Here is a 110,714-nt window from a genome sequence, read left to right as displayed (position 1 = left end):
GGCGGCGTATTGCTCGCGACCTTCTTTGCCGCGATCGCGGCGCCGGCGCTGCTCGGATCGCTGGGCTTTCGTCCTGGCGCCTTCGCGCCCAAGGCGTCGAAGATGAACCCGGCTTCGGGCCTCAAGCGCATGTTCGGCGCGCAGGGGCTGATCGAACTGGTCAAGTCGATTGCCAAGGTGGGGCTGCTGGGCGCGGTCGGCTTCTGGATGATCTGGGACCGGCTGACCGCGATCATCGGCCTAGGCAAGGCGGGGGTCGGCAATGCGATCAGCGACCTTGGCAACATGTTCATCCTGGTCTGCCTGGTGATGGCAGGCGGGCTGTTCGTGATCGCCGGCATCGACGTACCCATGCAGATTTTCCAGCGCGGCAAGCGGCTGGGCATGAGCAAGCAGGACATCAAGGACGAGCATAAGGAAAGCGAAGGCTCGCCCGAACTCAAGGGGCAGATCCGCCGGCGCCAGTTCGAGGTGCTGAACGGATCGACCCGCCAGGCGGTGGCAGAGGCCAGCGTCATCATCACCAACCCGACCCATTTCGCGGTGGCGCTGCGCTATCGGCCCGGCGTGGATGCCGCGCCGGTCGTGGTCGCGCGCGGCTGTAACGCGATCGCGGCCTCGATCCGTGAACTGGCCGAGGATCATGGCGTGTCGGTGTTGCAATATCCCGAGCTGGCGCGCGCCATCTACTTTACCTCGCGCGCTGGCGAGATCGTCAATGAAGGCCTCTACATGGCGGTGGCGACGGTGCTGGCCTTCGTCTTCCGGGTCGAGAACAAGATGGCGACGGAAATGGACCGTCCGTTCATTACCGTGCCAGAAGATCTGCGTTTCGATCCGGATGGAAAGAAATTGTAGAGAATTTGCTGATACTTGGCAGTTGATCGAAGAAATAGGGCGATGGTGAATTAAAGTTTAGCCACGCTTGTCCGTATTCTGTTTACGGGGACGCATTAGGATGGTGCGTCATGAACGAGTATTTTTCGCGTAGCGAGATTTCGCCAGTGGATCGGAGCGTCGTTCGCGCGCCGGTGCCGGCTGCGGCCGTTCAGCCGGTTTCAGCGACGGAATCGGCAACCGAGCAGGGCAATATGTCTGCCAGCGATGCGCGCCGGCAGGAGGGTTTTGCAGTCGATATCGTGGCGGTCGACGAGGATGCTGCCGGCGCCGCCGAATATGCGCGCATCCATGCCCGGATCGCCGATATCCTGGCCGATATGCGCGCCGGGCAGGGGGATGTGTCGGTCGATGGCGCATCGGCCGCCGTCCAGGCGATGATGCCGCAGCCCTTCATCTACATTCCGCTGCCGCCCGCCACCCGCGAGGCGGTGGAGCAGGCCGCCGATCTGGCCAAGCGGATCGCCCAGCAGGCCAGCTATGCCTATGCGGCCCAGGCGCATGTCGCGCGCGGAACCGTCGACCAGATCCTGTCCGCATCGGCGATCTGATCGCGGCCATGCCCGCTTTTTTGCGGGCTTTGCCATCAGCTTGAAAATCATTCCTAAACATCTTCGCGCTACGGCCGTTCTCTCATTTGAAAGGACGGCCCATGGCAACGACGACGACATCGGTAGGGAGCAGCATCCTGTCGGCGCTGGGTGCCAATTCGGGCATCGACACGAGCGCGCTCGTCACCAGCCTGGTCAGCGCGACCCGCGACCCGCGCCAGTCCGCGATCACCACCCAGCAGACGACCAACAATGCCCGCATCTCGGCACTGGCGTCGGCCATCAGTTCGCTCGACACCTTCGCCGATGCACTGACCAGCGTCCTGTCGGGTGCCGAATATACCGGCACGCCCAATTCGACCAACACCAACATCGCGTCGGTCAGCCTGCTGAGCGGCGGCACGCCGGCTGGTCTGCCGGCGCAGCTGGTGGTGAAGTCGCTGGCGACCGCCCGCATCTTCGCCTCGGCCGCGACCAGCGGTGCCACCAGCAGCACGGCGGTCGGCACCGGATCGCTCACCATCACGACGGCGGGCGGCAAGACCGCGACGATCACCGTCGATTCGAGCAATAACAGTTTCTCCGGCCTGGCTTCGGCGATCAACGCCGCCGACATCGGCGTCACCGCGAGCGTGGTCACCGATGCGCAGGGCACGCGGCTGGTGTTCAAGGGCGAAACCGGCGCCGCCAATGATTTCACCATCACCAGCTCGGCCGACAGCTCGACCAGCGTTCTCGCCGGCCTCAACAGCAGTGCGATGACCTCGACGTCGGACCCGGCCAATGCGAAGATCACGCTCGACGGCACCGACTATGAATATGCCAGCAACACCATCGACGATGCGATCCCCTATCTGCGGATCGAACTGACCGCGGCGGACGTCAACAGCACGGTCAACCTGACCATGACCCAGCCGACTGCGACGATGAAGGATCTGCTGCAGGAATTTGTCGACGCCTATAACACGCTGATGAAGGCGCTGAACACGTCGACCTCGACCGGTACGGATTCGTCGACCGCGGGCGTCCTCAACGGTGTGTCGGCAGTGCGCGACATGAAGTCGCAGCTGTCGAAGATCACCTCGACCCAGCTGGCCTCGACCGGCAGCTACAAGACGCTGGCCGATATCGGCATCGCGACCAACCGCGACGGCACGTTGACGCTCAACACCGACACGCTGGACAAGGCGCTGGCCGCCGATCCGGCGGGCATCACCAAGATGCTCAATCCCGCCAAGTCGACCGCCGACAATCTGGGCCTGTCGGGCCTGATGGACAGCGTGCGCGACAATATCGAGCTGGAAAACGGCCCGATCAAGGCGGCGCAGGATCGTTATGAGAAGCTGGCCGACAGCCTGACCGAACAGCTCGAAAAGCTGGACGAGGACATGGCCGACTATGAGACGCGCCTGACTTCCATCTATTCGGCAATGCAGACCAAGCTGTCTGCGCTCAACGCAACCCAAAGCTATCTCCAGCAGCAGATCGATGCCTGGAATAGCAGTGACGACTAACCGGGGATTTTGACGCATGTTCTATAATCACAGCTTTGCGGGTACGGCAGCGGCACGGCGCTATGCGGCGGTGCATTCGGGCAGCCGGATCGAGGGCGCCACGCCCCACGCGCTGGTCAAGATCCTGTTCGACGAACTGCTGATCGCGCTCGATGCCACGGCGCTGGCCGAACGCAATGGCGACCGGCTGAAGGTGTCCGACAAGCAGGCGCGCGCCATGTCGATCCTGTTCGCGCTCGAAGCCAGCCTGGACTTCGACAAGGGCGGCGATATCGCCACCGGCCTGGCGCGCATCTATCGCGAGGCCCGCCGGCTGCTGCTGGTCAGCGCCAAGGAGCATGATGCGGCGCCGGTCGAGCAGGCCCGCGCCATGGTCGGCGAGATTGCCGATGCCTGGAGCCAGATCGGCCAGCCCTGATCGTTCACGGGGCGATCAGTCCATAGGCTGCCGACTGGCCCGGTTGCGGGGTTGCACCCCCTTCCGGTGGCCTGTATAGGCGGCACTCGCACAAGGGCGGCCCGGCGGGGGCCGCCTTTTTGCGTTATATCCAATGCGCACGGACGCGCAGCATCAACCCAGAAAGGGAAGGCACATGTCGATTACGCCGCTCATGCCCGTTTACCCCCGGTGCGATGTGCGTCCGGTCCGAGGCGAGGGCTGCTATCTGATCGGGGAGCGCGGCGAGCGCTATCTCGACTTCGCCAGCGGCATCGCCGTCAATCTGCTGGGCCATGGCCACCCCAAGCTGGTGAAGACCATTGCCGATCAGGCTGCGACGCTGATGCATATCTCCAACCTCTACGGTTCGCCGCTGGGGGAGGAATTTGCGCAGAAGCTGGTCGATAACAGTTTCGCGGACACCGTCTTCTTCACCAATTCGGGTGCCGAAGCGGTCGAATGCGCGATCAAGACCGCGCGCCGCTATCATTATGCCAATGGGCAAGCGCACCGGCACAAGATCATCAGCTTCGACAACGCCTTCCACGGCCGCACGCTGGGCACCATCTCGGCGACCAGCCAGCCCAAGATGCGCGACGGGTTCGAGCCGCTGCTGCCCGGTTTCCAGGTCGTGCCCTTCAACGATCTCGACGCGGCGCTGGCCGCGATCGACGACAACACTGCCGGCTTCCTGCTGGAACCGGTGCAGGGCGAAGGTGGCGTGACTCCGGCAACCCAGGCATTCCTGGCCGGTCTGCGCAAGGCTTGCGACGAGCATGGCCTGCTGCTGATCCTGGATGAAGTGCAGTGCGGCTATGCCCGCACCGGCACCTTCTTCGCCCATGAGCAATATGGCGTGAAGCCCGACATCATGGCGGTGGCCAAGGGCATCGGCGCGGGCTTCCCGCTCGGCGCCTGTCTCGCCACCGAGGAAGCGGCCAAGGGCATGGTGTTCGGCACCCATGGCTCCACCTATGGCGGCAATCCGCTCGCCATGGCGGTGGGCATTGCGGTGCTGGAAGAGGTGCTGGCGGACGGCTTCCTGGAGCAGGTGACGGCGATGGGGGCGCGTCTGCGTTCCGCGCTGGAGCAGATGATCCCGAACCATGACGACATGTTCGAGGATGTGCGCGGCATGGGGCTGATGCTGGGCGTCAAGATGAAGGACGCCTATGACGCGCGCGCCTTCGTCGGCCATCTGCGCGACCATCATGGTTTCCTGTCGGTATCGGCGGGCCAGAATGTGTTGCGCATCCTGCCGCCGCTCGTCATCGACGAAAGCCATATCGCCGAGTGCATCGAGAAGATTTCCGCCGGCGCGCGGAGCTTCGCGGACGCCAAGGCGGCCTGACCATTTAGTTTCCGTTCGCCCTGAGCGAAGTCGAAGGGTATCGCCGAGCGCAGCGAGGTGCCTTCACTTCGTTCAGGCGGGGGCTTCGACTTCGCTCAGCCTGAACGGGTTAGAGGTTGTTTCCAATGACCAAGCATTTCCTGAATCTCACCGATGCGGGCGGCGACGCGATCGCCGCGATGATCGCCGACGCCATCGACCGCAAGGCGGCGCGCGCAGGCAAGCCCAAGGGCTGGGTCGACGCCGATGCGCCGCTCGCCGGCCACACGCTGGCGATGATCTTTGAAAAGAACAGCACGCGCACCCGCGTCAGCTTTGACATGGCGATCCGCCAGCTCGGCGGCAATTCGCTGATCCTGGACGGCGCGACCAGTCAGTTGGGACGCGGCGAGACCGTCGCCGACACGGCCCGCGTGCTCAGCCGCATGGCCGACGCGATCATGATCCGCACCGACGATCATGCCAAGATCGAGGAAATGGCCGAATATGCCAGCGTCCCGGTCATCAATGGCCTCACGGACCTGTCGCATCCCTGCCAGATCGTTGCCGACCTGCTGACCGTGGTCGAGCATGGCCTGGCGCTGCCCGGCAGCCAATGGGCGTGGCTGGGCGACGGCAACAACGTCCTCCACTCGATCGTCGAGGCCGCGGGCCTGATGAAGTTCGACGTGCGCATGGGCATCCCTGAGGGCTATGATCCCGATCCGTCCTTTGCCGCGGCAGCGCAGGCAGCGGGTTCGACCATCACCCTGACCCGCGATGCGGCGCAGGCCGTGGCCGGCGCCGACGTCGTGGTCACCGACACCTGGATCTCCATGGGCCAGGCCCATGCCGAGGCAAAGCTGGCGGCGATGATGCCCTATCAGGTGACGCCGGAGCTGATGGCGGGCGCCAAGGCGGACGCCAAATTCCTCCACTGCCTGCCCGCCCATCGCGGCGAGGAAGTGGTCGAAGCGGTGATCGACGGTCCGCAGTCGCTGATCTGGGACGAGGCGGAGAACCGTATCCACGCCCAGAAGTCGGTTCTGCTCTGGGCGCTTGGAAAGCTGTAAGCTCATCCTATATTCGGGCGAAATTTTCCGTTCGCCCTGAAAGATGACGGGGCCTGTCCTGCGCTGGGAAGCGGAGGACGGGCCCTCGCGGCTTTCGGGGCGGGTGGATCGGAAGGAAATATCGTGACCAGTTCCAATGTCGATCAGGCCCTTGGCTTCACCATCCCCTCGCGCCATGTGCGTGGCCGTTTCGTGCGGCTGGGGCCGGTGCTGGACCAGGTGCTGTCCGCCCATGCCTATCCCCCGGCGATCGAGCGGGTGCTGGCGTCCTCGCTGGTGCTGGGCGCGCTGCTCGGCAGCCTGCTCAAGGATGCCGGCGGTCAACTGACCCTGCAGGCGCAGACCGAAAATGGCGTCGTCAGCCTGCTGGTGGCCGATTACAAGGGCGGCGAACTGCGCGGCTATGCCAAGTTCGATGCCGAGCGGCTGGCGGAAATCGGCAGCGATCCGACCCTGTTCGGCCTGTTCGGCAAGGGCTATCTGGCGATCACCTTCGACCAGGCGGCGACCGGGGAGCGCTATCAGGGCATCGTGCCGCTGGACGGATCGTCGCTGGCCGAAGCGGCGGAGCATTATTTCTTCCAGTCCGAACAGATCCCCAGCATCGTCCAGATCGCGACCCGGCATGCGCCGGGCGAAGGCTGTGTTGCGGCGGGCCTGCTGCTTCAGCATCTGCCCGAGGGCGAAGTGGGACGCGAGCGCCTGCATGTGCGCCATGACCATCCCGAATGGGAACATGTGCAGGCGCTGGCCGGCACGCTGCGCGACGAGGAACTGACCGATCTCGACCTGCCGCTGACCGACATCGCCTGGCGCCTGTTCCATGAGGAGGAAGAGGTGCGCGTCACCGAGACGACGGCGCTCGCCAAGGGCTGTCGCTGTGACCTTGCCCATATTCGCGATGTGATCGGCCGCTTTCCGGCGGACGAACGGGTGGCGATGGCGGACGAGAAGGGCATTATCGGCGTCGATTGCGCCTTCTGCTCGCGGCTGTTCCCGCTCGCGCTGGACAGTTTCGTCACCCATTGAAAGCCGGCGCGGGGCAATTGCGGCACGGCCGTTCGCCCCGCGCTATCAAATTGCCGCAATTGCGCGGCACAACAGGATGAAGCATGGCGCCGCTCCCCGGCGCCGATGACAAGGTCTGGACGCAAGATGGCAAGGCTGGGGCTGCAGGCGCTGGGCGCCGCGGCGGCAATGATGATGGCAAGCTGGGCCGGGGCGGCGAACGCGCCGCAACTGGCTGCGCTCGCCAAGCTGGAAACGGGCGAATGGGAATTGCGCCTGCGCGACGATCCCACCGCGCCGCCCCGCCGCCTGTGCGTGACGATGCCGCATCAGTTGCTGGAGCCGGCCAATGCCGGCCTCGGCTGCAAGCCGTTCGTGGTCAGCGATGCGCCTGCTGCCGCCACCGTGACCTTCGATTGCGGGGCAGCCGGCAATGCGCGCACCGACCTGCGCGTCGAAACGCCGCGCCTCATCCAGATACGATCGCAGGGGATCAGCGACGGCGCGCCCTTTTCCAACATGGTCGAAGGGCGCCATGTCGGGGCATGCCGCTGACCGGCGGCCCCCTTGCACTGCAACATAACGAGGTCTAGCGCAGCATCATGGTCGCACAGAATGGAAAATTCGCCGTCGTCCTGCTTTCGGGCGGGCTGGATTCAATGGTCGCGGGCGGGCTCGCGCGCGAAGCGGGCTATCGCGTCCTGGCGCTGACGATCGATTATAATCAGCGCCATCGCGTCGAACTGCGCGCCGCGGCCAAGGTGGCGACGGCGCTCAATGCCATGTCGCATATCGTGCTGCCGCTCGACCTCACGGCCTTTGGCGGGTCGGCACTGACCGCCGACATCGAAGTGCCCAAGGGCGGCGTGGGCGACGAAATCCCGGTCACCTATGTGCCGGCGCGCAACACCATCTTCCTGTCGCTGACGCTGGGCCTCGCTGAAGTGGCGTCGGCCAGCGACATCTATATCGGCGTCAATGCGCTCGACTATTCGGGCTATCCCGACTGCCGTCCCGAATTCATCGACGCGTTCCAGAAGATGGCGACGCTGGCGACCAAGGCGGGGGTCGAGGGCCATCCGATCCGCATCAACACGCCGCTGCAGTTCATGACCAAGGCGGACATCGTGCGCGAGGCGCATCGCCTGGGCCTGGACGCTGGGCTCAGCTGGTCCTGCTATGATCCGACGCCTGACAACAAGCATTGCGGCCTGTGCGACAGTTGCCGCCTGCGCTCGAAGGGCTTCGAGGAAGCAGGGCTGCCCGATCCCACCGTCTATGCGACGCGTCCCGGAAAGGCCTGACACATGACCTATGCGGTCAAGGAAATGTTCCTGACCCTGCAGGGCGAAGGCGTGCAGGCGGGGCGGCGCGCGGTGTTCCTGCGCTTTGCCGGCTGCAACTTGTGGAGCGGGCGCGAGCAGGACCGGCGCGATGCCGTCTGCCGCTTCTGCGACACTGACTTCGTCGGCACTGACGGTGATGGCGGCGGCAAGTTCGCGACCGCCGACGCGCTCGCCGATGCGGCATTCGCCTTCTGGGGCGAGGGGGAAGGCCCCTATATCGTCCTGACCGGTGGCGAGCCGATGTTGCAGGTCGACGATGCGCTGATAGATGCGCTCCATGCCCGTGGCTTCACCATCGCGATCGAAAGCAACGGCACCTTGCCGGCGCATCCGGGCATCGACTGGGTCTGCATCAGCCCCAAGGCGGGCAGCGACGTGGTCCAGATGAAGGGCAATGAGCTGAAGCTGGTCTGGCCGCAGCCCGATGGCGGCCACAGCCTGGCCGATGTCGCGGCGATGGAGGGCTGGGGCTTCGACCATCTGCTGGTCCAGCCGCTCGACGATGCCCATGCCGTGGACAATGCCCGCGCGGCCATCGATCTGGTGATGGCTCGGCCGCGCTGGCGGCTGACGGTGCAGGCCCATAAATATCTGGGCCTGCGTTAAGTCTCCGTCAGATCAGGGCTGGACGCCCGCCTTCTGGTTCCACTGCTGGTGGCATTCGGGCAGCAATACGCCCTTCTTCCAGCATTTGGCGTCGAGCGAGGGCAGGGCAAGCTGATAGTTCCAGCCCGGATCGCCATAATATTGCTCGCCGGCATGGACGAGCGACTTCTTGATCGAGGCCAGGCCCTGGCGCGCGACGACGTTGAGCTGGCCGCGATCGGCGAAGATCGCCTGGCGACCGACCGCCGCTGCCGCCTGGCAGAAGCCGCGCTGCGCCTGGACCGTCGAATAGCCCGAATAGATGCGGGTATTATACATGTCGGACGCCGACTGGCCGGGCTTGCCCTTGCCCTTGGTGCGCTGGAAATAGCTGAGCAGCGTCGCCTGCGCTGCGTCAAGTTCGGCGTCATGATGGGCGATCATGGCGTTGTAGTTGCTGACCGACAGCAGGGTCGGTTCGAACTGGCACTGCAGCGCGGCGACGTTGATCGCGGCGCGCAGGTTCCAGGTGAGGCCGGCCTTGATCTCGTCGGCCGTGGCGCCAGGCAGGCCCAGCGCGGTGGCGGCGGCCTCGTCCGTCAGGGCAGGGGCCGACATGTCGGGCGGCGACCAGAAGAATTGCGCGGCGGCCGGTTGCGCGGCAGCGAGCGACGCGGCGGCGATCGTCAGGGCGGCAAAGGCCTGGCGCGAGCGAAAACGGAACGTCATTGAATAAACCCTCTCAGCCGGGGTCTTGACGGCGCGAACGCCCAATTCCCCCATAACGGCATCGACTATAGCGCGGCTGTATCGGAAGTGAACGGCAAAAGCCTCACTGATCCGACACGACTTCCTCATCATTGGCGGGGGCGGCTGCATTGTCCGCCTTGGCCGGGGCAGCGGCCTTGGGTTCGGTGCGATTTTCCGGCAGGGCCAGGCTGGTGCCCTCGCTCTGGACGCCGTCCAGATCGGTCATGGCGTCGGTGGCGGTGCCATCGACCACTTCCATATCCTTCATCTGCACCGTGTTGCCGCTCTTTTCGCCGCCACCGCCGCAGCCTGCCAGCGGCATGCAGCCGATCAACAGGGCGGCAGTCATCATCCTTGCGTCAAGGCGCATCCGGGTCTCCATAACATGGCTCAACATGCCCGGCGGCCCCCCACCTGGCGAAGTGGCGGACCCTAACGGGCGGTCCCGCATTGCTCAAGTCCCGTGCCGTCGCCCGATCCGCAGCGCCGCAGCCGGCCGAGAAAGGCAGGGAAATGCGCCTTGAGCGCGGCATCAAGGGCTTCCATCGAGGCATTGCCGCCCAGTGCGGCGATGCTGGTCACGGGAAAATCGCTGATCCCGCACGGCACGATGCCGCCAAAATGGGACAGGTCGGGATCGATGTTGATCGAAAAGCCGTGCAGCGTCACCCAGCGACGGACGCGAATGCCCAGCGCACCGATCTTCGCCTCGCGCCCCTGCCGGTCGTCGGTCCAGATGCCGATGCGCCCTTCGGCGCGGCGGGCGGCAATGCCCAGGTCGGCAAGCGCGTCAATCATCCAGCCTTCGAGATGATGGACGAAATTGCGTACATCCTTGCCGCGCTCGCGCAGGTCGATGTTGAGATAGCCGATGCGCTGGCCCGGCCCATGATAGGTGTAGCGGCCACCGCGCCCGGCATCATGGACGGGAAAACGCGGATCGATCAGTTCGGCCGGATCGGCGCTGGTGCCCGCAGTATAGAGCGGCGGATGCTCCAGCAGCCAGACGCGCTCGCGCGCCTCGCCTTCATAAATGGCGGCGGCCCGCGCCTCCATATCGGCAAGGGCGGTGGGATAGTCGACGGGGGCGGCATCGCTGCGCCACTCGACGTCGGGAAAGGGCAGGGGATCGGTCATGGCGCTTCCTTGACTTGAGCGGGGCGAGCGATCAAGTCTCGGGCCGCATTTCGCAGGACAGGGGTAGGCATTAGATATGGCGGCAGTCTCGATCGGCAAGGCGTGGGAGGAGGCGGTTGCCTTCGTTGCCCGCGAAGCGTCGCTGCTCTTCCCCGTCGCGCTGCTGTTCCTGGCCCTGCCGGGGCTGATCCTGCAGGAAATGACGCCGCCGCAACTGGCCGAATGGATGGCCAATCCCCAGCGCACCGGCCTGCCTGACATACCGCCGGGCTTTGCGCTGGCGATGCTGCTGGGTGTCGTCATCATCTGGTTCGGATCGCTGACGCTGTTTGCGCTGGCGCTGCGGCCGGGCATCAGCGTTGGGGAGGCGTTGCGCCTGGGCTTCGCGCGACTGCCTGTGCTACTGGGTACCGCCTTGCTCGCCATGTTCCTGATTGGCGGGCTGATGCTGGCCGCGATTCTGGTCGCCGTCCTGGCCAGCCTGGTCTCGGAGTCCGTGGGCACCAGCATCGGCGCCATCCTCGGCGCCTTTGTCGGCGGCGCCACCATCTTCGCCAGCGTCCGGCTGATGCTGCTCAATCCGGCGGTGATCGACGGCAGTCAGGGGGTGGTGCCCTCGTTGCGCCATGCCTGGGCGCTGACGCGCGGCTGTTTCTGGCGGCTGCTGGGCTTCATCATCCTGATCACCCTGCTGTCGGGCATTGCCAGCATGGCGGCGCAGACGATCTTCGGTGCGCTCGCCGGCCTTGCCGCCGGGCCGGAGGCCGCCCGGCTGGTGGGCGGCGTCGCATCGGCGGCGGTGTCGACGGTGATCCAGGTCTATATGCTGGTGATGCTGGCTCGCATATATCGTCAGGCGTCGGCGGGCTGACCGAACATCGGGATCTGCGGCGCCGCTTCGGGCGGCAGCAGGCCCAGCAGGCGTGGGTCAGCGAAGGTTTCGATCTCCCGGCCATAGGGGGTGAAGCCCGACTTGATGTAGAAGCCGAGTGCCGCCGGACTGTCGAGCGTGCAGGTATGGACCCAGAAGCGCTCCACCCCCTTGCGCCAGGCGAGCGACTTGGCCTGCGCCATCAGCCATTTGCCCAGCCCCTTGCCGTTGAGCGAGGGCACCAGCCCGAAAAAGGCCAGCTCGCATTGTGACGGGCTGCGGAAATCCAGCTCCAGCAGGCCGACCTCGACCCCGCGCGGGTCGGTGACGGCATAGACCTCGACCAAGGGATCATGCAGGATAGCCGCGAGCTGATCGTCCGGCATCACCAGCCGCGAGAACCACAGCCACGGCTCGCCCACGCGGCGGAACAGGGCGCGATAGGCGCCAAGGTCCGGCGTCTTCCATGGCACCAGCCGCAGCGGCGCGGGCGGGATCGGCGCGGGCCTGGGCCGCTCGCGCATTTCCAGATGGGTGACGATGGTCGCGATCTCGCGCGGATCGACCGGGGTCAGTGCCACGCGATCAACTCCAGCTCGCCATCGGCGGCAGGCTCATCAGGATCGCGTCGATATTGCCGCCGGTCTTGAGTCCGAACAGGGTGCCGCGGTCATGGACCAGGTTGAATTCGGCATAGCGGCCGCGCCATTCCAGCATGGTGCGATAGTCTTCCTCGCTCCACGCCTCGTTCATCCGCCGCCGCACGATCGGCGGGAAGGCGGCCAGGAACGCGTCGCCGACATCGCGGGTGAAGGCGAAATTGGCGTCGAACGCAGCATCGTCCGCGCATTCGAGATGATCGTAGAAGATGCCGCCGACGCCGCGATGCACGCCGCGATGGGGGATGAAGAAATAGTCGTCGGCCCAGGCCTTGAAGCGCGGATAATAGCTCGCATCATGGGCGTCGCAGGCGGCCTGCAACACTGCATGGAAATCCGCCGTATCCTCGTCGCGCGGCAGGGGCGGATTGAGGTCTGCGCCGCCGCCAAACCAGGTCTTGGTGGTATTGAGGAAGCGGGTGTTCATGTGGACGGCCGGCACATGCGGGTTCACCATATGCGCGACCAGGCTGATGCCGGTGGCGAAAAAGGCCGGATTGTCGGCCGCGCCATGGATGGTCTGGGCAAAGCCGGGGGCAAGATCGCCGGTCACGGTGGAGATGTTGACGCCCACCTTCTCGAAGACCTTTCCCTTCATCACCCCGCGCACGCCGCCACCGCCTTCGCCCGGCGCTACGCCTTCGGCCTCGCGATCCCAGGGGGTATAGGCGAAGCTGGCGTCGCTGCCGGCCTCGCGCTCGATCGCCTCGAACTCCGCGCAGATCCGGTCGCGCAGCGATTCGAACCATGCACGGGCCGCCTGCTGCTGCGGGTTCAGGGGAAAGCGGATGTCAGGCGTCATGCGGGGAAGCTCCCGGTCTGGCGAAGGGCCTCGGCAACGGCGATGCCGGTGGAAACGGCGATGTTGAGCGAACGGAAGCCCGGTGCCATCGGAATGCGCACGCGAATATCGGCCAGATCGCGGACATGATCGGGCACGCCCGCGCTTTCCGACCCCATCAGCAAGACATCGTCACTGCGAAATGTCACATCGGGCAGTCGTTCCGACGCGTGGCTGCTCATCAGCAGCAGGCGGCGACCGGCGGCCCGTCTTTCCGCGTCGAACGCCTCGAAATTGGCGTGGCGCACGACTTGCGCCGCTGCGCCATAATCCATTGCCGCGCGCTTCAGCCGGGCATCGGAAAAGGCGAATCCGGTCGGCATGATGATGTCGACGGGCACGGCAAAACAGGCGGCGAGGCGCAGGATGGCGCCGACATTGCCGGCGATTTCGGGCTGGTAGAGAGCGATACGCATGGCTGTCGCATAATGCAGCGCGGCGATTTGTCATAGTCTGGATGACTTTGCGGTTGGCAAAGCCCTGACAGTCCGGTTATCAGACCTTTGACCCACGCCGGGGGGAGGCGGGGTATACCCTAACTCCCTTGATAATCAGGATCACTCAAGGCATTCCGGCGTGAATAGGGAAGTCTTGCAAGGGTAGAGGTGCATGGCGAACTCAGAACAAGTTGACGGGCAGGGTCTATCCGGCGAAGACGGAGTGCGTCGCCGCGATTTCATCAATATCGCTGCGGTGAGCTTCGCAGGGGTGGGCGCCGTCGGCGTCATTCTCCCGCTCATCGATCAGATGAACCCCAGCGCCGACGTATTGGCGCTCGCATCGACCGAGGTCGATCTTTCCGCGATCCAGCCGGGCCAGGCGATCAAGACCACCTTCCGGTCGCAGCCGCTGTTCGTTCGCCAGCTCACCGAAAAGGAAATTGCCGAGGCCGACAAGGTCGACCCGTCCACGCTGCGCGATCCGCAGACGCTGGCGGAGCGGACGGTCGACGGCAAGAAGCAGTGGCTGATCACCATGGGCGTCTGCACCCATCTGGGCTGCGTGCCGCTGGGCGCGGGCGAGGGCGAAAATCGCGGCGAATTCGGCGGTTATTTCTGCCCCTGTCACGGTTCGTCCTATGACACGGCCGCCCGCATCCGTAAGGGGCCTGCCCCCAAGAATCTGGAAGTGCCGAAGTATAGCTTCACTTCCGACACTGCCATTCTTGTGGGTTGAGGGGGACCGTCATGAGCTTTCCATGGGCTGAACATTATACCCCCAAGCATCCGCTGATGCAGTGGGTCGACGAGAAGCTGCCGCTGCCGCGTCTCGTCTACAATGCCGTCGGTGCCGGCTATCCGGTGCCGCGCAACCTCAATTATTTCTGGAATTTCGGTGTCCTCGCTGGCCTGGCGCTGCTGATCCAGATCGTCACCGGCGTGGTCATGGCGATGCATTATGGCGCCAACACGCTGGTCGCCTTCGGCACTGTCGAACAGACGATGCGCGACGTGAATGCGGGCTGGCTGATGCGCTATGCGCATGCCAACGGCGCTAGCTTCTTCTTCATCGTCGTCTATTTGCACATCTTCCGCGGCCTTTATTTCGGTAGCTACAAGGCGCCGCGCGAGATGGTCTGGCTGCTCGGCCTCGTCATCTTCCTCTTGATGATGGCGACCGCCTTCATGGGCTATGTCCTGCCCTGGGGGCAGATGAGCTATTGGGGCGCCAAGGTCATTACCGGCCTGTTCGGCGCGATCCCGGTGGTGGGTGAGCCGATCCAGACCTGGCTGCTGGGCGGTTTTGCGCCCGGCAATGCCTCGCTGAACCGCTTCTTCTCGCTCCACTTCCTGCTGCCCTTCGTGATCGCGGCGGTGGTGATCCTGCATATCTGGGCGCTGCATATTCCCGGCTCCTCCAACCCGACCGGTGTCGAGGTGAAGGGGCCGCAGGATACCGTGCCCTTCCATCCCTATTACACCGCGAAGGACGGTTTCGGGGCAGGCGTCTTCCTGATCCTGTTCGCGATCCTGCTGTTCTTTGCGCCCAATTATCTGGGTCACCCGGATAATTATATCGAGGCGAACCCGCTTTCGACCCCGGCGCATATCGTGCCCGAATGGTATTTCTGGCCCTTCTACGCGATCCTGCGCGCCTTCACCGTCGATTTCTTCTTCGTGCCGGCCAAGCTGCTGGGCGTGCTGGCGATGTTTGCATCGATCCTGCTGCTCTTCTTCCTGCCCTGGCTCGACACCTCGCCGGTGCGCTCGGGCAGCTATCGCCCGACCTTCAAGACGTTCTTCTGGATCCTGGTGCTCGACGTGCTGATCCTGGGCTATTGCGGCGGTGCGCCGGCGGAAGAGCCCTATGTGATGATCAGCCAGGTCGCCGCGGCCTATTATTTCGCGCATTTCCTGATCATCCTGCCGATGATCGCGCGCTTCGAAAAGCCGCTGCCGCTGCCCAATTCGATCACCGAGGCGGTGCTGGCCAAATATGCCAAGGCTGACGGCGAACCCGCCGCAGTCCCGGCCGAATAAGGGGGAAGACAAGCATGGTACGCATCGGCGCATTCCTTGTCGGCCTCTTCTTCGCCGGCTGGCTGCTCATCTCCTTCCTCGTGGGTGCCTATTCCTACGTGGTGGAGCCTCCGGCCAAGACGGTGGAACATGAATTCCACCTGGCCCCCAAGCATGTCTCCTTCTCGTTCGACGGGCCGCTGGGCCGCTATGACAATCAGCAGCTCCAGCGCGGCTTCCAGGTGTTCAAGGAGGTCTGCTCGGCCTGCCACAGCCTGAAGTTCGTCGCCTTCCGTGACCTCGCCGGCATTGGCTATAACGAGGCGGAGATCAAGGCGATCGCCAAGAACTGGGCGATCAAGACCCCCAGCGTCGATCCTGCGACGGGTGAGGCCTCGACCCGCGACGGCATTCCGGCCGATTATTTCCCGTCCCCCTTCGCGAACAATGTCGCGGCGGCGGCGGCGAACAATAATGCGATCCCGCCGGATCTGTCGCTGATGACCAAGGCGCGCCATCATGGCTCGGCCTATGTCTATTCGCTGCTGACGGGCTTCCAGGAACAGCCGGCCGAACTGCTCAAGCATTTCCCGGATGCCAAGACGCCCGAGGGGCTGCACTTCAACCCCTATTTCGCCAACCTGAACCTTGCCATGGCGCCGCCGCTGTCGGCCGATGGCCAGGTGACCTATGGCGACGGCACCAAGCCGACCATCGACCAGATGTCGCAGGACGTGGCCGCCTTCCTCACCTGGACGGCCGAGCCGAAGCTGGAAAATCGCCGCCGCGCGGGCGTGGCGACGATCCTCTTCCTGCTGATCGCCACGGGCCTTGCCTATATGGCCTATCAGAATATCTGGGCGGACAAGAAGAAGGCGGCCTGACCGCACCTTCGCCTGATGGCATGAAAGAACGGGGCGCGCTTCCTTGTCGGGAGCGCGCCCTTTCCTTATGGGGCTTCAACCATGAGCATCGACAGTCTGACCGCGCTGGTCCGCACCATCCCCGACTTCCCCAAGCCGGGCATCCAGTTCCGCGACATCACGACCCTGCTGGCCGACGGGCCGGGTCTGGCCGAACTGATCGACCAGATGGCGAAGGTGGCGGGGCCGCTCGACCCCGACCTGATCGTCGGCGTGGAGGCGCGCGGCTTCATCCTGGGCGCGGCCCTGGCGCTGAAGCTGGGCAAGGGTTTCGTGCCCGTCCGCAAGAAGGGCAAGCTGCCGGGCAAGACCGTCGGCATCGACTATGTGCTGGAATATGGCACCGACCGGCTGGAGCTGCATGAAGGACAGGTGCCGCAGGGCGCGCGCGTGCTGCTGGTCGACGACCTGATCGCCACCGGCGGGACGGCGCAGGCGGCGGCGCGGTTGCTGCGCGAGCAGGGCGCGCAGGTGCTGATGGCGCTGTTCGCGATCGACCTGCCGGATCTGGGCGGGCTTGCCGCGCTGGAGCAGGACGGTGTCCCCTCGCGCGCGATCCTGTTGTTCGAGGGCGACTGATCCCGTCCAGGCGCCGGTTGTCGCCGGCGCCCTTTCGCGTCATGATGCGTCGATCCGATGACGAGGAGCATATGGCCGCTACTTCCCGCTTCCTCCACCGGTTCGGCGCCTGTGTGGCGCCGCTGCTGCTGTCGGCCTGCGCGACGCCCGCGCCCTATCGCGAATTGTCCTGTGGCGCGGCAGTCGCGCCCGCGCTCGCCGCCCCGGATGCGCAACGGATCACCACCACCCTGTCGGTGCTGACCTATAATATCGAGGGGCTGGGCTGGCCGGCACGCAGCGGACGGGGGCCGTCACTTGACCAGATAGCGGAGCGACTGGCCGCCATGCGCGCGGCGGGGAAGGCGCCCGACGTGGTGCTGTTCCAGGAAATGTTCAGCGGATCGGCGAAGCAGGCGGTGGCCGATACCGGCTATCCGGCGATCGCCGCCGGCCCGCATCGCACGACCCGCGCGCGCGGGTCGACCAAGGACAAGCTGCCGGGCAAGTCGCATATCGACCGGGGCGAGATCGGCATTCATTTTTCCGGCAGCGGCCTGGCGGTCGCCTCGCGCTATCCGATTCTCCTGACGCAGAGGCGCGCCTATGGCCGCAAATCCTGTGCGGGCCTCGATTGCCTGTCGAACAAGGGGATCGTGCTGGCCCGCATCGCCATGCCCGGCGTGCCGACGCCGATCGACATCTATGACACGCACATGAACTCGCGCGGGGCGTCCCGCGCGCCCGGACCGCGCAATCTCGCCGCGCATGAACGGCAGGCGCTCGAAGCCTCGGCCTTCATCGATGCCAGCCATGACGACGCCTATCCGCTGATCTTCGGCGGCGATTTCAACATGCGCCATTCCGAACCGCGCTGGGAGAATTTCTCCCGCTATCAGGCGCTCAACCTGGTCCATCGCGTCTGCGCCGATGCGGCGTCAGGCTGCGATGTACGCATGTCCTGGGATGGCGACGAACCCTGGATGGACACGCAGGATCTGCAATTCTTCTGGCCGGGCGACCGGGTCTCGGTTCGCCCGATCCGGGTGGAGGCGATGTTCGATGGCGGACCGAGCGGGCCGGAACTGTCCGACCATGACGGCTTCCTCGTTACCTATGAACTGTCCTGGCCGCGCGGCGCCGCGCGCCAGCCGGGCGGCTGTTAAAGCGCCTCGCCCAGGGCATCGACAGCGACTGCCAGCTTCTCGTCGATCAGCGAGAGCAACTGCGTCCAGCCGAGCATGTCTTCAAGCTCGCCCGGCCCATCGGAAATGCCGCGCAACCCCATCAGCGGCACGTCGAAACGCTGGCAGGCGCGGGCGATCGCAAAAGTCTCCATGTCGACCATGTCGGCGTCGATCGCGGCATATTCCTCGCCACCCACGACATTGGCACCGGTCGACAGGCGCAGGGCGCGGATTTCGAGCGGCGCGACCAGCGGAATGTCGACCGGATGATCGATCAGCGGCGTCACCCCCTTGGTGAAGCCCAGGCGCGACGCATCCATGTCGCGCCAGGAGACGCTGGCGACCTGATAGACCTCGCCCAGCATGCCCACCCGCGACCCGGCGGAGCCTAGTGACACGACCAGATCGGGCAGGGTGCCCGCCTGCGCCATCCGGTCGAGCGTCACGGCCATGGCCAGCGCCGCCTCGACCGGGCCGACGCCGGTCATCAGCGGGGTGATCCGGGCTTGCAGCTGCGGGCCATATTCGGCGTCGATCGCCATCACGAACAGCACCCGCCGTCCGCCCATCACCACACATGTCGCCGTCATCTGCTGGTCTCCGTCTCGCTGCTGCGCGTCATAGCCGGAAACATCGAAAAGATAAGGGGGCTGTTCGCTTGCCTGGTCGCCGGGGTTCTTGGCGCGAAATCACAAAGGAGTTGATCGCGGCCGCCCGGCCATGGATGTAGCTGCGCATGCGTCTCTTGCTGGTGGAAGATAATGGTCGTCTCGCCGACCTCCTCGTGGCGGGGCTTGGCCGGCGCGGTTTCAGTTGCGACCATGCCGCCAGCCTGATCATGGCGAGCGAGGCGATCGCCGCGCAGGTCCATGATGTGCTGATTGTCGATCGCGGCCTGCCCGATGGCGACGGCATCGCCTGGCTCCGCGAAATCAGGCGGCAGGGACATATGCAGCCTGCCCTGGTCCTGACGGCGCGCGACGCGCTGGAGGACCGCGTCACGGGCCTCGACGCAGGCGCCGATGATTATGTGGTGAAACCCGCCGATGTGGACGAGATTGCTGCCCGCATCCGTGCGCTGATGCGCCGTCCGGGGCCGCGTGCGCAGACCGAATTGCGCTTCGGTCCGCTGCTGGTCGATTCGGCGCGGCGTATGACGCTGTGCGGGGGGCAGGCGATCGACCTGTCCCGCCGCGAGACCGATCTGCTGGAACTGCTGCTGCGCCAGGCCGGCGCCGTGGTCCGGCGCGAGAGCATCGAAAGCGCGCTCTATTCCTTTGCCGAGCCGGTTACCCCCAATGCGGTCGAGGCGACGGTGTCGCGCCTGCGCCGCAAGCTGGAGGAGGCTGGCGCGCGCGGCATGCTCCATACCGTGCGCGGCGTTGGCTATATGCTGCGGGAGCCGGCGGCATGAGCCAGCGTCGCTCGATCGCCCGTCGGCTCTTCATCGGCCTGTCGATCGTCGGCTTCATCGGCACCACGCTGCTGCTCGTCTTCATCATCAACGAACATCGGCAAAGCTTCACCGCGCTGGGCGACCCGGCGGCCGCCCGCCATGCCTTCCGCGAATTGTTCGAGCATGTGATCCTGCCGATCCTGGTGCTGATCATCCCGATGGGCATGGCCAGCCTGATGGTGATCCGAAAGGCGCTGGCGCCGCTGGGGGAGGCGGTCGCCCAGTTGCAGGTGGCCGAACGTCATCAGCGCGGCGTGTTGATCGATCATGCCGCCTTCCCGACCGAGGCAGTGCCCTTCGCCCAGGCGGTCAATCGCCTGCTTGGCCAACTTGACCAGGCGGCGCGCGATCATGAGGCGTTCGCCGCCGATGTCGCGCATGAACTGCGCACGCCGCTCGCCGTGCTGGCGCTCGAACTGGACGGGCTCGACCATCCCGATGCACCGCGTCTGCGCGCCGAGGTGATCGCGATGCGCCGGCTGATCGACCAGCTGATGCTGCTCGCGCGGGTCGAGGCGCAGAGCGTGGCCCAGTCGATCCGCGACAGCGTCCGGCTGGAGGATGTGAGTGCCGACATCGTCAGCCTGATGGCGCCCGGCGCGATCGCTGCCGACAAGAGCCTGTCGCTGACCCGCGTCGGCGATGTCGCGCCGATCATGGGGCAGCGCGAGACGGTCGCGGCGGCGCTGCGCAACCTCGTCGAAAATGCGCTGCGGGTGACGCCGCCCGGTGGCGCCGTCACCGTGATCGCCGGTCCTGGTCCCCGGCTGCGGGTAAAGGATGGTGGCGCTGGGTTGACACCCGAGCGGCTGGCCGAACTGGTCCAGCGCCATCGCCGCGCGGATCATGCCAGCAGCGAAGGCGCCGGACTGGGGCTGGCGATCGTCGCCCGCATCATGGCCGCGCATGGCGGCACCCTCTCCAGCGTGGCCGATGCACAGGAACTGGTGCTGGATTTCGCGCCGCCACGTTGATCGTCCGAAAACCCCTCGTCAGGGTCTCGTCAGTTTGATCCCATAGGGCAGGGCCATGGTCCCGCTATTCCGATTCGTGCGCCTGCCCGGTGCTCTCGCCCTCCTGTCGCTTGCTGCCTGTTCGGGGGAGCAGGCCACGCCCGCCAATGACAGCGCTGCGGCGCAACCGACGGACGGATCGATCCCGCTGACGGCGGACAATAGCGCCCGACTGGGGCTGAAATTCGGCGCGGCCGTCGCTGCCACCGAGGCGCCGATCGCGGTCGTCCCCGCGCTGATCGCGCCGCCGCCCAACGCCCGTGTCGCGGTCGCCGCCACCTTCCCCGGCGTCGTCACCCGCATCCTAGTGGTCGAGGGCGAGGAAGTGCGGCACGGCCAGCCGCTGGCGATCGTTTCCAGCCGTGATGTCCTGTCCATGGGCGCGGACCTCAATCGGGCGAGCGCACGGCTGGGCGTGGCGCAGTCGAGCGCCAGCCGCCTGTCGCAACTGGAGCGCGAAGGCATCATCGCCGGCGCCCGCGCGGACGAGGCCCGCGCCGTGCTGGGTGAGGCCCGCGCCGATGTGTCGGAAAAGAGCCGCATCCTGACGATGGTGAACGGATCGGGCGCCAGCGGCACCTACACGCTGACAGCGCCGATCGCGGGTCGCGTGACCAGTGCCGCCATCCACGCCGGCAGCGTCGTCGACGGCACCACCGCCCCCTATGTGATCGATGCGGCCGGCCAATATGAGGCGCAGGCGCAATTGCCCGAGCGGCTGGCGGGCCAGGTGAAGCCCGGCATGACCGTGGCGCTGGGCGATGATCTGCGCGGCACGGTGACGGCGGTCGGATCGACCATCGATCCCGCCACCCGGTCGGTAACATTGAAGGCCAGGCTGCCGGCCGGCCCCGGCGCCATGGCCGGCCGCGCCACCAGCCTGTCGATCTTCGGCCCGGCACCGACCGGTGCCGCCATGGTGCCCGCCGCCGCCGTCACGACGCTGCCGGGCGGCGACACGCTGTTCGTGCGCACCCGCGCCGGCGTCGTCGTGCGCCCGGTCAAGACCGGCGGCAAGGATGGCCATCATGTCCTGATCCTCTCCGGCGTGAAGCCGGGCGAGCAGGTGGTCGTGGCCGGCACCAGCGCGCTCAAGCCGCTGGCGATAGGCGAGTAAGGCCGGATGCTCAAATCGCTGGCCGCCTGGGCGCTCTCCTATCGCCTGATCGTCATCGCGCTCGCCCTGCTGACCGCCGTGCTGGGGGCCTGGGCCTTCGTCAATCTGCCGGTTGATGCCTATCCCAACATCGCCCAGACCCAGGTGAAGGTGATTCTCAAAGCCCCCGGCATGACGCCGGAGGAGGTGGAAAGCCGCGTCATCACCCCGATCGAGATGGAGATGCTGGGCATTCCGGGGCAGGCGATCCTGCGCTCCTCGGCCAAATATGCGATCGCCGACATCACCATCGATTTCGTCGACGGCACCGACATCTACTGGGCGCGCCAACAGGTCGCCGAACGCCTGTCGGGCGTGATGGGCGATCTGCCGCCGGCGGTATCGGGCGGCATGGCGCCGATCTCGACGCCATTGTCCGACATCTTCATGTTCACGATCGAAGGGCCTTTGAGCCTGGAGGAAAAGCGCACCCTGCTCGACTGGACGATCCGGCCGGCACTGCGCACCGTGCCCGGCGTCGCCGACGTCAATGCGCTGGGCGGTTTCGTTCGCACCTTCGAAGTGCGCCCTGATCCGATCGCGCTCGCCAGCGCGGGCCTCGGCATCGCCGACCTTCAGGAAGCGATCGAGCGCGGCAACCGCAATGACGGTGCCGGTCGCCTGTCGCAGGGCGAGGAATCGCTGATCGTCCGGGCGGTCGGCGCGATCCGGTCGGAAGCGGACCTCCAGTCGATGGTGATCGCCACCCGCAATGGCCGCATCGTCCGCATGGGCGATGTCGCGACCGTCGGCACCGGCAGCCTGACCCGCTATGGCGCCGTTACCGCCAACGGCAAGGGCGAGGCGGTGCAGGGCCTGGTGATCGCGCTGCGCGGTGCCGATGCCCGCGCCGTGGTCGATGGCGTCAAGGCGCGCGTCGCCGAACTGGAAAAGACCCTGCCACAGGGGACGAAGATCGCCGTCTTCTATGATCGATCCGACCTGATCGGCCGCGCCGTCGGCACGGTCGAAAAGGCGCTGATCGAGGCGACCATCCTGGTCATCATCCTGCTGATCCTGTTCCTGGGCGACTGGCGCGCGGCGGCGATCGTGGCCGCCACTTTGCCGATGTCGGCGCTAGTAACCTTCCTGATGATGCGCGGCATGGGCCTGTCGGCCAACCTCATGAGCCTGGGCGGCCTGGCCATTGCCATCGGCATGCTGGTCGACGGCGCGGTCGTGGTGGTCGAGAATATCGTCGAGCGGCTCAATCATGCGAAGGATGACGGCCCGCCGCGGCTGCACCATGTCTACCGCGCCACCGGCGAAGTCGTGGTGCCCGTGTCGGCCGGCATCGTCATCATCGCGCTCGTCTTCCTGCCCCTGCTCTCGCTCGAAGGGCTGGAGGGCAAGCTGTTCGCCCCGGTCGCGCTCACCATCATCTTCGCGCTGGCGGGATCGCTGCTGATCGCGCTCACCCTGGTCCCGGTGCTCGCCTCGCTCGGCCTCAAGGCCGGTCATCATGGCGAACCCTGGATCATGCGCAAGCTGACGCCGCGCTATCGGGCGCTGCTCGACGGTGCCTTTGGTCGCAAACGACTGGTCTATGGCCTGGCCGCGCTCGGGCTGGTGCTGGCGGGCCTGGCCTATGGCGCGGTCGGCAAGACCTTCATGCCCTCGATGGATGAAGGATCGGTGATCGTCCAGACCGCCAAGCTGCCGACCATCAATCTCGACCAGTCGGTGCTGGGCGACACGGCGGTGCAGCGGTCGCTGATGAAGGATGTGCCCGAAATCGCGCAGATCATCGCCCGCGTCGGCACCGACGAGATCGGCCTCGACCCGATGAGCCCGAACGAGACCGACAGTTTCGTGGTGCTGAAACCCCAGAACCAATGGCGCGGCGACAAGGATTTCGTCGTCGATGAAATCCGCAAGTCGCTCGATCGGCTGCCCGGTATCGAGCCGACCTTCACGCAGCCGATCGAGATGCGCGTCTCGGAAATGCTGACCGGATCGCGCGGCGACCTTGCCGTCAAGATTTTCGGCCCGGACCTCGCCACCCTGTCGGACCTTGCCGGACAGGTGCAGAAGATATTGTCGAAGACGCGCGGCGCTTCGGAGGTGATGACGCTCGCCAACGACCATGTCGACTATCTCCAGCTCGATATCGATCGCGCCGCCGCCGGCCGTTTCGGCATGCCGATCGACCAGATGCAGGACACGCTGCGTGCCCAGATCGAGGGCGTGCATGCCGGCGTCGTCGCCGACGGGCAGAAGCGCGTGCCGATCCTGGTCAAGGGCGACGAGACGATCCGCAGCGACGCGACCCGTTTCGCCGACCTGCCGCTGCGCACGCCCGACGGCACCGTCGCGCGGGTCAGCGACATGGCGCGGGTCGAGCGCACCGAGGGGCCGGTCAAGCTCGACCATGAAAATGGCTCGCGCTACGCGCTGGTCCAGGCCTTCGTCTCGGGCCGCGATCTGGTCGGCTATGTCGATGAGGCGCGCGCCACCGTCGATCGCGAAATCAAGATGCCGGCCGGCTATCGCATGGTCTGGGGCGGCCAGTTCGAAAATCAGCAGCGCGCTTCCGCCCGGCTGATGCTGGTCATCCCGGCCGCGCTGCTGCTGATCCTGCTGGTGCTGCTCATGACCCTGCGCTCGATGCGCGCGTCGCTGCTGATCCTCGCCAACATTCCCTTCGCCATGGTCGGCGGCATCATCTCGCTCTGGGTATCGGGCCAATATCTCTCCGTGCCTGCCTCGGTCGGTTTCATCGCGCTGCTCGGCATCGCGGTGCTGAACGGCCTCGTCCTCGTCGCCTATTTCCGCCAGCTGCGCGAGGAGGGGCAGAGCATGGCCCAGGCCGTGCGACTGGGCGCGGAACGGCGGCTGCGCCCGGTGCTGATGACCGCCAGCATCACCGCCTTCGGCCTGGTCCCGCTGATGTTCGCGGCCGGGCCGGGGTCGGAAATCCAGAAGCCGCTCGCCATCGTGGTGATCGGCGGGCTGATCAGTTCGACCCTGCTCACCCTCATCCTCCTGCCCATTTTGTTCGAGCGCTTCGGTGAAGGCGCCACGGAAGCCCGATCATGACCGACATGTTGCTGACCTTCTATTGCGCCGCGATCGACCGCGACGGCGTGGCCGATGCCCTGCGCGGCCGCACCCCGGCACCGCTCCATCTGCGCGACGAGCAGGTGCTGGGCCGCGATTTCGGCGATGCCGGCGCGGGCGAGCAGGTGCGCGGCACGCTGCGCCGGGCGGCGATCGACCTGATCGTGCCGGCGGACGATGTCGCCCCGCTGGTCGCCGCCGTCACCGATGCGCGGCGGGGCCATCCGGTCCGCTGGCACGCCTGCCTGGTCGCGGCACGGGGGCGCATCGCATGATCCGCGTGCTTCTCCTGTCGGCCACGGCCCTCATTACCACGCCGGCTTTCGCCCAGCGCACCGACCTGCCGCCCGAACCCCTGGTGGTCGAAGCGCTTGATAGCCATCCCGCCGTGACCGCAGCACAGGCGCGCGTGCGCTCGGCCGAGGCTGGCGCGGCCATGCTCCGCCGGGGCGCCCAAGAATTTACCTTTCAGGGCACGGTTTCCCGCCGCTCGGCCGAGGGGGAGGGCGATTATGGCGAATATGATGTCAACCTCACCCGCCCGTTCCGCCTGCCCGGCAAGGCGACATTGGATCGCAAGGCTGGCGAACTGGGCGTCGAAGTCGCCCATAATCTGATGGAGGATGTGCGGCATCAGACCGCGCTCGCCTTTTCCGATCTCTGGCATGACTGGCTGGTCGCCAGTGCCCAGCATCGCACCGACCTCGATTCCGCTGCCAGCCTGACGCAGGATATGGCGGCCGTGCGCCGCCGTGCCCAGTTGCGTGACGCGTCGCTACTGGACGTCGACCAGGCTGAAGCCGCGCTGGCTCAGGCGCAAGCGCAGGCCGCGACCTCCCGCGCGGCGCGGGATGAGGCGCGGGTGAAGCTCGCTGCCGGCTTCCCCGGCCTTGCTCTGCCCGAAGAGGCGCCCTTGCTTGCCGATCCGGTCATGCCCGCCACGGCGCTGGAGGATCTGCGCAATCTGGTGATCGAGCGCAGCCATGAAATCCGCGCGTCGGAGCGGGAGGCGCAGCGGCTGGCCATGGTCGCCCGCCGCGCCTCGGCCGATCGCATCGCCGACCCGTCATTCGGCGTGCGCGTCTTCAGCGAACGGGGCGGGCTGGAAAAGGGCATCGGTCTGGTCGGCTCCATTCCGCTGGGCGGTGGCTATCGCCGCGCCGCGCATGACCAGGCAACCGCAGACGCCAGTGCTGCCGAACTGGAACTCGCCCGCGTGCGGCGCGAGATAGAGGCGACCGCCGCCGCCGACCTCAGCAATGTCCGCGCCCGCGAAGCGGTCTGGCGCAGTATGGAAAGCGCTGCCGCCAGCGCCGCCGCCGCCGCGACCCGGACGAAGAGAGGCTATGAACTAGGCCAGATCGACCTCGCCGATACGCTGCTCGCCCGCCGCCAGGCGAACGAGACCCGGCGCCAGGAAATTGACGCCCGCGCCACCCTGCTGCGCGCCATCCTGCGCATCCAGATCGACGCGCATGAGGTCTGGACGTCGCAGGAAGGGCATGAGGATTAGGGGAGGGCGCGCAAGCGACCCCTGCGATGTCAACACCAGCTATCCACGTAAAACTGCGGCTTTCTGTATCGAAATGCAGGAAAATCAGGGTGTTTTGCCCCATGATTCTCGATCTGCGCGGTCACTTGGGTTCATATTGAACCAGACGACCACTGTAGGTTTGTGAGCCATCTAACCGATTGTTATAAAATGACTCTTCATCTCGCATCTGCATGATTCATGCGCGGGCGGGCGATCGGCTTGGCGACATGCTATCCTGCCAGGCGATAGCGCATCGGCACCAGGAAGCGGCGTGCCATTGTCGGCAAATTCCGCGGTGGCCGGGGATAGGGCGTGGCTGTGCGCAACTGGTCGAGCGCCAGCCGATCCAACTCCGCAAAACCGCTGCTACGCGCCAGGGCGACATCCTCCAGATCGCCGTCCGACGCGAGATACAGGCGGACGAGGACAGTGCCTTCGGTCCCTTCGCGCGCGAGGCTGCGGGGATAATCCTTGTGTCGGCCGATCCAGGCCAGGACTTTGCGGGCATAGGCATCATCCTTGCCGGCATCGGGCGATAGGGCCGCGTTCGGGGCGGTATCGCCTATATCCGCTGCGGGGGCGCTGCCCATTGATGTGCTGCTTTGAGCCGAGCGCGAAGCAATCATCTGCGGAGGCGCCGCAATACGGACCGGCGCTGCCAATTGCACCAGGGGGGCAGGCTGACGCAGAAGCGGCTGAGCGGGCATCATTGTGGGTAGCGCTAGGCTTGGGGGCGGTGCCGGTGCAGCGCGTTGTGCTCTTTCCGGCTGCGGTTCGACCTTGGGAGTGGACTGCGGTTGGGCGGGCAGGGCGAAGACGGAGAGGGCTGCAGTGTCGGTCGTGGGAGCAGCGCCGAAGGATCGCTGCATCAGGACGAGGCCGATCACCAGCCCGTGAACACCCAGCGTCAGCAGGCCGGAGGTCGTGCGCGAAAAATCCATGCCCGCGCCCTAATCTTGTTGCTCAAGATTCTCAATAGCATATTATTAACTGATGGCAGTGCTCTCCATTCCCCATTTCGTGGCGCGCAGTGTGAACTTCATGTTCCTGGCCCTGCATGGTTTCCAATTCCTGAGCTACCTGTCCTGGTATTTCCTGGAGGACCGTGTGGGCGCGGGAACGGACGAGACGATCGCCTGGTTATCTGCGGGCACGGCCATCCTCTATCTCTGCAACATGCTGTTCCTGGTGCCGCACCGCGCCTGGGCCAGGATGGCGCTGGTGACGCCCAACATTCTGATTGCGCTGCTCGGTCTGCCAGCCCTGATGGTAGGTTTTGCCGATCCCGTGGCCTGGGGCTTCCTCGTCCTGTTCGTTACGCCCTGCGCGGCCGCGTTGATCGGCTTCGCGCTGGACGACATCGCGCGGCGCTCTCCGCTCTGAATGGCTATAATGTCTGGAGGAAGGCGATCAGGGCATCGCGCTCCGTTTTGCTGAGCCCGAGCGGTGCTACTAGTGGGTCGGGCTGAGGGTTGGGCACATTGCCGGGCCTCTTCGTGCGGTCTTTGCCGCCGCCGCCATTGTAAAAGGCAACGACATTATCGAGCGTCTGGAACAGGCCGACATGCATATAGGGAGCGGTTTGCTTGACGCCGAGCAGCGAAGGCGTGCGGAAACGGCCGACATCAGCGGCGGCGCCGGTCACCTCATAGCGGCCTAGATCCTCCAGCCGGCGGCCATAGAAGCTTAGGCCCAGATTATGGAACTGCCGATCGGACAGCAGCGGTCCATTATGGCAATTGACGCAACCTGCCTTGGTGCGGAACAGGTGCAGCCCTTCCAGTTCCTGGTCATCCAGTGCCCGATGATCGCCGGCGATGAAGCGGGACCATTTCGATCGCGGTGGTCGTAGGGTCCGCTCATGCGCGGCAAGCGCGGCGCTCACGTCGGCGATGCTTATCCGCCGCCGTCCATTGAGTTTGGCGAAGGCGGTCCGATAGGTCTGGTCATGATTGACCCGGCGCTCGACGATGCTGATGCTGCTCGCCATTTCCTTGCCGTCGACCAGCGGATGCAGCGCCTGCGTCTCCAGGTCGGCGGCGCGGCCATCCCAGAAGAGCGGCGTCATCCACGCGGCGGTGAACAGCGACTGGGCGTTGCGTCGGCCGCGCTGGCGGTCGTGGCCAAAGGATGTGCGAATGCCATCGGCCAGACCCAGTTCGCTGTTGTGGCAGGATGCGCAGGCGATCTGGCCCGATCGGGACAGTGCCGGATCATCGAACAGGCGCAGGCCGATCTCGGCAAGTGCCTTGTCGCGATCGCTCATCGCCGGCCTTGCGGGCAGGGGGGCAAATTCGCTGAAGGCCGCGCCATCCTTGAGCAATGGGCGCGGCCAGCTTTCCGGCGTGCCCGCATAGAGAAGGCGCAGGCTCGCCGGCTCGGCGGTTGCCCGCACCATCGGCCCCGCGACGATGGCGGCGCAGGCCAGCATCATCACGAGGCGAACGGGGCGCAGGAAGCGGATCGTCATCCCGTCAGAAGCGATAATTCAGCCCGAACCAGAAGGAACGGCCATATTGATAGGGTTGAGAGGTTGAACTGCTGTTGGGCGAGGGCGTGTTGTCGAGCAGGTTCGCTACACGCACGTCGGCGGTCAGCGTGCCATAGCGGGAGCGGATCACCTCCACCTGCGCGTTCATGTTCATGTCGAAGGCATCGGGATAATGGACATAATCGTAAAGGTCGTAGGATGTGCCGTCCACTGTGGCGCTCCGGCCGGTATCCTCGATCCGGTCGAAACCGCTGCGATAGCGCAGGTTCATGTTGGTGGTTATGCGATCGTCCAGCCAGTTGGCGGTCCAGGTGGCGTTGACGATCAGGGGCGCGGCCATGTCGGGGCGCTGGTTCATCGCCATCACATCGGCATAGCTGCGCACCTCTCCATCGAGCACGACCAGAGGGTTTTCGATCAGATCCTCGATGTCGACGATATAATCGTCATTGCTGCTTTTGGTTTTGGAAAAGTTTGTGCTGAGCGCGATCGAGTGTTTGCCGAAGCTGCGTGTCCATTCGAGGGAAAGGCCACGATATTTGCTGAACCCGTCGTTGGTGACGACATAGTTGGTGTAGGTCGTTGTGCGGCCGTTGGCGAGCGTCGTGGTGAGCGTTTCACCAACCGAGCGGACGAACTCATCCTTGCCTTCGCGATAGATGCCCTTGACCCGCAGGCTACCGCCCAGCACGCCTGCAGTCAGCGCCGCCGACAGTTCGTCCGAATAGGGTGTCTTCTTGTTGCCGTCGGAATAGCTGGCGGATTTGCTGGTGCTGTAGAGATACCAGTCACTGTCCGCATAGACCAGGCTGGAGCCTGATGTGGCGGCGGCGCGACGATAGACGAAATTGTCAGGATATTGCTCGCGAAGGGCATAAGCGAGCATGGAACGGCCATAATAGCGATTGGCGCCCAGCGTGATGTTCCAGCCATCCCAGGGCAGATCATAGCTGGCCGACAGGCGCGGCGAGAAATTATGATTGCCCAGGAAGCTCTCATAATCATAGCGCAGGCCGCCGCGCAGTGAGACGTTGCCGAGCTTCAACTGATATTCTGCCCAGGCGGCATAGCTGTCGAGATTTACTCGCGCCCGATAGGCTTCATAGATAGAATATTGTTCCAGCGCATATTCGCCGGTGACACAGTTCAGGCTGTTGCCGTCGGCGCAGACGATATTGGCGGCGTCCTCCTCGTCGGTCCCGCGCGAATAGGCATAATTATCATCGGGCCGGCTGCGCATGGCCTCGATCCTCTGATAGTCCACGCCGAGGCTCAGGCGACCAGGTCCAAAGATGGTCGACCAGCGGCCGGTCAGGGCATAGTTATTCTGCCACTGATCGACATCGCCAAAGCCACCGATTGTGCAATTGGTAGCCGAACACACATTGCCGTTTGTCGTCCAGGACGGGATGGAATAATTGCCTGAGGAGGCCTCGCGGCTGGTGTCGCTGTGCGAGAGGCTGGCTGAGACCGACCAATTGGTATCGCCCGATTTGCTCAGTTCCAGCTTGCTGGTAATGCCGCCGCCGTGGGACGTGACGATGTTGTCCACGCCGTTGGCAGATGCGGACTCGCTCTCATAAGGCGTGTAGACGAACTGGCCGCTCAGTTTCAGGTCGGTGCGGATGTCGTAGACCAGCTTGGCCAGATAATTGTCGCTGACACTGGACTGGCCGAAGCGGCTGTTCCCATAATTGGCCCCGCGCGTATAGACCACATCGGCACGCGAGCGGTTATAGCCCAGCAGCAGCCCGATATCATCGTTGAGCGGGGCATCGACCGTGACCCCGTAGCGCCATTTTTCGAAGGAGGGCTTTCCCGGCATGGCATCGTCGCCAATTGCCTCACGCGACGCATCCGACATCTTGAAATGGGTCAGTGCGTCGGACGTGTAGGACAGGGTGCTGGTGAAGCCGAAGCGGCGCTTGGGATCGCGCGTCTTGATGTCCAGCACGCCACCGGTGAAGCGTCCATATTCGGCAGAAATGTTGGAATCGCGCACCACGATCTCGCCAACCAGATTGGCATCGACCCAAAGGGATTGCGCGCCGGCCCCAGTCGGCTCTGCAAAATGCTGGGGATTGTCCTGCGTTATATCGACACGGGCATTGGCGTCGATACCGTCGATGCTGATAAGGTTTTCGTAGAAACGGCCGCCTGAAATGGCGATGTCCGACGGGCGGATGTCCTGAATGTCCTCCCGCGTCGCAAGAAATTCATCGCTGCGGAACTGGATCGTGGGCAGGGCCTTGAGCAGTTGATTGACGTCGCCTGATCCGGGCGTGCGAGCGCGAATTTCCTTTTCAGTGATGCGCGTGGTGCCGGCGTCGGCACCGGTGCCCATGACATAGCTGTCGTCGGTGCGCTCGCCATCGGCAACGACTTCAGGCAGCAGGCGGGCATCGGTGCCGCTATCCTGTGCGGTAGCGATCTGAACAGGCAATAGCGCAGCACTCGCGAGCAGCGCCCGCGTTACGATCTGTCTCAATGTGCGACCCCTTTTTCTGGCTTAGGGGGCGCCTGCTAAGCTGGCCTGATTGTTAATGCAATAGATTCGCAATAGCATATTTGCGTTTTTGAAGGGTGTTGCCTGTTGGCGACACTCACTCGAATGGATCTGCCTGATGTGGCCATGCAGAAGATCGCTCAGTTCCTTGGGCATACCTCGACGCGCGTGACCGAGCGCACCTATGCAAGATACAGTCCTGGCTTCATGCGAGACGCCGCTGATGCGCTCGATTGGTGAGCTTGATGTGCGGTGATGGGTAGTAAGGGGCTGGTTCAATTGAACCGGACGAGCTCTGTGGTGCAGAGCAATAAAAACCCCGGTAAGTCGTTGACCTACCGGGGTTTTCAATGGTGGGCGTGGCAAGGATTGAACTTGCGACCCCTGCGATGTCAACACAGTGCTCTACCACTGAGCTACACGCCCGCCGTGGAGGGGGCCAATAACGGGGGTCGGTGACTCGCGCAAGCGCTAAATGACACTTTTTTGTAGAAACTTTTCCAACCCGCTGGACAGGGGGTGGGGAGGCCATATGCTGCGGTGCAAATAAGGGGGGACGCAAAAACATCATGTTGCCTACGCCATCGACGCCGACGGAACCGGTTCGGCCGCTCCCCTTCTATCGCCATCTCTATTTCCAGGTGCTGGTGGCGATTGCGCTGGGCGTGCTGCTCGGCCATTATTTCCCGGCGACGGGCGAGGCGATGAAGCCGCTGGGCGATGCCTTCATCGCGCTGGTGCGGATGATCATCGCGCCGGTCATCTTCCTGACGATCGTCACTGGTATCGCCGGCATGAAGGAACTGGGCGCGATCGGCCGGGTCGCGGCCAAGGCCTTTGCCTATTTCCTGACCTTCTCCACCCTGGCGCTGATCGTCGGCCTGATCATCGCCAATGTCGTGCAGCCTGGCGCCGGGCTCAACATCGATCCGGCGACCCTGGATGCCAGCAAGATCGCCGATTATGCGCAGCAGGCGCATGACCGCACGCTGGTCGCCTTCCTGCTGAACGTCATTCCCGCGACCCTGGTGTCGGCGGTGGCCGACGGGCATAATATCCTGCAGGTGCTGTTCGTTGCGATCCTGTTCGGCATCGCACTCAGCATGATCGGGGAAAAGGCCGAGCCGCTGATGACGGTGCTGGAATCGGCCAGTCTCGCCATCTTCAAGCTGGTGTCCTTCCTGATGAAGGCGGCGCCCTTTGGCGCGTTCGGCGCGATGGCCTTCACCGTGGCCAAATATGGCGTCGGGACGCTCGCCAACCTCGCCGGGCTGGTCGCGACCTTCTACCTCACCTCGCTGCTGTTCGTGCTCGTCGTGCTGGGGACGGTCGCCTGGTTCGCCGGCTTCAACATCCTGCACCTGATCCGCTACCTGCGCGCCGAGCTGCTGCTGGTGCTGGGCACATCCTCGTCGGAAGCGGCTTTGCCCAGCCTGATCGAGAAGATGGAGCAGGCGGGGTGCCGCAAGTCGGTGGTCGGGCTGGTCGTGCCGACCGGCTACAGCTTCAACCTCGACGGCACCAATATCTACATGACGCTGGCGGCGCTGTTCATCGCGCAGGCGACCAACGTGCATCTGAGCCTGGAGGAGCAGATATTGCTGCTGCTGGTGGCGATGCTGTCGTCCAAGGGCGCAGCGGGCGTGACCGGCGCGGGCTTCATCACCCTGGCCGCCACCCTGTCGATCGTGCCGTCGGTGCCGGTCGCGGGCATGACCCTGATCCTGGGCGTCGATCGCTTCATGAGCGAATGCCGCAGTCTTACCAACTTCGTCGGCAATGCGGTGGCGACGGTGGTGGTGTCGGTCTGGGAAAAGGGCCTGGATCGCGAGCGCTTCGCGGCGGCCATGGCGGGCAAGCCGCTGCCGCCGCTGGGGCAGGGCGCGGACGAGGTGGTGGCCGAAGCGCTCAGCTAAGGCCGGTCAGCGTCTCGCTGCCGAACATCCGTTCGACTTCCAGCACCAAGTCGCGCAGGTGGAAGGGCTTTGACAGCACCTTCGCCTGCGGCACCGCCTTGCCGGCTTTCAGCGTCACGGCGGCAAAGCCGGTGATGAACATGATGCGGGTCTGGGGCGCGACATTGGCGGTGTGCTGGGCCAGTTCGATGCCGTCCATTTCGGGCATGACGATGTCGGTCAGCAACAGGTCGAACCGATCCGATTCGATATGCGGCACGGCCTGGGTGCCGGTGGCGACCGCCACCACCTCATAACCCGACTTTTCCAGCGCCCGCGCCAGATAGGTGCGCATGCTGTCATCATCTTCCGCCAGCAGGATTCGAACCATTGACCCCAAATTTCCTGTAAGCCGTCTTCCGCGGCGCCCCTTGCCTTGCCCACAGACTGGCAAGCCGTTTGGATATATGCGACAAGGATTAAAGATTATCCAGCCGACCAAATTTTTCCCCGGCCGGTGAAAGGAATGGCGTTGGATCATTTTGGTACGTGTCCGCCAACCGAATCGACGGCGGCCTATGATCTTCATGGTCCTGCTCTTCCCAATGGTCCTTTGATTGTGTCCGTGCCCCATGCCGGGCGCGACTATTCCCCTGAATTGCTGGCTCTGGCGCGGGTGCGGCCGGAGGTGCTGCGCCGGCTGGAGGATCGCTGGGCCGACATGCTGGCGGGGCCGCTGGTCGCGCGGGGCTATAGCGTGCTGGTTGCCCGCGCGCCGCGCGCGATGATCGACCTCAACCGGCATGAGCGGGAGCTGGATCCGGTGATGGTGACCGGTCTGCCCCGCGACCAGCCGCTGCAGAGCAGCGCCAAACTGCGCGGCGGGCTGGGCCTCATTCCCCGTCGCCTGCCCGGCGCCCTGGAATTGTGGCAGCGGCCCATCCCCTGGGAGGAAGCGCGGCGGCGGATCGAGACGGTGCATCGGCCCTATCATGCCCGGCTGGCACAGATGATGACGGCGGCGCGGGAACGGCATGGCCATGCCATCCTGATCGACCTGCATTCGATGCCGCCGCTGCCGCCGCCGGCCGCCGGACAGGCTGCCCCGGCGCTGGTTCTGGGCGATCGCTTCGGCCGCAGCGCCGCGACACGGCTGATGATGCTGGCGGCCGATGTCGCGGCCGGGCATGGCGTGCTGACGTCGCAGAACCATCCCTATGCCGGCGATCATCTGATCGAGCGGCATGGCCGGCCGGAGCGCGGTTTCCATTCGCTACAGCTGGAGGTGGACCGTGCCCTCTATCTCGATGTCACGCTTGATCGGCCGGGACCGGGGCTGACGCGCATGCAGGGCGTGGTGGCGGCGATTGCCGAGGCGCTGGCGAACGAACTGCCGCGCAGCTACGCGATGGCGGCGGAATAGCCTATTCGCCGATCACCAGCCGCGCGCCGGCAAGGCTCAGATGATGGGAATCGAAATAGAGCGGCTTGCCGTCATGGATGATGGTGCAGCGGCGGGCATCGCATAGCCGCGCCATCGGATCGATCAGCGTCACGCCCCGTGCCTGCCAGCGGGCAAACAGTGCGCGCAGATTGCGGGTGCGGGCCTCGATCGTGGCGCGGTCCACGCCCTGCGCCCGGTCCAGTTGTGCAGCGCGAGCGAGATGGGCCAGATGGCGTGGCACGTCGAAGGGCTGGGGCGGCACCGGTCCAATCAGGATGACCTGCCGTCCTTCGGCGCGCAGGGCGCGGATGGTGGCATCCAGCTTCGCGACGAAGGCGGGATCGTCAAATTCGCCATTGGCCCAGAAGGCGGCGAGATAGACGCGGCGGATGCCCGGATCGGCACGGATGGCGGCAAGGGCGGCCTGGTTGGCGCGGGCGCAGCGGGCATCCTTGGGCGCGTCATAGCCCAGTACCGGCGGGCAACTGGACGTGGTCCGCTCGATCAGGGCGCGGCCTTCCGCCCTGGCCCTGATCGACAGGGCATAGGCCATTTCCACGCCATGGCTGTCGCCCCAGAGCAGGGCGTCGGGCCGGACCTTGGCACCGAGAATGCAGGGCTGGGCACCGCGGGCGAATGTGTCATGGCAGGCCTTGCGCGCGGGGCTGATGTCGGCGCGGCCGGCGGCGAGTTGCAGCACCTGCGGCGCAAAGCGCTGCGGCCAGCCGCCCATCGCCAGCAGTGCCAGCGACAGGAGGCACAGTAGCGCCATGGCGCTGCCGGTGAACTGGAAGATGCGCCGGGCGGGGATGCGGCGGGCGTCGCGGAAGGGACGCTCGACGAAGCGCCAGGAGAGGATGGCAGCGATGAAGGAGGCGGCCACGACGGCAATTGCCGCCCAGCCGGTCAGGGCCGCATCGGTCGCATATTCGGTGAAGACGATCAGCGGCCAGTGCCACAGATAGAGCGAATAGGAGATGAGGCCCACGCCGACGAAAGGGCGCAGGCTGAGCAGGCGCCCGACGCTGGTGCCCGGCGCGCTGTGCAGCAGCAGCGCCGCACCCAGCACCGGGGGCAGGGCGGTGATGCCGGGGAAGACGGTCTCGCGGGTGTAGAAGATGACAGCGAAGGTGACAGATAGAAGGCCACTCCACGCAAGCGCCTCCCGCAGCCAGCGCTGGCGCGCGGCAGGTATGGCGCCGAGCGCCAGCAAGGCCCCAGCAAATAATTCCCAGGCGCGGGTCGGCAGCAGGTAGAAGGTGAAGCCGCTGGTGTCGCGCTGGAGCGCGATCGCCAGTGCCAGCGACAGCGCGGTGATCGCGCCGACGATCAGGCCGCGCCAGCGGGCGGCAAAGCGCGCGACCAGCATCAGCAGGATCGGGAAGCCGAGATAATATTGCTCCTCCACCGCCAGCGACCAGTTGTGGAGCAGCGGTTTCACGTCGGCGCCGCCGGCGAAATAGCCGGTGTCGGTGAAGAACCAGAGGTTGGAGGCGAACAGCGTGGCGGCGAGCGCGGATTTCGGCACGCCCTCGATATCGCCGGGCAGATAGAGCCAGCAGGCCGCCGCCAGCACGGCCAGGATCATCAGGCTGAGCGCCGGCATGATCCGGCGGAAGCGGCGTTCGTAGAAATGGACGAGCGAGAAGCGCTGTGCATCCACCTCGCGCGCGATGATGCCGGTGATGAGGAAGCCGGAGATCACGAAGAAGAGGTCGACGCCGACATAGCCGCCGGAAAAGCCGGGCACATGGGCATGGAAGAACAGTACCGGCAGGATGGCGATGGCGCGCAGCCCGTCAATGTCGCGGCGATAGCGACCCGCCCCGATCATGCTGCTTTCCTGTGGCGCCGAACCATGCATGGCGCTGTCCTAGCGCGAAAGCCCTGCGATTTGCTTTACCATTTTGCCGTCGTTGACAGCGGCAGGGCGGATGATATGATCCAATGTATATCATAAATAGGTGAGGATCATGCGCGACTACGCCACGGCGGACTTCTACAAGGATGTGGATCTGGTTGATGATCCCCATGCCTATTTCGACTTTCTGCGCGCTCAGGGGCCGGTGACGCGGCTGCCCCATCGCAATGTGGTGGCGGTGACGGGCTATGAGGAAACGGTGCAGGTGATGCTCGATACCGAGCATTTTTCCAGCATCAACGCCGTGACCGGGCCGATGACGGACTTGCCCTTCACGCCGCAGGGCGACGACATCGCGGCGGAACTGGAGGCGGCGCGGCCCAAAATCGCCTTTGCCGACCAGATCGTGACGGAAAGCGGCACCCGCCATGCCAAGCTGCGATCGGTGATCGGCAGCCTGTTCACACCCAGTCGGTTGAAGGCGCTCGAGCCATCCCTCTATGCGACCGCCGACAGCCTGATCGACGAGTTTGCCGCCGATGGTAAGGTCGATTTGGTGCGCCAATATGGCGGCCCCTATGCGACGCTGGTGATCGCCGACCTGCTGGGCATCCCGGCCAAGGGGCGCGCGGCCTTCCGCGTCCTGCTGGAAGGGGCGGTGCCGGCCCAGATCGACGGATCGCCCGAGGATCTGAAGCACAATCCGCTGGTCGGCCTTGGCAAGCATATGTTCCGCTACATCGCCTGGCGCCGCTTCCTGAACCATCCGGCGGTGTTGCCGGTGCGTCGGCTGCTAGGCGCGGACACGGAGAAGAAGGACATATTGACGACGCTGGCGCTGGCGAAGTTTCCGGATGGGACGAGCCCGACCCTGGTCGATCTGACGGCGATGGCGGCCTTCCTGTTCGGGGCGGGGCAGGACACGACCAACCGGCTGCTGGCCAACGCCTTCCGCATCATCGCCATCCGGCCGGATATCCAGGCGCAGTTGCGCGCCGACCCCAAGCGCATCCCCAATTTCCTGGAGGAGGTGCTGCGCTATGACGGATCGGTGAAGAGTGGCGGGCGCATCTGCACGCGGACGACGGAACTGGGCGGGATCGAGATCAAGGCGGGGACGACGATCCTGATGTCGCACATGGCCGCCAATCGCGATCCGCGCCGCTTCGATAATCCGGCGCAGTTCGACATGGATCGGCCGCGCGCCAAGGAGCATCTGGCCTTTGGCCGGGGGGCGCATACCTGCATCGGCGCGCCGCTGGCCCGGCGCGAGGTGGCGGTCAGCATCGAACGGCTATTGGCGCGGATGGGCAATATCCGCCTGTCCCCGGCCCATCATGGGTCGGGTGAGGCGCTGCGCTTCGATTATGAGCCCACCTATATATTGCGGGCGCTGCGGCACCTGCATCTGGAGTTCGACCCGATTGCGGATCCCGGCTGAACAGGGGGCAGAGGCCGGATGAGCCGGCCCCTCCTTGCGATTCGGAGGGGCCGGTTCCTTTTTCGTCAGGCCGCGGCGCGGCGTTCCTTCAGTTCCTCGTTCAGCATTTCTGCCAGCAGGAAAGCCAGTTCCAGGCTCTGCGCCGCATTGAGGCGCGGATCGCAATGGGTGTGATAGCGATCGGCCAGGCCTTCATCGGTGATCGCGATCGCACCGCCGGTGCATTCGGTCACATTCTGGCCGGTCATTTCGGCATGGATGCCGCCGCCGAACGTCCCTTCGGCGCGATGCACGGCAAAGAAGCCGTGCACTTCGGCCAGGATGCGGTCGAACGGCCGCGTCTTGTAGCCATTGGCCGCCTTGATGACATTGCCGTGCATCGGGTCGCAGGACCAGACCACCGAATGGCCCTCGCGCTTCACCGCGCGCACCAGCTTGGGCAGGCCGGCCTCGATCTTGTCATGGCCATAGCGGGTGATGAGCGTGATGCGCCCGGCTTCCCGCTTCGGGTTCAACAGGTCGAGCAGGCGCAGCAATTCGTCCGGCTCCAGCGTCGGGCCGCACTTCATGCCGATCGGGTTGCCGATGCCGCGCAGATATTCGACATGCGACGACCCTTCGAAGCGGGTGCGGTCGCCGATCCACAGCATGTGCGCCGAGGTGTCATACCAGTCGCCGGTCAGGCTGTCCTGACGGGTCAGCGCCTGTTCGAATGGCAGCAACAGTGCCTCATGGCTGGTGTAGAAGCTGGTGCCGCCAAGCTGCGGCACGCTATCCGCGTCCAGGCCACAGGCACGCATGAAGTCGAGCGCCTGGCCGATCTGGTCGGCCATCGCCTCGAACTTCGCGGCCCAGGGGCTGCGCCCCATGAAATCGAGCATCCAGCCATGCACCCGGTCGAGGCTGGCATAGCCGCCGGTCGAGAAGGCGCGCACCAGGTTCAGCGTCGCCGCCGACTGGTTATAGGCGCGGATCATCCGCTGCGGATCGGGCTCGCGCGCTTCAGGGGTGAAGGCGATGTCGTTGACATTGTCGCCGCGATAGCTGGGCAGTTCCACGCCGCCGATCGTTTCGGTATCGGCCGAGCGGGGCTTTGCGAACTGGCCCGCCATGCGGCCGACCTTCACCACCGGCAGCTTCGAGGCGAAGGTCAGGACGACCGCCATCTGCAGCAGCACGCGGAACGTGTCGCGGATATTGTTCGGATGGAACTCGGCAAAGCTCTCGGCGCAGTCGCCGCCCTGCAGCAGGAAGGCTTCGCCGTTCGCGACGCGGCCAAGATCGGCCTTCAGATTCCGTGCCTCGCCCGCAAAGACGAGGGGCGGAAACTGGCCAAGCTGGGCCTCTACCGAGGCAAGCGCCTCCTGGTCCCGATAAAAGGGCATCTGGATGCCCTTATGCTCCCGCCAGCTTTCCGGCGTCCACTTCGCCGCCACGTCGAGTCTCCTTCACGTCAAAAAAATAGGGGCCGCATCTACGCGCAACCGCCCGGCAGGGCAAGTTTATAGCGGTTGCGGCGCCTCTTTGCGTAAGGATACTATCGATCAGACTGATCGAGCGGCTTTATTTCTGGCAGGGGTAGCGATCGTTGAGGGCGATGCTGACCAGCGCCGACGCCGCCGCGCCGCGCTGGTCGGGGTAGCGCTCCAGATAGGCGACCACGGTGCTTTTCACATCCTCGGCCGCCATCCGCTTGGGCCAGCAGACGGTGCGGGCGCGGCCCAGGAACATCTCCTTGCGGATGCCGTCGGTCGCCCCGGCGATATATGCGGTGCAGGCCAGCTTATATTCCGGCGCCTTGTTGCGGCATTTTGCGAGCAGGCTGGTGCCGGTCTCGAACATGTAGATGCCGCCTTCGTCCGATGCGGGCGGTGGCGGCGGAACCTTGCTCGATGACGCGGCGGCGATCGCCAGCAGAAGCGCAAACATGGGGGCGGGGCACTCATATCGGATCGTTGAGGATGCGACGCAAAGTGCCGTCTTTGGGATAGCCTGTCCAACCGGACTGGCCGACATGTGAAACGGACTGGCTCAGTATATGCCGCGGCTTGACGATGGCGGGCGGGCGGGCACTATGGCGCCATGCGCATCGCGATCTTCGGCACCAAGGGCTATGACCGGCATTTCCTGTCGGCCGCCAATCAGGGACATGAACTGCATTTCCTGGAACCCCGTCTGGACGCGGACACCGCGAGCCTGGGCGAAGGGTTCGAGGCGGTCTGCGTGTTCGTCAACGACCGGCTGGACGCAGCCGTGCTGGCCAAGCTGGCGGTTGGCGGCACGCGGCTGATCGCGCTGCGCTGTGCCGGCTATAATAATGTCGATCTGGTCGCGGCGGCGGAACTGGGGCTGACGGTGGTGCGGGTGCCGGCCTATTCGCCCCATGCGGTTGCGGAATTCACCGTCGCGTTGCTGATGGCGCTCGACCGGCGCATCCATCGCGCCTGGGCGCGGGTGCGGGAAAATAATTTTGCGCTCGACGGGCTGATCGGCCGCAACCTCCATGGCCGGGTGGCGGGCGTGATCGGCACCGGGCGGATCGGCGCGCTGGTCGCCCGCACGCTGAAGCTGGGCTTTGGCTGCGAGGTGCTGGCGAGCGATGTGATCGAAGATCCCGAATTGCTGGCGATGGGCGTGCGCTATGTGCCGCCACGCGACCTGTTGGAACAGGTCGATATCGTCTCGCTCCATTGCCCGCTGACGCCCGATACGCGCCATATCATCAATGCCGACGCGATCGGCCGGGCGCGCGATGGACTGGTGATCGTCAATACCAGCCGCGGCGCGCTGATCGATACGCAGGCGCTGGTGGCGGGGCTCAAGTCACGCAAGATCGGCGGTGTCGCGCTCGACGTCTATGAGCAGGAGGCCGACCTGTTCTTCGAGGATCTGTCCAACGAGATTATCGAGGATGATCTGTTCCAACGACTGCTGACCTTCCCCAATGTGCTGGTCACCGGGCATCAGGCCTTTCTGACCGAAGAGGCGCTGGCGAGCATCGCAGAGACGACGATGACCAATATCAGCGATTTCGCCGCTGGTCGTCCGCTCGCCAACCGGGTCGATCCGCAAGCGGCTATTGCCCCACGAGGATGAACGGCGCCCAGACATAGGGCTGAACCGAGTCCGGCTTGCCGGATCGGATCAACTTCAGCATCGCCCGTTGCAACGCCACCCCGCGATAGGCACCGCGCCGGTTGGCCTTGACCGTCTCGACCGTGATGAAGGTGCCAGCATCGTCCCGCACCGGCCAGTGCGACACCAGCAGGGCGCCGGCGCCGGCATAGCGGAACGCCTGGGCCAGGCCTGAATAGGTCGGTGCCTGGGCGCTGCTGCCGGCGGCGGTGTTGCACGCGGACAGGATCACCCAATCGGCGCCGATCCGCATCTGCGCCACTTCCGATGCGGTCAGCAGCCCGTCATTGCCGGAATCGATGTCCGGTGGCGAAAGCAGCAAGGCCGGCTCATCCAGCCCCTCCATCTGGCCGCCGACCAGCCCGTGGGTGGCGAACAGCATGACCGAATAGGGGCGCAGGTCGCTGGTGCGCAGGATCGCCTCGCTGGCATTCGCGCCGATCAGCAACCGGGCATGATCGGGGCCGAAATAGCGCGCAACCGATCGCAATTCCTCGGCCGATCCGGGCAGGGGCGGCAATTGCGCCAGCGTGGCCGCGCCGCCGCCGCGCTGCTTGAGGGCGATCGCCTGCGTCTCCTGCGAAAAGGGCAGGGGGGCGCCGATGCCCAGCATCCGGTCATCCTGCGCCGCCAGCTTTTGCGGCACGACCGGGCGGAAGCCGCTGTCGATCCGCAGCGCATAGCGCCGGATCAGCCAGGGTGTGTTGCGGTCGACATGCTGCACCGGCTTTTGCGGCAGCATGGCAAAGGGCAGGGCGGCGAACGCGCCAGTCGGCACGACCCGCAGGCGCGGCGCCTTGCCCAGCGCGGCCTGGACATCGGCCGTGAAGATCTGGGTGTAGAGGATATGGGCGCCTTCCTGGTCGAAGCCGGTGGCGCTCAGCGATGCGCGCAATCGCGCGATCCGGCCAACCAGATCGGCGCGCGTCTCCTGCGCCCGGATGATGGCGGTCCGTTCGCGGCTGACGGCCAGGATATAGACGCCGTCAAAGGCAGGCGTCACCGCCAGCAGCGCCTCGTCCGTCGCCAGATTGGCGCGCAGCGATGCCAGGTCGGGCAGGGCGCCGCCACGCGCCTCCAGCCATCGGGGGAAATCATGGGCGATCGCGGCGCGGTCGGCATTGACCTCTTTTGCCAATGTCGCGCGACTGGCGCGTGCGGCGGCAACGCCTTCGTCGCGGGCGAGCGCCTGCAGCAACAGGCTGTCGGCGGCCTGCAGCGCGCGGGTCCGGTCCTGCAGCGCGCGGACCCGGTTGCCCAGAGCGGGGTCGTCCACCATCCGCTGCGCGACCAGATGATTGGCCTGGACGATGCCCGATCCGGCAAGCAGGGCCATCGCGTCCATCGCCAGCCCGGCGTCGCGCGCCTGTGTCGCGATCGCCAGCACGCTGTCCAGCGCGGCGCGCTGATCCTCGGTCAGGGCGCCGTCCTCCTGCAGACTGAGGCTGGTGCGCAGCAGCGCGATCAGCCGGCAGGCCGCATCGACGCTGTCGCCGCCATTGGCCCAGGCGGACAGCATGCCGGCATTGGCGATGGCGAAGCCGGGCAGATTGTCGAGTTGGCGGGTTTCCCGGTCGAAATCGGCGGCGGCAGCGCGCGCCTCGTCCATCCGGCCGGCCTGGATCAGCGCGGGGATCAGAAAGGGATAGACGCGCTGCCCCATGTCGCGATCCTCGGCGCTGCCGGTGCGGCCGCGGGCCAATGCAGTCTGTAGCCGGCTGATCGCTTCTTCTCTGCGTCCCTGGGCGAAAGCGGCGACGCCGGCAAAGGCCAGCGCGCGTGCGGACTGCGGACTGGTGTCACCTTCGATGTCACGAAAGCCGCGCTCGGCCTCCAGGAACAGCGGCTCCGCCTCGTCATACCGTTCCAGCGGCAGCAACAGATTGCCGAGATTCTGCAGCGCGAAATCAAAGGCGAGGCTCTTCGTGCCGCTGGTCTCGCGCTTGATCGCGATCGATCGTTCCAGATAGGCGAGGCTTTCGCTGCGCCGCCCGGTGCGCGAGAGCAGCAGGCCGAGCGCTTCGAGCGCGCGGGCATAATTGGGATGCTTGCGATCGACATGGTCGGTCGCGGTATCCACCGCCAGACGGGCATAGATTTCCGCCTCGGCATCGCGATCCGCGCGCGAGAGCATCTGCGCATACATATAATAGGCGCCGACCGCGTCCGCGCTGTTCTGGCCGCTGGCGGCGACCCGCGCCTCCATGCTGCGGCGCTGTGCCTCGACCGCCTCGCTGTTGCGGCCGAGGCGGGACAGCGCCTGGGCATGGGCAAAGGCGATGTTGGATTTCAGCATCATCGCCGATTCATCTAGCGCCTTGGGATCGGTGCGGGCGAAATAGCCGTCGATATAGCGGCTCGCTTCGGCCAGCGTCTCGACCCCAGCGCCGATCTGGTTCAGCGTGACCTGGACATAGCCTTTGATCGACAGGCCCTGCATCCAGTAGATCGGATAGGCGTCGCGGAAGGGCGACAGCAGGGCAAGGCCGCGGTCTGCATGAGCGAGAGCGTCGGGGTTGCGGCCGTCGATCTGGTCCATCGACGACAGGTTGATGAGCGCGACGCCCGCCAGCGGATGGGCCTGGCCCTGCACCTTGCTGTGGGATGCCGCCGTTTCGAGCGCTGTCCAGGCGTCGCGCGTCTTCTGCGACATGGACAGGGCATAATCGTCGCTCTCGAACAGCGCGTCGGCCTTGTCCTCCAGCGCGTAGAGCCGGGCATAGCGCGGATCGTCGGTGCGGAAGGCAGGCGGCGGTGCGGCGGCAGCGGGCAGCAGCGCGGGGCCGGCCAAGGCCAGCAGAAACGCGCCCGCGCGCGCGGAAAACAGCATGATGCGCCCCACTTTTCTCGACCCGATACCGTCTTGGGTGGAACCCAGGACGGCGTCAAGTCATCAGGCCAGCGTCAGGCGCCAGTCCCAGCGCAGGGGATCGCCGTCCATCACCTCGACCCCGCGTGCGATCAGCGCGTCGCGTATCTCGTCCGACAGGGCGAAATCCTTCTCGGCGCGGGCGGCGGTGCGGCGTTCCAGTTCGGCCTCGATCTCCTCGGGCGTGATCTGCGCATCCTTGGGCTGCACCCGCAACTCGGCGCGGGTCAGGTCGAGCAGGCGCAGGCCCAGCGCCTGGTCGAACGCGGCGATCAGGCACAGCTTCTCGTCCACCGGCACCTTCTTCATGCCGATCGCTTCTTCCAGCAGGGGCAGCGCGCGCGGCGTCATCAGGTCGTCGGCGATCGCGGCGTCGAACTGCTCCAGCAGCGGCACCAGCTTGGGGTGAAGATTGGCGCGCAGATAATCGAGCGTCACCGACTGCCAGGTGATCCCCTCGGCCCGGCTTTTCAGCCCCTCGACGCCCATGACCAGCCGCTTGAGGCGGGTCAGCGCGGCGGCGAGATTGTCGGCGCTGAACTCCAGTTCGCTGCGATAATGGGCGCCCAGGCACAGCAGGCGATAGGCGATCGGATGCACGCCGGCATCGACCAGGCTGAACAGGGTGGTGAAGCCGCCCTTCGACTTCGACATCTTCCCCTGCCGGTCGACCAGGAAATTATTGTGCATCCACCAGCGCGCGCCGGTGAAGTCGGGCTGCGTATCGGTGCAGCCGCAATAGGCCTGATTCTGAGCGATCTCATTGGGATGATGGATCTCGCGATGGTCGATGCCGCCGGTATGGATGTCGAACGGCTGGCCCAGGCGCGCCTGCGACATGACCGAGCATTCCAGGTGCCATCCCGGCGCACCCTTGCCCCAGGGGCTGTCCCATTCCATCTGGCGCTGCTCGCCCGGCGGCGACTTGCGCCAGATGGCGAAGTCGCTCGGATTGCGCTTGCCTGCCACCGGGTCGATGCGGGCATGGGCCGCATCGTCGCGACCACCGGCCAGCGCGCCATAATTGGGCACGGTCGAGCTGTCGAAATAAAGGCCGCTCTCCAGTTCGTAGCAATGCGCGTCGGCGATCTTCTGCGCGAACTCGATCATCTGCGGCACATAGTCGGTTGCGACCGTCCATTCGCTGGGCGCCATGATGTTGAGGTCGGCGATATTGGCCTTGAAGGCTTCGGTGTAATGGGCCGCGATGTCCCAGATGCTTTTGGCGCTGGCGCGGGCGGCGGCCTCCATCTTGTCGTCGCCGGCATCGGCATCCGACGTCAGATGGCCAACATCGGTGATGTTGATGATCTGGGTGACGTCCAGCCCCTTCCACAGCAGGGTCCGGCGCAGCGTGTCGACGAAGACGTAGGCGCGCAGATTGCCGATATGGGCATAATTATAGACGGTCGGGCCGCAGCTATAGACGCGCGCATGGTTGGGCTCGATCGGCGCGAACGGCTCGATCGACCGGGTCAGGCTGTTGAACAGGCGCAGGGGCGCGTCGCTATGCTGGTCTTGGCTCATGGCGCCAGCCATGTCGCGAGACGGCGCGATCGTCAACGGGGCGTGCCCCTCAAAAAAGCGCTTGAACTTGACCTTGGGTCAAGCGGTAGCAAGGGGCATGACCGATATATTGGATATTGCCGCCGTCGCCCGCGCCACGGGCCTCACCAGCCGGGCGTTGCGTTTCTATGAGGCGCGCGGGCTGATCGCGCCGCTGCGCACCGCGTCGGGGCGGCGCCTGTTCGGCTCGGCCGAGCTGGCGCGGCTGCACCAATTGCTGGCACTCAAGCGCGCGGGGCTGAGCCTCGCCCAGATCAAGACGTTGTTCGAAGGCCGGCCGATCGACCTTGGCGCGCTGCTGCGCGCGCAGATCGCTGCGATCGACGCGCAGGCGCAGGAACTGGCGCAGGCGCGCAGCCATCTGGAAACTGCCTTGTCCCGCATCGACCGTGGCGAGCCGCTCGATGCCGCGACCTTTTGCTCGCTGATCCGCAGTGGAGAAAGCATGACCATGCAAGAAGAATGGAAGGCGGTCAGTGGCCGCTATATCAGCGCCCAGGCCGAGGCCGATTTTGCCGAGACGATGCCCAACATGCCGGCCGATTTCGATCAGGCGGCCTATAGCGCGCAATGGGCGGACCTCACCGCCCGGATCGAGGCGGCGCTGCCACTCGACCCGGCCAGCGCCGCAGCCGGGGCCTTTTATGACGAATGGCAGGCGCTGCTCGCGCCCTTCACCGCCATCGCCACACCGGCGATGATGGAGGGGGTGACGCGCATGTACGATCATGTCGACGAGTGGAAAGACGAGCGGCAGCCGCCCTTCGCCTCGGAAGTGTGGGATTTCATCCGCAGCGTCGGCGCGGCGCGGCAAATGTAATAAATTGTTGCTTGGGCGGTGGCGCCTTGCGCGATCGTCCGGGCGACCCGATATTGGCTGTGCGGACCGGGCCCCTCTGGCGACATGGATCTCTTCCCCCTTGATCCAGGTCGCGATGTCGGACCGCATCGGGTGCGCCCGGTGCAGGTTTTGTGGCAATTCCCCCCTCTTTTTGCCGCAGGAGACCGCACCGGGCTCACTCGAACCACATTTATGATGGAGTGAGTGAAGCCGTGAACAATCCCGTACGCATGCCGGGCTATGGCGCCAGCCAGACGGCGCAGACCGATGCTGGCCTGCGCGCGCACATGCTCGGCGTTTTCCGCAACATGGGTATCGGCCTGGTCATTACCGGCCTGGTCGCCGCCCTGGTCGGCAACACCCCGGTGCTGGCTGCCGCCATCTTCGGCACGCCGCTGAAGTGGGTCGCGATCTTCGCGCCGCTGGCCTTTGTCTTCTTCTTCAGCTTCCGCATCGACAAGATGACGACGGCTGGCGCGCGCACTGCCTTCTACGCCTTCGCGGCGGTGATGGGCGTGTCGCTGGGCAGCGTCTTCCTGGTCTTCACCGGCGGCAGCATCGCCCAGGCCTTCTTCTCGGCGGCGGTGATGTTCCTCGCCATGGCGCTCTGGGGCTATACCACCCAGCGTGACCTGACCAAGATGGGCAGCTTCCTGATGATGGGCCTGATCGGCATCGTCGTCGCCAGCCTGATCAACATCTTCATCGGCTCGTCGGCCATGGCGATGGTCATCTCGATCATCGGCGTGGTGGTCTTCACCGGCCTCACCGCCTGGGACGTGCAGCGCATCAAGTCGGAATATTTCTACTATGCCGGCCATGAGGTGGCGCAGAAGATGCAGGTGATGGGCGCGCTGTCGCTCTACCTCAATTTCGTCAACCTGTTCCAGATGCTGCTGAGCCTGACCGGCGAGCGCGAATAAGCATGCGCGATCAGGCCACCGTGTCGGCCATGCTCTGCCCGGTCTGCCATGTGGGGCTCCACATGAGCGACCGGCAGGGAGTGGAGATCGACTATTGCCCGCAATGTCGCGGCGTCTGGCTGGACCGGGGCGAACTCGACAAGATCATCGAGCGCTCGGTTCAGCCGGCCCCGGCCCCCGCCGCGCCGCAGATGAGCTACCGCCCGGATCGCGAATATCGCGACGACGGGCGGGGCTATCCCAAGAAACGCAGGAAGAGCTTTCTGGAAGAGCTGTTCGATTGAGAAAAAGGCCGGTCCCGATGGGGCCGGCCTTTTTCGTTGGAAGGGGGAAGAAGAGAGATCCCAGCCTGGGCTGGGATGACGGCAGTGGATAGTGGTTCCTATACTCCGTCATGCCAGCGAAGGCTGGCATCCCACTTCCTTCTGGCGCCGCGCTTCAGTCCATGTGCAGCGTATCGAATAAATCCTGCCATTTGGGATTGATGCTTTCGATCAACCGCACTTTCCACTCGCGCTTCCACGCCTTCATCGCCTTTTCTCGGGCGATGGCATCGATGATCGCTGCATGCCGCTCGGCATAGACCAGGCGATCCAGACCATATCGGCGACAGAAGTCCGAACCCGTCCCGTCGCGATGCTGCATGGTTCGATGCGGCAGGCTGGATGTCACGCCAATATACAACACGCCATAAGCGCGGTTCGTCATGATATAGATCCAGCCGCCCGTCATGGCCGTGATGCTGCGTCAAAAGGCATTGGGATGCCAGCCTTCGCTGGCATGACGGGGAGTGGAGGGCCACAGCCCGGTCATGCCAGCAGATGTTGGTATCTTGGATTTTTTAGTGCGCCGCGCCCCAGCTTGGGCCGGTGCCGATTTCTACGCCCAGCGGTACGGACAGGCTGACCATCGGTTCCGCCGCGCTTTCCATGACCTGGCGGATCACTTTGCTCGCCGCCTCGACATCGCCTTCGGGCAGTTCGAACACCAGTTCGTCATGCACCTGCAGCAGCATGCGCACGCGCGGCAGGCCCGCGGCTTCGAGCGCCGGGCCCATGCGCGCCATCGCCCGCTTGATGATGTCGGCGCTGGTGCCCTGGATCGGCGCGTTGATCGCGGCGCGCTCGGCGCCCTGCCGTTCGTGCTGGACCGGCGCCTTGATCCGCGGGAACCAGGTCTTGCGGCCGAACAGGGTTTCGGTGAAGCCGTTGGCGCGCGCCTTTTCCAGCGTCTCGTTGATATAGACGCTGATGCCGGGGAAGCGCTCATAATAGCGGCTGATCATGTCCTGCGCCTCGTCGGCGCTGATTTCCAGCCGGCCGGCCAGGCCCCAGCGCGAAATGCCGTAGAGGATCGCGAAGTTGATCGTCTTGGCGCGGCCGCGCGTGTCGCGATTGACCTCGCCGAACAATTCCATGGCCGTGCGGTTATGAATATCCTCGCCCTGTTCGAATGCGTCCTTGAGCGCGGGGACATCGGCCATGTGCGCGGCCAGGCGCAGCTCAATCTGGCTATAGTCCGCCGCCAGGATGACATTGCCGGGTTCGGCGACGAAGGCATGGCGGATCTGGCGGCCGATCTCGGTGCGGATCGGGATATTCTGCAGGTTGGGGTCGGTCGAGGACAGGCGGCCGGTCTGGGCGCCGGTCAGCGAGTAGCTGGTATGGACCCGGCCGGTGTCGCGGTTGATCTGCTGCTGCAGCGCATCGGTATAGGTCGACTTGAGCTTGGAAAGCTGGCGCCATTCCAGCACCAATCCGCAAATGGCGGAGCCTTCGGCCTTGAGCTTCTCCAGCACGGTGACGTCGGTGGAGTAGGTGCCGCTCTTGCCCTTTTTTCCGCCTTTGAGACCCATTTCGTCGAACAGCACGACGCCGAGCTGCTGCGGCGATCCGATAGTGAAGGGATGGCCGGCGAGTTCGTGGATTTCGGCTTCGAGGCCAGCGATCGACTGGGAGAAGCTGCCCGAGAGGCGGGAGAGGGCTTCGCGGTCGACCTTGATGCCCTGCCGCTCCATGCCGGCCACTACCGGGATCAGCGGCCGGTCGACCAGCTGATAGACCCGCGTTGCGCCTTCGGCTGGCAGGCGGCCCGACAGCTTGTGCCACAGGCGCCAGGTAACCTCGGCATCCTCGGCGGCATAAGCGGTGGCCTTGTCGAGCGGCACATGGGCGAAGCTGATCGCCTTCTTGCCGGTGCCGGTCACTTCCTTGAAGCTGATGCAGGTGTGGTTGAGGTGGACGCTTGCCGCCTCGTCCATGCCATGGCCGCCCAGCGACTTGCCGGCGTCGAGGTCGAAGCTCATCACCATCGAATCGTCGATCGGCGTCACCTCCAGCCCGACGCGGGCGAGGACGTTGAGGTCATATTTGATATTATGGCCGACCTTGAGCACCGCATCGTCGGCGAGCAGGGGCTTCAGCAACCGGATGGCATCATCGAGCGCGATCTGCTGCGGCACTTCGCCGAACATGTCGTCGGCGGAGCGATGGGCGAGCGGGATGTAGCAGGCGCGGCCCGGCCCGGTGGACAGGCTGATGCCGACCAGGCCCGATTCCATGCTGTCGAGTGCATCGGTCTCAGTATCGACCGCGACCACGCCGAGCGCGCGGGCTTCGTCGATCCAGACCTGCAGTGCCTCGACCGTGGTGACGGTTTCATAGAGGGCGCAGTCGATCGGCGGATGCTCGACCTCGACCGGCGGCGGCGTCGGCGCGTCGGCGCTGGCCGCTGCGGCAGCACTGGCGACGGCGACGGCAGCGGCCGGCGCGCCCAGGCGGTTGAGCAGGGTCTTGAAGCCATGATGCGACAGGAAGGCCTGCAGCGGCTCCTTGGGAATGCCCTTCAAGGTCAGGTCGTCCAGCGGCTCGGGCAGGTCCATGCTGTCATGCAGCGCGACCAGTCGGCGCGACAGCCGCGCCATGTCGGCATGGGCGATGAGGTTTTCCTGCATCTTCGACTTCTTCATCGCGGGGGCCGCGTCCAGCGCCGCTTCCAGCGTGCCATATTCGGTGATCAGCTTGGCCGCGGTCTTGGGACCGATGCCCGGCACGCCCGGCACATTGTCGACGCTGTCGCCCATCAGCGCCAGCACGTCGCCCAATTGCTCGGGCAGCACGCCGAACTTGCCCATGACATAGTCGGCGCCGCGTCGCTCATTCTTCATCGTGTCGTACATGTCGACGCCGGGCTGGATCAACTGCATCAGATCCTTGTCGGAACTCACGATGGTGACATGCCAGCCGGCGCGCACGGCGGCCTGGGTGTAGCTGGCGATGATGTCGTCCGCCTCGAACCCGGCTTCCTCGATGCAGGGGAGGGAGAAGGCGCGTGTGGCGTCGCGGATCATCGGGAACTGGGGCACCAGATCCTCGGGCGCGGGCGGCCGGTTCGCCTTATACTGATCATACATGTCGTTGCGGAAGGTGTGGCTGCCCTTGTCCAGCACGACGGCCAGATGGGTCGGCCCCTCCGCCTTGCCCAGCTCCTCGGCCAGCTTCCACAGCATAGTGGTATAGCCATAGACGGCGCCGACCGGCTGGCCGTGCTGGTTGGTGAGCGGCGGAAGCTGGTGATAGGCGCGGAAGATATAGCCGCTGCCGTCGACCAGATAGAGATGATTCTGCTGAGACATGGGGCAGGGGATAGCGGGGATTGGCCCGCCGCTCCAGTGCCGGGCGCTTATACGCCGCCGCTCTCACCGCTTGACGGGGCGGTCGCTTCGTCGGCGCGCCGACCACGCAGCATATGGCCGACCAGCAGCACCGGCATCAGCACGGCCATGCCGATGAAGATCGCCATCAGCCGCTCGACGCCAGGTTCCAGCACCAGCTGGTCATAGCGGTCGGGCACCAGCATCACCAGCACCGCCAGGGTGAACTGGGTGCCGACATAGCGATGGGTCGGATCGCCATTTTCCAGATGCCGGCCCAGCATCACGCCGATCGCCGTGGCGCCCAGCAGCAGCGCCATATTGTCGGCACCCGCGACCAGGAAGAAGGCCGCGAACAGGGCGCCGCCGATGCAGCCGATCATGCGTTGCAGGATGCGCTGGCTGACCGGGGCGAGGCCGCTCGATCCGATGCCGGTGACCGGCAGCAGCATCACCGCCATGATCATGATCGCGCCCTGCGCCAGCGCGGGCACAGGAATCCAGGCATTGAGCGCCACCAGCAGCGCCAGCGCCACGCCGGCCTGCAGCGCATGGCGCAGCGAATCCCCGTGCCAGCCCGCGCCGGTCGCGGCGGGCGTGCGCTTGGCCGGCCAGCGGCGGCGCAGGGTCAGGGTGGAGGCCAGGCTGACGATCAGGCTGGCGGCGATGCCGGCCAGCGTTTCGAGCACGCGGGTCTGGACGAATTCGGGCAGGGCGATCGCGGGATGCTCGATCTTGTCGAGCACGACCATGGCGTAGGTCAGGCCGAAGAAGAGCCAGGCATAGGAACGGCGCGAGGTGATCGCGGCATAGAGGCTGATCGTGCCCATCAGCGCCAGCGCCGCGGCGGCGGCGGGCCAGTAGCCGACAATGAAGGGCGCGCTGCCCAGCGCGATCAGGCCGCCCGCGACCGTGCCGATAATCCGCAGCACGCCGCGCGCCAGCGTTTCGGCGGCATGGCCACGCATCACCATATAGCCGGCAAAGGCGGCCCAGGAGACATGGGTGGCGCCGAGCAGATGAGCGAGCAGGATCGCGCCCAGCACCGACAGCGCACATTCCAGTTCATCGATGGTGCGCGGCGTCACGCGGTCGAGCAGCGAGGAAAAGGGGCGCGGCATAGGGACTTAGTGCCGCAGCGGGACAGTAAAGGCCAGTGCGGGATATTTGCTGCTTCCTATCCGTTTCGTTGCGCTGGAAATAGATTGGGAAGGGGAGGGCGTATGATGCGGGCATGGGGCGCGGCGATGCTGCTGGCGATGGCGGCGCAGGGTGGCGCGGCCTGGGCGCAGGATGATCGGGACTTCTGCGCCGACCGGCCTGGGCTCGACACGCCGCCCTGCACCATGGCACCGGGCAAGGTTCAGGTCGAACTGGGGCTGGGCGACTGGACCCGCGAACAGGATGCGGAGAGCCGCATCGACACTGTGAACGTCGGCGACGCACTGCTGCGCATCGGCCTGACCGACAGCCTGGAAGCGCAACTGGGCTGGACCGCCTTTGGCCATGTGCGCACGCGCGATCGGGCGACCGGCGCGGTCGAGAAGGACAGCGGCATCGGCGACATGCGCGTCGCGCTGCGGCAGAATTTGCGCAATCCCGATGGTTCGGGCTTCTCGATCGCGGTCATGCCCTACGCCAGCCTGCCGACCGGCGGCGACGCGATCGGCGAGGGTGATTGGGGCGCCGGGATGCTGGTGCCGATCAGCTATGATCTGGGGCAGGGTTTCAGCCTGCTGGCAACGCCGGAAGTGGATGCGGCGGTCGATGAGGATGGCGATGGCCGGCATCTCGCCTATGGCAGCGTCGCCGGGCTGGGCTTCGACATCAGCGACAGCCTGTCCGGATCGATCGAGGCGTCGCTGATGCGCGACGATGATCCCGACGGCCATGCCACCCAGGCGCTGGCCGGGCTGTCGCTGGGCTGGCAGGCGGGCGACGACATGCAGTTCGATGCCGGCGCCAATCTGGGCCTCAACCATGACAGCCCCGACACCGAACTCTATGTCGGCGTCGTCAGGCGCTTCTGATCCTTAGAGCATCCTCCGATTAGGGTGAATCGAAGGATGCTCTAGCGCTTCTCATGATTGGCGACCACGGCGCGCGACACGGCTTGCATTAGCTGCCAGCGTTCGGGGATCGACACGGTGGTGCTGCCGATCATCACCGCAACCGCATAGCTGGTGCCGTCGGGCGCGGTCATGATGCCGACATCATTATAGCCGGTCGATCGCGGCGGCAGATCCTGCCCGGTGCCGGTCTTGTGCATATAGGTCCAGCTATGGGGGACGCCGCCCTTGATCCGCTGCGGCCCGGTCTTGGCTTCCTCCATGAAGTTCATCAGCACGCGCGCCGATGCCGAGGACAGCATGTCGCCTTCCTTGAGCTTGGCCAGCGCCTGCACGATCGACGCCGGCGCGGCGCCATCGGGCGGGCTGGCGAGATAATTGTCGAGGGCCTTCTGCCGCACCGACATGGGCAGCGCGGCGCGGGCGGCGTAGAAATTGCGGCCGATCGAATAATCCTGCCGCCAGTCGAGGCCGGCGGTGGTCGATTGCAGCAGCCGTTCGCCGGGCCCAAAGCGGATATTGGCGATGTGGCGGCGCGCCAGATAGCCGCGCACCGCGTCCGGCCCGCCGACCGCGCGCAGCAGCGTGTCGTTGGCGGTATTGTCGCTCTGCGTCATCGCGCGGCGCATCAGGTCGGAATAGGTGGTGGTCCAGCCGCCCGATCCCACCATCGCCGCGCTCGGCTGGTGGAACAGGGTCAGATCCTTCTTCGTGATGGTGGTCGAATCGGCGAGACGGATCTTGCCGCGATCAACCGCATCGAGGAAGGTCATCGATACCCACAGTTTCGACACGCTCTGCTGCGGGAACAGGGCATTGCCATTATAGGCGACGGTCCAGTCCGCCCCGACCCGGCGCACCGCGATGCCGACCTTGCCCCGGAAGCTCTGACCCAGATTCTGGATCACGCTGACGAGAGCGGGCGAGGGCTGCTCGCGCTGGTCGATATCCTTGAACGGGGCGGGGGGATTGGCGACCTGCTTGATCGGCCATGTGTTGGTCGTGGGCTGCACCGTCTGGCGCGGCGGATTATTCGGTCGCGCGCTGCTGGCCTGGGCACCCGGCTGGGGTGGTGCGCCGACGCAGGCGGACAAGGCAACCACCGCAAGCACAAGGCGCGACGAGACGCGCCTGCTATCATTCGAACTCATCACTAACCCCGCACTTCAAGCCGTTACAAGGCGCGGCGACCCGCATTGTAGGCAAGGACGATGCGACGAATGATTCCACAATTGCGATGTAAGGAGTCTGAACGGCGGAACGGCGCTCAGTTGCGGTTCAGCGGCGGGGCGGCAATAGGGAGCGGATGACGGACGGACTGATGGATCGACGCAGCCTGCTCTGCGGCGCGGGCGCACTGGCGGCGGGATGGGCGATGCCGGCACTGGCAGCGGATTTTGCGTCGCGCCGGATCATGGTGACGGTGCGCGGCAGCGGCCGGGACGTGCTGCTGATCCCCGGTCTTGCCAGCGGTCCGGGCATCTGGAACGGCGTGACGGGGCAGATGCCGGGCTATCGCTGGCATCTGGTTCATGTCCGCGGCTTTGCCGGCCTTGCTGCCGACGCCAATGGCAGCGGGCCGGTGGTGCAGCCGGTGGCGGACGAGATTGCCCGCTATATCGCTGCCGCGGGACTGCGGCGGCCGGCGGTGGTCGGGCACAGCATGGGCGGCACGCTGGCGATGATGCAGGGCCTCAAAGGCCTCGCCAGCCGGGTGATGGTGGTCGACATGCTGCCCGCCGGGGCGGCGATGGTCGGCGGCACCGCCAATGGCATGGGCTATCTGGCCGACCAGCTCAGCCAATATTTCACCGGCACGGCGGCCGGGCGCCGCTACCTCGCCCAGATCGTCGCGCAGGCGCCGGGGGCGGAGGGCAGCAATCCGGAGGTGATCGCCACCGCGCTGCGTGACCTGGCCAATACCGATCTTGGCCCCCAGCTCGGCCGGATCGGTGTGCCGATGTCGGTGGTCTATGCCGTCGGCACGGACCAGGCCCAGTCGGTCGAGATCACCCGGCGCTTCCGGGCCGCCTATGCGGCCAAGAAGGACGCGAAGCTGATGCCGATCGGGCCGAGCGGCCATGTCGTGATGGCCGACCAGCCGACCCGGTTCAATGCGGCGCTCGGCAATTTCCTCAAGGGCGTTTGACCTCGATCAAAGCGCCGGCCTGGATCGGCGCTAATTTGGTCGGCGAGACGACGCCCCTGGCGTTTGCTCCTCCTCCCTTCAAAGGCGCGGCTGCCCGGCCGCGCCTCTTTTTTTGGGTCAGGGCGCCAGCACCGTGTCGACGGCTTGCGCCAGCGTCTCGGGATAGTCGAGCGTGTAGTGCAGGCCCCGGCTTTCCTTGCGATGGAGGGCCGAGCGGACCACCAGCCGGGCGACTTCGAGCAGGTTGCGCAGCTCGATCAGGTCCGGCGTAACTCGGAAATTGCCGTAATATTCATCGACTTCCTTCGACAGCAGGTCGATGCGATGCTGGGCGCGCTCCAGCCGCTTGGTGGTGCGGACGATGCCGACATAGTCCCACATGAAGCGGCGGATTTCCTTCCAGTTATGCTGGACGATGACCTCTTCGTCGCCATTGGTGACGCGGCTTTCGTCCCACGGCCGGATCGGCGGCGGGGCCGGCAGGTCGTGCCAGTTGGCGCGGATATGCTTGGCCGCCGCCTCGCCGAAGACGAAACATTCGAGCAGCGAGTTGGAGGCGAGGCGATTGGCACCGTGCAGGCCGCTTTCGGTCACTTCGCCCGCGGCATAGAGGCCGGGCAGGTCGGTGCGGCCGTCCAGGTCGATGATGACGCCGCCACAGGTATAATGCTGCGCCGGGACGACCGGGATCGGTTCCTTGGTGATGTCGATGTCGAGGTCCAGCAGCCGGGCATAGATGGTCGGGAAATGCTGCTTCACGAATTCGGGCGGCTTGTGGCTGATGTCGAGATGGACATAGTCGAGGCCCAGCCGCTTGATCTCATGGTCGATGGCGCGCGCCACCACGTCGCGCGGCGCCAGTTCGGCGCGGGCGTCGAAGCGGGGCATGAAACGCTCGCCGCCGCCCGGCACGCCGGGCGGGAGCTTCAGGTGGCCGCCTTCGCCGCGCACCGCTTCGGTAATCAGGAAATTCTTGACCTCCAGATTATAGAGGCAGGTGGGGTGGAACTGGTTCATCTCCATGTTCGACACGCGGCAGCCCGCGCGCCAGGCCATGGCGATGCCGTCGCCGGTGGCGCCACGCGGCGCGGTGGAGAAGAGATAGGTACGGCCCGCGCCGCCGGTGCAGAGGATGGTCGCGCGGCCGAGGATCGTGTCGACATGGCCGGTCTGCTTGTTGAAGGCATAGACGCCCCAGACATGGCCGTCGCCCGAATAGCGCTCGCCATGGCGCGAGGTGATGAGGTCGACCGCGACCATATCCTCCATCAGGGTGATGTTGGGATTGGCGCGCGCGGCCTTGAGCAGCGCAACCTGCACCGCATGGCCGGTGGCGTCGTCGACATGGACGATGCGGCGATGGCTGTGGCCGCCCTCGCGGGTCAGGTGCCAGCGTTCGCCGAACTCGTCGCCATCGCCCTCTTCATTGGGATTGAAGGGCACGCCCAGTTCCGCCAGCCGCTCGATCGCGGCGGGGGCTTCGGACACGACGAACTCGACCGTATCCTGATCGTTGAGGCCGGCGCCCGCGACCATCGTGTCATGGACATGGGCCGCAAAACTGTCACCCGCGTCGAGTACCGCGGCGATGCCGCCCTGCGCCCAGTTGGTCGATCCGCCATCCAGCGCGCCCTTGGCCAGCACTACCACCTTGCGGTCCTGCGCGAGGTTGATGGCGGCTGTCAGCCCGGCCGCGCCGGAACCGATGATGACGACGTCATGGGTGATGGTGGGCATATATATTCACTCTCCGGGCTTTTGCCCTATCCCGTTCGGTTCGAGCTTGTCGAGAACCCTGCGCACTGGTTCTCGACAGGCTCGAACCGAACGGGGTTTCTTCAGGCAGCCGCCGTCAGGTTGAGGAAGACATCCTCCAGGTCGGGGTCGCGGGTGACCACGTCGACGATGGCGAGGCCGCCGGCCTGCACCGCGCTCAGCACCTGGCCCGCATTGGCGCGGTTCTTCATATAGGTGATGGTGAGGGTGCGCTCGTCGGTCAGCTCGACCTTCTCGAAGCTGGGGTCGCTGGGCGGGGCGGTGATGTCGCGGTCGACGGTGACCTGCACCACCTTTTCCTGCGCCATCGCGATCAGCTCGCGGGTCGGCTTGTCGGTGATGACCCGGCCATGGTTGATGATGCCGATGCGGTCGCACAGCTCTTCGGCCTCTTCGAGATAATGGGTGGTGAGGACGATCGTCACCCCCATGGCGTTCAGTTCCTTCACATAGGCCCAGAGCTGCTGGCGCAGCTGCACGTCGACGCCGGCGGTGGGTTCGTCCAGCACCAGGATCGGCGGCGAATGGACCATCGCCTTGGCCACCAGCAGCCGGCGCTTCATGCCCCCGGAGAGCGTGCGGGCATAGGCATTGGCCTTGTCCTCCAGATGGACCGCGCGCAGCAGCTCCATCGAGCGGCGCCTGTCCTTGGGCACGCCATAATAGCCGGCCTGGTTCTCCAGCGTCTCGAACGGCGTGAAGAAGGGATCGAAGACGATCTCCTGCGGCACGATGCCGATGCTGTTCTTGGCATTGCGCGGATTGGCGTCGATGTCGAAGCCCCAGATGCTGGCCGAACCGCTGGTCTTGTTGACGAGGCCGGCGAGGATGTTGATCGTGGTCGACTTGCCGGCGCCATTGGGGCCGAGCAGGCCATAGATTTGGCCGCGCGGGATGGTGAGGTTGATCCCGTCGAGCGCGCGCTTGCCGCCCTTATAGACCTTGGTCAGGTCGCGGATCTCGATGGCGGCTTGCGCAGGCTGGTCGGTCATGGCTGATCTCTATGGGGATCGAAGCGGGGGAAGGGAAGGGGCTGAAACGACGCGACAGTTGAAAGTTCACACCGTTCTGCGTCGCGATTTCCGGGCGATTTCGGCGGAAATGCGCCTGTGACGCGCCTGTAACGCGACACCGACGCGACACTAAGGTCACGCCGAAGCGACAGTCAGGCGACAGCGAAACGACAGTGAGGCGACATTTATCGGCCGATCGGCCCCCTGCGCGGGCGGATTGGCGCGAGCGGATCGGCTAGGCGGGCGGCGTGGAGCGCCAGTGCGCTGGCCCAGCTGCGATCAAAGCCGGTGCCGGCCAGCCGATCGCGCAAGCGGTGGGCGCTGGAGCGGGACATGCCGACCAGTTGCGCGGCATGGCTGATATTGCCGGTTTCGAGCAGCGCGGCGAGGAAGCGGCGCTGGCGATCGGGCGTCCATTGGCGGCGACGTGGCCGGGGTGCGGGGACGGGTGGATTGGGGCGGGGCTGGTCCATCCGTCAGGATAGATCAGGAAAGACGCGTGTAGGAAAGATGGGAGGCTCGCCTGTCCATGACGGTCCAGGCGAGGCCCGGCTGGCCTATTTGAACGAGGCCAGGCATTCCACTTCGAGCGGGGCGCCGAGCGCCAGGCCGTCGGCACCGAAGGCGCTGCGGGTGGGCAGGCGCTTGCCTTCGAAATAGCTGACATAGGTGGTGTTGAAGCGCGGCCAGTCGGCCATGTCGTCCAGCATCACCGTGCATTTGACGACATGGCCGAAGTCGAGGCCATTGTCCTTGAGGATCTTGCCGATCGAATCCATCGCATTCTTCACTGCCGCGTCGAACCCTTCCTTGTGCGGGTCCATGCCGTCGGGCACCTGGCCGATCTGGCCCGACATGTAGAGCATGTCGCCGACCCGGATCGCGGGCGAGAAGGGCAGCTTGGCGGGCAGCGGCTTCTGCGCGGCGGCGGGGGCGGCGATCATGAGGCTGGCGAGAAGGGCGGGGGCGAGCAGCTTTTTCATCATAGGGCTCCGAAAAGGATCAGACGCGGGGCAGGGCGGCGATCAGCCGTTCGACATCCCTGTCATCGTTGAACACCGATGGCGAGATGCGGAAATAATTGTCGTGGACCGACATGCGGACCTGCGCTTTGGCCAGCGGATCGGTGAGCAGGCCCTTCGCATTGGGCAGGACGCAGCTCAGCAGCGGGCTGGTCGTGCCCGGCGGGGTGATGAGGCGATAGCCCTTGCGCGGCAGTTCGTCGCGCAACTGGCCGATCAATTGCTGGGCATGGGCCTGGATCGCCGGGACGGTGAGGGCCGAGATGTAGCTGATCGAATGATCGAGCATGGCGCTGATCGCCTGGGCATAGGTGCCGGTGCCGAAATGGCCGAGCGCGCCGGGGCGGGCGACATAGCTGGTCGGCGCATCGCCGGGCGGATCGAGCGGGAAGATATGGGTTTGCGGCGGGGACAGGCCGATGCCCGGCGACGCATCGGGCGCGGCAAAGCCATAATAGCCATATTCGGTGCGCGGCAGCCGGTCCGCGACACCGCGCCGGACATAGAGGAAGCCCAGGCCAAAATCGCCCATCAGCCATTTATAGGTGGCGCAGGCGGCGAAATCGACGCCGCTGTCATGCAGGTCGATCGGCACCGCGCCGGCGGCATGGATGATGTCGGCATAGACCAGCGCGCCGACCTTGTGCGCCATCGCGCTGATCGCCTTCAGGTCATGCTGAAAGCCATTATAGGTGGAGACGGCCGAGACGCTGACCAGCTTCGTCCCCGGCGTGATGGCGCGGGCCATGTCCTCGGGCGCGATGCGGCCCTCGCGCGCCTGCACCCAGGCGACGTCGACGCCCTGTTTCGCCATTTCCTGATACATGGGGAAGGCGGCGTAGAAATGGAGCGTGTCGGTGACGACGCGGCCGCCCTCCTTTGGCAAGCCGAGCGCGCGCAGCACCGCCTGTTCGCCCATCGTGGTGGACTGGACCCAGGTGATCTCGTCCGCATCAGCGCCCATCAGCGCGGCGAATTTCGCGATCAGCGCGGCGCGATCGACCGGCTTGCGCGCGGCGGCGACGGGATCGAGCGTGCGGCCGGCGAGATAGGCGTCGGCGGCGGCTTTGGCGCTGAGGCTCACCGGATGGGTGGCGGCGCTGTCGAGATAGGCGACCGGGGTGGCGGCGAAACTGGCCTTGTCGGGCAGCGATGGCGGTGCGGCGACGGCGCGGGCTGCCTGTGCCGCCAGCGGCACGGCGAGCGCCGCCCCCAGTGCCTGACGCCGGCTGAGGCTCATGCCATGATCCGGGCGAGCGCGGTCTTGAACGCCTGCATCTCGGCCGGCGTGCCGAAGGAGACGCGTACCCAGTCGTCCATATTCTTGCGCGGGCCGCCGATGAAGATCTTTTCCTTCGCCAGCGCGGCGGTGACATCGGCGCCGGGGCGGCCGACATGGATCATCGCGAAGCTGGTCTGCGACGGCAGATATTTGAGGCCGCGCGCGTCGAGCCAGGCGAAGAGATCGTCGCGCACCGCCTTGTTATAGGCCTTGCGCTGGGGCAGCAGCGTGGGATCGAGCAGGCTGGCTTCGGCTGCAACCACGGCGGGCATCGGCGTGATGTTGACGCCATAGTCGGCCATGCCGTCGAGCAGATCCTTGCGTCCGGCGATCAGGCCGCAGCGCAGGCCGGCCAGGCCGTAGATTTTCGAGAAGGTGCGGGTGACCAGCACGTCCGCGCCCTTCGCGACCAGGTCGAGGCAGCTCTGCGCATCGCTATAATGGATATAGGCCTCGTCGACGAGCAGTACGGAACCGGCCGGCTTGTTGGCGAGCAGCCATTCGATGTCGGCGCGCGGGATGGGCAGGCCGGTCGGGTTGTTGGGATTGCAGAGATAATAGACGCCAGCCTCGGGCGCGGCGGCCAGCAGCTTGCGGACGTCGGCGGTGAAGTCGCCGGCCAGCGGCAGGGCGACGGCGCGGGTGACCGGCTGGTTGCCCTTGCCCAGGAACCCCTGGTCGAAGGTCGGCTCGAAATAGGCGATCGGGCGGGTCTTGGACGAGTAGGTCAGCGCGACCGAGCGCAATGGCATGAAGGAACCGGGATGGACCTGAACCTGGTCGGGTGCCAGGCCGTTCTGGCGGGCGAACAGGCTTTCCAGCTTCGACGCGAAGGCCATGCCATAGCGGCCGGCGAGCGGATCGAGCCCGGACAGCGCCTGCAGCGCGGCGGGGGCGGGGCCGAGCGGGTTTTCGTTGCTGTTGATGAAGATGCCGTCGGTCAGCGTGGCGACCATTGCCTTGGGATCATCGCTCATCGCCACCTTGCGGTCGCGCTGGGCGAGGGCGGGTGCCGCGCCGGCTATTGCCGCCGCGCCCATGGCACCGCGCATCAGCATGCGGCGGCTGAGAGTGTCCGGACGGTCGGTCATGGTTTTCGCTTCCCCCTGATGGGGATCGAGGCATCGATCCACATCCCTATCATTGTTGCCGCGTCCTGCGAGCCGCGGTCGTGCCGACCGGCTTCAGGACGCTGACAAAGCAAAAGGGCCGGTCTCCTGGGAGACCGGCCCTTCAGTTCTAGCCTATCAGAACTTGAAGTCTACGCGGGCGTAGTAATAGCCACCGGCCGAGCCATAGGCACCGTGACCATAATAGGAGTTCCAGCTGGTGGAGCCGTTCTCATAGGGCGACTGGCCGGGGAGGACGGTCACGCCGCTGAGCAGCTTGGGCTTTTCGGGGCGCTTGTCGAACAGGTTGTTCGCGCCGATCGAGAACTTCACATAATCGGTGAAGTCATAGCCCAGCTCCAGATCGGTGATGCCGGTCGCCTTGACCACGCCGTCACGTTCAAGCGGCTGGCCGTTCATCGCCGCTGCCGAAAGGGCCGAGCGGACGAGGATGCTGGTCTTGCCGTAGAAGGTCTGGCGCAGGTTGGCCGAGAAGGGGCCGCTGGCGAAGTTGATGCCGGCGACAATCTTGTAGTCGGGCGAAGCGTCTTCGATGTAGCTTTCCGACTGCGCGCTGAACAGGCTGGTGTTCTTGTTGTCGGTGATCTTGGTCTTGTTGTAGTTCGCGTTCAGCGACAGGTTGAGCTTGCCGAAGTCGAGCGGCACGACATAGTTGGCCGAGAAGTCGACACCATAGGTTTCCGTGTCGATCAGGTTGGTGAAGCTCGCCACGCCCAGCGTTTGCAGGCCGGTGTCGAGCACCAGGCCGGTGGACGCGATCGCCGCGAGAATGTCTTCCGCACCGGCGACGGGCAGACCGCCCTGAATGGCCGGCAGCGAAGCCGTTGCCGAGATACGATCCTTGATCTTGATATAATAGCCATCGATCGTGATCGCGAGCTTGGGAGCCGGACGCAGGACGATGCCTGCCGAGAAGTTGGTCGACTTTTCCGGACGCAGGGCATTGAAGCCCAGCAGCATGGCGGCTGGCGAACCGGCCGGCAACTGGAGCACCGCGCTGGTCGGGCCGACATTGACGGTCGAGTAGAAGGATTCCGCAAGCGTGGGCGCACGGAAGCCGGTGCTGGCCGTGCCACGGATCGCGAAGGCATCCGAGAAGTCGTAGCGGGTGGTGATCTTGCCGATCGTGGTGTCGCCGAAGTCGCTATAATCTTCGTAGCGGCCGGCAAGGTCGATGGTCCAGCCTTCGACCGGGCTGGCGATCAGGTTGATGTAACCAGCCTTCGAACTGCGGCTGTGCTTGCCGGCATCGACATCCTTGTAGCCGGGGAAGGACTGGACGCCTTCCTTGTAGGTCGATGCGAAGTCGCCGGCGACGATTTCATAGGTGTCGCGACGATATTCGCCACCGAAGGCCAGGGTCAGCGGTTCGGCCATGCCAACGTCGAATTCCTTACGGATGTCGAGGGTGTTGGTCAGCTGGCTGAGCTTGAAGCCGCCGTCATAGGCGTCGGTCGGCGTGTAGGGCGTGATGCTGGAGTCATTCTGTGCGGCCGTGTAGCTTTCGATCCACATGGCGCGATGCGCGGATTCGATCGTCCAGATCTTGTTCTGGTCATAGCCATAGGTGGTGCTGACGTCATAGTTCCAGCCGCCGCCAAATTCGCCCTTGGCGCCAACCGTGAAGCTATATTCCTTCTGCTCCACCTTCTGCTGGGGGACCATGCCGAACGTGCCGGTGTCACCAAAGCAGGTGCTGGTATCGGTGGTGCTGGCGCAGATGCGGTTGGGCGGACGATAGCCCTGCTTGGCATAGCCGACGCGACGCGACACGTCGCCGAAGCTGTAGAGTTCGACGCCGCCGAAATCATAGCCCATATTGTAGAAGAGCAGGTTGAGCTGCGACTTGGCCTGGCCGCCGTTGATGCCGTTGAGGTCGAGGCCAGCCCAGGCGGGGTCATAATAATTGTTGGTCGATCCGAACGAGCCCGGATAGGTGCCGGCTGTCGGCACATAGGGATTGCCATCAATGTCCGACATGGTCACCTGGCCGGTGCCGGTCGAGGTGTAGTTCTGGCGACGATGGAAGCCGGTCAGGTTGAAGAAACCGTCTTCGCCCAGCTTGAAGCCGACATTGCCCGAAGCCGAGAACAGTTCGCCCTCGCTGTTGTAATATTGGCCGCCAGTGACCTTGAAGCTGCCGCCTTCGCTGTCATCCTTGAGGATCATGTTGATGGCGCCGGCGATCGCGTCGGTGCCGTAGACGGCGGCGGCGCCATCCTGCAGCACTTCGATGCGGGATACGGCATCTGGCGGAATGAGGTCGATGCTGGGCGCGGCCGAACCCTGGAACGGACCGGCGATGACCTGAAGAATGGCCGAGCCATGGCGACGCTTGCCGTTCACCATCACCAGCGTGTGGTTGGGGCTCAGGCCACGCAGACGGGCCGACAGCGAGAAGTTCGACATGTCGGTGCCCTGGGTCTGGGCGGTGAAGCTTGGCACCATCTGGGTCAGGGCCTGGTTGAGGTTCGGCTGGCCGACATGGCTCAGCGCTTCCTCGCCGAAGACCTGAACCGGCGCGGCGCTTTCCGCGGCCTGCATGCCGGTTGCGCGGGTGCCGGTAACGATGATGGCTGCACCTTCATCGGCCTGCGGTTCCTGCGGTGCTTCCTGCGCCATGGCGCAGGCCGACCAGGATGATGCGGCGATCAGAGAAATTTTTAGAGCAGATAGTCTATTCATTCGATGCCCCCTGATTTTGTCATTATATCGACATAGGGGGTGACGAATGATCTGCGGAATATCCTCTATTGCGCCGCACAAAATTTAAGTAAAAATGAAATGTTTCTGCAATTTTTCCGTGCCAAGATTCATTAGCTTATTGTGATACAGCTGGGCTGTGCAATTATATGTAATGCATCGACATTGATGCATTTTGCAATCAACTGGCATGGCGGATTTTTGCTCCTGGTTCGTTGTTGATTTACTTGTGCCTCATTCGCCCTTGGCCATGGCGATGAGCTTCCGGGCTTCCGCGCCGGTCCAGTCCATCGCGCCGACCACGCGCGCAACCTCCTTGCCTTTGGCATCATAAAGGACGGTGGTCGGCAGGACGCCGGTGGCATAGCCCAGGCCGAGCTTGTTCTCCGGATCGGTCCAGCCCTTGAGGTGGGGTAGCTTGTGCTTGGCGAAGAAAGGCTTGATCGCGGCCTGGCCCTGCACGTCCTGCGAGATCGTCAATACCGCCAGGCTCCTGTCACCTTCGCTGTCACTTTGCGCGGCGAGGGCGTCGAGCGTCGGCATCTCCGCGACGCAGGGTGCGCACCAGGTCGCCCAGAGATTGACCAGCAGCGGGCGGCCGGCAAAGTCCTGCAGGGTCGCCGTGCCACCCTGCGGATTTTCGAACGCGAAGGTCGGCGCAGGCGTGCCCGCCTTGCTGCGGTCGATCGTGTAGTTGAATTCGCCCTTCGCACTGTCGCCGGCAGCGGGTTGCACTTCGTCGCCCGTCACCTTGCCGCTGGCGCTCGCATTGGCTTGCCCCGCGGGCGGGGATTGCCTATCGCATGCCGCCAGCCCAGCCAGCAGGAGCAGTGTCATTACCGAGCGCAAGGACGATATCATGGAAGCAGGCTCCAACAGCATGTGGGGTGGCCGGTTCGCGGCCGGCCCGGCATCGATCATGCGTGAGATAAATGCCTCCATCCCCTTCGACAAGCGCTTGTGGAAACAGGATATCGCCGGGTCCAAGGCGCATGTCGCGATGTTGGCCAAGCAGGGCATCGTCGATGGCGAGGATGCGCAGGCGATCACCGAGGGGCTGAACCGGATCGCGGAGGAATATGAAGCCAATGGCGTTCCGGTCAATCTGGACCTGGAAGATATCCACATGGTCACGGAGTCGCGGCTGGCCGAACTGATCGGCCCGGCCGCCGGACGTCTGCACACCGCGCGCAGTCGCAACGACCAGGTGGCGACCGATTTCCGCCTGTGGGTCCGCGACGCCATGGATGAGGTGATGGCGGGCCTGGCCGGGTTGCAGCAGGCGCTGCTCGCCCGCGCCGAGGAGCATGTCGATGCGGTGATGCCGGGCTTCACCCATCTCCAGTCGGCGCAGCCGGTGACGCTGGGCCATCATCTGATGGCCTATTATGAAATGGTGCGCCGCGACCGCAGCCGCTTTGCCGATGCGCGCGTGCGGCTGGACGAATGCCCGCTGGGCGCCGCCGCGCTGGCCGGCACCGGCTTCCCGATTGATCGCCATGCCACGGCGGCGGCGCTGGGCTTTGCCAAGCCGACCGACAACAGCCTGGACAGCGTGTCAGACCGCGACTTCGCGCTCGACTATCTGATGGCGGCGACCCAGGCGTCGCTGCACCTGTCGCGCCTGGCCGAGGAATTCATCATCTGGGCGAGCCAGCCCTTCGGCTTCGTCAAGCTGCCCGACGCCTATTCGACCGGCAGCTCGATCATGCCGCAGAAGCGCAATCCCGACGCGGCCGAACTGGTGCGCGGCCATGCCGGCCGCATCATGGGCTGCATGAATGCGCTGTGCGTGACGATGAAGGGCCTGCCGCTCGCTTATTCCAAGGACATGCAGGACGACAAGCCGCCGGTGTTCGAGGCGCATGACCTGCTGGGCCTGTCGATCGCGGCGATGACCGGCATGATCGAGACGGTGACGTTCCGCACCGACCGGATGCGGGGGCTGGCCGAAAGCGGTTTTGCCACCGCGACGGACCTGGCCGACTGGCTGGTGCGCGAGGGCGACATTCCCTTCCGCGAGGCGCATCATATCACCGGGCGCGCGGTGGCGGCGGCGGAGGAAGCCGGCGTGCAGCTGGCCGACCTGCCGCTTGACACGCTCAAGGCCATTGATGCGCGTATCGACGATCGCATCTATGCGGTATTGACGGTCGATGCGTCGGTCGCCAGCCGCAAGAGCCATGGCGGCACGGCGCCCGATCAGGTGCGCGCGCGGATCGCCGCGGCGCGCGCGACACAGGAGTGAGGCAGATGGCACGGCATGTCCGCAACGGGCTGATGATCGGGGCAATGGCGCTGGCGCTGGCCTCCTGCGGCGGCCGTGAATCGCTCAAACCCGTGGCGGGCCAGAAATTGCCTGCCGTGCCGGTGGGGGCGGCGACTGCGCCGACCGCCGCCGACATGATGGATCCGGGCACCCAGGCCCGCCCGGAACGTAACGTCGAACTGCTGACCCAGTCGCGCCAGCGCGGCAATGACGAGTTCGACCTGCCGCCGGAAAGCCGGCCGCAACAATAGTCCCTATTCCCGCAAGGATCAGACCTTGGACCATTTCGATTATGTAGACGGCACCATGCATGTGGAGCAGGTGCCGATGACGGAAATTGCGCAGCAGGTCGGTACCCCGGTCTATGTCTATTCGACCGCGACGCTGGAACGCCATGTCGGCGTGTTCCGCGAAGGGCTGTCCCAGCTCGACAATCCGCTGATCGCCTTTGCCGTGAAGGCCAACCCCAACGCCGCCGTGCTGGCGACGCTGGCGAAGCTGGGGCTGGGCGCGGACGTGGTGTCGGGCGGCGAGTTGCAGCGCGCCGTGGCTGCGGGCATTCCGGCTGATCGCATCGTCTTTTCGGGCGTCGGCAAGACCGCCGAGGAAATGAAGCTGGCGCTGGAGCTGGGCATTTTCCAGTTCAACCTGGAAAGCGAACCGGAAGCGGAAATGCTGTCGGAGGTCGCGCTGTCGATGGGCCGGAGGGCGCCGGTCGCCTATCGCATCAACCCCGATGTCGACGCCGGCACCCATGCCAAGATTTCGACCGGCAAGTCGGAAAACAAGTTCGGCATTCCCTATGACCGGGCGCTGGACAGCTATGCCGCGGCGCGCGACCTGCCGGGCCTCGATGTCCAGGGCGTCGCCGTGCATATCGGCAGCCAGCTGACCGACCTGGCGCCGCTGGAGGCGGCCTTCGTCAAGGTCGGCGCGCTGATCACGCAGCTGCGCGCGGCGGGCCATGACATCCGCACCGCCGATCTGGGCGGTGGCCTGGGCGTGCCCTACGACCCGTCGCAGCCGCTGCCGCCGAGCCCGGCCGATTATGGCGCGATGGTGACGCGGGTGACGCAGGGCTGGGATGCGCGGCTGATGTTCGAGCCGGGCCGGGTGATCGTGGGCAATGCCGGCGTGCTGCTGTCGAAGGTGATCCGCGTCAAGCAGGGCGCACAGGCGCCGTTCGTGATCGTCGATGCGGCGATGAACGACCTGATGCGGCCCAGCCTCTATGACGCCTGGCACGATATCCGCGCGGTGGCGCCGGACGGCAACCGGATCGCGTCGAACGTGGTCGGACCGGTGTGCGAGACCGGCGATACCTTTGCCATGGGCCGCGACATGGATGTGGTGGCGGCCGGCGACCTGCTGACCTTCATGACCGCGGGCGCCTATGGCGCGACCATGGCGGGCACCTATAACAGCCGATCGCTCACCCCCGAGGTGCTGGTGTCGGGCGACAAATGGGCCGTGGTCCGCGCGCGTCCGCCGATCGAGGCGCTGATCGCGGGCGACCATATCCCCGACTGGGTGGCTGGCTGATGCACAGCCTGCCCGTCTTTCTGCGGCTGGAGGGGCGGGCGGTCATCCTGACCGGACAGGGCGAGGCGGCCGATGCCAAGCGCCGGCTGCTGGAGCGCGCCGGCGCGCGCATCGTCGGCGAGGATGATGCGGATGCGCGGGTCGCGATCGTGTCGGATGGCGACGCGGCGGTCGTGGCGCGACTGCGCGCGCGCGGCGTGCTGGTCAATGCGACCGACAAGCCGGACCTGTGCGATTTCACCCTGCCGGCGATCGTCGATCGCGATCCGGTGCTGATCGCGATCGGCACGGGTGGGGCGTCGGCGGGGCTGGCGGCGGCGCTGCGGCAGCGGATCGAGGCCTTGTTGCCGAGCGGGCTGGGCGATCTGGCGCGGGCGCTGTTTGCGGCGCGGGGGCGGTTGCGCGACCTGTGGCCCGATGCCGGCGCACGGCGGCAGGCGATCGGCAAGGCGCTGGCGCCGGGCGGGGCGATCGATCCGCTGGGGTTTGATCCGGATATCGACGTCTGGCTGGCGGAGGGCCCGGAGGCGGACAATAGCGAGCTATATCTTGTCCGGCTGACGTCGGCCGATCCCGACGATTTGAGCGTGCGCGATGCGCGGATGCTGGCGCTGGCCGACCGGGTCTATCATGATGGGTCGGTGGCGCCGGCGATATTGGACCGGGCGCGGGCGGATGCCGAGCGGATCGCGGCGGATGGTCCGCCCGAACGGCTTGGCGCTGGCCTCAGTCTATGGGTCAGTTCTGCCGCGCGCTGAGGCGGGCGACTTCATCCTGCAAGGCCTGGATCGAGGAGACGAGGCGGGCGCGGTCGAGCTGCATTTCCTGCAGGGCGTCGCGGGTTTCACCCAGCTCCACGGCGCGGCGGGCGATGCGGGCGTCGAGTTCGGCATTGTGCCGGCTGAGCATGCCGAGCCGTTCGGCCCGGGCGCACAGATGGCGCAGCCGCGCATCGAGCAGGTCGAAATCGAATGGCTTGACGATATGGTCGTCGGCGCCGGCCTCCAGCACTTCGACGGCGGACTGGCTGTCGATGCGGCCGGTCAGCATGACGATGCAGGCATGGGGGGCGAGCGCGGTGGCGCGAATGCGCTTCATCGTCGCCACGGCGGGCAGCATCAAAAGGTCCATGTCGATCAGGATCAGGTCGACCGGACGCGTAACCAGCAGGTTGAGGGCGATGAAGCCATTTTCGGCCAGCACCACGTCATAGTTAAGCCGCGACAGGCGGCGGGCGATGACGGCGCGGGCGGTCGCATTCTCGTCGATCAGCAGCACGCGCAGCCGACGCGAGGCTGTGGCCCCGCTTTCCGGCTGCTGCGCGACGATCTGATGAAGGGGCTTGCGCTTGAAAAACGGCATTGGATAGCAACTCCTGCGATCAGCAGGATAGAAGCTGGCGGCAAAGAAATGGTTAACGCGCCATGCCTTCTGCGCCGTAGGCGCGCAGGAAGATGTCGACGGCGAAGGCGGCGTCGCTTTCCATCTGTTGCGGCGTGACCCGTTCGATCTGGCTGAGCAGCAGCAATTCATGGCAGCCCGATGTCGTCAGGCGCATCAGCACGCGGGCGGCCTTGTCGGGGTCGTCGCGGCGCAACTGGCCGCGGTCCATCGCGCCTTCGAGGAAGCGGGCGAGCAGCATCCGCGTATGGCTGGGCGCCATTTCATAGAAGATGCGGCTCATTTCCGGGAAGCGGCTGCCTTCCGACGCGATCAGCCGGTGCAGGGCGATCGCTTCGGGCGATGTCACCTTTTCGAGCAGGCTGAGCGCGGTGCGGTGCAGCGTCGAGGGGAGGTCGCCGCCGGGGTCCAATATTTCCGAAAGCCGCGCGCGATAGGTGCTGGTCGCATTTTCGAGAACCGCGCGAAACAATTCCTCCTTGGAAGGGAAATGATTCCACAACGTGCCCTTCGACCCGCCCAATATGGCGGCGATGGCCGACATGCTGGTCGCGGCATAGCCATTTTCCAGAAAATGCCGGGCAGCCACCTCCAATATCGTCTGGCGCCGGTCGAGGCGGCGGGCCTCCCGACGACTGGGGGCTAAAGCTTTTTCCGAGCATGTCATATAAGCGTACCATAGAGTACGCTATTTATATTGACAAGGGTGGTACGGCGGGGCAAAGGCGATTTTCATACTGGATGGTACGGTTTGGATATGTCCGTGAGTCGCATCAGTTTTTCCATTCGCACCGGCGGTATTGCAGTGACAGCGCTGCTTCTGGCCGGCTGTGCTTCAATACCCGATCTGGGCGACAAGCCCGAGATTCGCGCGCCGCAGAGCGTGGAGGCGGGGCGCAGCCTGAGCGCCGACACGGTTGCCTGGCCTAGCGAGAATTGGTGGAGCGCCTATGGCGATCCGCAACTGACATCGCTGATCGAGGAGGGGCTGCGCAATTCGCCCGATATGGCGGTGGCGCTGGCGCGCTTCCGCCAGGCGACTGCGATGGCCCAGCAATCGGGCGCGGCGCTGCTGCCCACGGTCGACGCCACGGCCAATGCCGGCGTGACCAAGCAGAGCTATAATATGGGCATGCCCAAGGATTTCGTGCCGCAGGGCTGGCTGGGCACCGGCAAGGTCGGGCTGGACTTTGGTCTGGACATCGACCTGTGGGGCAAGAACCGGGCGTCGCTGGCGGCAGCCACGTCGGAGGCCCGCGCGGCCGAGATCGACGCGCAGCAGGCGCGCCTGGCGCTGACCACCGCGATCGCCGATGCCTATGCCGACCTGGCCCGCCTCTATGATGAGGCGGAAATCCAGGAGCGGACGCTGGAAATCCGCACGGCCAGCCAGAAGCTGGTCGCCGACCGGCGGCAGAATGGCCTGGAAACGCGCGGCAGCGTGCGCCAGGCCGACGCCACCGTGTCCTCGGCCAAGGCGCAACTGGCCGCCGCCCGCGTGGCGATCGAACTGCGCCAGCATCAGATCGCCGCGCTGATCGGCGCCGGGCCGGACCGTGGCCTGGCGATGACCCGGCCGCAGATCGGCCAGTTGGCGCCGCTGGGTCTGCCGGCGGACGTCACCACCAATCTGGTGGCGCGTCGTCCCGATGTCGCCGCCGCGCTGGCCCGGACGCAGGCCGCCGCCAGCCGGATCAAGGTGGCGCGGGCATCCTTCTACCCGGCGGTGAGCCTGAGCGCCCTGATCGGCGTCCAGTCGCTGGGGTATGAAACGCTGTTTACCGGCACCGGTGCTTCGGGTGGTTCGACGTCCTTTGCGGACAATCTGTTCAAGAAGGATTCGCTGTTCGGCAGTGCCGGCCCGGCGATCAGCCTGCCGATCTTCCATGGCGGGCAGTTGCGCGGCCAGTATCGCGGTGCACGCGCGACCTATGACGAGGCGGTCGCCAGCTATGACAAGACGGTGCTGGGTGCCTATCAGGACGTCGCCGATGCCGTGACCAGCCGCCGGACGCTGGACCAGCGGCTGACCGACGCCAAGGCGGCGCTGGCCGCGTCGCAGGATGCCTATGGCGTCGCCCAGCAACGCTACAAGGGCGGGCTTTCCACCTATCTCGACGTGCTGAACGTCGAGGACCAGCTGCTCGCGGCGCGTCAGTCCGTCGCGCAGCTGGAAGCGAGCGCCTTCTCTCTCGATATTGCCCTCATTCGCGCGCTCGGCGGCGGCTTTGCCGCGAGCGACGCTCAGTCCAAGGATCGACCCAATGGCTGATGCCGCCACCGAAACTTCCCCCGAACTGGCCGAGCAGCGCGGCAATGCCCGCAAGACCTGGCTGACCCGTCTGGCGATCGCCGTGCTGGTGGTCGGTGTCCTGTGGGCGGCCTGGTATTTCCTGATCGGCCGCAACCATGTCAGCACCGACAATGCCTATGTGAATGCGGAGGTCGCCCAGGTGACCCCCTTGCTGTCGGCGCAGGCGATCGAGGTCAACGTCACCGACACCCAGACGGTGAAGCGTGGCGACATCCTGGTGAAGCTGGACCCGACCGATGCGCAGATCGCGCTGCAGCAGGCCGAGGCCGATCTGGCCGATGCCCGTCGCCGCTTCCGCCAGACCAGCGCGACCAGCGGTTCGCTGTCGGCGCAGGTCGAGGCGCGTGGCGCCGACATCGTCCAGGCCCGTGCCCAGCTGGCGACCGCGCAGGCCGATTTCGACAAGGCCCGCATCGACCTGCAGCGCCGCGAGGCGCTGGTCGCGGGCGGCGCGGTTTCGGGTGACGAAGTCACCGCGGCGCGCAAATCCTATGCCGCTGCCAAGGCGGCGCTGGACCTGGCGCGTGCCGGTGTCGAGACCGCGCAGGCGACCCGCAATGCCGCCACCGGCCAGTTGGCCGCCAATGATGCGCTGATCCGCGGTTCGACCGAGGAAAGTGATCCCGCGGTGATGGTTGCCAAGGCGAAGCTGGAAGACGCCAAGCTGGACCTGGAACGCACGATCATCCGTGCGCCGATCGACGGCGTGGTGACCAAGCGTGCGGTCCAGATCGGCCAGCGTGTCGCGCAGGGCAGCCCGATCATGAGCATCGTCCCGCTGTCGCAGGTCTATGTCGACGCCAATTTCAAGGAACGCCAGCTGCGCCATGTGAAGGTGGGCATGCCCGCCACGGTGGTGGCCGACATCTATGGCGGCGATGTGGTCTATCATGGCAAGGTCGTGGGCTTCTCCGGCGGCACCGGTTCGTCGCTGTCGCTGATCCCGGCGCAGAACGCGACCGGCAACTGGATCAAGGTGGTCCAGCGCCTGCCGGTGCGCATCGCGCTCGACCCCAAGGAACTGGCAGAGCATCCGCTGCGCGTGGGCTTGTCCACCGAAGTCGAGATCGATCTGGCCGGCAAGTAAGGGAGCGAGCGCGTGAGCGGTCCCGAAACCTTCAATCTGCTCTCGCCGCGCACCCGCACGCTTGCCGGGCTGGTGCTGGCGCTGAGCAACTTCATGGTCGTGCTCGACCTGACCATCGCCAATGTCTCGGTGCCGCATATCGCTGGCAATCTGGGCATCTCCGGCGACCAGGGCACCTGGATCATCACATCCTATGCGGTGGCGGAGGCGATCTGCGTGCCGCTGACAGGCTGGCTGGCGCTGCGCTTCGGCGTGGTGCGGACCTTCATCTGGGCGATGATCGGCTTCGGCTTCTTCTCGATGATGTGTGGCCTGTCGACCACGCTGGGCATGATCGTGGCCGCGCGCCTGGGTCAGGGCATCTGTGGCGGGCCGATCATGCCGATGTCGCAGACCCTGTTGCTGCGCATCTTCCCGCCGGAAATGCGACCGCGCGCCATGGGCCTGTGGGCGATGACGACGCTGCTGGGGCCGGCCATGGGGCCGATCGTCGGCGGCTATATCAGCGACAATTGGAGCTGGCACTGGATCTTCTTCATCAACCTGCCGATCGCGGCGCTGTGCGTGTTCGCGGCGATGGCGATGCTGCGGCCGGTGGAAACCGATACGGCGCACCAGCCGATCGACAAGATCGGCCTGTGCCTGCTGATCTTCTGGATCGGCTGCCTGCAGGTCATGCTGGACATCGGTCGCGACCATGACTGGTTCTCCGACCCGCTGATCCTGACGCTCGCCATCCTGGCCGGCATCGGTTTCATCGTCTTCATCATCTGGGAACTGACCGAGGAGCATCCGATCGTCGACCTGCGGGTGTTCCGACATATCGGCTTCTCATCGGGCGTCTTCACGCTGGCTTTGGCCTTCGGTGCCTATTTCTCCAGCATCGTGGTCATCCCGCAATGGCTGCAGATGTCGATGGGCTATACCGCGACCTGGTCGGGCATCGTTACGGCCTTCACGGCGATGGCGGCGGTGATGAGCGCGCCGTTCGCGGCCCGCTTCACCGGCAAGGTCGATCCGCGCATCATGATTTCGGGCGCGGTCTTCTGGCTGGGCTGCATGACCTTGTGGCGGGCGCACTGGACCAGCGGCATCGACTTTTTCGGGCTGGCGCTGCCGCAGTTCGTGCAGGGCTTTGCCATGCCCTTCTTCATGATCCCGCTGACGACGCTGACCCTGGGGTCGGTGCCGCCGAGCGAGACCGCGTCGGCTGCCGGCCTGCAGAATTTCCTGCGGACCATGGCGATCGCGATCGCGACGTCGCTGGTGCTGACCGGATGGAGCGACAGCCAGCGCGTGTCGCGCAACGAACTGGCCGGCGCCTTGCAGCCCGACGATGCGCAGCGCGCGCTGTCGGGCATGGGGATGACGACCGAGCAGATCCGCCAGACCATATCCAATCTGGTGGAGCAGGAGGCGATCGCCATTTCGGTCGACTATGTCTTCTTCATCTCCGCGTTGGTGCTGTTTGCGGCGGCGGTGATCGTCTGGTTGGCGCCCAAGCCCAGCGGGCCGGTGGATACGTCGGCGGCGCACTGAGCGCTACCCTGTTCGAGGCAAAGAAAAAGCCTCCCGTTGCTGTCGCGACGGGAGGCTTTTTCATTTTCGTACGCCGATGCTTCAGAGTCTGTTTGAAAAATCGCGAAAGAGCGATTTTTCGTCACGGTACCAGCCCGCCCCCCCGCCCAACCGCCCGACAGGATGACACTGGATCGGGTGGTTGGGCGGGGGAGTGGGCTGGTACCGGCTTTCTCAAACAGTCTCTCAGCGGGCGGCCGAGGCGCGCTTCTGTCCATAGAGGAAATAGACGACGAGGCCGATCGCGTTCCAGATCAGGCAGGCATAGATGGTCTTCATCGGCAGGCTGAGGAACAGATAGGCGCAGCCGAGCACGGCGCCCAGGCCCACCAGCGTCGCCGCCGGGGTGCGGAACGGGCGCTTGAGGTCCGGTGCGCGGCGGCGCAGGATCAGCAGGCAGGCGCCCACCGCGGTGAAGGCGATCAGCGTGCCGGCATTGGCGAGCGCGGCGATCTGGTCGATCGGCAGCACGCCGGCGATGACCGCGACCAGCACGGCCGTGACGGCGGTGATGCGCGCAGGGGTGCCGCGCTTCGAGATGCGGGCGAGCGATTGCGGCAGGAAGCCGTCCCGCGCCATCACCAGGAAGATGCGGCTCTGGCCGTAGAGGAAGCCCAGCAGCACGGTTGGGAGCGCAATGACGGCGGCGATCGCGACGATCCGGGCGATCGACCCCTGGCCCATTTCACGCAGGATGAGGGCGAGCGGCTCCGGGCTGTCGGCAAAGCGGGTGAAGGGCATGGCGCCCACCGCTGCGGCGGCGACCAGCACATAGATGAGGGTGCAGACGATCAGCGAGCCGACGATGCCGATGGCGAGGTCACGGTCCGGATTCTTGGCTTCCTCCGCCGCGGTCGAGATCGCGTCGAAGCCGTAGAAGGCGAAGAAGATGATCGCGGCGGCGGCCATCACGCCGCGCTCGATGCCGTCAGGCCCCATATGCTTGGCAAAGCCGAAGGGCATGAAGGGTTCGAGATGCTGGGCGTCGAAGGCGGGCAGGGCGACCCAGACGAACAGGCTCAAGGTCGCGATCTTGATCAGCACCAGCAGGGTGTTGAGCCGGGCGCTTTCGCGCGTGCCGAACATCAGCAGGGCAGCGACGACGCCGATGATGAAGATGGCGGGGGTGTTGATGAGGCCGCCAAGCTCCGGTCCCTTGGTCAGCGCCTCGGGAAAGCCGAGCGGGGTGAGGAGCGGGGCGGCATAGCCCGACCAGCCCACCGCCACGGTCGAGACGACCAGCGAATATTCCAGGATCAGGCTCCAGCCCACGATCCAGGCAATGCCCTCGCCCAGCACCACATAGGAGTAGCTGTAGGCGCTGCCCGCTGCCGGCATCATGGTCGACAGTTCGGCATAGGCGAGGGCGGCGCAGGCGCAGATCGCGCCGGCAATGGCGAAGGAGATGAGGACGGCGGGGCCGGCGCGGTCGGCGCCGACGCCGATCAGGGTGAGGATGCCGGTGCCGACGATCGCACCGACGCCCAGCGCCAGCAGATGCGGCCAGGACAGGGTGCGCGCCATGCTGTGGCCGCCTCCCTGGGGCGTCATCGCCTCCATCGGCTTGCGACGTGTCCAACTCATAGAAAGCTCCCCCTGTTATGCGGTCTGTGGCGGGTTTGCTGGCGCAAACGACGGGCCGGCGCAAGCGCCGAGCCGGAACGTGGCGACTTCTTACAATATTGGGCCTGGTTGTTGCGCTATTGTTGCCAAAGAGCGGGAGGTCGACGCAATGGCGACGGCAATCGGTGCAGTGGAACGACAGGCGCGGGAACGGCGCATCTTTACCGGCATGGCGGCGCTGGTCGCCGTCACCGTGGTCGGTGGCTTCGGCAGCTTTGCCCTGCGCGGCTATGTCGACGTGGCGTCCGTGCCCTGGTGGGTGCATGTCCATGCGCTGTCGCTGCTGGCATGGACGCTACTGTTCCTGGCGCAGGCACTGCTGGTGGCGCAGCGGCGGACCGATCTCCATCGCCAGTTGGGCTGGGTTGCGGCCGGGCTTGCCTGCTTCCTGATCCCCTGGGGTATCGCGACGTCCATCCTGGCGGTGCAGATGGGGCGGGTGCCGCCTTTCTTCCCGCCGGGCATATTCCTGGTGCTGGGGCCGCTCGACATGCTGGCCTTTGGTTCGCTCACATTGGCGGCGATCCTGCTGCGGCAGCGGAGCGACTGGCACAAGCGGCTGATATTGTGCGGGACCATCGCGATGATGGAGCCGGCATTCGGCCGGATATTGCCGATGCCGTTGCTGGGGCCATGGGCGGGCGCCTGCGCGACGCTGATGCAATTGCTCTATGTCGGGATCGCGATGCGCGCCGATGCCGGGCTGCGCGGCGCGGTGCATCCGGCCTATCGCTGGGGACTGGCGGTGATCGCCGGGCGATTGCTGCTGGTCGAGTTGCTGGGGCGCACGGCGATCGTCATTGGGGCGGCCGCCGCGCTGGCTGCGGGATAGCGCACTTGCGCTTGCGGCCGCTTTGGCTTAAGGGGCGCCCTGCATCCGGGACTCTGGTCCTGGAACCCTGACGACTCCAGGATATCCAAGAGGGATATCGAATGGACGCTGGCCGGCGAGTTTTCGCCCGCCGGCGATTTTGTCGTTTTGGGGTGGTGCATGGATTTTCCGGGCCTTGGCCCGAATTGAGGTGATGATGTTCGATTCGCTAAGCGATCGTCTCGGTGGGGTATTCGACAAGCTGCGTGGGCGCGGTGCGCTTACGGAGGACGATGTCCGTGCCGCGATGCGCGAAGTGCGAGTCGCACTGCTGGAAGCCGACGTGGCGCTGCCCGTCGTCCGCCAGTTCGTCGACCAGGCGACCGAAAAGGCTGTCGGCAGCGATGTGCTGCGCTCGATCACGCCCGGCCAGATGGTCGTCAAGATCGTCTCCGACACGCTGACCGAGACGCTGGGCGCCGAAACCAGCGACCTGCTGATCGACGTCACCCCGCCCGCCGTCATCATGATGGTCGGCCTGCAGGGGTCGGGCAAGACGACCTCGACCGCGAAGATCGCCAAGCGCCTGAAGGACAAGGAGCGCAAGAAGGTGCTGATGGCGTCGCTCGACGTCCAGCGCCCGGCCGCGCAGGAGCAGCTGGCCGTCCTTGGCACCCAGATCGATGTCGCGACCCTGCCGATCGTCGCCGGCCAGCAGCCGGTGGAGATCGCCAAGCGCGCGCTGCAGTCGGCTAAGCTGCAGGGCTTCGACGTCGTCATGCTCGACACCGCCGGCCGACTGCATGTCGACCAGGCGCTGATGGACGAGATGAAGGCGGTCGCCGACGTCGCCAATCCGGCGGAAATCCTGCTGGTGGTCGACTCGCTGACCGGCCAGGACGCCGTGAACGTGGCGACCAGCTTTACCGCGCAGGTGCCGCTGACCGGTGTCGTGCTGACCCGTATGGACGGCGACGCCCGTGGCGGCGCCGCGCTGTCGATGCGCGCGGTCACCGGCCGTCCGATCAAGTTCGCCGGCACCGGTGAAAAGCTGGACGCCCTTGAGCCCTTCCATCCGGCCCGCGTAGCCCAGCGCATCCTGGGCATGGGCGACGTCGTCAGCCTGGTCGAGAAGGCCGCCGAGACGATCGACGCCGAGGAAGCCGACAAGCTGGCCAAGAAGATGGCCAAGGGTCAGTTCGACATGAACGACCTGCGCAGCCAGCTCAACCAGATGCGCCGCATGGGCGGCCTGGGCGCGCTGGCCGGCATGCTGCCGGGCCTCAAGAAGGCGCAGGCGGCGATGGCCAATAGCGGCGCCAACGACAAGACGCTGCTGCATCTGGACGCGATGATCGGGTCGATGACCCCCAAGGAGCGCGAGAAGCCCGCGCTGATCAACGCCAAGCGCAAGATCCGTATCGCCAAGGGCGCCGGCCGCACCGTGCAGGACGTCAACCGTCTCTTGAAAATGCATCAGGAAATGGAATCGGCGATGAAGAAGATCCGCAAGATGGGCGGCCTCAAGGGGCTGGCCAAGATGTTCACCGGCGGTGGCATGGGTGGATTGGGCGGCCTGGGTGGTCCGGGCGGCGCGGATGGGCAGGGCGGTCCGCCCGACCTGTCGGGTCTGGGTGGCCTTGGTGGCCTGGGCGGCAACATGCCCAAGCTTCCGCCCGGCTTTCAGAATTTCATGAAGAAATAAGCAATTTCCGTAATTTGGTTTGAATAGAAAGGTCTAGTTCCATGGCAACCTCCATCCGTCTGTCGCGCGGCGGCTCCAAGAAGCGCCCCTATTACCGCATCGTCGTGGCCGACAGCCGCGCCCCGCGTGACGGCAAGTTCATCGAGCGCATCGGCAGCTACAACCCCGTCCTGCCCAAGGGCGACGAAAAGCGCGTCATCATCGACGTCGAGCGTGCGAAGCACTGGGTTGCCGCCGGCGCCCAGGCGACCGACCGCGTTGCCCGCTTCCTGGACGCCGCTGGCGTGAAGGAACGCGCTGCTCGCAACAACCCGAAGAAGGCAGAGCCGGGCCAGAAGGCCAAGGACCGCGCTGAAGACCGCGCCGCCAAGGCTGCCGAAGCTGAAGAAGCTGCGCGCGAAGCCGCTGCCGCTGCCGCTGCTCCGGCCGCTGAAGAAGCCGCTCCCGCCGAGGAAGCTGCTGCCGAGCAGGCTGAGGGCTGATCCTCTTGACCGACAAGCCCGTCACCCTGGCCGCGATCATCGGTGCCCATGGCGTGGCGGGCGAAGTCCGTCTGAAGCTGTTTGGCGAAGGGGCCGAGGCCCTGAAAAGCTACAAGAGCTTCGATGCGGCGGGGCGCACATTGACGTTGAAGTCGGTGCGCCCCGGCCCCAATGGCGCGGTGGCCCGCTTTGCCGAGATCGGCGATCGCGGCGCGGCCGAAGCCCTGCGTGGCACGGCGCTGACCGTCCCGCGTTCCGCTCTGCCGGCCTTGCCCGAGGGCGAATATTATCATGCCGACCTGGTCGGCCTTCCCTGCACCAGCAGCACCGGCGAGGCGCTGGGCGAGATCATCGCGGTCGAGAATTTCGGCGCCGGTGACATCATTGAGGTGCAGCGTCCGTCGATCGAGGGCAAGCCCGGCAAGCGCTTCATGGCACCGATGCATGTGGTGGTGCTGAGCGAGGACGGCGCCGTGATTGACGCGGCTTTTACCGAATAGTATATACGCTCCGTATATACGGAGCTTCTCCATGGGCGAAGAATATCGGGCCAAGGTCTTCAAGTCGGGCAACAGCCTGGCGTTGCGGCTGCCCAAGAGTCTGGGCCTGAATGACGGCGAGGAAGTCGTCATGATACCGCATGCCGATGGCAGTTTTTCCTTCTGGAAGCAGGGTCAGCAGCGCGACATCCTTTTGTCCCTGTTCGGCAGCATGTCGGCCGGCTTCATGGCGGAAGGGCGCGGCGATATCGATCAGGGTGATCGCGATTGGACCGGGCCGGCGTCGTCTGCGGCATGACGCAGGTCGCTTATCTGCTCGACACCAATGTTTGCATCGATTTCCTGCTCGGACGGAGCGCCCGTCTGGCCGAGCGGATGGCGGCCGAGTTCGATCGCCTGTCGGTTTCCGCTGTCACCGCTGCCGAATTGCGGGTCGGCAATCGCGGCTCGAGCGATCCGGTCGGCGACCTGCGGCGTGTCGATACATTTCTGGCGCTGCTGAATATCTTGCCCTTCGATGATGCCGCCGCGCGCACCTATGCCGAGATGGTACGCCTGGTGGGGGTGCGCCGTCGGGGTTTCGACCGGTTGATCGGAGCGCAGGCGATGGCGTCGGCCATGGTGCTGGTGACGCGCAACGAAAAGGATTTCGCCGATATTCCCGGCCTGACAGTGGAGGATTGGAGCGCATGATGACCATGGCTGTGCGCATGGTGACCCTGTCGGGATTTCTGTCGATCCTGTCCGCGCCGGCGGTTGCTGCCGATGCCAGGAAGATCGACGCTGCCATCCCCGAGATTGACCGTCTCTTTGCCGATTTCCAGGTCGATAGACATGCGCCGGGCCTGGTCTATGGCATCGTCGCCGATGGAAGGCTGGTCCATGTGAAGGGCTTTGGTGCGCAGGATCTGGTGCAGAAGCGGCCGGTAACGGCCGACAGCCTGTTCCGCATTGCATCCATGACCAAGGCGTTCACCGCCCTGTCGATCCTGAAGCTGCGGGAGGAAGGCAAGCTCTCGCTCGATGATCTGGCCGAGGCTTATGCGCCGGAAATGCGCGGCTGGACCTATGCGACCAAGGATAGTCCGCGCATCCGCATCCGCGACCTGCTGACGCACAGCGCGGGCTTTGTCGACGATAATCCGTGGGGCGACCGGCAGACGCCGCTGCCCGACGCGGACTTCACCCGGATGCTGGAGCAAGGCGTGCCGATGAGCAGCGCGCCGGCGACCCATTATGAATATTCCAACTTCGGCTATGCGCTGCTGGGGCGGATCATCGCCAATGTCTCGGGCATGCCCTATCGCCGCTATGTCGAGCAGAGCCTGTTGACGCCGCTGGGCATGACGTCGAGCGGCTATCAGGTGAGTGAATGGCCGGTTGCGCGGCGGTCGCTCGGCTATCGCTGGGAAGATGGGCGCTGGAAGCGCGAGCCCGACATGGCCGACGGCGCCTTTGGCGCGATGGGCGGGCTGCAGACCAGTGCCAATGACTATGCCCGCTGGGTGGCCTTCCTGCTGTCGGCCTGGCCGCCGCGCGACGATGCGGAGAGCGGCCCGGTCAGCCGGGCGTCGGTGCGGATGCTGGCGGAGGGCAGCAATTTCATGAGCGTCGGCCAGCGCAACGGCAAGAGCGGGGCGACCGCCTGCCGCCAGGCGGCGGCCTATGGCTTTGCCATGCGGATCGCGCAGGATTGCGACCTGGGGCTGACCCTGTCCCATGGCGGCGGCTATCCCGGCTATGGCAGCCATGTGATGCTGATGCCGGATTATGGTGTCGGTATCTTCGTCTTCACCAATCGCACCTATAATGGCGGGGCGGGCGCCGCCTGGGATGCGGCGATGCTGTTGCAGAAGGCGGGCGCGCTGATCGCGCGGGACGTGCCGGTCAGTCCGCTGCTGGCGCAGGGCTATGCCGCGGCGGGGCGCATCTATGCGTCGGGCGATGTGCTGGCCGCCCGCGACAATCTGGCGATGAATTTCCTCATGGATGCCGATGCGGTGCATTGGGGCAAGCGTCTGGCGGCGTTGAAGGGAGAGGTCGGTAGCTGCGCGGTCGATGCACCGCTGAGCGCGACCGGCAATCTGTCGGGCAAGTTCACCTGGGCCTGCGAGAAGGGGCGGGTGGCGGGCAGCCTGTTGCTGGCGCCGACCGCCGACGCGGAAATCCAGGAATTGAAGCTGGAGGTCAAGGCGCCCTGAGGCGCTGGCGATCGACAGTTCCCCCTGCGGCGAAAATGCTCTAGGCGCGCAGCCATGGCGCAAATTTTGACCGCAATCTATCTGCTGATGATGCTGGCCGGGGGCTGGCGGCTGTTCGGCCTTGGCTGGCCGCTCTGGGTGAAGGGGCTGGTGGCGATCGGGCTGGTCTGTCCCCTGCCGCTGCTGGTGCTGCTGCCGGGCATGCTGCATCCCGAACGGCCCTTTGCCGACATGCTGCGGATGATCGGCTTCGTGATGATGGGCTGCGGTGCGCTCTGCCTGGTTGGCGGCCTGTCCGCCGCCCGGCTGCGGGCGCGCCGGCGATGAGCTTTGCGGCCCAGATCCTGACCCTCTATCCCGAGATGTTTCCGGGCCCCTTGGGCGTGTCGCTTGCGGGACGTGCGCTGGCCGAGGGGAAATGGTCGTGCGATCCGATCCAGATGCGCGGCTTTGCGACCGACAAGCATCGCACCGTCGACGATACGCCGGCCGGGGGCGGGGCGGGCATGGTGCTGAAGCCCGACATCTTGGCGCGCGGCATCGACCATGCGCTGGCGCAGCGGCCCGACCTGCCGATCCTGGCGATGACGCCGCGCGGCAAACCGATCACGCAGGCGCGGATCCGGGCGCTGGCGGACGGTCCCGGCGTGACCTTGCTGTGCGGGCGGTTCGAGGGCTTTGACGAGCGGATTTTCGAGGCCCGGCCGATCGAGCAGATATCGATGGGCGACATCATCCTGTCCGGCGGGGAAATGGGTGCGCTGATGCTGCTGGATGCTTGCATCCGCCTGCTTCCCGGTGTAATGGGCGCCGCTTCCAGCGGTGTCGAGGAATCCTTTGAAACGGGGCTTCTTGAATATCCGCATTATACCCGACCGGTCGAATGGGAGGGGCGCAGGATTCCCGAAGTGTTGCGATCGGGGGATCATGCGAAGATCGCCGCCTGGCGGAAACAACAGGCGGAGGCAGATACACGGCTAAGGCGGCCGGACCTTTGGGAACGTCATATCGGCGTTCGGGACCAGTCGCCCTCTGGTGCGCAACGCGAAAATAAGGACTAAGTTACATGAACTTGATCCAGCAGATCGAGGCCGAAAACATTGCTGCCCTGGCGAAGGAAATCCCCGATTTCCGTCCCGGTGACACCCTGCGCGTCGGCGTGAAGGTTGTCGAAGGCGAGCGCAGCCGCGTCCAGAACTATGAAGGCGTCTGCATTGCCCGTTCCAACAAGGGCATGGGCAGCAACTTCACCGTTCGCAAGATTTCGTTCGGCGAAGGTGTGGAGCGCGTGTTCCCGCTCTACTCGCCCAACCTCGATTCGATCACCGTCGTTCGTCGCGGTGTCGTGCGTCGTGCCAAGCTCTATTATCTGCGTGGCCGCACCGGCAAGCGCGCTCGTATCGCCGAGCGCCGCGATACCCGCACCGAAGGTTGATCCTTCAAAACTGTCCTTGACAGTTGTAAAAATGAAACAGGCGGTGGCCCCCGGGGCCGCCGCCTTTTTCTTTGTGTTACAATGATTTGACACATTGTTTTACGGCACGAATTATTGCGCTTGCGAACAAATTTTTGCGGCCGCCCAAAGGGCCATTTCGCAGTCGATGCAATTATGCCAGCCTGATATTTCCAGATGTTACTGAGTGAAACGCACTGAAATTTCCGATTTCAGGAACGGATAGTTGCGTCCATTCCGATCTCATCCGGCAACAAGAAGAGGGAGGTGTCGAAAGGTCTCTAAAAAAAGAAATAGGGGGATTTTTGATGAAGTATCAGGGTCTGTTTTCATGCAGTGCGATTGCCATTGCACTGTCCTATTCCATGCCTGTTCTTGCGCAAGATGTTGCGCCCCAGGCGGCCGCAGCGGAAACGCCCGGCCAGACGATCATCGTCACCGGCACGCGGCGTACCGACCGTACCGTCGCCGAATCGCCGACGCCGATCGATGTCTATTCCGGCGAGGAACTGCAGAAGCAGGGCGTCGCCGACATGAACCAGGTGATCCAGAACCTGGTCCCGTCCTTCTCGGTGGCGCGCTATGCCATTGGTGACGGCTCCTCCTTCGTCCGGCCGCCCAACCTGCGCGGGCTGGCGCCCGACCAGACGCTGGTGATGGTGAACGGCAAGCGCATGCACCGTTCCGCGCTGGTGCAGATCGGCGCGAACGCCCAGTCCGCTGGCGCCCATTCGGCCGACCTTGCGCAGATTCCGGCGATTGCGGTGCGCAGCGTCGAAGTGCTGCGCGACGGCGCTTCGGCCCAATATGGTTCCGACGCGATCGCCGGCGTCATCAACATGGCGCTGCGCGACGATACTGACGGCATTTCGGGCTATGCCCGCTATGGCCAATATTATCGCGGCGATGGCGAGGATTATCAGGTCGCGCTGAACGGTGGTTTCAAGCTGGGCGACAATGGCTTCATCAACATCAGCGGCGAATATGTGAACGCCGGCAAGACCAGCCGCGGCGTCACCCGACCCGGCGCGCTGGAACTGTCGCAGGAGCAGCCCGACATCGGTGTGCCCAAGCTGGCGCAGCGCTATGGCAATCCGAAGATGGAATCCTATCGCTTCTTCGTGAATGGCGGGTTCGACCTGGGCGACGAAAGCAGCATCTACTTCTTTGGCAATTATGGCCACAGCTTCCAGGAAGAGAGCTTCAACTATCGCCAGTCGGTCAATTCCGCCAATTTCGGCCTGAACGGCATCTTCAACGACTATTTCACCGATTTCGACAACACGACGCCGGGCATCCAGACCGGCGCGGCAGGCGGCAATGTCTATGCGCCCAACGGCTATGATCCCACGACGCGGGATTATACGCAGGTGTCGGATTGCTCCGATCCGCTGGTCCAGAACTGGAGCTGCGTCTATTCGGGCGGCTTCACGCCGATCTTCTTCGGCAAGATCGACGATATTTCGGGCACCGTCGGCTACAAGGGCACGCTCGGCTTTGGCCTGAACTACGACCTGTCGGGCAGCTATGGCCAGTCGACGCTGAAATATACGATGAACGGCACGATGAACCCGTCGCTGGGCATTACCTCGCCGACCGAATTCTACCTCGGCAAGCTGGAACAGCGCGAAACGCTGTTCAATGCGGATTTCAGCTATCCCTGGGAAGTCGGGCTGGCGAGCCCGATCACTATCGCCTTTGGCGGGCAATATTTCCGGGAATCCTATGAACTGGGCCTGGGCGACGCCGCTTCCTATGCGATCGGGCCCTATACCGGGAACCTGGTCTTCCATCAGGATGGCACTCCGGTGCTGAACGCGGATGGCAGCCAGCTTTCGGTCGCGCTGCCGGTCGGCGCCAATGGCTTCCCCGGTTATGGTCCGGCGATCGCGGGTGAGAGCAGCCGCAATTCCAAGGGCCTCTATATCGACGTCGAAGGTGACATCACCGAAGCCTTCTCGCTTGGTTTTGCCGGCCGCTACGAGCATCTGTCCGATTTCGGCAATTCGACCACGGGCAAGGTGTCGGCACGCTACGCCATCGTGCCGGATGTGTTCGCGGTTCGCGGCACGCTGTCGACCGGCTTCCGTGCGCCGACGCCGGGCCAAACCAACACCAGCAGCATCGCGACCACCTTCAATCCGGGCAATCCCAACGCGATCGAGTTCATGACGCTGCCGGTCGCCAGCCCGGTCGCCCAATATCTGGGCGCGGTGCCGCTGAAGCCGGAAGAGTCGGTCAGCTTCTCGGCCGGTACGGTGTTCACGCCGGCCCCCGGCGCGTCGCTGACGATCGACTATTACAACATCAAGGTGAAGGACCGCATCGGCACCACCGGATCGCGGGTGATCACCGACGATCAGCGGCCCGAGCTTCAGGCGCTGGGCCTGGCCAACTATGCCACGGTCAACGAGGTGCAGTTCCTGACCAATGCCTTCGATACCCGGACCCAGGGTGTCGACGTGGTCGGCAGCTATCGCTTCTCGACCGACAGCATGGGGACGTTCAACACCACGCTGGCCTTCAACTACAACAAGACGAAGGTCATTCGCGTCGGGCTGGACCCCGATACCGGATCGCCGATCATCAGCGACACGCGCATCATGCAGCTGCAGAATACGCTGCCCAAGACGCGCGTGATCCTGACCGAGAACTGGACCAGCGGCGCGCTGTCGGTGCTCGGCCGGGCGAACTGGTATGGCAAGTACAAGGTCTATGACGACGGCACTGGTGCGAACGGCGAAAGCTATGTCAATCAGAGCTTTGGCAGCGAGTTCGTGTTCGATCTGGAAGTCAGCTATCAGCTCAATGACAATTTCACGCTGAGTGCCGGCGCGCAGAACCTGTTCAGCAACTATCCCGACAAATATGACAATCGCGCCGGCGGGCTGGGGCCGGTCTATGCGTCGACGGGTGGTCGCTTCACCGGTGACATCTATCCCGACGTATCGCCCTTCGGCTTCAACGGCGGCTTCTGGTATGCGAAGGTCGGATTCAAGTTCTGATCCCGCATCATCATGATCCGATCGGCCGGTCCCTTGCGGGGCCGGCCGATTTCGTTGCAGGAGGGGCCATGTCCTTGACCAACCGCCTGGCGACCGCCGCCGACGAACCCGCTTTGTCCACCCTGATGACGCTGGCCATCGAGCAATTGCAGTCGGCCTATCTGACCGCTGCGCAGGTACAAGCCAGCCATGGCTTCATGGGGCTGGACCGGCGGCTGATCGGTGACCGGACCTATTTCGTGGTGGAGGCGGAGGGCGCGATCGCCGGATGTGGCGGATGGAGCCGCCGGGCGACCGCCTATGGCGGCGACCACACGGCCGGGCGCGACGACCGCATGCTCGACCCCGCGACCGAGGCGGCGAAGGTGCGGGCGATGTACACCCATCCCGACCATGTCCGCAAAGGGGTCGGCACGACCATCCTGGCGCTGTGCGAGGCGGCCGCGCGGCGGGAGGGCTTTGCCGCGCTGGAATTGTCGGCGACGATGGCGGGCGTGCCGCTCTATCGCAGCGTCGGGTTCATCGACGTCCGCCCGTTCGAGGATAGTGGCGTGCCGATGATCCTGATGCGCAAGGCAATCTGATTCAGCTGCGGCTGGTCCACCACAGGCCCGCCAGGCTGATGAGCGCGGCCGCCGACATATAGAGGCCGACCAGCGCAACACCCTGCATGCCGATCAGCCAGGTCGCGACGATCGGCGCCAGCGCGCCGCCCAATATGCCGCCCAGATTGAAGGCGAAGGACGCCCCGGTATAGCGCAGCTGGGTCGGGAAGAGGGCGGGCAGATAGGCGCCGAGCGGGCCGTAGATGAAGCCCATCACGAACAGAGCGAGGCTGAGCGCGACGAAGATCGGCAGCAGCGCCGCGGTGCCGATCAGCGGGCCGAAGACGATGCCCATGACCAGCGTGCCGGCACAGCCCCAGGCGAGGACGCGGGTGGGGCTGCTCTTGTCCGACCACCAACCGGCGATCACGATGCTGAGCGCCATGAACATGATCGCGCCAAGCTGGATCGCAAGGAAGATTTCCCGGTCGATCTTGAGCGCGGTGGTGCCATAGCCCAGCGCAAAGGCGGTCGCGATATAATAGACGGCGAAGCAGGCGGCGCAGGCGAAGGTGCCGGCGATGGCCGCGCCCAGATGGGTCGAGAGCAGGGTGGCAAGCGGCACGGCCGGCGGCGGTGCTTCCTGTTGCGCGGCGGCAAATTCCGGCGTCTCGGTGAGCTTGAGGCGGACCCAGAGGCCGAGGATCACGAGGACCGAACTGCCCAGGAACGGCAGGCGCCAGCCCCAGGCAAAGAATTCCGCATCGGTCAGGAAGGCGCCGAGCAGCAGGAACAGGCCGTTGGCGGCGATGAAGCCGACCGGGGCGCCCAGCTGCGGGAACATGCCGAAGCGGGCGCGCCAGCCTTCGGGCGCATTCTCGACCGCCAGCAGTGCTGCGCCGCCCCATTCGCCGCCCAGGCCAAAGCCCTGGCCGAAACGCAGCACGCACAGGATCAGCGGCGCCCAGAAGCCGATCATGAGATAGGTCGGCAGGAAGCCGATCAGCAATGTGCAGCCGCCCATCAGCATCAGCGAGGTGACGAGCGTCGCCTTGCGCCCGATGCGGTCGCCATAATGGCCGAAGACGGCAGCGCCGAGCGGCCGGGCGAGGAAGGCGAGAGCGAGGCTGCCATAGGAGGCCATCAATTGCGCCGAGGGCGAGGAGGCCGGGAAGAAGAGCGAGGGGAAGATCAGGCTGGCGGCGGTGGCGTAGATATAGAAGTCGTAAAATTCGACCGCCGTGCCGATGAGGCTCGCTGCCAGCACCCGCTTATGCAGCCACATTGCGCCCATGCCGCTCGTCTGTTTCACGTCTTCTCGCCCCCTTTGGCGTCATGCCAGCGAGGGCTGGCATCTCTCTTCTTCCACATATCCGAAGAAAAATGAGATCCCAGCCTTCGCTGGGATGACGTTATGATGTCTTTCGTTTCTGGTTCAGCAGCTCATAGGCCATGACCGCCGTCGCGACCGCAGCGTTGAGGCTGTCGGCCTTGCCGAGCATCGGCATCTTCACCAACTGGTCGCATTCGGCCTCATAGCTTTCGGGCAGGCCCTGCGCCTCATTGCCGACCAGCAGGAAGCTGGGGCTCTGATAGTGGGGTTCCTGATAATCCTGGGTCGCTTTCAGGCTGGTGCCGATCAGTTCGCCCGGCCCCTGGCGCAGCCAGTGCATGAATTCGCCCCAGCGTGCCTGGGTGATCGACTGGGTGAACAGGGCGCCCATGCTGGCGCGCACCGATTCGACCGAGAAGGGGTCGACGCAATCGTCGATCAGGATGAGGCCGCCGGCACCGACCGCGTCGCCGGTGCGCAATATGGTGCCGAGATTGCCGGGGTCGCGCAGCGACTGGGCGACGATCCAGATGTCGGCGGTTTTGCGATCGAGCTTCTCCAGCGGGGTCAGCCGGTCGCGATAGACGCCGACCACGGCCTGGGCATTATCCTTGCCGCTGATCTTGGACAGAATGTCAGGCGTGGTTTCGATGACGTCGCCGCCGTCCGCCTCGATCGCGTCGATCAGGTCGAGCGCGAGCGGGTGAGTGGAGCCGGCATGGAAGAGCATTTCGGGCAGCACGCCTTCTTCGCGCGCTTCGGTCAGGATACGCAGCCCTTCGGCGAGGAACAGCCCTTCGGCCTTGCGATATTTTTTTTCCCGCAGCGAGCGCACGCGCTTGACCAGCGGGTTGGAAAAACCGGTGATTTCGCGTGCCACGTTCTGCGTCCTGCCTTCTGGTCCGCGACCAGTGCGGACGAAGCGGCCTCTCTATCGAGGGAATGGGAAAAAGGACAGCCTTTCGGTGTCAGTCGGGCTGGGCGGCGTCCGTTTTCGCGATGACCACGCGATTGCGACCACCATGCTTGGCCGCATAGAGGGCAACATCGGCGGCGGCGATCCAGGCGTCGCTGCTGGTCCGGTCGGGCCCGATCTCGGCAATGCCGAAGCTGGCGGTGACGCGCAGCGGCGGCATGTGGACGATTTCCAGCGCGGCGATGGCATCGCAGAAACGCTGGGCGGCGGCCCCGGCCTGTGCCGCATTGCTTTCGGGGAGCAGCACGCCGAACTCTTCCCCGCCAAGCCGGCCCAATATGTCGTTCGGGCGCTTGGTCCGGTCGCAGCAGGCGGCGACCTCGCGGATCACGACATCGCCGGCGGGGTGGCCGTGGGTGTCATTGACCCGCTTGAAATGATCGATGTCGAACAGCAGCAGGCTGGCCGGACGCGCATAGCGGCGGAAGAGGGCGATATGCTTGTCCATTTCCGCCACGAAGGCGCGGCGGGTGAGGGCGCCGCTCAGATGGTCGCGCTCGGCGATGCGGCGCAGTTCCAGTTGTTCCACCACCAGAGCGCCGAGATTTTCGAGGATGGCGATCTGGCCGGGATCAAATTCGCGCGGCACGGTATCGATCGCACAGAGGGTGCCGACATTATAGCCGTCGGGCGTCGCCAACGGGACACCGGCATAGCTGCGGATATTGGGATCGCCGGTGACCAGCGGATTGCTGCTGAAGCGCTGGTCGGAACAGGCATCGGGGACGACCAGCGGCATACGATCGCGGATGGTGTGGTTGCAGAAGGCGATGTCGCGCGGGGTTTCGGTCGCATCAATGCCGGTGCGCGACTTGAACCATTGGCGATCGCCGTCGATCAGCGACACGACCGACATCGGCACGCCCAGGATCGACCGGACAAGCTGGGTGATGCGGTCAAAGGCGGGCTCAGGCGGCGTGTCGAGAATTTCGTAGCGCCCGAGCGCGGCCAGGCGGGCGGCTTCGTCGTTCAATTTCGTGTCGAGCATGGCGCCTATCCACTTGAACCGATGGCGAATGCTGCCTCCCGATCAGCGGTCGCCCTATATTGCAAGATGGGGCGGCGGGGCCGTGACGTCAATGTCGGGATGGGAACCCGTCGCGGCAACGCGGCCGCTGGTCGCGCGCCTATTCCTCGCCGAACTTGTCTTCGACCAGGGCGACAAGCTGGTGCAGGCTGTCATGCGCGTCGGGGCCGGCGGCACTGATGGTGATGCTGTCGCCCATGGCGGCGCCGAGCATCATCAGGCCCATGATCGACGTGCCGGTGACTTCGCTGCCATCCTTGCTGACGGTGATCTGGGCGGGCAGGCCGCTGGCCAGGGTCACGAATTTCGCGCTGGCGCGGGCGTGGAGGCCGCGCTTGTTGCTGATTCTGACTTCCCGGCTGATATCATTCATGAGGTGCTGCCCAGCAATTCCGATGCGACGCTGATATATTTCTGGCCTGCTTCGCGGGCGGCGGCGACGGCGGCGCGCACGTCCATCACCTTGCGGGCGCTTTCCAGGCGGATGAGCATGGGCAGGTTGATGCCCGCGATCACCTCGATCTCGCCGGCCTTGAGCAGCGAGATGGCGAGGTTGGACGGGGTGCCGCCGAACAGGTCGGTCAGCAGGATGACGCCGGCGCCGTCATTGACGCGCGCGACCGCTGCCGCGATGTCGGCGCGGCGCAATTCCATGTCATCCTCCGGCCCGATGCAGATCGTTTCGATCTGCTGTTGCGGTCCCACGACATGTTCCATGGCCACGACGAATTCCGTCGCAAGCGACCCATGGGTGACGAGTACGAGTCCGATCATCTGCTTCCGCGGCCCACCTTTGTCATGATATTGCTTTCGGGCCTCCCGGTCTGCGCTTCTCCAGACTGTCCTGGGGCGCTGATTCCATATTGCGGTGCGAGACGGTGGGCGAAAAGCCCGCATCTTGCAAGTATCTAGCGACATGTTCGGCGACATGGACCGAGCGATGGCGCCCGCCGGTGCAGCCGAAAGCCACGGTAATATAGGTTTTGCCGGCTTCGGCGTAGCGCGGCAGCAGGGTCGTCAGCAGATCCTGGATCTTGCCCAGCGCCTCCTGATAGGCCGGGTCGGCCTGGATATAGGCGGCGACATCGGCGTCGAGGCCGGTCTTGGGACGCAAATCCTCGTCCCAGAAGGGGTTACGCAGGAAGCGCATGTCGAACATCAGGTCGACATTGCGCGGCACGCCGCGCGAATAGCCGAAGGAGAGGATGGTCAGCACCGGGTCGGAGAGCTGTTCGCGGGCGAAGCGGGCGCGCATTTCCTGCTGCAGCGCATTGGTCGACAGGCTGGTGGTGTCGATCAGTTGGGCCGACCAGCGGCGCAGCGGTTCGGTCAGTTCGCGTTCGCGCGCGATGCCGTCGGCGGCCGGGCGATCCTGCGCCAGCGGGTGGCGGCGACGGGTTTCGGCATAGCGGCGTTCCAACTCGGCGCCCGAGCAGTCGAGGAACAATGTCTCGATATCATGGCCGTGGCGTTCGCGCAGCGCCTTGATCCGCTGGACGATGGCATTGGCGTCGAAGCCGCGGGTGCGTGCGTCGATGCCGAGCGCCAGCGGCCGGTCATCCTCCCCGCCATGACCGGCGGGCAGGGGCGTGTCGAGCAGGCGATCGAGCAGCACCAGCGGCAGATTGTCCACCACTTCCCAGCCCATATCCTCCAGCGTCTTGAGCGCCGTGGTCTTGCCGGCGCCCGACAGGCCGGAGACGAGCAGGATGGTCTTGGGCGCGCTATCGCTCATGTCTTGCCCAGGGCCTTGAGCGCGAGTTCGACCTTGATCGGGGCGGACGCCTCATGCGCGACGACGGCGACCAGCGGAATTTCGACCCCGGCGATGGTACGGGTGGCAGCGTGCATCGGCATGCGTTCGACCGTTTCGGCCAGATCGACGATCAGCGCGACCGGCGAATCACCGACATGGGGCACGGGCACGATGCCGATGCCGCGCACTTCCATCTTGCCGCTGATGGTTTCGGGGGCGGTGGCGATCAGCCGGCCGTCGACCCGCTTGAGCAGGGTATAATCGTCGGAAACCAGCGTCGCACCGCGATCGATCAGGCGCAGGGCGAGGTCGGACTTGCCCATGCCGCTGGCGCCATAGAGCAGCACCGAGCGTCCCTCGATCGCGACGGTCGTTGCGTGAAGCGTCTCTGATGAAAGTGCCCGCACCATGTTCCCCTGCCTTCCTGCTTCTAGCCCCAGTTCGCCGCGTTGGAAATCGAATTGCGTCGATTCACGCGACATCGCAGCGGAGCATTGTGGCTAGCAGGAATGAACAGCTTATTGCTTTCATTCGGACATTATGCCGGGGTCGCGTTCCACGGCCATGGGCAGGCGGACGATGAAGCGGGCGCCGCTCTGCATGTCCTCGCGGTCGGCGATGCTGATCTTGCCTTGATGTCCCTCGACGATCGAGCGGGCGATGGCGAGGCCGAGACCCGAATGCTTGCCGAACGCTTCGCCTTCCGGGCGGACGCTGTGGAAGCGGCGGAAAACGTGCTCGCGCTCCCCCTCGGGCACGCCGGGGCCTTCATCCTCGACGCTGACCAGCACTTCATTGTCGGCGACGGTGGCGATGATCTGGACCAGCCCGTCGTCGGGCGAGAAGGAGATGGCATTGTCGATCAGATTGTCGAGCACGCGCACGATCCGCTGTTCCTCGCCCAGGACGACGGCGACTTCCTTGCGCGGGCGGGCAAAGGCGAGGCGGATGCCGCGTGGCACGCCGCGTGCCTCGCGGGCGAGCACCATGCGTTCGATCAGCAGGCCAAGGTCGATCGGCTCGAACCGGGTGCGGGACAATTGGGCGTCGATGCGGGAGGCTTCGGCGATGTCGGTGACGAGCCGGTCGAGCCGGCGGACATCATCCTGCGCGATCGCCATCAACTGGTCGCGCAGGTCCGGCCGGTCCACCCGTTCGAGCGAATCGAGCGCGGAGCGGAGCGAGGCGATCGGGTTCTTGAGTTCATGGCTGACGTCGGCGGCGAAGGCGTCGGTCGCGTCGATCCGCTGGCGCAGCGCATGGCTCATGTCCGACAGAGCGCGGGCGAGCATGCCGATCTCGTCGCGGCGTTCAGGCAGGCGGGGCACGGTGACTTCCCGCGCGCGGCCGAGGCGAACACGCACGGCGGCACGGGCCAGGCGCTGGAGCGGCTGGACGATGGTGCGGGCGAGGAACAGCGACAGCAGCACCGAGGCCAGGACGGCGGCGGCCAGCACGATGCCCAGGCGCAGCCGTTCGGCGCGGACGATGCGGGTGATGTCGCGCGCATTTTCGGTCGCGAGCAGGCCCGAACCGTCGCGCACGGCAACGGCGGCCGAGATCATGAAGGTGCGGTCGGGCGCGTAGCGGTTCATCGCCTGGGGCTGGCGCGTCTTGGCGGCCAGCACCAGTTCGGGCCAGGCGCTGGCGCGATCGACGGCGGGTTCCTCGAAATTGGGCGGGCGATCGGCGGAGACGACGCGGTCGACCGCCTTGTCGAGGAAACGGGCGACATGGCGCTGCCATTCCTCTTCCGAGGGCAGGCGCAGCCGATAGCGCGGCGCATCCATGGCGAAGCTGTCGGCCATCAGATTGCCGGCCGCGTCATAGCGGCGCACCCGGTCGCCGGTCTGGCGCGCATAGGCGGCGATCAGCGCATTCTGCCGGTCGGCAGGCGCATTTTCCAGGCCAATGGCGAGCAGCTTCAGCTCGCGCGCCGACTGTTCCAGCCGATCGTCGACGATCCGCGTGCGATAGCTGTCCAGATAGAAGAAACCGCCCGCCAGCAGGGCGAGCGCGAAGACATTGACCGCCAGGATGCGCGGGGTGAGGCTCAATCGCCCCGACCAGCGCACCGCGAGCGGCGCGTCCTCATTCTTCGGAGAAGCGGTATCCGGCGCCATAGAGCGTGTCGATTGCGTTGAAGTCAGGGTCTACCTCTCGGAATTTGCGACGCAGCCGCTTGATATGGCTGTCGATCGTGCGGTCGTCGACATAGACGTCGTCCTGATAGGCGGCGTCCATGAGCTGGTTGCGGTTCTTCACCACGCCGGGCCGTGCAGCAAGGGTTTCCAGGATCAGGAATTCGGTGACGGTCAGCGTCACATCCTTGCCGTCCCATTTCACCCGGTGGCGGGGCGGGTCCATCTCCAGCCGGCCGCGCACGATCGGATCGGACGGCGGCTCATCGGCGGCTTCGGGTGTGCGGCTGATCTCTGCGCGGCGCAGGATGGCGCGGATGCGCGCGATCAGCAGTCGCTGCGAGAAGGGCTTGGAGATATAATCGTCCGCGCCCATGGCCAGGCCCAGCGCCTCGTCCAACTCGTCCGCCTTGGAGGTCAGGAAGATGACCGGCATCTGGCTCTTTTCGCGCAGGCGGCGCAGCAGTTCCAGCCCGTCCATCTGCGGCATCTTGATGTCGAACACGCCAAGGTCGGCCGGATTTTCGGTCAGCGCCTTCAGCGCGGTTTCCGGGTCGGTATAGATGCGCGTGACGAACCCTTCGGTCTGCAGCGCGATCGACACCGACGTCAGGATATTCTTGTCATCATCCACCAGCGCGATGGTTGCGGTCATGCTGCGTCCCGGAACGTCATGATAAAATGGGTGAAGGCATCCAGCGTTAGACGATGGCCGCCGGGCCTGCAAGGAAGGGGCGTTGCAATTGTTGCTGCGACCCGTGCGTCGTTTTTCGGGACGGGCTGTGGTTCGCCCCTATTTGACGGCCGTAACGCAAAGCCCTATGCCGGTATGGCTTGAAGGGGAGGATGTCCGCGCGACAAGGATCGCGGCGCTCCCGGACGGGCCGGTCGCATAAAAAGACAAGCGACTAAGGGACTTTTTACATCAGGAGCTAAGGCGTGCAGGCCAAATCCTCAATCACCCTGGTCGACCAGGGCATCTCCACCCATGCCACCCAGTTTTGGAACCTCGGCACCGCGCCGCTGGTCGAGGCCGCGCTTGCCAATGGCGAGGGCATTTTGGCCAAGGACGGCCCGCTGGTCGTCAAGACCGGCAAGCATACCGGCCGCAGCGCCAGCGACAAGTTCATCGTCCAGGATGCCGAAACGCAGGACACCGTCTGGTGGGGCAAGACCAATGTGCCGATGACGCCGGCGCACTTCGCCGCGCTGAAGGAGGATTTCTTCAAGGCGCTGGGTGAGAAGGACAAGCTCTATGTCGCCGACCTCTATGGCGGGTCGCAGCCCGAATATCGGGTCAATGTGCGCGTCATCAACGAGTTCGCCTGGCATAACCTGTTCATCCGCACCCTGCTGGTACGGCCCGAGGCGCAGGCGCTGGCCGACTTCGCGCCCGAATATACCATCATCGACCTGCCGACCTTCGTCGCCGATCCGGCCCGCCATGGCTGCCGCAGCGAGACGGTGATCGCGGTCAACTTCACCGAGAAGCTGATCCTGATCGGCGGCACCCGCTATGCCGGCGAGATGAAGAAGTCGGTGTTCGGCATCCTCAATTATCTGCTGCCGACCAAGGGCGTGATGCCGATGCACTGTTCGGCCAATATCGGCCCGAATGGCGACACCGCGGTCTTCTTCGGCCTGAGCGGCACCGGCAAGACGACGCTGTCGGCGGATGCCAGCCGCACCCTGATCGGCGATGACGAGCATGGCTGGTCGGATCAGGCGGTCTTCAATTTCGAGGGCGGCTGCTATGCCAAGATGATCAACCTGTCGGCCGAGGCCGAGCCGGAGATCTTCGCCACCACCAAGCGGTTCGGCACGGTGCTGGAAAATGTCGTGATCGACGAGGAAAGCCGCGAGATCGACCTGGATGACAACTCGCTGGCGGAGAATAGCCGCGGTTCCTACCCGATCGACTTCATCCCGAACACGTCGGAGAAGAATCTGGGGCCGGTGCCCAAGAACATCATCTTCCTGACCGCCGACGCTTACGGCGTTCTGCCGCCGATCGCGCGGCTGACCCCGGAGCAGGCGATGTATCACTTCCTGTCCGGTTACACCGCGCGCGTCGCGGGCACCGAGATCGGCGTGACCGAGCCGACCGCCACCTTCTCGACCTGCTTCGGCGCACCCTTCATGCCGCGCCACCCCAGCGTCTATGGCAATTTGCTGAAGGAGCGGATCAACAAGGGCGGCGTCACCTGCTGGCTGGTCAATACCGGCTGGGCCGGTGGCAAGGCGACCATGCCGGGGATCAAGCGCATGCCGATCAAGGTGACGCGCGCGCTGCTCAACGCGGCGCTCGACGGCAGCCTGAACAGCGCCGAATTCCGCACCGATCCCAATTTCGGGTTCGAGGTGCCGGTGGCGGTGAATGGCGTCGACAGCCAGATCCTCGACCCGCGCGCGATGTGGGCGGACAAGGACGGCTATGACGCGACGGCGGCGACGCTGGTGAAGGCCTTTGTCGACAATTTCGCCCAGTTCGAGGAGCATGTCGACGATGGCGTGCGCAGCGCGGCGCTGACGGCGGCCTGAATGGGCGCCTGATCGGACGCAGCATTCTAGTGAAGGGGCCGGGGCGGAAACGCTCCGGCTCTTTTGCTTTTGGCGGGGGCGCGGCGGTGCTATGCTGTCCGCCTATCATGGCAGCGGAGATTAGCATGGGCATGTTCGACAATCTGATGGGTAATCTGGGCGGGCTGGAAGCGATCGCGCAGAAGGTCGGGCTGGAGCCGGAACAGATGCAGGGCCTGCTGAACGAGATCGGCGCCAAGATCGGCAGCGGCGAAACCAGCGTGTCGGCACTGGCAGAGACGGCGGCCGAACATGGCGTGTCGGCGGATGCGCTGCAGCAGTTGCTGGGCCAGTTTGGCGGACCGAAGGCGATATTGGGGCAACTCGGCGGCTTCCTGGACCGCGATGGCGACGGCAATCCGCTCAATGAGCTGAGCGGCCTCGCCAAGGGGCTGTTCGGCTAACAGACGGCGAGGGGCGGGCCGGCAAAGCCGGCCCTTGGCCGCCCCCAAGTTTTTTTGGCCTTGCCTTCGCGATGCGGTGGGGCCATTTGCGGACTATACCATTATTGCGAATGATCCGCAACTAGCGCCGCCTGATCATGGCGGCGCCGACGAAATGCAAGGATAAGGTCTTGACCGACGTGACGATCGAAAAGCCGGTTCTGGAACCCACCGGCGCGCTTTCCGTGGAAACCGTGCTGTCGGTGAAGCACTGGAACGAGCATCTGTTCAGCTTCCGCATCACCCGCCCGGCAAGCTTCCGCTTCCGCTCGGGCGAGTTCATCATGATCGGCCTGAAGGGCGATAACGGCAAGCCGCTGCTGCGCGCCTATTCGATCGCCAGCCCGGCCTGGGACGAGGAAATCGAATTCCTGTCGATCAAGGTGCAGGACGGGCCGCTGACCAGCAAGCTGCAGAAAATCGAGCCGGGCGACCAGATCTATCTGGGCCGCAAGCCGACCGGCACGCTGGTGACCGACGCGCTGCTGCCGGGCAAGCGGTTGTTCATGCTGTCGACCGGCACCGGCCTGGCGCCGTTCCTGAGCCTGCCGCGCGATCCGGACGTGTATGAGTTTTACGAGCAGGTCGTGGTGGTGCATTCGGTGCGCCGGGTGAGCGATCTGGCCTTCCGCGAAGAGATGGAAGGCAAGTGGGCCGAAGACCCGTTGGTGTCGGAGCAGGCCGCCGGCCAGTTCCATTATGTGCCGACCGTGACGCGGGAGGAGTTCCCCAACAATGAGCGCATCGACAAGCTGGTCGAGAGCGGCAAGCTGTTCGAGGGGATTCCGGGCGCGGCGAAGTTCGACCCCGAAACCGACCGGATCATGATGTGCGGCAGCATGGAGATGATCAAGCAGTTCGCGGCCTATTTCGAGGAGCAGGGCTTCACCGAAGGCTCCAACGCGGCGCCGGGGCAGTTCGTGATCGAGCGCGCGTTCGTCGGTTAAGGGCTGACGTTAGAGAGATAGGAAAGGGCCGGGGGAGCGATCCTCCGGCCCTTTTTTTGTTGTGTCAGGTCCGTTCGTCCTGAGCGAAGTCGAAGGACGCGCCGAGCGGAGCGAGGTGCCTCACTGCGTTCGGCAGAAGGCTTCGACTTCGCTCAGCCCGAACGGTTCTTTTACGCCCTCTTCCGGCCCGCGACATAGGCGTCGACATTTTTCGCCAGCACGGTCATCGGCACGCCGCCACCCTTGACCACGGCGTCGTTGAACAGGCGGAAGTCGAACTTGTCGCCCAGCGCCTGTTGCGCCATTCCGCGCAGGCGGACGATTTCGCCATGGCCGACCTTGTAGCCGCAGGCCTGGCCCGGCCAGGCGCAATAACGGTCGACCTCGCCCTGCACATCCTCGACCGTGGAGCCGTTGGTGGTGGCGAACCAGTGGATCGCCTGGTCGCGGGTCCAGCGCTTGGCATGAAGGCCGGTGTCGACCACCAGGCGGCAGCAGCGATAGGCGATCGACTGGAGATAGCCCAGCCGCCCGGCGACATCGCCATCATAGGCGCCCAACTCGTCGCCCAACTGCTCGGCATAGAGCGCCCAGCCCTCCGAATAGGCGTTGAAGGCGAGCAGCGAGCGGATCAGGGGGAGCTTGTAGGTGTATTCGCCCTGCCAGATATGGCCCGGAATCCCCTCATGATAGCAAAGCGTCGGCAGCGCATAGCGCGGCCAGATGCTGGTATCGCGCAGGTTGATATAATAATTGCCCGGCACGCTGCCGTCGATCGTGCCCGCGCCGGCATAGGCGCCCGGCGCCCCGGCCTCGATCTCCACCGGCACCCGTTTCACCACCAGCTTGGCCGGCACCAGGGTCGCGAAGGCGCGGGGCAGGCGGGTGCGGATATCGGCCAGGCGCCCGTCGATATAGGAGAGGATCTGCTGGCGCCCCTTGTCGTCATTGGGGAAGAGATAGCGCGGATCCTTGCCCATCGCCGTCATCCGCTCGCCCACGGTCCCCTTGGTCATGCCGAGGGATTTCAGCAGCCGATCCATTTCCGACTGAAGGGCCTTGAGCTGTTCCTGGCCCAGCGCATGGACTTCGTCGGGCGACATGGTGGTGGTGGTGCCGGCCTGCAGCGCCCAGGCATAATAGGCCTCGCCCTGCGGCAGTTTCCACACGCCCGCATCCATGGTGGCAAGGCCACGCTGGCGGGTGAGTTCGGCGGCCTGGCGGGCAAGGGCGGGGGCGATGGCGGTGCGGGTGATCTGCTGCGCCTTGGCGGCATAATCGCCCTGCATGTCGCGGGTGCGGCGCGCGATCGAGGCGACCGGCACCCACTGGTCGATCGGCTGGCCCTGCACCGCCTTCATCTGGCCCAGCGTCTTGTCGAGCAGGAAGGCGGGGGCGACGACGCCGATGCCGGCGTCATGCTTCAACCGCTCGGTCTCGCCGTCGAGATTGGCGGCATATTGGGTCAGGCGTTCGAGATAGGCGTCGGCGTCGGCCGGGGTGGCGATGGCGTGATTGGCGTCGAGGAAATCGGGCGTCTCGATGAAGGCGCCGGTATTCTGGGCGACGGCATAGGGCGCGTTGCGATAGGACCAGTTGCTGTTCATCATCGCCATGTCGCCGAAGGGGAAGGCGAAGCCGGCATCGGCCAGTTCATGGGCGGCGCGCACCACCTCCACATCGGTGCGGGTGGCGGGGGACAGGGCGTCGAGATCGACGGCGCGCAACTGGGTCAGGCGATCCTTCACATGGGCGGCGATCCGGGCCTGGCCGGCCGGGCTCTTGTCGCCAAGGCGCGCTTTGAGCGGGGCGCGGGCGCCGGTGTCGAGGCCAAGGCCGCTTGCGGTCTCGGGCGCATCGGCCAGCATCGCCTCGGCCATGCCGGCGAGCAGGGCTTCGGCGCGGGCATCGGCTGTCGTTGCCTGCGCCAGGGTGCGGGCGGGGAGCGCCGAAAGGGCGAGGGCGGAGGAGCCGGCGACGAGGAAATCGCGGCGGGAGGTCGTCATGGCGAAAAGGGTCTCCGTAGGAAATCACGCGGCTGGCGCGATTTCCGAGTCATCCGGCGGGGCGCCGGGTTGGAAATCGCTCGCTTAACTTCGCATATTTCCCGCACATTTCGACATCTTATTTCCTACCCGCGACAGATCATAATAATCGGGCGATGCAGCCAAGGTCGATCTCCGGCGCGCTGATCGAGAGTTCCGCGACCAGATCGCGCAGGGCGATGCGCTGGCGATGGGGCATGGCGGCGCGGGCGCCGCTGCGCTCGGCACAGATGGTGCGCATCGCCGCCAGCATCACCCGATTGTCGGGCGCGCGGCGATGGCCGACCACCACGCCGCGCCGGACGATGGGGCGGACCTGCGCGCAGCGGGTCAGCGCGATCGCCTGGGCACGGGCGGCGTCCAGCCCCATCTCCAGCGCCCAGTCCCAGGCGGCGGCAAAACTCTCTGCCCCCTGTTTCTGCCGCAGCTGATAGGCCGAGCGCGGCGAACAGCCGACGCTGCGCGCCGCTTGCGCCACCACGCCGCAGCGCGCCAGCATGTCGATAAAGGCCCGCTGTGCGGCCGGCGACCAGCCCGACGCGCGCCGGCGCAGCATCGGGACGGAGGTGAAGTGGAGAAGGGGCATGTCGGTCATGCCGGCGAGGCTATCATGGGGCGGGACGTGTAGGACAGGGGGTGGCGGCGGGTGAGATTGACCTCGTGTGGTTAGCACTGTCATGAATGTATTGAGAATGGGGAGGCGGCTAGCAACATGACACCTGACGAAATCTGGAATGAGGACACGGCTACAGGGCGTCAAGCGGACCTGTTCGGTCGCCGGGAGGAGGCTGAGCAGCTAATTGCGTACATTGAGAGTGTTGCCGGTCGCCGATCAATTCGAGAAGATAAGCGCGCATATACTATTGCTGTTGACGCGCCGTATGGTGAAGGGAAGAGCTTTTTTCTTCGCCGTCTTGCCGAGCATATGAAGATTAACCACCCAGTGGCTTATGTTGATGCTTGGTCGGACGACCTCGCCGACGAACCATTAACGGCGTTGGCCGCAACCCTTAAGGCTGCGCTTGAGCCAGTGGCTAGTGCTCCCGGCATGCAGGCTGGCCTTGCCAACTTCATGAGTAAGACTGGCAAGGTCGCAAAAATCGTCGGTTGGGGGCTGCTTCGTCGTGGAGCAGGGCTGGTCATAACTGGGAAGGCTGTGGGCGTTGCAGAGGGGGTGCTAACTGGTACGTCCGAAGCGATAAGAGATGCAGTTGATGATGGGCTCCAAGGCGTCGGTAATGGCACTGCGGATGATGTTGCTGCGGGGGTGAAAGCTGTCACTGGTCAGGCCCTTATGGAGGCAAGAATTGCTGCTTTTGAGGAGGGTAAGCAGGCTGTCCAGAATATGAAGGATAGCCTTTCTAGTATCGTCGCAGCACTCGAGCGGGATAGGAATGGCAATCACCCTCCCATCGTGATCGTTATTGACGAACTCGATCGTTGTCGGCCAACATACTCGGTGAAACTATTAGAGGAGATCAAGTATCTTTTCGACGTACCTGGCATCGTATTCGTTCTTGCATTGCATCGCGATCAACTTCGACATTCGATTTCTGGTGCCTATGGAGCAGGTTTTGATGGGTGCGCATATCTCAAGCGCTTCATTGACCGTGAATACCGTCTTGCAACTCCCCCACTCGCTCCATTGCTAGAGCAGTTGTGCCGAAACGCTGGATTGAGTGTTCAAAATTTTGTCTGGCCTAGCATGGTTATTTCCGAAACCGCTGACCTTGATCCGACGCTACCGGACCTTTTAGCTGAATACATGCGGGTGTACGGGCTGAGCGCACGCGACGCTTTTGAACTCGTTGATATATTGCAGACGTCGGTGGCGGTAGCGAACCAAGTGCGGTTGCACCTGCCTTACTTACTTCCATTAGCGATCGGGGTGATGAAGGGGTTGTCTGTTGGTGAACTGCCCAAGCCCGTCGTTGAAACCCGCTGGGTCTATGTTCCAAACTGGTCTCGGAACGTAGGTGGTATGCGAGATGCCACTGAAGTAGGTTTCCAACAGATAGCCAAAGAATTCCAGAGCGTGATGTCAATGTCCTATGAAGAACGCATAACTGCCAAGGAAGAAAATAAGATGGGTTACGTGTTCAATGTTGTTGTTAGGGATCCTGGCCGTGGTGATGCAAGTTCGCCGGTTTGGTCTTTGTATGGTTATCAAAAATTACTTAGAACTGTGTCGCGTTTTTCCAGTCCTGAATTTGAAAATTATCAAAAATTATGAAGGTTATTTGTTTGGAGGATGGTGGTTTGATCCTCGGCCAAGCTTGTTCAGAGCCAGTCGAAGTAGTGGGATAACGGTAGTTCTTATCCCTCCTCCACCCACAGCACCGCGCCTTCTGCGCCCGTGACGCGCACCCGTGCGCCCGCTTCGCTGTCCGGGCCGCGGGCGGTCCAGACGCTGTCGCCGACCTTGACCCGGCCTTCGCCGCCGCGGATCGGCTCTATGACTGTCACCAGTTCGCCGATCAGGCGGGCGGTGCGGTCGTTGAGATTGGGGTCGGTCGAGGGCACCGGATTGTCCACATACCAGCGCCGCCCGGCCCAGACCGAGACGACGCAGAGCGCGGCGAAGATCAGCAGCTGCAGCGGAATGCCGATCGGCAGCGCCAGCGCGGCGAGGCCGGTGATGGCGGCGGCGATCGCGATCCAGATCAGGAAGACGCCGGGGATCAGCACCTCCGCAATCGCCAGCAGCGCGGCGAAAACCAGCCAGGCCCAATGATCCTGAAGCAGGGTGAGCCAATGCGTCATGGGGTGGTCCTGTGGTTGGTGGGGTGGGGTGTTTTTGTGTCATCCCCGCGGAGGCGGGGATCCATCTCATGCGATCTCGGGCTTGAACCAAGGTGGGGAGATGGATTCCCGCTTTCGCGGGAATGACGGGGGTGGGTAAGGAAAGGGGGGAAGGCAGAGGGATGCCAGCCTGCGCTGGCATGACGGGGTGTTTTTGGGCGCTCCCTCGTCCGTTCGGGCTGAGCTTGTCGAAGCCCTCGCCTGAGCGGAGCGAAGGCCTCACTTCGTTCGGCTGAGCCCTTCGACAGGCTCAGGGCGAACGGTGTTTGGGGCGGGCGTTGCGCTGCGGGCTTCTCGACTTGGCTCGAAGCGGACGGATGTGGTGGGCGGTTCGGGGTGGTGGTGGCATTTTCGGCAAGCGGGATGGGTGCGTAGCGCGCGGGGGCTTGGCCGCTATGGCCTGACAGGGAGGACCGGTTGCGCAGGGGCGCCATCGCGACCTCCCTCAGCCCTGCGCCTGGCCGAACGGGCCTCGGCGCGGCGCGGCGGGTGGCGTTGGCGGGGTGGGGGTGTCGCCCAGCGCTTCCTTGGCGAGCTGGCCGATGCCGCCGAGCGTGCCGATGAGCTGGGTCGCTTCGACCGGGAAGAGGATGGTCTTGGCATTGGGCGAGGTGGCGAATTGTTGCACCGCGTCGGTATATTTCTGGGCGATGAAATAATTGAGCGCCTGCGGATTGCCGGCCGCGATCGCGTCCGACACCATCTGGGTCGCCTTGGCTTCGGCTTCCGCCTCGCGCTCGCGCGCTTCGGCATCGCGGAAGGCGGCTTCGCGGCGGCCTTCGGCTTCCAGGATCTGCGACTGTTTCTGGCCCTCGGCGCGCAGGATCTCGCTGCTTTTAAGGCCCTCGGCCTCCAGGATGTTGGCGCGCTTCTCGCGCTCCGCCTTCATCTGCCGGCCCATGGCGTTGACGATGTCGGCGGGCGGGCGGATGTCCTTGAGTTCCACGCGGGTGATCTTGATGCCCCAGGCGTTGGTGGCGTGATCGACCACGGAGAGGAGGCGGGCGTTGATCTCGTCGCGCTTCGACAGGGTTTCGTCGAGGTCCATCGAGCCCATCACGGTGCGCAAATTGGTGGTGGCGAGCTGCATGATGGCGACATAGAGTTCGGACACTTCATAGGCGGCCTTGGCGGCGTCGAGCACCTGGAAGAAGACGACGCCGTCGACCGACACCATGGCATTATCCTTGGTGATGATTTCCTGCCCCGGAATGTCGACGACCTGCTCCATCATGTTGATCTTGCGACCGACGGCGTAGAAGAAGGCGGGGTAGAAATTGAGGCCGGGCTTCGCCACCTCGGTAAAGCGGCCGAAACGCTCGATGGTATATTGATAGCCCTGCCGCACCACCTTGACGCTGACCGCCAGGTAGAAGAGCACCAGAAACGTGACCGTGAGTGCGAAGGTCGTCACCATATGTCCTCCCCAATGTGGGAGCGCACTATGGCGGCTATTCGTTAACGGGAAAAGGCAAAGTGATGGAGAGACATAAGATGCAGTTGCGCCACGCCCGATCCCTGCTGTTCCTGCCCGCGTCCAATCCGCGCGCGGTGGCCAAGGCGCGCACCCTGGCGTGCGACATGGTGATCCTGGACCTGGAGGATGCGGTGCCCGACGCGGACAAGGCGGCGGCGCTGGATGCGGCGGTGGAGGCCGTGGGCGAGGGCTTTGGCGGGCGGCTGATGGCGGTGCGGATCAATGTCGAGGGGATGCCGTCGCATGGGCCAGAGATGGTGGCGCTGAAGCGCACCGCGGTCGACTATGTGGTGCTGCCCAAGGTCGAGAATGCCAAGCAGGTGAAGGATGTCTATTCGGTGGCGCAGAAGCCGGTGATCGCGATGATCGAGAGCGCGAAGGGCGTGCTGGCGGCGCCGGGAATCGCAGCGGGCGAGGGCTGTGCCGCCTTGTTCGTGGGCACCAATGATTTGCGCAAGGATCTGGCGATACCGCCCTCGGCTGGGCGGGCGGGGCTGGCCCATGTGCTGCAGAGCGTGGTGCTGGCGGCGCGGGCGGCGGGGATCGCGGTGTTCGACGGGGTGTTCAACCGGCTGGATGATGAGGCGGGGCTGGAGGCGGAATGCGCCGAGGGCCATGGCTTCGGCTTTGACGGCAAGACGCTGATCCATCCGGGGCAGGTGCCGGTGGCGAACCAGGCGTTCGGGCCGGACGCGCAGGCGGTGGCGGATGCGCGCCGGCTGATCGAGGCGGCGACCGGCGGGGCCGAGCGCTTCGAGGGGCGGATGATCGAGGCGATGCATGTCGACGAGGCGCGGGCGCTGGTGGCGCGGGCGGAGGCGGTCGGGCAATAGCGAAAGGCGACAAGGCATGGCGGTACGGTTCGACAAGGTTGCGATCATCGGGACCGGCCATGTCGGTGCCACGGCCGCCTATGCGATGATGCTGCGCGGGCTGTTCACGCAGATCCTGCTGATCGATGCGGACGGGCCGCGCGCGCAGGCCGAGGCGCTGGACATTGCCGACGCCAATGCGCTGGCGCGGCCGGCCCATGTCCTGCGCGGCGACTATCGGGATGCGGGCGACGCGGCGATCGTCGTCATCACCGCGGGCGCGACCACCCATGGCGAGGAAAGCCGGCTGTCGGTCGCCGGACGCAGCGCCGCGATCGTGGCGGACTGTGCGCGGCGGGTGGTGGAAGCGGGCTTTGCCGGGGTGATGATCGTCGCGTCCAACCCGGTCGATGCGATGGCGCAGGTGGCGCAGCGCGCGTCGGGCCTGCCGGTGGGACAGGTGATCGGCACCGGGACGCTGCTCGACAGTGCGCGCTTTCGCCGGCGGCTGGCCGACCGGCTGGGGGTGGCGCCGGTGTCGGTCGAGGGACAGGTGCTGGGCGAGCATGGCGACAGCGAGGTGGCGGTCTTTTCGGGCGTGCGGATCGGCGGGGTGACGCTGGACCAGTTTCGCGGCGGCGCGGTGCTGGACCGGGCGGAACTGGCGCATGAGACGATGCGGGCGGGCTATGCGATCAACTATGGCAAGGGCCATACAAGCTATGGCGTGGCGACGGCGATCGTGCGGCTGTGCGAGGCGGTGCGGCGCGACGAGCAGGTGGTGCTGCCGGTGTCGACCCTGGCCCATGGCGAATGCGGCGTGGCGGGCGTCTATCTGAGCCTGCCCTGCGTGATCGGGGCGCTGGGGGTGAGTCGGGTGCTGGCGCCGGACCTGGATGCGGAGGAGCGGGCGGCGCTGCAGGCGTCGGCAGCGGTGTTGCAGGGCATCATGGACGGGCTGGAATCCCATTGAAAAATCGCCGGCGATATCATCCTTCGGGCAGGTCCACCCTGGGCAGCAGTTCCGCCTCCAGCGCGGGATAGAGGTGGGAGACGCTGCGTTGCAGCTCGTAGCGGGCGGCGGCCATTGTGGCGAAGCGGTCGGGGATGGGGAGGGTGCCGGCCTCCACCATGTCGAGGCCGGACTGCACGGCGGCGCGCAGCGTCGCATCGAGCCAGTCGAGCCAGTCGCGGGTCTGGGCGATGGCGCGGGTGCCGGCGGGATCGAAGGGGCCATGGCCGGGGATCGCCGCCTTGTGCGGCAATTGGGCGAGCGCATCCAGGCTTTCGCGCCAGCGGCCAAGGTTTGCGGTCGGCGTGCTGGGCGCGCGGTCGAGGAAGAGCAGGTCGCCGGCGATCAGCGTGCCGGTGCGTTCGTCCAACAAGGCGAGATCGGCATTGCTGTGGCCGGCGAGCGGCAGCAGTTGCAGGCGGCGGCCGCCGAAATCCTCTGTCGGCTGGTCGATCCGCCGCCCCGGCAGGGCGAGGTCGGTGCCGCGCATCCAGTCGCCCAGCAGGCGATAGAGCGCATCGGAAAAGCCGCGTCCATCCCGTTCCATGTCGGCGATGGTGCCGGGCAGGGCGGCGACGATGGCGGGATCGAAGGCGGCGATGCCCATGCCATGGTCGGGATGGAGATGGGTGACATAGACCCGCACGACCGGCTGGCCGGTCAGCGTCTCCGCCATTTTCTTGAGCATATGGCCATAGCGGATCGACGGGCCGGCATCGACCAGCAGCGTGCCGGCCGGGGTGGCGATGATCGTAATATTGGCGATCGCGCCGCCATTGGCGAAGACCATCGGTTCGTCGGCGCCATGGATCATCCACAAGCCATCGGCGACCGGCTGCGGATCGATGCGATAGTCATCGGTTGCGGCGCCGGTCAGCAGCGGGAGGGCGCCGGTCATGCCGGCCAGCGCCTGTCGGCGGCTGAGCATCATCGGCCGGTCGCGCCGGTGGCAGCGGGCAGGGGCGACTGGCGGGCGACGGTCACCTTGGCGAGATAGGCGCGGCCATTGGTGTCGCGCGCGGCGATGGAGAGCATGTCGCCGGGATGGGCGCGGGGCATCAGGGTGATGGCGGGGTCTTCGGCCACGGCGGCCCATATCTCCATCTCACCGAGCAGTCGGCCGTCAGGGCCGGTCACGCGCATCTGTTCGATATGATAGGTCGGGATATTGGCGACGAAGCCGGTGTCCATCGGATGGCGGAAGGTGACGCGCAGCCGGCTGGCGCCATCGGCCATCGGCCAGGCTTCACCCCGCATTTCGCCCAGATGCTGTGCCCAGTCGCCCTTCACCCGGCTGACCGGCGGGGCCGAACAGCCGCCGCCCGCCGCATCGACCCAGCCGCCGCTGACCAGCCATTGGCCGTCGGCCAGTTGCACCGCGCCGCGCACCGGGGTGCGCTGGTCGAGCTTGATGCGGGTGGCGACATAGGGCTGCGCGCCGTCGGGGCGATAATCTATGGCGATCGGGATGGGATTGAGATCGGCCAGGATCAGCATGCGCCTGACCGGACCGAGGCCCGGACCGAGGCCGCGCGCGTCGAGCGCGACCGGGAAGCTGCGCTGGTTTTCCGCGATTTCGGGATAGCTGACCTTCACGCGCGGGTCGAAGCGGACCGGATCGTCGCCGAAGATGGTCTGCGCATGGGCGGTCCACATCGGCGAGTGCAGCGGATCGGCGGGATAGGGCGCGCGGGCAGGCGCGATGCTGCCGGCTGCCAGCAGACAGGACATGGCCATGGCTGTCAGGGTCTTGCGCCTGTTCATCCTCTTCTCCCAAAGTCCATGCCTAGCGCCGGGAAAAACCGGCTACCATTGCACCTTGGGTCGTGGAGCGTGGAAGGGATGGGGATGCGGGCGAGGATCGGGCTGATGGCGGTGCTGCTGCTGGTGCCTGGCGTGACGCAGGCGCAGGAGGCGGGGCTGTTCGATGCAGAGGGCTATCGCATCGCTTATTATCGCAGTCCCGTGCATCGCCCGCCCGAGGGCGTGGGCAGGATCGCGCCGGCCGCGATCGCCGGGCTGCGGCCGGATATCGACATGATCCTGATCGATGTGCTGCCGGCCGAGGGTGCCCATCGCGCGGCGGACGGACGCTGGCAACTGGCGCAGCCGCATGAGAGCATCCCCGGCGCCCACTGGTTTCCCGAAAGCGGGCGGGGCGCGCCGATGCCGGATATCGCCGACTGGTTCGCGCGCGGGGTTGCGCGGCTGACCGGGGGGAAGCGCGACCGGATGATCGTCACCTTCTGCCGCGCGGATTGCTGGATGGGCTGGAATGCGGCGCGACGGCTGCGGGCGATGGGCTATCGCAATATCTGGTGGCTGGCCGAGGGGACGGACGGCTGGCGCGATCTGGGGCGCGACCTGAGGCCCGTCCGGCCCGCGCGCCGATAGGACCAAAGGTCAATTGTCCGGCGCCCGATTTGCGGCATGTTGCACGCTAACGGGGTAGTTCAAATCATTGATTTTCGGGAGAGAGTAAATGCTTCATCGTTCGGCGCTGGCGATCATCGGCGGCCTGGCCATGGCCAGTGCGATGCCGGCCGCGGCCAAGGACATCACCGTCCATATGAAGAACAAGGGCGCCGATGGCGCGATGGTGTTCGAGCCGTCCTTCGTGAAGGCGGCGCCGGGCGACGTGATCCATTTCCAGCCGACCGATCCCAGCCATAATGCCGAGACCATCTCCACCATGTTGCCGGCCGGCGCGACGCCGATGAAGGGGGCGATGAACAAGGAAGCGGTGCTGACCGTCAGCAAGCCGGGCCTCTATGGGATCAAGTGCATGCCCCATTATTCGATGGGCATGGTGGCGCTGGTGCAGGTGGGCAAGCCGACAGCGGCCGATGTGACGGCGGCCAAGGCGGTCAAGCTGCCGCCCTTCGCCGCCAAGCGGATGAATGCGGCGCTTGCCCAGGTGAAATAAGCGCGGGCCAGTCCCGCGAACAGGCAGGCCGGTCATCCACCAGGATGGCCGGCCTGTTCTCTGTCATTCGTAGCGCAGCGCGTGGATCGGGTTGGTGCGCGCAACGCGGAAGCTGTGCGCGCCGATCGTGAGGATCGCGATCAGCAGCGCCAGCCCGCCTGCCAGCAGGAAGGGCAGGGGCGTCAGCGCGATGCGGGAGTCGAAGCCGTTGAGCCAGTCCCGCATCACCCACCAGGCGACCGGCCAGGCGATGAGGTTGGCGATCAGCACCGGGCGGGTGAACTGCCAGACCAGCAGTTGCACGATCTTGCCCGTGCTGGCGCCCAGCACCTTTCGGATGCCGATTTCCTTGGTCCGGCGCTGCGCGGTGAAGGCGGACAGGCCGAACAGGCCAAGGCAGCCGACGATCACCGCCAGCAGGGCGAAGGCGGCGAAGGCCTGGGCCCGTGCTTCTTCGGCATGATAGACTTCGCGCACGATGTCGTCGCTGAAGCGCGCGCTGAAGGGCACTTCGGGAGCGAGGCGCTTCCACACACTCTCGATCCGCGCCAGCACCGTCGCCGGATTGCCATGATAGCGGATCAGCATTTCGTTATGATTGTCGCGATCGAAGAGGAAGAAGATCGGGTCCATCGGATCGCGGATCGAGCGGAAGCGTGAATCCTGGACGACGCCGATGATGGTGATGGGCACGCTGCCGCCAAATTCGTCGCGCACCAGGCCACCACGCACCTGCTTGCCGATCGCGTCCTGCGGTGAAGCAAAGCCCAGCCGCTTGACCGCCAGTTCGTTGACCACGGTATTGGCGCCGCGCGCAGCAAAAGCCCGTTCGGCCTCCGGAACCTCCGGGAAGGGACGGGTGATGTCGTCGATCGGCCGGTTGATGTCGAAGCTCCGACCGGCGAGCAGCTTGATGCCCATCGTGTCGAAGAATTTCGTGTCGACCTGATAGATGCCCATGCTGATCGGCTCTTCACGGCCGGGCACGAGGATGCCGCTATTGGTGTTGTTGGTGGTGCTGATGCCGATATTGGTGCGGCCGACCGAGGTCACGCCGTCGACCTTCTCGATTTCCCGCACCATCGTGTCGAGCACCGGATCGAGCTGGCGGCGGCTGATGCCCGAAATCTGGATCAGCCCCTCGCGCTTGTAGCCGGGATCGGAATTGCGGGCGTAGAGGGTCTGGGCATAGACCACCGCCGTGCAGATGATGAGGCCGATCGACACCGCGAACTGGGCGACGACCAGCGCACTGCGCAACCGGCCCGATCCTTCCGCATCGGCGGCCGACTTGTTGGCCTTGAGCACGCGGGCAGGCTGGAAGCGGGACAGGTAGAAGGCGGGATAGGCGCCGCCGGCCACGCCGACCAGCAGCACCAGGCCGATGATCGGCAGGATGAGGCCGCCGCTGCCGAAATAATGGAGGCTGAGGTCCGCGTCGAGGAAGCGGCTGACCAGCGGCAGCAGCAGTTCGGTCAGCGCCAGCGCGACCAGCATCGCCACCGCCGAGACCAGGATGGATTCGCCGATGAATTGGAGCACCAGCTGGCGGCGATTGGCGCCCAGCACCTTGCGCAGGGCGACCTCCCGCGCGCGCTGGCTGGCGCGGGCGGTGGCGAGGTTGACGAAATTGACGCAGGCCATGCCCAGGATCAGCAGCGCGACGATGGCGAAGGTGATGATCGAGCCGCGATCATTGCCCGGCGTCATCGACCCGTTCTGGGCGCGGCCGAGATGGACGTCGCGAACATTGACCAGGGCGAAGTTCATATCGTCGCCCTGGTTGAAGCGACGGCCGCCGAAAAA

At 65.3% G+C, this 110,714-nt stretch carries 107 protein-coding genes, 1 tRNA gene and 1 pseudogene (2 of these 109 only partly in view); 60 read left to right on the top strand and 49 right to left on the bottom strand.

Going from position 1 to position 110,714, the window contains the following annotated elements; translation table 11 throughout:
- From flhB to AC0KVN_RS10360, 5 genes are all read left to right on the top strand, one after another.
- Positions 1-858, top strand: the 3' portion of a protein-coding gene (gene flhB / locus AC0KVN_RS10380; RefSeq protein WP_435568755.1) for a flagellar type III secretion system protein FlhB. 279 nt of this gene lie to the left of the window's left edge; only the last 858 of its 1,137 coding nucleotides appear in the window; the start codon falls outside the window, past its left edge; it ends in the stop codon at positions 856-858.
- A 110-nt stretch (positions 859-968) separates the two neighbouring features.
- Entirely contained in the window at positions 969-1,448 is a 480-nt protein-coding gene (locus AC0KVN_RS10375; protein WP_483656099.1) for a hypothetical protein, read from the top strand.
- Between the two features lie 101 nt (positions 1,449-1,549).
- Positions 1,550-2,962, top strand: a complete 1,413-nt coding sequence (gene fliD, locus AC0KVN_RS10370) for a flagellar filament capping protein FliD (RefSeq protein ID WP_017503355.1) — start codon at positions 1,550-1,552, stop codon at positions 2,960-2,962.
- A gap of 16 nt (positions 2,963-2,978) precedes the next feature.
- Positions 2,979-3,380, top strand: coding sequence for a flagellar export chaperone FliS (locus tag AC0KVN_RS10365; protein ID WP_004208175.1), 402 nt, complete (start codon positions 2,979-2,981; stop codon positions 3,378-3,380).
- Between the two features lie 175 nt (positions 3,381-3,555).
- Entirely contained in the window at positions 3,556-4,752 is a 1,197-nt protein-coding gene (locus AC0KVN_RS10360; protein WP_278983397.1) for an aspartate aminotransferase family protein, read from the top strand.
- On the opposite strand, the pseudogene AC0KVN_RS10355 reads toward AC0KVN_RS10360, so the two are convergent.
- A pseudogene (locus AC0KVN_RS10355) lies at positions 4,740-4,793 on the bottom strand (hypothetical protein); the annotation flags it as partial. The gene AC0KVN_RS10360 and the pseudogene AC0KVN_RS10355 sit on opposite strands and share 13 nt — an antisense overlap.
- A gap of 84 nt (positions 4,794-4,877) precedes the next feature.
- On the opposite strand from AC0KVN_RS10355, the gene argF reads away from it, so the two are divergent.
- The 5 genes from argF to queE all read left to right on the top strand — a co-directional run bounded on the left by argF (position 4,878) and on the right by queE (position 8,764).
- Positions 4,878-5,804 (top strand): ornithine carbamoyltransferase, encoded by a 927-nt coding sequence (argF, locus tag AC0KVN_RS10350; RefSeq protein WP_037507687.1) that lies wholly within the window; start codon positions 4,878-4,880, stop codon positions 5,802-5,804.
- A 123-nt stretch (positions 5,805-5,927) separates the two neighbouring features.
- On the top strand, positions 5,928-6,833 hold the full coding sequence (hslO, locus tag AC0KVN_RS10345) for an Hsp33 family molecular chaperone HslO (RefSeq protein WP_125997884.1): 906 nt from the start codon (positions 5,928-5,930) through the stop codon (positions 6,831-6,833).
- 126 nt (positions 6,834-6,959) lie between these two features.
- Positions 6,960-7,367 (top strand): DUF3617 domain-containing protein, encoded by a 408-nt coding sequence (locus AC0KVN_RS10340; protein WP_278983400.1) that lies wholly within the window; start codon positions 6,960-6,962, stop codon positions 7,365-7,367.
- Positions 7,368-7,414: 47 nt separating this feature from the next.
- Positions 7,415-8,116: a 7-cyano-7-deazaguanine synthase QueC gene (queC, locus tag AC0KVN_RS10335; RefSeq protein WP_004208170.1), complete on the top strand. Its 702-nt coding sequence runs from the start codon at positions 7,415-7,417 to the stop codon at positions 8,114-8,116.
- Positions 8,117-8,119: 3 nt separating this feature from the next.
- Positions 8,120-8,764 carry a 7-carboxy-7-deazaguanine synthase gene (gene queE, locus AC0KVN_RS10330; RefSeq protein WP_303761402.1) on the top strand — a complete coding sequence of 215 codons (645 nt, stop codon included), beginning with the start codon at positions 8,120-8,122 and terminating at the stop codon, positions 8,762-8,764.
- Positions 8,765-8,776: 12 nt separating this feature from the next.
- Here the strand turns inward: queE and AC0KVN_RS10325 are convergent, their stop codons facing one another.
- The 3 genes from AC0KVN_RS10325 to lipB form a co-directional block, all read right to left on the bottom strand.
- Positions 8,777-9,472: a hypothetical protein gene (locus tag AC0KVN_RS10325; RefSeq protein WP_004208168.1), complete on the bottom strand. Its 696-nt coding sequence runs from the start codon at positions 9,470-9,472 to the stop codon at positions 8,777-8,779.
- Positions 9,473-9,575: 103 nt separating this feature from the next.
- Positions 9,576-9,863 carry a hypothetical protein gene (locus tag AC0KVN_RS10320; protein ID WP_435566900.1) on the bottom strand — a complete coding sequence of 96 codons (288 nt, stop codon included), beginning with the start codon at positions 9,861-9,863 and terminating at the stop codon, positions 9,576-9,578.
- A 62-nt stretch (positions 9,864-9,925) separates the two neighbouring features.
- Entirely contained in the window at positions 9,926-10,630 is a 705-nt protein-coding gene (gene lipB, locus AC0KVN_RS10315) for a lipoyl(octanoyl) transferase LipB (RefSeq protein WP_435566899.1), read from the bottom strand.
- A gap of 76 nt (positions 10,631-10,706) precedes the next feature.
- Here lipB and AC0KVN_RS10310 point away from each other — a divergent pair, with 76 nt between their 5' ends.
- Positions 10,707-11,501: a DUF7847 domain-containing protein gene (locus AC0KVN_RS10310; protein ID WP_435566898.1), complete on the top strand. Its 795-nt coding sequence runs from the start codon at positions 10,707-10,709 to the stop codon at positions 11,499-11,501.
- Here AC0KVN_RS10310 and AC0KVN_RS10305 read toward each other — a convergent pair.
- From AC0KVN_RS10305 to AC0KVN_RS10295, 3 genes are read right to left on the bottom strand one after another with little or no spacing between them, the layout of a single operon-like run.
- A complete protein-coding gene (locus AC0KVN_RS10305; protein WP_069335740.1) occupies positions 11,483-12,082 on the bottom strand; it encodes a GNAT family N-acetyltransferase in 600 nt (199 codons plus the stop codon). The two genes, AC0KVN_RS10310 and AC0KVN_RS10305, sit on opposite strands and share 19 nt — an antisense overlap.
- Before the next feature lie 4 nt (positions 12,083-12,086).
- A complete protein-coding gene (gene hemF / locus AC0KVN_RS10300) occupies positions 12,087-12,962 on the bottom strand; it encodes an oxygen-dependent coproporphyrinogen oxidase (protein WP_435566897.1) in 876 nt (291 codons plus the stop codon).
- A complete protein-coding gene (locus AC0KVN_RS10295; RefSeq protein WP_017502590.1) occupies positions 12,959-13,417 on the bottom strand; it encodes a tRNA (cytidine(34)-2'-O)-methyltransferase in 459 nt (152 codons plus the stop codon). Before AC0KVN_RS10295 ends, hemF begins: the two co-directional genes overlap by 4 nt.
- A 193-nt stretch (positions 13,418-13,610) precedes the next feature.
- On the opposite strand from AC0KVN_RS10295, the gene petA reads away from it, so the two are divergent.
- The 5 genes from petA to AC0KVN_RS10270 all read left to right on the top strand — a co-directional run bounded on the left by petA (position 13,611) and on the right by AC0KVN_RS10270 (position 18,107).
- Positions 13,611-14,177: a ubiquinol-cytochrome c reductase iron-sulfur subunit gene (gene petA / locus AC0KVN_RS10290; protein ID WP_026109474.1), complete on the top strand. Its 567-nt coding sequence runs from the start codon at positions 13,611-13,613 to the stop codon at positions 14,175-14,177.
- A gap of 11 nt (positions 14,178-14,188) precedes the next feature.
- Positions 14,189-15,481, top strand: a complete 1,293-nt coding sequence (locus tag AC0KVN_RS10285; RefSeq protein WP_069335742.1) for a cytochrome b — start codon at positions 14,189-14,191, stop codon at positions 15,479-15,481.
- Positions 15,482-15,495: 14 nt separating this feature from the next.
- Positions 15,496-16,344 (top strand): cytochrome c1, encoded by an 849-nt coding sequence (locus AC0KVN_RS10280; protein WP_037507701.1) that lies wholly within the window; start codon positions 15,496-15,498, stop codon positions 16,342-16,344.
- 81 nt (positions 16,345-16,425) lie between these two features.
- Entirely contained in the window at positions 16,426-16,962 is a 537-nt protein-coding gene (locus tag AC0KVN_RS10275) for an adenine phosphoribosyltransferase (RefSeq protein WP_004208158.1), read from the top strand.
- A gap of 71 nt (positions 16,963-17,033) precedes the next feature.
- A complete protein-coding gene (locus AC0KVN_RS10270) occupies positions 17,034-18,107 on the top strand; it encodes an endonuclease/exonuclease/phosphatase family protein (protein ID WP_435566895.1) in 1,074 nt (357 codons plus the stop codon).
- Here AC0KVN_RS10270 and AC0KVN_RS10265 read toward each other — a convergent pair.
- Positions 18,104-18,718 (bottom strand): 5'-methylthioadenosine/S-adenosylhomocysteine nucleosidase, encoded by a 615-nt coding sequence (locus tag AC0KVN_RS10265; RefSeq protein ID WP_435566894.1) that lies wholly within the window; start codon positions 18,716-18,718, stop codon positions 18,104-18,106. The two genes, AC0KVN_RS10270 and AC0KVN_RS10265, sit on opposite strands and share 4 nt — an antisense overlap.
- A gap of 146 nt (positions 18,719-18,864) precedes the next feature.
- Here AC0KVN_RS10265 and AC0KVN_RS10260 point away from each other — a divergent pair, with 146 nt between their 5' ends.
- The 6 genes from AC0KVN_RS10260 to AC0KVN_RS10235 are packed head-to-tail and all read left to right on the top strand — an operon-like array spanning position 18,865 to position 26,326.
- Positions 18,865-19,542 carry a winged helix-turn-helix domain-containing protein gene (locus AC0KVN_RS10260; protein WP_435566893.1) on the top strand — a complete coding sequence of 226 codons (678 nt, stop codon included), beginning with the start codon at positions 18,865-18,867 and terminating at the stop codon, positions 19,540-19,542.
- The gene (locus AC0KVN_RS10255) at positions 19,539-20,558 is read left to right on the top strand and encodes a sensor histidine kinase (RefSeq protein ID WP_435566892.1); all 1,020 of its coding nucleotides are present in this window, start codon (positions 19,539-19,541) and stop codon (positions 20,556-20,558) included. Before AC0KVN_RS10260 ends, AC0KVN_RS10255 begins: the two co-directional genes overlap by 4 nt.
- 55 nt (positions 20,559-20,613) lie before the next feature.
- A complete protein-coding gene (locus AC0KVN_RS10250) occupies positions 20,614-21,714 on the top strand; it encodes an efflux RND transporter periplasmic adaptor subunit (protein ID WP_435566891.1) in 1,101 nt (366 codons plus the stop codon).
- Positions 21,715-21,720: 6 nt separating this feature from the next.
- On the top strand, positions 21,721-24,792 hold the full coding sequence (locus AC0KVN_RS10245; RefSeq protein WP_435566890.1) for an efflux RND transporter permease subunit: 3,072 nt from the start codon (positions 21,721-21,723) through the stop codon (positions 24,790-24,792).
- Complete coding sequence (locus AC0KVN_RS10240; RefSeq protein ID WP_048938488.1) at positions 24,789-25,088, top strand: DUF3240 family protein; 300 nt, start codon at positions 24,789-24,791, stop codon at positions 25,086-25,088. The genes AC0KVN_RS10245 and AC0KVN_RS10240 overlap by 4 nt, the downstream gene beginning before the upstream one ends.
- Positions 25,085-26,326, top strand: coding sequence for a TolC family protein (locus AC0KVN_RS10235; RefSeq protein WP_435566889.1), 1,242 nt, complete (start codon positions 25,085-25,087; stop codon positions 26,324-26,326). Before AC0KVN_RS10240 ends, AC0KVN_RS10235 begins: the two co-directional genes overlap by 4 nt.
- Positions 26,327-26,577: 251 nt before the next feature.
- On the opposite strand, the gene AC0KVN_RS10230 is transcribed toward AC0KVN_RS10235, so the two are convergent.
- The gene (locus AC0KVN_RS10230; protein WP_483656098.1) at positions 26,578-27,288 is read right to left on the bottom strand and encodes an energy transducer TonB; all 711 of its coding nucleotides are present in this window, start codon (positions 27,286-27,288) and stop codon (positions 26,578-26,580) included.
- Between the two features lie 52 nt (positions 27,289-27,340).
- Here AC0KVN_RS10230 and AC0KVN_RS10225 point away from each other — a divergent pair, with 52 nt between their 5' ends.
- The gene (locus tag AC0KVN_RS10225) at positions 27,341-27,730 is read left to right on the top strand and encodes a hypothetical protein (protein WP_037507713.1); all 390 of its coding nucleotides are present in this window, start codon (positions 27,341-27,343) and stop codon (positions 27,728-27,730) included.
- Positions 27,731-27,734: 4 nt separating this feature from the next.
- On the opposite strand, the gene AC0KVN_RS10220 is transcribed toward AC0KVN_RS10225, so the two are convergent.
- Together AC0KVN_RS10220 and AC0KVN_RS10215 are read right to left on the bottom strand one after the other, a co-directional pair.
- Positions 27,735-28,817, bottom strand: a complete 1,083-nt coding sequence (locus tag AC0KVN_RS10220; RefSeq protein WP_435566887.1) for a cytochrome-c peroxidase — start codon at positions 28,815-28,817, stop codon at positions 27,735-27,737.
- Positions 28,818-28,821: 4 nt separating this feature from the next.
- Positions 28,822-31,326 carry a TonB-dependent receptor plug domain-containing protein gene (locus AC0KVN_RS10215; RefSeq protein WP_435566886.1) on the bottom strand — a complete coding sequence of 835 codons (2,505 nt, stop codon included), beginning with the start codon at positions 31,324-31,326 and terminating at the stop codon, positions 28,822-28,824.
- Between the two features lie 105 nt (positions 31,327-31,431).
- Between AC0KVN_RS10215 and AC0KVN_RS10210 the strand changes: the two genes are divergently transcribed.
- On the top strand, positions 31,432-31,584 hold the full coding sequence (locus tag AC0KVN_RS10210; protein ID WP_435566885.1) for a hypothetical protein: 153 nt from the start codon (positions 31,432-31,434) through the stop codon (positions 31,582-31,584).
- Positions 31,585-31,695: 111 nt separating this feature from the next.
- On the opposite strand, the gene AC0KVN_RS10205 is transcribed toward AC0KVN_RS10210, so the two are convergent.
- Positions 31,696-31,770, bottom strand: a tRNA-Val gene (locus tag AC0KVN_RS10205).
- Between the two features lie 143 nt (positions 31,771-31,913).
- Here AC0KVN_RS10205 and AC0KVN_RS10200 point away from each other — a divergent pair.
- A complete protein-coding gene (locus AC0KVN_RS10200; RefSeq protein ID WP_313394198.1) occupies positions 31,914-33,260 on the top strand; it encodes a dicarboxylate/amino acid:cation symporter in 1,347 nt (448 codons plus the stop codon).
- On the opposite strand, the gene cpdR is transcribed toward AC0KVN_RS10200, so the two are convergent.
- The gene (gene cpdR, locus AC0KVN_RS10195) at positions 33,253-33,630 is read right to left on the bottom strand and encodes a cell cycle two-component system response regulator CpdR (RefSeq protein ID WP_435566830.1); all 378 of its coding nucleotides are present in this window, start codon (positions 33,628-33,630) and stop codon (positions 33,253-33,255) included. The genes AC0KVN_RS10200 and cpdR overlap by 8 nt on opposite strands.
- A 135-nt stretch (positions 33,631-33,765) precedes the next feature.
- Between cpdR and AC0KVN_RS10190 the strand changes: the two genes are divergently transcribed.
- Complete coding sequence (locus AC0KVN_RS10190; protein ID WP_435566829.1) at positions 33,766-34,662, top strand: N-formylglutamate amidohydrolase; 897 nt, start codon at positions 33,766-33,768, stop codon at positions 34,660-34,662.
- A 1-nt stretch (position 34,663) separates the two neighbouring features.
- On the opposite strand, the gene AC0KVN_RS10185 is transcribed toward AC0KVN_RS10190, so the two are convergent.
- Positions 34,664-36,517: an acyltransferase family protein gene (locus AC0KVN_RS10185; RefSeq protein WP_435566828.1), complete on the bottom strand. Its 1,854-nt coding sequence runs from the start codon at positions 36,515-36,517 to the stop codon at positions 34,664-34,666.
- A gap of 139 nt (positions 36,518-36,656) precedes the next feature.
- Between AC0KVN_RS10185 and AC0KVN_RS10180 the strand changes: the two genes are divergently transcribed.
- A complete protein-coding gene (locus AC0KVN_RS10180) occupies positions 36,657-37,985 on the top strand; it encodes a cytochrome P450 (protein ID WP_435566827.1) in 1,329 nt (442 codons plus the stop codon).
- A 65-nt stretch (positions 37,986-38,050) separates the two neighbouring features.
- Here AC0KVN_RS10180 and AC0KVN_RS10175 read toward each other — a convergent pair whose 3' ends face one another.
- Entirely contained in the window at positions 38,051-39,421 is a 1,371-nt protein-coding gene (locus tag AC0KVN_RS10175; RefSeq protein WP_483656097.1) for a class II 3-deoxy-7-phosphoheptulonate synthase, read from the bottom strand.
- 127 nt (positions 39,422-39,548) lie between these two features.
- Complete coding sequence (locus tag AC0KVN_RS10170; RefSeq protein ID WP_017502598.1) at positions 39,549-39,914, bottom strand: Rap1a/Tai family immunity protein; 366 nt, start codon at positions 39,912-39,914, stop codon at positions 39,549-39,551.
- Between the two features lie 153 nt (positions 39,915-40,067).
- On the opposite strand from AC0KVN_RS10170, the gene AC0KVN_RS10165 reads away from it, so the two are divergent.
- Positions 40,068-41,081, top strand: coding sequence for a 2-hydroxyacid dehydrogenase (locus AC0KVN_RS10165; RefSeq protein WP_435566826.1), 1,014 nt, complete (start codon positions 40,068-40,070; stop codon positions 41,079-41,081).
- On the opposite strand, the gene AC0KVN_RS10160 is transcribed toward AC0KVN_RS10165, so the two are convergent.
- Together AC0KVN_RS10160 and cysS are read right to left on the bottom strand one after the other, a co-directional pair.
- Positions 41,062-43,950 carry a CHAT domain-containing protein gene (locus AC0KVN_RS10160; RefSeq protein WP_435566825.1) on the bottom strand — a complete coding sequence of 963 codons (2,889 nt, stop codon included), beginning with the start codon at positions 43,948-43,950 and terminating at the stop codon, positions 41,062-41,064. The genes AC0KVN_RS10165 and AC0KVN_RS10160 overlap by 20 nt on opposite strands.
- A 63-nt stretch (positions 43,951-44,013) precedes the next feature.
- The gene (cysS, locus tag AC0KVN_RS10155; RefSeq protein WP_435566824.1) at positions 44,014-45,516 is read right to left on the bottom strand and encodes a cysteine--tRNA ligase; all 1,503 of its coding nucleotides are present in this window, start codon (positions 45,514-45,516) and stop codon (positions 44,014-44,016) included.
- A 97-nt stretch (positions 45,517-45,613) separates the two neighbouring features.
- Between cysS and AC0KVN_RS10150 the strand changes: the two genes are divergently transcribed.
- The 3 genes from AC0KVN_RS10150 to AC0KVN_RS10140 all read left to right on the top strand — a co-directional run bounded on the left by AC0KVN_RS10150 (position 45,614) and on the right by AC0KVN_RS10140 (position 47,603).
- Entirely contained in the window at positions 45,614-46,375 is a 762-nt protein-coding gene (locus AC0KVN_RS10150; RefSeq protein WP_435566823.1) for a MerR family transcriptional regulator, read from the top strand.
- A 251-nt stretch (positions 46,376-46,626) separates the two neighbouring features.
- Positions 46,627-47,319, top strand: coding sequence for a Bax inhibitor-1/YccA family protein (locus AC0KVN_RS10145; protein ID WP_037517646.1), 693 nt, complete (start codon positions 46,627-46,629; stop codon positions 47,317-47,319).
- 2 nt (positions 47,320-47,321) lie between these two features.
- Positions 47,322-47,603, top strand: a complete 282-nt coding sequence (locus AC0KVN_RS10140; protein ID WP_017503181.1) for a TFIIB-type zinc ribbon-containing protein — start codon at positions 47,322-47,324, stop codon at positions 47,601-47,603.
- A gap of 154 nt (positions 47,604-47,757) precedes the next feature.
- Here AC0KVN_RS10140 and AC0KVN_RS10135 read toward each other — a convergent pair whose 3' ends face one another.
- The 3 genes from AC0KVN_RS10135 to AC0KVN_RS10125 all read right to left on the bottom strand — a co-directional run bounded on the left by AC0KVN_RS10135 (position 47,758) and on the right by AC0KVN_RS10125 (position 52,092).
- A complete protein-coding gene (locus AC0KVN_RS10135) occupies positions 47,758-48,051 on the bottom strand; it encodes a GIY-YIG nuclease family protein (RefSeq protein WP_185704020.1) in 294 nt (97 codons plus the stop codon).
- Between the two features lie 109 nt (positions 48,052-48,160).
- Positions 48,161-50,953, bottom strand: coding sequence for a DNA polymerase I (polA, locus tag AC0KVN_RS10130; RefSeq protein WP_435566822.1), 2,793 nt, complete (start codon positions 50,951-50,953; stop codon positions 48,161-48,163).
- A gap of 47 nt (positions 50,954-51,000) precedes the next feature.
- The gene (locus tag AC0KVN_RS10125) at positions 51,001-52,092 is read right to left on the bottom strand and encodes an FUSC family protein (RefSeq protein WP_287002860.1); all 1,092 of its coding nucleotides are present in this window, start codon (positions 52,090-52,092) and stop codon (positions 51,001-51,003) included.
- Positions 52,093-52,197: 105 nt separating this feature from the next.
- On the opposite strand from AC0KVN_RS10125, the gene AC0KVN_RS10120 reads away from it, so the two are divergent.
- Complete coding sequence (locus tag AC0KVN_RS10120) at positions 52,198-53,001, top strand: transporter (protein ID WP_435566910.1); 804 nt, start codon at positions 52,198-52,200, stop codon at positions 52,999-53,001.
- A 41-nt stretch (positions 53,002-53,042) separates the two neighbouring features.
- Here the strand turns inward: AC0KVN_RS10120 and AC0KVN_RS10115 are convergent, their stop codons facing one another.
- Positions 53,043-54,191, bottom strand: coding sequence for a serine hydrolase (locus AC0KVN_RS10115; RefSeq protein WP_037517655.1), 1,149 nt, complete (start codon positions 54,189-54,191; stop codon positions 53,043-53,045).
- A 155-nt stretch (positions 54,192-54,346) separates the two neighbouring features.
- On the opposite strand from AC0KVN_RS10115, the gene AC0KVN_RS10110 reads away from it, so the two are divergent.
- Positions 54,347-55,189 (top strand): alpha/beta fold hydrolase, encoded by an 843-nt coding sequence (locus AC0KVN_RS10110; RefSeq protein ID WP_017501896.1) that lies wholly within the window; start codon positions 54,347-54,349, stop codon positions 55,187-55,189.
- Positions 55,190-55,306: 117 nt separating this feature from the next.
- On the opposite strand, the gene nadB is transcribed toward AC0KVN_RS10110, so the two are convergent.
- The 8 genes from nadB to AC0KVN_RS10070 form a co-directional block, all read right to left on the bottom strand.
- Positions 55,307-56,926, bottom strand: coding sequence for an L-aspartate oxidase (gene nadB, locus AC0KVN_RS10105; protein ID WP_313394781.1), 1,620 nt, complete (start codon positions 56,924-56,926; stop codon positions 55,307-55,309).
- A 101-nt stretch (positions 56,927-57,027) separates the two neighbouring features.
- Positions 57,028-57,957 carry an ABC transporter ATP-binding protein gene (locus AC0KVN_RS10100; RefSeq protein ID WP_004208122.1) on the bottom strand — a complete coding sequence of 310 codons (930 nt, stop codon included), beginning with the start codon at positions 57,955-57,957 and terminating at the stop codon, positions 57,028-57,030.
- Between the two features lie 206 nt (positions 57,958-58,163).
- Positions 58,164-58,451, bottom strand: coding sequence for a terminase small subunit (locus tag AC0KVN_RS10095; RefSeq protein WP_435566821.1), 288 nt, complete (start codon positions 58,449-58,451; stop codon positions 58,164-58,166).
- Positions 58,452-58,535: 84 nt separating this feature from the next.
- Positions 58,536-58,961 (bottom strand): RidA family protein, encoded by a 426-nt coding sequence (locus AC0KVN_RS10090; RefSeq protein WP_099231394.1) that lies wholly within the window; start codon positions 58,959-58,961, stop codon positions 58,536-58,538.
- A 19-nt stretch (positions 58,962-58,980) separates the two neighbouring features.
- On the bottom strand, positions 58,981-60,240 hold the full coding sequence (locus AC0KVN_RS10085) for an aminotransferase class V-fold PLP-dependent enzyme (protein WP_435566820.1): 1,260 nt from the start codon (positions 60,238-60,240) through the stop codon (positions 58,981-58,983).
- Positions 60,237-61,373, bottom strand: a complete 1,137-nt coding sequence (locus AC0KVN_RS10080) for an aminotransferase class I/II-fold pyridoxal phosphate-dependent enzyme (RefSeq protein WP_435566819.1) — start codon at positions 61,371-61,373, stop codon at positions 60,237-60,239. The genes AC0KVN_RS10085 and AC0KVN_RS10080 overlap by 4 nt, the downstream gene beginning before the upstream one ends.
- 156 nt (positions 61,374-61,529) lie before the next feature.
- Entirely contained in the window at positions 61,530-64,097 is a 2,568-nt protein-coding gene (locus AC0KVN_RS10075) for a TonB-dependent receptor plug domain-containing protein (RefSeq protein WP_029547592.1), read from the bottom strand.
- A gap of 252 nt (positions 64,098-64,349) precedes the next feature.
- The gene (locus tag AC0KVN_RS10070; RefSeq protein WP_048937730.1) at positions 64,350-64,952 is read right to left on the bottom strand and encodes a TlpA family protein disulfide reductase; all 603 of its coding nucleotides are present in this window, start codon (positions 64,950-64,952) and stop codon (positions 64,350-64,352) included.
- A gap of 43 nt (positions 64,953-64,995) precedes the next feature.
- On the opposite strand from AC0KVN_RS10070, the gene argH reads away from it, so the two are divergent.
- Genes argH through AC0KVN_RS10050 form a run of 4 tightly spaced genes read left to right on the top strand, consistent with a single transcriptional unit; the run spans position 64,996 to position 68,684 of the window.
- Positions 64,996-66,363, top strand: a complete 1,368-nt coding sequence (gene argH, locus AC0KVN_RS10065) for an argininosuccinate lyase (RefSeq protein ID WP_435566909.1) — start codon at positions 64,996-64,998, stop codon at positions 66,361-66,363.
- Between the two features lie 5 nt (positions 66,364-66,368).
- Positions 66,369-66,635, top strand: a complete 267-nt coding sequence (locus AC0KVN_RS10060; RefSeq protein ID WP_004208112.1) for a hypothetical protein — start codon at positions 66,369-66,371, stop codon at positions 66,633-66,635.
- Between the two features lie 25 nt (positions 66,636-66,660).
- Positions 66,661-67,926 (top strand): diaminopimelate decarboxylase, encoded by a 1,266-nt coding sequence (gene lysA / locus AC0KVN_RS10055; RefSeq protein ID WP_435566818.1) that lies wholly within the window; start codon positions 66,661-66,663, stop codon positions 67,924-67,926.
- A complete protein-coding gene (locus AC0KVN_RS10050) occupies positions 67,926-68,684 on the top strand; it encodes a precorrin-2 dehydrogenase/sirohydrochlorin ferrochelatase family protein (protein ID WP_483656096.1) in 759 nt (252 codons plus the stop codon). The genes lysA and AC0KVN_RS10050 overlap by 1 nt, the downstream gene beginning before the upstream one ends.
- Here AC0KVN_RS10050 and AC0KVN_RS10045 read toward each other — a convergent pair.
- Both AC0KVN_RS10045 and AC0KVN_RS10040 read right to left on the bottom strand, forming a co-directional pair.
- On the bottom strand, positions 68,665-69,288 hold the full coding sequence (locus AC0KVN_RS10045; RefSeq protein WP_037507792.1) for a response regulator transcription factor: 624 nt from the start codon (positions 69,286-69,288) through the stop codon (positions 68,665-68,667). The two genes, AC0KVN_RS10050 and AC0KVN_RS10045, sit on opposite strands and share 20 nt — an antisense overlap.
- A 52-nt stretch (positions 69,289-69,340) precedes the next feature.
- The gene (locus tag AC0KVN_RS10040) at positions 69,341-69,994 is read right to left on the bottom strand and encodes a TetR/AcrR family transcriptional regulator (RefSeq protein WP_435566816.1); all 654 of its coding nucleotides are present in this window, start codon (positions 69,992-69,994) and stop codon (positions 69,341-69,343) included.
- A gap of 90 nt (positions 69,995-70,084) precedes the next feature.
- Here AC0KVN_RS10040 and AC0KVN_RS10035 point away from each other — a divergent pair, with 90 nt between their 5' ends.
- The 3 genes from AC0KVN_RS10035 to AC0KVN_RS10025 are packed head-to-tail and all read left to right on the top strand — an operon-like array spanning position 70,085 to position 74,267.
- The gene (locus AC0KVN_RS10035) at positions 70,085-71,599 is read left to right on the top strand and encodes an efflux transporter outer membrane subunit (RefSeq protein WP_169860116.1); all 1,515 of its coding nucleotides are present in this window, start codon (positions 70,085-70,087) and stop codon (positions 71,597-71,599) included.
- Positions 71,592-72,728 (top strand): EmrA/EmrK family multidrug efflux transporter periplasmic adaptor subunit, encoded by a 1,137-nt coding sequence (locus AC0KVN_RS10030; protein ID WP_010336804.1) that lies wholly within the window; start codon positions 71,592-71,594, stop codon positions 72,726-72,728. The genes AC0KVN_RS10035 and AC0KVN_RS10030 overlap by 8 nt, the downstream gene beginning before the upstream one ends.
- 12 nt (positions 72,729-72,740) lie before the next feature.
- Complete coding sequence (locus AC0KVN_RS10025) at positions 72,741-74,267, top strand: DHA2 family efflux MFS transporter permease subunit (protein ID WP_004208105.1); 1,527 nt, start codon at positions 72,741-72,743, stop codon at positions 74,265-74,267.
- Positions 74,268-74,492: 225 nt separating this feature from the next.
- Here AC0KVN_RS10025 and AC0KVN_RS10020 read toward each other — a convergent pair whose 3' ends face one another.
- Positions 74,493-75,890, bottom strand: a complete 1,398-nt coding sequence (locus AC0KVN_RS10020) for an amino acid permease (RefSeq protein ID WP_483656095.1) — start codon at positions 75,888-75,890, stop codon at positions 74,493-74,495.
- A 148-nt stretch (positions 75,891-76,038) separates the two neighbouring features.
- Between AC0KVN_RS10020 and AC0KVN_RS10015 the strand changes: the two genes are divergently transcribed.
- From AC0KVN_RS10015 to AC0KVN_RS09960, 12 genes are all read left to right on the top strand, one after another.
- The gene (locus AC0KVN_RS10015; protein ID WP_483656094.1) at positions 76,039-76,761 is read left to right on the top strand and encodes a hypothetical protein; all 723 of its coding nucleotides are present in this window, start codon (positions 76,039-76,041) and stop codon (positions 76,759-76,761) included.
- A 193-nt stretch (positions 76,762-76,954) separates the two neighbouring features.
- Positions 76,955-78,445, top strand: a complete 1,491-nt coding sequence (gene ffh, locus AC0KVN_RS10010) for a signal recognition particle protein (RefSeq protein WP_037490422.1) — start codon at positions 76,955-76,957, stop codon at positions 78,443-78,445.
- A 41-nt stretch (positions 78,446-78,486) separates the two neighbouring features.
- The gene (gene rpsP, locus AC0KVN_RS10005; RefSeq protein ID WP_004208098.1) at positions 78,487-78,927 is read left to right on the top strand and encodes a 30S ribosomal protein S16; all 441 of its coding nucleotides are present in this window, start codon (positions 78,487-78,489) and stop codon (positions 78,925-78,927) included.
- 5 nt (positions 78,928-78,932) lie between these two features.
- The gene (rimM, locus tag AC0KVN_RS10000) at positions 78,933-79,427 is read left to right on the top strand and encodes a ribosome maturation factor RimM (protein ID WP_483656093.1); all 495 of its coding nucleotides are present in this window, start codon (positions 78,933-78,935) and stop codon (positions 79,425-79,427) included.
- A gap of 31 nt (positions 79,428-79,458) precedes the next feature.
- Positions 79,459-79,725, top strand: coding sequence for an antitoxin (locus AC0KVN_RS09995; RefSeq protein WP_004208096.1), 267 nt, complete (start codon positions 79,459-79,461; stop codon positions 79,723-79,725).
- On the top strand, positions 79,722-80,120 hold the full coding sequence (locus AC0KVN_RS09990; RefSeq protein ID WP_017501876.1) for a type II toxin-antitoxin system VapC family toxin: 399 nt from the start codon (positions 79,722-79,724) through the stop codon (positions 80,118-80,120). The genes AC0KVN_RS09995 and AC0KVN_RS09990 overlap by 4 nt, the downstream gene beginning before the upstream one ends.
- A complete protein-coding gene (locus tag AC0KVN_RS09985; protein ID WP_435566812.1) occupies positions 80,117-81,628 on the top strand; it encodes a serine hydrolase domain-containing protein in 1,512 nt (503 codons plus the stop codon). The genes AC0KVN_RS09990 and AC0KVN_RS09985 overlap by 4 nt, the downstream gene beginning before the upstream one ends.
- Positions 81,629-81,682: 54 nt before the next feature.
- Positions 81,683-81,955 carry a hypothetical protein gene (locus tag AC0KVN_RS09980; protein WP_004208093.1) on the top strand — a complete coding sequence of 91 codons (273 nt, stop codon included), beginning with the start codon at positions 81,683-81,685 and terminating at the stop codon, positions 81,953-81,955.
- A complete protein-coding gene (gene trmD, locus AC0KVN_RS09975) occupies positions 81,952-82,689 on the top strand; it encodes a tRNA (guanosine(37)-N1)-methyltransferase TrmD (protein ID WP_037517360.1) in 738 nt (245 codons plus the stop codon). The genes AC0KVN_RS09980 and trmD overlap by 4 nt, the downstream gene beginning before the upstream one ends.
- A 5-nt stretch (positions 82,690-82,694) precedes the next feature.
- Positions 82,695-83,063, top strand: a complete 369-nt coding sequence (gene rplS, locus AC0KVN_RS09970) for a 50S ribosomal protein L19 (protein ID WP_004208091.1) — start codon at positions 82,695-82,697, stop codon at positions 83,061-83,063.
- 326 nt (positions 83,064-83,389) lie between these two features.
- Positions 83,390-86,086 (top strand): TonB-dependent receptor plug domain-containing protein, encoded by a 2,697-nt coding sequence (locus tag AC0KVN_RS09965; RefSeq protein WP_004208090.1) that lies wholly within the window; start codon positions 83,390-83,392, stop codon positions 86,084-86,086.
- A gap of 68 nt (positions 86,087-86,154) precedes the next feature.
- A complete protein-coding gene (locus AC0KVN_RS09960; RefSeq protein WP_435566811.1) occupies positions 86,155-86,670 on the top strand; it encodes a GNAT family N-acetyltransferase in 516 nt (171 codons plus the stop codon).
- Between the two features lies 1 nt (position 86,671).
- On the opposite strand, the gene AC0KVN_RS09955 is transcribed toward AC0KVN_RS09960, so the two are convergent.
- The 9 genes from AC0KVN_RS09955 to AC0KVN_RS09915 form a co-directional block, all read right to left on the bottom strand.
- Positions 86,672-87,925 carry an MFS transporter gene (locus AC0KVN_RS09955; protein WP_435566908.1) on the bottom strand — a complete coding sequence of 418 codons (1,254 nt, stop codon included), beginning with the start codon at positions 87,923-87,925 and terminating at the stop codon, positions 86,672-86,674.
- 118 nt (positions 87,926-88,043) lie between these two features.
- Positions 88,044-88,844: a TrmH family RNA methyltransferase gene (locus AC0KVN_RS09950; RefSeq protein WP_435566810.1), complete on the bottom strand. Its 801-nt coding sequence runs from the start codon at positions 88,842-88,844 to the stop codon at positions 88,044-88,046.
- Between the two features lie 88 nt (positions 88,845-88,932).
- Positions 88,933-89,928, bottom strand: coding sequence for a sensor domain-containing diguanylate cyclase (locus AC0KVN_RS09945; protein WP_435566809.1), 996 nt, complete (start codon positions 89,926-89,928; stop codon positions 88,933-88,935).
- Between the two features lie 139 nt (positions 89,929-90,067).
- Entirely contained in the window at positions 90,068-90,340 is a 273-nt protein-coding gene (locus AC0KVN_RS09940; protein ID WP_004208085.1) for an HPr family phosphocarrier protein, read from the bottom strand.
- Positions 90,337-90,741 (bottom strand): PTS sugar transporter subunit IIA, encoded by a 405-nt coding sequence (locus AC0KVN_RS09935; protein ID WP_004208084.1) that lies wholly within the window; start codon positions 90,739-90,741, stop codon positions 90,337-90,339. The genes AC0KVN_RS09940 and AC0KVN_RS09935 overlap by 4 nt, the downstream gene beginning before the upstream one ends.
- 22 nt (positions 90,742-90,763) lie before the next feature.
- Positions 90,764-91,702 (bottom strand): RNase adapter RapZ, encoded by a 939-nt coding sequence (rapZ, locus tag AC0KVN_RS09930; protein ID WP_004208083.1) that lies wholly within the window; start codon positions 91,700-91,702, stop codon positions 90,764-90,766.
- The gene (locus AC0KVN_RS09925; RefSeq protein WP_004208082.1) at positions 91,699-92,133 is read right to left on the bottom strand and encodes an HPr kinase/phosphorylase; all 435 of its coding nucleotides are present in this window, start codon (positions 92,131-92,133) and stop codon (positions 91,699-91,701) included. The genes rapZ and AC0KVN_RS09925 overlap by 4 nt, the downstream gene beginning before the upstream one ends.
- A gap of 117 nt (positions 92,134-92,250) precedes the next feature.
- Entirely contained in the window at positions 92,251-93,846 is a 1,596-nt protein-coding gene (locus AC0KVN_RS09920) for a sensor histidine kinase (protein WP_010335533.1), read from the bottom strand.
- Positions 93,815-94,519: a response regulator transcription factor gene (locus AC0KVN_RS09915; RefSeq protein ID WP_214862987.1), complete on the bottom strand. Its 705-nt coding sequence runs from the start codon at positions 94,517-94,519 to the stop codon at positions 93,815-93,817. The genes AC0KVN_RS09920 and AC0KVN_RS09915 overlap by 32 nt, the downstream gene beginning before the upstream one ends.
- Positions 94,520-94,803: 284 nt before the next feature.
- Here AC0KVN_RS09915 and AC0KVN_RS09910 point away from each other — a divergent pair, with 284 nt between their 5' ends.
- The 3 genes from AC0KVN_RS09910 to AC0KVN_RS09900 all read left to right on the top strand — a co-directional run bounded on the left by AC0KVN_RS09910 (position 94,804) and on the right by AC0KVN_RS09900 (position 97,834).
- Positions 94,804-96,405: a phosphoenolpyruvate carboxykinase gene (locus tag AC0KVN_RS09910; RefSeq protein WP_017501612.1), complete on the top strand. Its 1,602-nt coding sequence runs from the start codon at positions 94,804-94,806 to the stop codon at positions 96,403-96,405.
- Between the two features lie 125 nt (positions 96,406-96,530).
- On the top strand, positions 96,531-96,848 hold the full coding sequence (locus AC0KVN_RS09905; RefSeq protein ID WP_435566907.1) for a hypothetical protein: 318 nt from the start codon (positions 96,531-96,533) through the stop codon (positions 96,846-96,848).
- A 137-nt stretch (positions 96,849-96,985) separates the two neighbouring features.
- On the top strand, positions 96,986-97,834 hold the full coding sequence (locus tag AC0KVN_RS09900) for a ferredoxin--NADP reductase (RefSeq protein WP_037517339.1): 849 nt from the start codon (positions 96,986-96,988) through the stop codon (positions 97,832-97,834).
- A gap of 170 nt (positions 97,835-98,004) precedes the next feature.
- On the opposite strand, the gene AC0KVN_RS09895 is transcribed toward AC0KVN_RS09900, so the two are convergent.
- Both AC0KVN_RS09895 and AC0KVN_RS09890 read right to left on the bottom strand, forming a co-directional pair.
- Positions 98,005-99,840, bottom strand: coding sequence for a DUF885 domain-containing protein (locus AC0KVN_RS09895; protein ID WP_483656092.1), 1,836 nt, complete (start codon positions 99,838-99,840; stop codon positions 98,005-98,007).
- A gap of 139 nt (positions 99,841-99,979) precedes the next feature.
- Entirely contained in the window at positions 99,980-100,474 is a 495-nt protein-coding gene (locus tag AC0KVN_RS09890) for a hypothetical protein (protein WP_097384256.1), read from the bottom strand.
- A gap of 117 nt (positions 100,475-100,591) precedes the next feature.
- Between AC0KVN_RS09890 and AC0KVN_RS09885 the strand changes: the two genes are divergently transcribed.
- Positions 100,592-102,112, top strand: a complete 1,521-nt coding sequence (locus tag AC0KVN_RS09885; protein ID WP_435566807.1) for a KAP family P-loop NTPase fold protein — start codon at positions 100,592-100,594, stop codon at positions 102,110-102,112.
- Between the two features lie 83 nt (positions 102,113-102,195).
- On the opposite strand, the gene AC0KVN_RS09880 is transcribed toward AC0KVN_RS09885, so the two are convergent.
- A complete protein-coding gene (locus tag AC0KVN_RS09880) occupies positions 102,196-102,642 on the bottom strand; it encodes an NfeD family protein (RefSeq protein ID WP_435566806.1) in 447 nt (148 codons plus the stop codon).
- A gap of 484 nt (positions 102,643-103,126) precedes the next feature.
- Complete coding sequence (locus AC0KVN_RS09875; protein ID WP_435566805.1) at positions 103,127-104,098, bottom strand: SPFH domain-containing protein; 972 nt, start codon at positions 104,096-104,098, stop codon at positions 103,127-103,129.
- 77 nt (positions 104,099-104,175) lie between these two features.
- Between AC0KVN_RS09875 and AC0KVN_RS09870 the strand changes: the two genes are divergently transcribed.
- Complete coding sequence (locus AC0KVN_RS09870; RefSeq protein WP_097384253.1) at positions 104,176-104,991, top strand: HpcH/HpaI aldolase/citrate lyase family protein; 816 nt, start codon at positions 104,176-104,178, stop codon at positions 104,989-104,991.
- 16 nt (positions 104,992-105,007) lie between these two features.
- The gene (locus AC0KVN_RS09865) at positions 105,008-105,943 is read left to right on the top strand and encodes a lactate/malate family dehydrogenase (RefSeq protein WP_483656091.1); all 936 of its coding nucleotides are present in this window, start codon (positions 105,008-105,010) and stop codon (positions 105,941-105,943) included.
- A 16-nt stretch (positions 105,944-105,959) separates the two neighbouring features.
- On the opposite strand, the gene AC0KVN_RS09860 is transcribed toward AC0KVN_RS09865, so the two are convergent.
- Together AC0KVN_RS09860 and AC0KVN_RS09855 are read right to left on the bottom strand one after the other, a co-directional pair.
- Positions 105,960-106,913 (bottom strand): quinoprotein relay system zinc metallohydrolase 1, encoded by a 954-nt coding sequence (locus AC0KVN_RS09860; protein ID WP_435566803.1) that lies wholly within the window; start codon positions 106,911-106,913, stop codon positions 105,960-105,962.
- Positions 106,910-107,746 (bottom strand): quinoprotein dehydrogenase-associated SoxYZ-like carrier, encoded by an 837-nt coding sequence (locus tag AC0KVN_RS09855; protein ID WP_435566802.1) that lies wholly within the window; start codon positions 107,744-107,746, stop codon positions 106,910-106,912. The genes AC0KVN_RS09860 and AC0KVN_RS09855 overlap by 4 nt, the downstream gene beginning before the upstream one ends.
- Positions 107,747-107,830: 84 nt before the next feature.
- Here AC0KVN_RS09855 and AC0KVN_RS09850 point away from each other — a divergent pair, with 84 nt between their 5' ends.
- Complete coding sequence (locus tag AC0KVN_RS09850; RefSeq protein ID WP_435566801.1) at positions 107,831-108,376, top strand: rhodanese-like domain-containing protein; 546 nt, start codon at positions 107,831-107,833, stop codon at positions 108,374-108,376.
- 88 nt (positions 108,377-108,464) lie between these two features.
- A complete protein-coding gene (locus tag AC0KVN_RS09845) occupies positions 108,465-108,908 on the top strand; it encodes a pseudoazurin (protein ID WP_017501382.1) in 444 nt (147 codons plus the stop codon).
- A 63-nt stretch (positions 108,909-108,971) separates the two neighbouring features.
- Here the strand turns inward: AC0KVN_RS09845 and AC0KVN_RS09840 are convergent, their stop codons facing one another.
- Positions 108,972-110,714 carry the 3' portion of an FtsX-like permease family protein gene (locus AC0KVN_RS09840; RefSeq protein WP_483656090.1) on the bottom strand. The gene runs 762 nt beyond the window's last position, so 1,743 of the gene's 2,505 nt are visible here — the last part of the coding sequence; the start codon falls outside the window, past its right edge — the gene reads right to left on this strand; the stop codon is at positions 108,972-108,974.

Source organism: Sphingobium sp. SG1 (assembly GCF_057063145.1).
The sequence above is the reverse complement of the archived record's forward strand: the minus strand, read 5'-3'. Positions and strand labels throughout refer to the sequence as shown.

What these genes read in the sequence shown, in the direction of transcription:
- nadB (WP_313394781.1), bottom strand. Translation starts at nt 56,926, where the DNA reads ATGCCCACCATCACCCATGACGTCGTCATCATCGGTTCCGGCGCGGCC.
- AC0KVN_RS09860 (WP_435566803.1), bottom strand. Translation starts at nt 106,913, where the DNA reads ATGATGCTCAGCCGCCGACAGGCGCTGGCCGGCATGACCGGCGCCCTC.
- hemF (WP_435566897.1), bottom strand. Translation starts at nt 12,962, where the DNA reads ATGACGCCTGACATCCGCTTTCCCCTGAACCCGCAGCAGCAGGCGGCC.
- AC0KVN_RS10285 (WP_069335742.1), top strand. Translation starts at nt 14,189, where the DNA reads ATGAGCTTTCCATGGGCTGAACATTATACCCCCAAGCATCCGCTGATG.
- AC0KVN_RS10340 (WP_278983400.1), top strand. Translation starts at nt 6,960, where the DNA reads ATGGCAAGGCTGGGGCTGCAGGCGCTGGGCGCCGCGGCGGCAATGATG.
- fliD (WP_017503355.1), top strand. Translation starts at nt 1,550, where the DNA reads ATGGCAACGACGACGACATCGGTAGGGAGCAGCATCCTGTCGGCGCTG.
- AC0KVN_RS10160 (WP_435566825.1), bottom strand. Translation starts at nt 43,950, where the DNA reads ATGCTGTTTTCCGCGCGCGCGGGCGCGTTTCTGCTGGCCTTGGCCGGC.
- AC0KVN_RS09855 (WP_435566802.1), bottom strand. Translation starts at nt 107,746, where the DNA reads ATGAACAGGCGCAAGACCCTGACAGCCATGGCCATGTCCTGTCTGCTG.
- AC0KVN_RS09850 (WP_435566801.1), top strand. Translation starts at nt 107,831, where the DNA reads ATGCGGGCGAGGATCGGGCTGATGGCGGTGCTGCTGCTGGTGCCTGGC.
- AC0KVN_RS10095 (WP_435566821.1), bottom strand. Translation starts at nt 58,451, where the DNA reads ATGGACCAGCCCCGCCCCAATCCACCCGTCCCCGCACCCCGGCCACGT.
- AC0KVN_RS10030 (WP_010336804.1), top strand. Translation starts at nt 71,592, where the DNA reads ATGGCTGATGCCGCCACCGAAACTTCCCCCGAACTGGCCGAGCAGCGC.
- AC0KVN_RS10180 (WP_435566827.1), top strand. Translation starts at nt 36,657, where the DNA reads ATGCGCGACTACGCCACGGCGGACTTCTACAAGGATGTGGATCTGGTT.
- AC0KVN_RS10050 (WP_483656096.1), top strand. Translation starts at nt 67,926, where the DNA reads ATGCACAGCCTGCCCGTCTTTCTGCGGCTGGAGGGGCGGGCGGTCATC.
- AC0KVN_RS09870 (WP_097384253.1), top strand. Translation starts at nt 104,176, where the DNA reads ATGCAGTTGCGCCACGCCCGATCCCTGCTGTTCCTGCCCGCGTCCAAT.
- AC0KVN_RS10115 (WP_037517655.1), bottom strand. Translation starts at nt 54,191, where the DNA reads ATGAGTTCGAATGATAGCAGGCGCGTCTCGTCGCGCCTTGTGCTTGCG.
- AC0KVN_RS10265 (WP_435566894.1), bottom strand. Translation starts at nt 18,718, where the DNA reads ATGACGGCGACATGTGTGGTGATGGGCGGACGGCGGGTGCTGTTCGTG.
- queC (WP_004208170.1), top strand. Translation starts at nt 7,415, where the DNA reads ATGGTCGCACAGAATGGAAAATTCGCCGTCGTCCTGCTTTCGGGCGGG.
- polA (WP_435566822.1), bottom strand. Translation starts at nt 50,953, where the DNA reads ATGTCTCAGCAGAATCATCTCTATCTGGTCGACGGCAGCGGCTATATC.
- AC0KVN_RS09965 (WP_004208090.1), top strand. Translation starts at nt 83,390, where the DNA reads ATGAAGTATCAGGGTCTGTTTTCATGCAGTGCGATTGCCATTGCACTG.
- AC0KVN_RS09995 (WP_004208096.1), top strand. Translation starts at nt 79,459, where the DNA reads ATGGGCGAAGAATATCGGGCCAAGGTCTTCAAGTCGGGCAACAGCCTG.
- AC0KVN_RS09990 (WP_017501876.1), top strand. Translation starts at nt 79,722, where the DNA reads ATGACGCAGGTCGCTTATCTGCTCGACACCAATGTTTGCATCGATTTC.
- AC0KVN_RS10080 (WP_435566819.1), bottom strand. Translation starts at nt 61,373, where the DNA reads ATGACCGACCGTCCGGACACTCTCAGCCGCCGCATGCTGATGCGCGGT.
- AC0KVN_RS10320 (WP_435566900.1), bottom strand. Translation starts at nt 9,863, where the DNA reads ATGCGCCTTGACGCAAGGATGATGACTGCCGCCCTGTTGATCGGCTGC.
- AC0KVN_RS09955 (WP_435566908.1), bottom strand. Translation starts at nt 87,925, where the DNA reads ATGGGCGCAATGTGGCTGCATAAGCGGGTGCTGGCAGCGAGCCTCATC.
- AC0KVN_RS10235 (WP_435566889.1), top strand. Translation starts at nt 25,085, where the DNA reads ATGATCCGCGTGCTTCTCCTGTCGGCCACGGCCCTCATTACCACGCCG.
- AC0KVN_RS09905 (WP_435566907.1), top strand. Translation starts at nt 96,531, where the DNA reads ATGGGCATGTTCGACAATCTGATGGGTAATCTGGGCGGGCTGGAAGCG.
- argF (WP_037507687.1), top strand. Translation starts at nt 4,878, where the DNA reads ATGACCAAGCATTTCCTGAATCTCACCGATGCGGGCGGCGACGCGATC.
- AC0KVN_RS10045 (WP_037507792.1), bottom strand. Translation starts at nt 69,288, where the DNA reads ATGCCGTTTTTCAAGCGCAAGCCCCTTCATCAGATCGTCGCGCAGCAG.
- AC0KVN_RS09845 (WP_017501382.1), top strand. Translation starts at nt 108,465, where the DNA reads ATGCTTCATCGTTCGGCGCTGGCGATCATCGGCGGCCTGGCCATGGCC.
- AC0KVN_RS10365 (WP_004208175.1), top strand. Translation starts at nt 2,979, where the DNA reads ATGTTCTATAATCACAGCTTTGCGGGTACGGCAGCGGCACGGCGCTAT.
- AC0KVN_RS09940 (WP_004208085.1), bottom strand. Translation starts at nt 90,340, where the DNA reads ATGAATGATATCAGCCGGGAAGTCAGAATCAGCAACAAGCGCGGCCTC.
- petA (WP_026109474.1), top strand. Translation starts at nt 13,611, where the DNA reads ATGGCGAACTCAGAACAAGTTGACGGGCAGGGTCTATCCGGCGAAGAC.
- AC0KVN_RS10110 (WP_017501896.1), top strand. Translation starts at nt 54,347, where the DNA reads ATGACGGACGGACTGATGGATCGACGCAGCCTGCTCTGCGGCGCGGGC.
- AC0KVN_RS10245 (WP_435566890.1), top strand. Translation starts at nt 21,721, where the DNA reads ATGCTCAAATCGCTGGCCGCCTGGGCGCTCTCCTATCGCCTGATCGTC.
- argH (WP_435566909.1), top strand. Translation starts at nt 64,996, where the DNA reads ATGTGGGGTGGCCGGTTCGCGGCCGGCCCGGCATCGATCATGCGTGAG.
- AC0KVN_RS10325 (WP_004208168.1), bottom strand. Translation starts at nt 9,472, where the DNA reads ATGACGTTCCGTTTTCGCTCGCGCCAGGCCTTTGCCGCCCTGACGATC.
- AC0KVN_RS10230 (WP_483656098.1), bottom strand. Translation starts at nt 27,288, where the DNA reads ATGGATTTTTCGCGCACGACCTCCGGCCTGCTGACGCTGGGTGTTCAC.
- AC0KVN_RS10125 (WP_287002860.1), bottom strand. Translation starts at nt 52,092, where the DNA reads ATGCCGCGCCCCTTTTCCTCGCTGCTCGACCGCGTGACGCCGCGCACC.
- AC0KVN_RS10360 (WP_278983397.1), top strand. Translation starts at nt 3,556, where the DNA reads ATGTCGATTACGCCGCTCATGCCCGTTTACCCCCGGTGCGATGTGCGT.
- AC0KVN_RS09915 (WP_214862987.1), bottom strand. Translation starts at nt 94,519, where the DNA reads ATGACCGCAACCATCGCGCTGGTGGATGATGACAAGAATATCCTGACG.
- AC0KVN_RS09880 (WP_435566806.1), bottom strand. Translation starts at nt 102,642, where the DNA reads ATGACGCATTGGCTCACCCTGCTTCAGGATCATTGGGCCTGGCTGGTT.
- AC0KVN_RS10170 (WP_017502598.1), bottom strand. Translation starts at nt 39,914, where the DNA reads ATGTTTGCGCTTCTGCTGGCGATCGCCGCCGCGTCATCGAGCAAGGTT.
- rapZ (WP_004208083.1), bottom strand. Translation starts at nt 91,702, where the DNA reads ATGAGCGATAGCGCGCCCAAGACCATCCTGCTCGTCTCCGGCCTGTCG.
- AC0KVN_RS10275 (WP_004208158.1), top strand. Translation starts at nt 16,426, where the DNA reads ATGAGCATCGACAGTCTGACCGCGCTGGTCCGCACCATCCCCGACTTC.
- AC0KVN_RS10260 (WP_435566893.1), top strand. Translation starts at nt 18,865, where the DNA reads ATGCGTCTCTTGCTGGTGGAAGATAATGGTCGTCTCGCCGACCTCCTC.
- AC0KVN_RS10280 (WP_037507701.1), top strand. Translation starts at nt 15,496, where the DNA reads ATGGTACGCATCGGCGCATTCCTTGTCGGCCTCTTCTTCGCCGGCTGG.
- AC0KVN_RS10310 (WP_435566898.1), top strand. Translation starts at nt 10,707, where the DNA reads ATGGCGGCAGTCTCGATCGGCAAGGCGTGGGAGGAGGCGGTTGCCTTC.
- AC0KVN_RS10200 (WP_313394198.1), top strand. Translation starts at nt 31,914, where the DNA reads ATGTTGCCTACGCCATCGACGCCGACGGAACCGGTTCGGCCGCTCCCC.
- AC0KVN_RS10190 (WP_435566829.1), top strand. Translation starts at nt 33,766, where the DNA reads ATGGCGTTGGATCATTTTGGTACGTGTCCGCCAACCGAATCGACGGCG.
- AC0KVN_RS10270 (WP_435566895.1), top strand. Translation starts at nt 17,034, where the DNA reads ATGGCCGCTACTTCCCGCTTCCTCCACCGGTTCGGCGCCTGTGTGGCG.
- AC0KVN_RS10060 (WP_004208112.1), top strand. Translation starts at nt 66,369, where the DNA reads ATGGCACGGCATGTCCGCAACGGGCTGATGATCGGGGCAATGGCGCTG.
- queE (WP_303761402.1), top strand. Translation starts at nt 8,120, where the DNA reads ATGACCTATGCGGTCAAGGAAATGTTCCTGACCCTGCAGGGCGAAGGC.
- AC0KVN_RS10070 (WP_048937730.1), bottom strand. Translation starts at nt 64,952, where the DNA reads ATGACACTGCTCCTGCTGGCTGGGCTGGCGGCATGCGATAGGCAATCC.
- AC0KVN_RS10225 (WP_037507713.1), top strand. Translation starts at nt 27,341, where the DNA reads ATGGCAGTGCTCTCCATTCCCCATTTCGTGGCGCGCAGTGTGAACTTC.
- AC0KVN_RS09935 (WP_004208084.1), bottom strand. Translation starts at nt 90,741, where the DNA reads ATGATCGGACTCGTACTCGTCACCCATGGGTCGCTTGCGACGGAATTC.
- AC0KVN_RS10100 (WP_004208122.1), bottom strand. Translation starts at nt 57,957, where the DNA reads ATGACCGACCAGCCTGCGCAAGCCGCCATCGAGATCCGCGACCTGACC.
- AC0KVN_RS10165 (WP_435566826.1), top strand. Translation starts at nt 40,068, where the DNA reads ATGCGCATCGCGATCTTCGGCACCAAGGGCTATGACCGGCATTTCCTG.
- AC0KVN_RS10255 (WP_435566892.1), top strand. Translation starts at nt 19,539, where the DNA reads ATGAGCCAGCGTCGCTCGATCGCCCGTCGGCTCTTCATCGGCCTGTCG.
- cysS (WP_435566824.1), bottom strand. Translation starts at nt 45,516, where the DNA reads ATGAGCCAAGACCAGCATAGCGACGCGCCCCTGCGCCTGTTCAACAGC.
- AC0KVN_RS10035 (WP_169860116.1), top strand. Translation starts at nt 70,085, where the DNA reads ATGTCCGTGAGTCGCATCAGTTTTTCCATTCGCACCGGCGGTATTGCA.
- AC0KVN_RS10140 (WP_017503181.1), top strand. Translation starts at nt 47,322, where the DNA reads ATGCGCGATCAGGCCACCGTGTCGGCCATGCTCTGCCCGGTCTGCCAT.
- AC0KVN_RS09960 (WP_435566811.1), top strand. Translation starts at nt 86,155, where the DNA reads ATGTCCTTGACCAACCGCCTGGCGACCGCCGCCGACGAACCCGCTTTG.
- AC0KVN_RS09980 (WP_004208093.1), top strand. Translation starts at nt 81,683, where the DNA reads ATGGCGCAAATTTTGACCGCAATCTATCTGCTGATGATGCTGGCCGGG.
- cpdR (WP_435566830.1), bottom strand. Translation starts at nt 33,630, where the DNA reads ATGGTTCGAATCCTGCTGGCGGAAGATGATGACAGCATGCGCACCTAT.
- AC0KVN_RS10075 (WP_029547592.1), bottom strand. Translation starts at nt 64,097, where the DNA reads ATGAATAGACTATCTGCTCTAAAAATTTCTCTGATCGCCGCATCATCC.
- rpsP (WP_004208098.1), top strand. Translation starts at nt 78,487, where the DNA reads ATGGCAACCTCCATCCGTCTGTCGCGCGGCGGCTCCAAGAAGCGCCCC.
- AC0KVN_RS10145 (WP_037517646.1), top strand. Translation starts at nt 46,627, where the DNA reads ATGCCGGGCTATGGCGCCAGCCAGACGGCGCAGACCGATGCTGGCCTG.
- lipB (WP_435566899.1), bottom strand. Translation starts at nt 10,630, where the DNA reads ATGACCGATCCCCTGCCCTTTCCCGACGTCGAGTGGCGCAGCGATGCC.
- AC0KVN_RS10375 (WP_483656099.1), top strand. Translation starts at nt 969, where the DNA reads ATGAACGAGTATTTTTCGCGTAGCGAGATTTCGCCAGTGGATCGGAGC.
- AC0KVN_RS10135 (WP_185704020.1), bottom strand. Translation starts at nt 48,051, where the DNA reads ATGACGGGCGGCTGGATCTATATCATGACGAACCGCGCTTATGGCGTG.
- AC0KVN_RS09865 (WP_483656091.1), top strand. Translation starts at nt 105,008, where the DNA reads ATGGCGGTACGGTTCGACAAGGTTGCGATCATCGGGACCGGCCATGTC.
- AC0KVN_RS10020 (WP_483656095.1), bottom strand. Translation starts at nt 75,890, where the DNA reads ATGAGTTGGACACGTCGCAAGCCGATGGAGGCGATGACGCCCCAGGGA.
- AC0KVN_RS09885 (WP_435566807.1), top strand. Translation starts at nt 100,592, where the DNA reads ATGACACCTGACGAAATCTGGAATGAGGACACGGCTACAGGGCGTCAA.
- AC0KVN_RS10150 (WP_435566823.1), top strand. Translation starts at nt 45,614, where the DNA reads ATGACCGATATATTGGATATTGCCGCCGTCGCCCGCGCCACGGGCCTC.
- AC0KVN_RS10085 (WP_435566820.1), bottom strand. Translation starts at nt 60,240, where the DNA reads ATGAGCCTCAGCCGGCGTCAGGCACTGGGGGCGGCGCTCGCCGTGCCG.
- AC0KVN_RS10240 (WP_048938488.1), top strand. Translation starts at nt 24,789, where the DNA reads ATGACCGACATGTTGCTGACCTTCTATTGCGCCGCGATCGACCGCGAC.
- AC0KVN_RS09945 (WP_435566809.1), bottom strand. Translation starts at nt 89,928, where the DNA reads ATGCTCGACACGAAATTGAACGACGAAGCCGCCCGCCTGGCCGCGCTC.
- AC0KVN_RS09900 (WP_037517339.1), top strand. Translation starts at nt 96,986, where the DNA reads ATGGCGGCGCCGACGAAATGCAAGGATAAGGTCTTGACCGACGTGACG.
- AC0KVN_RS10250 (WP_435566891.1), top strand. Translation starts at nt 20,614, where the DNA reads ATGGTCCCGCTATTCCGATTCGTGCGCCTGCCCGGTGCTCTCGCCCTC.
- AC0KVN_RS10120 (WP_435566910.1), top strand. Translation starts at nt 52,198, where the DNA reads ATGCGGGCATGGGGCGCGGCGATGCTGCTGGCGATGGCGGCGCAGGGT.
- AC0KVN_RS10295 (WP_017502590.1), bottom strand. Translation starts at nt 13,417, where the DNA reads ATGCGTATCGCTCTCTACCAGCCCGAAATCGCCGGCAATGTCGGCGCC.
- AC0KVN_RS09920 (WP_010335533.1), bottom strand. Translation starts at nt 93,846, where the DNA reads ATGGCGCCGGATACCGCTTCTCCGAAGAATGAGGACGCGCCGCTCGCG.
- AC0KVN_RS09875 (WP_435566805.1), bottom strand. Translation starts at nt 104,098, where the DNA reads ATGGTGACGACCTTCGCACTCACGGTCACGTTTCTGGTGCTCTTCTAC.
- AC0KVN_RS09895 (WP_483656092.1), bottom strand. Translation starts at nt 99,840, where the DNA reads ATGACGACCTCCCGCCGCGATTTCCTCGTCGCCGGCTCCTCCGCCCTC.
- AC0KVN_RS10185 (WP_435566828.1), bottom strand. Translation starts at nt 36,517, where the DNA reads ATGATCGGGGCGGGTCGCTATCGCCGCGACATTGACGGGCTGCGCGCC.
- trmD (WP_037517360.1), top strand. Translation starts at nt 81,952, where the DNA reads ATGAGCTTTGCGGCCCAGATCCTGACCCTCTATCCCGAGATGTTTCCG.
- AC0KVN_RS10220 (WP_435566887.1), bottom strand. Translation starts at nt 28,817, where the DNA reads ATGACGATCCGCTTCCTGCGCCCCGTTCGCCTCGTGATGATGCTGGCC.
- ffh (WP_037490422.1), top strand. Translation starts at nt 76,955, where the DNA reads ATGATGTTCGATTCGCTAAGCGATCGTCTCGGTGGGGTATTCGACAAG.
- AC0KVN_RS09985 (WP_435566812.1), top strand. Translation starts at nt 80,117, where the DNA reads ATGATGACCATGGCTGTGCGCATGGTGACCCTGTCGGGATTTCTGTCG.
- rplS (WP_004208091.1), top strand. Translation starts at nt 82,695, where the DNA reads ATGAACTTGATCCAGCAGATCGAGGCCGAAAACATTGCTGCCCTGGCG.
- AC0KVN_RS10040 (WP_435566816.1), bottom strand. Translation starts at nt 69,994, where the DNA reads ATGACATGCTCGGAAAAAGCTTTAGCCCCCAGTCGTCGGGAGGCCCGC.
- AC0KVN_RS09925 (WP_004208082.1), bottom strand. Translation starts at nt 92,133, where the DNA reads ATGGTGCGGGCACTTTCATCAGAGACGCTTCACGCAACGACCGTCGCG.
- AC0KVN_RS10015 (WP_483656094.1), top strand. Translation starts at nt 76,039, where the DNA reads ATGGCGACGGCAATCGGTGCAGTGGAACGACAGGCGCGGGAACGGCGC.
- AC0KVN_RS09890 (WP_097384256.1), bottom strand. Translation starts at nt 100,474, where the DNA reads ATGACCGACATGCCCCTTCTCCACTTCACCTCCGTCCCGATGCTGCGC.
- AC0KVN_RS10090 (WP_099231394.1), bottom strand. Translation starts at nt 58,961, where the DNA reads ATGAAAAAGCTGCTCGCCCCCGCCCTTCTCGCCAGCCTCATGATCGCC.